This is a genomic window from Sphingomonas sp. (genome assembly GCF_024508665.1).
GTDB lineage: Bacteria > Pseudomonadota > Alphaproteobacteria > Sphingomonadales > Sphingomonadaceae > Sphingomonas.
Genome location: NZ_JANINP010000006.1, coordinates 727750 through 840622 on the forward strand (window position 1 = coordinate 727750; position 112873 = coordinate 840622).

General features: G+C 64.9%; 111 protein-coding genes, 2 tRNA genes and 1 pseudogene (3 of these 114 only partly in view). 51 read left to right on the top strand and 63 right to left on the bottom strand.

The annotated features are described in order from the left end of the window. Positions 1-2 carry a 2-nt sliver of a hypothetical protein gene (locus Q0L25_RS12260; RefSeq protein WP_296614620.1) on the bottom strand. 3190 nt of this gene lie to the left of the window's left edge, so only 2 of the gene's 3192 nt are visible here; only part of the start codon is in view: it crosses the left edge, with 2 bases visible at positions 1-2; the stop codon falls past the left edge of the window. Continuing rightward, on the bottom strand, positions 1-886 hold the 5' portion of the coding sequence (locus Q0L25_RS12265) for a DUF4007 family protein (protein WP_296614621.1). Its footprint begins 2 nt before the window's first position; only the first 886 of its 888 coding nucleotides appear in the window; its start codon is at positions 884-886; the stop codon is cut by the window's left edge — 1 of its three bases falls inside, at position 1. The genes Q0L25_RS12260 and Q0L25_RS12265 overlap by 4 nt, the downstream gene beginning before the upstream one ends. Next, a complete protein-coding gene (locus Q0L25_RS12270; RefSeq protein WP_296614623.1) occupies positions 883-2085 on the bottom strand; it encodes a cysteine desulfurase family protein in 1203 nt (400 codons plus the stop codon). Before Q0L25_RS12270 ends, Q0L25_RS12265 begins: the two co-directional genes overlap by 4 nt. 251 nt (positions 2086-2336) lie before the next feature. Continuing rightward, on the bottom strand, positions 2337-4301 hold the full coding sequence (rlxS, locus tag Q0L25_RS12275; RefSeq protein ID WP_296614624.1) for a relaxase/mobilization nuclease RlxS: 1965 nt from the start codon (positions 4299-4301) through the stop codon (positions 2337-2339). A 251-nt stretch (positions 4302-4552) separates the two neighbouring features. After that, a complete protein-coding gene (locus Q0L25_RS12280) occupies positions 4553-4912 on the bottom strand; it encodes a hypothetical protein (RefSeq protein WP_296614626.1) in 360 nt (119 codons plus the stop codon). 233 nt (positions 4913-5145) lie between these two features. After that, complete coding sequence (locus tag Q0L25_RS12285; RefSeq protein WP_296614627.1) at positions 5146-5757, bottom strand: lytic transglycosylase domain-containing protein; 612 nt, start codon at positions 5755-5757, stop codon at positions 5146-5148. Further along, positions 5745-6326, bottom strand: coding sequence for a S26 family signal peptidase (locus tag Q0L25_RS12290; protein WP_296614629.1), 582 nt, complete (start codon positions 6324-6326; stop codon positions 5745-5747). Before Q0L25_RS12290 ends, Q0L25_RS12285 begins: the two co-directional genes overlap by 13 nt. Further along, positions 6323-6553 (bottom strand): helix-turn-helix domain-containing protein, encoded by a 231-nt coding sequence (locus tag Q0L25_RS12295; RefSeq protein WP_296614630.1) that lies wholly within the window; start codon positions 6551-6553, stop codon positions 6323-6325. Before Q0L25_RS12295 ends, Q0L25_RS12290 begins: the two co-directional genes overlap by 4 nt. Positions 6554-6679: 126 nt before the next feature. After that, positions 6680-6979 (bottom strand): DUF736 domain-containing protein, encoded by a 300-nt coding sequence (locus tag Q0L25_RS12300; protein ID WP_296614631.1) that lies wholly within the window; start codon positions 6977-6979, stop codon positions 6680-6682. Between the two features lie 453 nt (positions 6980-7432). Between Q0L25_RS12300 and Q0L25_RS12305 the strand changes: the two genes are divergently transcribed. From Q0L25_RS12305 to Q0L25_RS12315, 3 genes are read left to right on the top strand one after another with little or no spacing between them, the layout of a single operon-like run. Next, a complete protein-coding gene (locus Q0L25_RS12305; protein WP_296614633.1) occupies positions 7433-7705 on the top strand; it encodes an HU family DNA-binding protein in 273 nt (90 codons plus the stop codon). 6 nt (positions 7706-7711) lie between these two features. Then, positions 7712-8935 carry a threonine ammonia-lyase gene (locus Q0L25_RS12310; RefSeq protein WP_296614634.1) on the top strand — a complete coding sequence of 408 codons (1224 nt, stop codon included), beginning with the start codon at positions 7712-7714 and terminating at the stop codon, positions 8933-8935. Further along, positions 8932-9585 carry a sigma-70 family RNA polymerase sigma factor gene (locus Q0L25_RS12315; protein WP_296614635.1) on the top strand — a complete coding sequence of 218 codons (654 nt, stop codon included), beginning with the start codon at positions 8932-8934 and terminating at the stop codon, positions 9583-9585. The genes Q0L25_RS12310 and Q0L25_RS12315 overlap by 4 nt, the downstream gene beginning before the upstream one ends. 61 nt (positions 9586-9646) lie before the next feature. On the opposite strand, the gene Q0L25_RS12320 is transcribed toward Q0L25_RS12315, so the two are convergent. Genes Q0L25_RS12320 through Q0L25_RS12330 form a run of 3 tightly spaced genes read right to left on the bottom strand, consistent with a single transcriptional unit; the run spans position 9647 to position 12878 of the window. After that, positions 9647-11386 (bottom strand): ParB/RepB/Spo0J family partition protein, encoded by a 1740-nt coding sequence (locus Q0L25_RS12320; RefSeq protein ID WP_296614636.1) that lies wholly within the window; start codon positions 11384-11386, stop codon positions 9647-9649. Between the two features lie 53 nt (positions 11387-11439). After that, positions 11440-11916 carry a DUF2958 domain-containing protein gene (locus Q0L25_RS12325; protein ID WP_296614638.1) on the bottom strand — a complete coding sequence of 159 codons (477 nt, stop codon included), beginning with the start codon at positions 11914-11916 and terminating at the stop codon, positions 11440-11442. Then, positions 11913-12878, bottom strand: a complete 966-nt coding sequence (locus Q0L25_RS12330; RefSeq protein WP_296614640.1) for a zincin-like metallopeptidase domain-containing protein — start codon at positions 12876-12878, stop codon at positions 11913-11915. Before Q0L25_RS12330 ends, Q0L25_RS12325 begins: the two co-directional genes overlap by 4 nt. An 818-nt stretch (positions 12879-13696) precedes the next feature. Between Q0L25_RS12330 and Q0L25_RS12335 the strand changes: the two genes are divergently transcribed. Further along, positions 13697-14017 carry a hypothetical protein gene (locus Q0L25_RS12335; RefSeq protein ID WP_296614642.1) on the top strand — a complete coding sequence of 107 codons (321 nt, stop codon included), beginning with the start codon at positions 13697-13699 and terminating at the stop codon, positions 14015-14017. 27 nt (positions 14018-14044) lie between these two features. On the opposite strand, the gene Q0L25_RS12340 is transcribed toward Q0L25_RS12335, so the two are convergent. Then, the gene (locus Q0L25_RS12340) at positions 14045-14329 is read right to left on the bottom strand and encodes a hypothetical protein (RefSeq protein WP_296614644.1); all 285 of its coding nucleotides are present in this window, start codon (positions 14327-14329) and stop codon (positions 14045-14047) included. Positions 14330-14488: 159 nt separating this feature from the next. Between Q0L25_RS12340 and Q0L25_RS12345 the strand changes: the two genes are divergently transcribed. Next, complete coding sequence (locus tag Q0L25_RS12345; RefSeq protein WP_296614646.1) at positions 14489-14728, top strand: helix-turn-helix transcriptional regulator; 240 nt, start codon at positions 14489-14491, stop codon at positions 14726-14728. Between the two features lie 8 nt (positions 14729-14736). Here Q0L25_RS12345 and Q0L25_RS12350 read toward each other — a convergent pair whose 3' ends face one another. The 5 genes from Q0L25_RS12350 to Q0L25_RS12370 form a co-directional block, all read right to left on the bottom strand. After that, positions 14737-15243 carry a DUF2285 domain-containing protein gene (locus Q0L25_RS12350; protein ID WP_296614649.1) on the bottom strand — a complete coding sequence of 169 codons (507 nt, stop codon included), beginning with the start codon at positions 15241-15243 and terminating at the stop codon, positions 14737-14739. 31 nt (positions 15244-15274) lie between these two features. Then, positions 15275-15457 (bottom strand): DUF6499 domain-containing protein, encoded by a 183-nt coding sequence (locus tag Q0L25_RS12355; protein ID WP_296614651.1) that lies wholly within the window; start codon positions 15455-15457, stop codon positions 15275-15277. Beyond that, positions 15457-16314, bottom strand: a complete 858-nt coding sequence (locus Q0L25_RS12360) for a phytanoyl-CoA dioxygenase family protein (protein WP_296614654.1) — start codon at positions 16312-16314, stop codon at positions 15457-15459. The genes Q0L25_RS12355 and Q0L25_RS12360 overlap by 1 nt, the downstream gene beginning before the upstream one ends. Further along, positions 16311-16913 (bottom strand): acyl-homoserine-lactone synthase, encoded by a 603-nt coding sequence (locus tag Q0L25_RS12365; protein ID WP_296614656.1) that lies wholly within the window; start codon positions 16911-16913, stop codon positions 16311-16313. The genes Q0L25_RS12360 and Q0L25_RS12365 overlap by 4 nt, the downstream gene beginning before the upstream one ends. 77 nt (positions 16914-16990) lie before the next feature. Beyond that, positions 16991-17761, bottom strand: coding sequence for a LuxR family transcriptional regulator (locus tag Q0L25_RS12370; protein WP_296614658.1), 771 nt, complete (start codon positions 17759-17761; stop codon positions 16991-16993). Between the two features lie 301 nt (positions 17762-18062). Between Q0L25_RS12370 and Q0L25_RS12375 the strand changes: the two genes are divergently transcribed. The 13 genes from Q0L25_RS12375 to trbE all read left to right on the top strand — a co-directional run bounded on the left by Q0L25_RS12375 (position 18063) and on the right by trbE (position 38829). Further along, on the top strand, positions 18063-18635 hold the full coding sequence (locus Q0L25_RS12375) for an RNA polymerase sigma factor (RefSeq protein WP_296614659.1): 573 nt from the start codon (positions 18063-18065) through the stop codon (positions 18633-18635). Beyond that, positions 18632-19618: a FecR domain-containing protein gene (locus Q0L25_RS12380; protein WP_296614661.1), complete on the top strand. Its 987-nt coding sequence runs from the start codon at positions 18632-18634 to the stop codon at positions 19616-19618. The genes Q0L25_RS12375 and Q0L25_RS12380 overlap by 4 nt, the downstream gene beginning before the upstream one ends. 77 nt (positions 19619-19695) lie before the next feature. Then, a complete protein-coding gene (locus Q0L25_RS12385) occupies positions 19696-22341 on the top strand; it encodes a TonB-dependent receptor (protein WP_296614663.1) in 2646 nt (881 codons plus the stop codon). Positions 22342-22370: 29 nt separating this feature from the next. Further along, positions 22371-24734, top strand: a complete 2364-nt coding sequence (locus tag Q0L25_RS12390) for a prolyl oligopeptidase family serine peptidase (protein WP_296614665.1) — start codon at positions 22371-22373, stop codon at positions 24732-24734. A gap of 324 nt (positions 24735-25058) precedes the next feature. Then, a complete protein-coding gene (locus Q0L25_RS12395; protein WP_296614667.1) occupies positions 25059-27647 on the top strand; it encodes a TonB-dependent receptor in 2589 nt (862 codons plus the stop codon). A gap of 545 nt (positions 27648-28192) precedes the next feature. Beyond that, a complete protein-coding gene (locus Q0L25_RS12400; RefSeq protein ID WP_296614669.1) occupies positions 28193-29776 on the top strand; it encodes a prolyl oligopeptidase family serine peptidase in 1584 nt (527 codons plus the stop codon). Positions 29777-29885: 109 nt separating this feature from the next. After that, the gene (locus Q0L25_RS12405) at positions 29886-32159 is read left to right on the top strand and encodes a prolyl oligopeptidase family serine peptidase (RefSeq protein ID WP_296614673.1); all 2274 of its coding nucleotides are present in this window, start codon (positions 29886-29888) and stop codon (positions 32157-32159) included. Between the two features lie 190 nt (positions 32160-32349). Then, positions 32350-34392 (top strand): conjugal transfer protein TraG, encoded by a 2043-nt coding sequence (locus Q0L25_RS12410; protein ID WP_296614674.1) that lies wholly within the window; start codon positions 32350-32352, stop codon positions 34390-34392. A gap of 3 nt (positions 34393-34395) precedes the next feature. Further along, positions 34396-34812, top strand: a complete 417-nt coding sequence (locus Q0L25_RS12415) for a ribbon-helix-helix protein, CopG family (protein WP_296614676.1) — start codon at positions 34396-34398, stop codon at positions 34810-34812. After that, positions 34809-35795 carry a P-type conjugative transfer ATPase TrbB gene (gene trbB, locus Q0L25_RS12420; RefSeq protein ID WP_296614678.1) on the top strand — a complete coding sequence of 329 codons (987 nt, stop codon included), beginning with the start codon at positions 34809-34811 and terminating at the stop codon, positions 35793-35795. Before Q0L25_RS12415 ends, trbB begins: the two co-directional genes overlap by 4 nt. A 3-nt stretch (positions 35796-35798) precedes the next feature. After that, on the top strand, positions 35799-36140 hold the full coding sequence (locus Q0L25_RS12425; protein WP_296614680.1) for a TrbC/VirB2 family protein: 342 nt from the start codon (positions 35799-35801) through the stop codon (positions 36138-36140). After that, complete coding sequence (locus Q0L25_RS12430) at positions 36137-36409, top strand: VirB3 family type IV secretion system protein (protein ID WP_296614682.1); 273 nt, start codon at positions 36137-36139, stop codon at positions 36407-36409. The genes Q0L25_RS12425 and Q0L25_RS12430 overlap by 4 nt, the downstream gene beginning before the upstream one ends. Continuing rightward, positions 36403-38829, top strand: a complete 2427-nt coding sequence (gene trbE / locus Q0L25_RS12435) for a conjugal transfer protein TrbE (protein WP_296614685.1) — start codon at positions 36403-36405, stop codon at positions 38827-38829. The genes Q0L25_RS12430 and trbE overlap by 7 nt, the downstream gene beginning before the upstream one ends. 46 nt (positions 38830-38875) lie before the next feature. On the opposite strand, the gene Q0L25_RS12440 is transcribed toward trbE, so the two are convergent. Both Q0L25_RS12440 and Q0L25_RS12445 read right to left on the bottom strand, forming a co-directional pair. Beyond that, a complete protein-coding gene (locus Q0L25_RS12440) occupies positions 38876-39796 on the bottom strand; it encodes a nucleotidyl transferase AbiEii/AbiGii toxin family protein (RefSeq protein ID WP_296614687.1) in 921 nt (306 codons plus the stop codon). Further along, positions 39796-40656 (bottom strand): type IV toxin-antitoxin system AbiEi family antitoxin domain-containing protein, encoded by an 861-nt coding sequence (locus Q0L25_RS12445; protein WP_296614689.1) that lies wholly within the window; start codon positions 40654-40656, stop codon positions 39796-39798. Before Q0L25_RS12445 ends, Q0L25_RS12440 begins: the two co-directional genes overlap by 1 nt. A gap of 312 nt (positions 40657-40968) precedes the next feature. On the opposite strand from Q0L25_RS12445, the gene trbJ reads away from it, so the two are divergent. The 7 genes from trbJ (at position 40969) to Q0L25_RS12480 (ending at position 46436) form a co-directional block, all read left to right on the top strand. Beyond that, complete coding sequence (gene trbJ, locus Q0L25_RS12450) at positions 40969-41712, top strand: P-type conjugative transfer protein TrbJ (RefSeq protein ID WP_296614690.1); 744 nt, start codon at positions 40969-40971, stop codon at positions 41710-41712. Between the two features lie 152 nt (positions 41713-41864). Next, a complete protein-coding gene (trbL, locus tag Q0L25_RS12455; RefSeq protein WP_296614692.1) occupies positions 41865-43160 on the top strand; it encodes a P-type conjugative transfer protein TrbL in 1296 nt (431 codons plus the stop codon). A 3-nt stretch (positions 43161-43163) separates the two neighbouring features. Next, on the top strand, positions 43164-43976 hold the full coding sequence (gene trbF / locus Q0L25_RS12460; RefSeq protein WP_296614694.1) for a conjugal transfer protein TrbF: 813 nt from the start codon (positions 43164-43166) through the stop codon (positions 43974-43976). Next, positions 43976-44815 (top strand): P-type conjugative transfer protein TrbG, encoded by an 840-nt coding sequence (trbG, locus tag Q0L25_RS12465; protein WP_296615696.1) that lies wholly within the window; start codon positions 43976-43978, stop codon positions 44813-44815. The genes trbF and trbG overlap by 1 nt, the downstream gene beginning before the upstream one ends. Beyond that, positions 44812-45999: a TrbI/VirB10 family protein gene (locus Q0L25_RS12470; protein ID WP_296614695.1), complete on the top strand. Its 1188-nt coding sequence runs from the start codon at positions 44812-44814 to the stop codon at positions 45997-45999. Before trbG ends, Q0L25_RS12470 begins: the two co-directional genes overlap by 4 nt. A 3-nt stretch (positions 46000-46002) precedes the next feature. Continuing rightward, the gene (locus Q0L25_RS12475) at positions 46003-46233 is read left to right on the top strand and encodes a DUF2274 domain-containing protein (protein WP_296614697.1); all 231 of its coding nucleotides are present in this window, start codon (positions 46003-46005) and stop codon (positions 46231-46233) included. Then, positions 46230-46436: a helix-turn-helix domain-containing protein gene (locus Q0L25_RS12480; protein ID WP_296614699.1), complete on the top strand. Its 207-nt coding sequence runs from the start codon at positions 46230-46232 to the stop codon at positions 46434-46436. The genes Q0L25_RS12475 and Q0L25_RS12480 overlap by 4 nt, the downstream gene beginning before the upstream one ends. Positions 46437-46561: 125 nt before the next feature. Here Q0L25_RS12480 and Q0L25_RS12485 read toward each other — a convergent pair whose 3' ends face one another. Both Q0L25_RS12485 and Q0L25_RS12490 read right to left on the bottom strand, forming a co-directional pair. Then, a complete protein-coding gene (locus Q0L25_RS12485) occupies positions 46562-47791 on the bottom strand; it encodes an integrase arm-type DNA-binding domain-containing protein (protein WP_296614701.1) in 1230 nt (409 codons plus the stop codon). A 176-nt stretch (positions 47792-47967) separates the two neighbouring features. After that, positions 47968-48054, bottom strand: a tRNA-Leu gene (locus Q0L25_RS12490). 118 nt (positions 48055-48172) lie between these two features. On the opposite strand from Q0L25_RS12490, the gene Q0L25_RS12495 reads away from it, so the two are divergent. The 8 genes from Q0L25_RS12495 to Q0L25_RS12530 all read left to right on the top strand — a co-directional run bounded on the left by Q0L25_RS12495 (position 48173) and on the right by Q0L25_RS12530 (position 58693). Beyond that, positions 48173-49129: a complex I NDUFA9 subunit family protein gene (locus tag Q0L25_RS12495; RefSeq protein ID WP_296614703.1), complete on the top strand. Its 957-nt coding sequence runs from the start codon at positions 48173-48175 to the stop codon at positions 49127-49129. Between the two features lie 53 nt (positions 49130-49182). Then, on the top strand, positions 49183-49989 hold the full coding sequence (locus tag Q0L25_RS12500; RefSeq protein ID WP_296614705.1) for an undecaprenyl-diphosphate phosphatase: 807 nt from the start codon (positions 49183-49185) through the stop codon (positions 49987-49989). Positions 49990-50144: 155 nt separating this feature from the next. Next, positions 50145-51584, top strand: coding sequence for an NAD(P)-dependent oxidoreductase (locus Q0L25_RS12505; protein WP_296614707.1), 1440 nt, complete (start codon positions 50145-50147; stop codon positions 51582-51584). Then, positions 51581-52258 carry a hypothetical protein gene (locus Q0L25_RS12510; RefSeq protein WP_296614709.1) on the top strand — a complete coding sequence of 226 codons (678 nt, stop codon included), beginning with the start codon at positions 51581-51583 and terminating at the stop codon, positions 52256-52258. Before Q0L25_RS12505 ends, Q0L25_RS12510 begins: the two co-directional genes overlap by 4 nt. Next, complete coding sequence (gene gltB, locus Q0L25_RS12515) at positions 52255-56766, top strand: glutamate synthase large subunit (RefSeq protein ID WP_296614712.1); 4512 nt, start codon at positions 52255-52257, stop codon at positions 56764-56766. The genes Q0L25_RS12510 and gltB overlap by 4 nt, the downstream gene beginning before the upstream one ends. Before the next feature lie 152 nt (positions 56767-56918). After that, complete coding sequence (locus tag Q0L25_RS12520; RefSeq protein ID WP_296614714.1) at positions 56919-57251, top strand: hypothetical protein; 333 nt, start codon at positions 56919-56921, stop codon at positions 57249-57251. Positions 57252-57350: 99 nt separating this feature from the next. Continuing rightward, complete coding sequence (locus Q0L25_RS12525; RefSeq protein ID WP_296614716.1) at positions 57351-57908, top strand: carboxymuconolactone decarboxylase family protein; 558 nt, start codon at positions 57351-57353, stop codon at positions 57906-57908. Then, positions 57905-58693 (top strand): SDR family NAD(P)-dependent oxidoreductase, encoded by a 789-nt coding sequence (locus Q0L25_RS12530; RefSeq protein ID WP_296614717.1) that lies wholly within the window; start codon positions 57905-57907, stop codon positions 58691-58693. The genes Q0L25_RS12525 and Q0L25_RS12530 overlap by 4 nt, the downstream gene beginning before the upstream one ends. On the opposite strand, the gene Q0L25_RS12535 is transcribed toward Q0L25_RS12530, so the two are convergent. Further along, positions 58690-59175 carry a hypothetical protein gene (locus Q0L25_RS12535; RefSeq protein WP_296614719.1) on the bottom strand — a complete coding sequence of 162 codons (486 nt, stop codon included), beginning with the start codon at positions 59173-59175 and terminating at the stop codon, positions 58690-58692. The genes Q0L25_RS12530 and Q0L25_RS12535 overlap by 4 nt on opposite strands. 37 nt (positions 59176-59212) lie before the next feature. On the opposite strand from Q0L25_RS12535, the gene Q0L25_RS12540 reads away from it, so the two are divergent. From Q0L25_RS12540 to Q0L25_RS12550, 3 genes are read left to right on the top strand one after another with little or no spacing between them, the layout of a single operon-like run. Then, positions 59213-59884, top strand: a complete 672-nt coding sequence (locus tag Q0L25_RS12540) for a glutathione S-transferase family protein (RefSeq protein ID WP_296614721.1) — start codon at positions 59213-59215, stop codon at positions 59882-59884. Further along, positions 59884-60255, top strand: coding sequence for a tRNA-binding protein (locus tag Q0L25_RS12545; protein WP_296614723.1), 372 nt, complete (start codon positions 59884-59886; stop codon positions 60253-60255). The genes Q0L25_RS12540 and Q0L25_RS12545 overlap by 1 nt, the downstream gene beginning before the upstream one ends. Positions 60256-60284: 29 nt before the next feature. Then, complete coding sequence (locus tag Q0L25_RS12550; protein WP_296615697.1) at positions 60285-60962, top strand: DUF72 domain-containing protein; 678 nt, start codon at positions 60285-60287, stop codon at positions 60960-60962. A 9-nt stretch (positions 60963-60971) separates the two neighbouring features. Here the strand turns inward: Q0L25_RS12550 and Q0L25_RS12555 are convergent, their stop codons facing one another. Beyond that, positions 60972-61412 (bottom strand): DUF202 domain-containing protein, encoded by a 441-nt coding sequence (locus Q0L25_RS12555; RefSeq protein WP_296614725.1) that lies wholly within the window; start codon positions 61410-61412, stop codon positions 60972-60974. Positions 61413-61446: 34 nt separating this feature from the next. Continuing rightward, positions 61447-64047, bottom strand: a complete 2601-nt coding sequence (gene pepN, locus Q0L25_RS12560; protein ID WP_296614727.1) for an aminopeptidase N — start codon at positions 64045-64047, stop codon at positions 61447-61449. 109 nt (positions 64048-64156) lie between these two features. Between pepN and Q0L25_RS12565 the strand changes: the two genes are divergently transcribed. Continuing rightward, entirely contained in the window at positions 64157-65848 is a 1692-nt protein-coding gene (locus Q0L25_RS12565) for a M28 family metallopeptidase (RefSeq protein ID WP_296614729.1), read from the top strand. Further along, the gene (locus tag Q0L25_RS12570) at positions 65835-66599 is read left to right on the top strand and encodes an SDR family NAD(P)-dependent oxidoreductase (RefSeq protein ID WP_296614731.1); all 765 of its coding nucleotides are present in this window, start codon (positions 65835-65837) and stop codon (positions 66597-66599) included. The genes Q0L25_RS12565 and Q0L25_RS12570 overlap by 14 nt, the downstream gene beginning before the upstream one ends. Here Q0L25_RS12570 and Q0L25_RS12575 read toward each other — a convergent pair. From Q0L25_RS12575 to Q0L25_RS12585, 3 genes are all read right to left on the bottom strand, one after another. Then, positions 66596-67516: an EamA family transporter gene (locus Q0L25_RS12575; protein WP_296615699.1), complete on the bottom strand. Its 921-nt coding sequence runs from the start codon at positions 67514-67516 to the stop codon at positions 66596-66598. The genes Q0L25_RS12570 and Q0L25_RS12575 overlap by 4 nt on opposite strands. An 83-nt stretch (positions 67517-67599) precedes the next feature. Further along, complete coding sequence (locus Q0L25_RS12580; protein WP_296614733.1) at positions 67600-68604, bottom strand: low specificity L-threonine aldolase; 1005 nt, start codon at positions 68602-68604, stop codon at positions 67600-67602. Positions 68605-68764: 160 nt separating this feature from the next. Further along, positions 68765-70879 carry a transglycosylase domain-containing protein gene (locus tag Q0L25_RS12585; RefSeq protein ID WP_296614734.1) on the bottom strand — a complete coding sequence of 705 codons (2115 nt, stop codon included), beginning with the start codon at positions 70877-70879 and terminating at the stop codon, positions 68765-68767. 262 nt (positions 70880-71141) lie between these two features. On the opposite strand from Q0L25_RS12585, the gene Q0L25_RS12590 reads away from it, so the two are divergent. Beyond that, positions 71142-71720 (top strand): NADPH-dependent FMN reductase, encoded by a 579-nt coding sequence (locus tag Q0L25_RS12590; protein ID WP_296614737.1) that lies wholly within the window; start codon positions 71142-71144, stop codon positions 71718-71720. Between the two features lie 117 nt (positions 71721-71837). Here the strand turns inward: Q0L25_RS12590 and Q0L25_RS12595 are convergent, their stop codons facing one another. The 5 genes from Q0L25_RS12595 to hutI all read right to left on the bottom strand — a co-directional run bounded on the left by Q0L25_RS12595 (position 71838) and on the right by hutI (position 77863). Then, the gene (locus Q0L25_RS12595) at positions 71838-72464 is read right to left on the bottom strand and encodes a DUF4142 domain-containing protein (protein ID WP_296614739.1); all 627 of its coding nucleotides are present in this window, start codon (positions 72462-72464) and stop codon (positions 71838-71840) included. A 60-nt stretch (positions 72465-72524) separates the two neighbouring features. Next, entirely contained in the window at positions 72525-74189 is a 1665-nt protein-coding gene (hutU, locus tag Q0L25_RS12600) for a urocanate hydratase (protein ID WP_296614740.1), read from the bottom strand. Then, the gene (gene hutG, locus Q0L25_RS12605) at positions 74186-74983 is read right to left on the bottom strand and encodes an N-formylglutamate deformylase (protein ID WP_296614743.1); all 798 of its coding nucleotides are present in this window, start codon (positions 74981-74983) and stop codon (positions 74186-74188) included. The genes hutU and hutG overlap by 4 nt, the downstream gene beginning before the upstream one ends. A gap of 178 nt (positions 74984-75161) precedes the next feature. After that, complete coding sequence (hutH, locus tag Q0L25_RS12610; protein WP_296614747.1) at positions 75162-76682, bottom strand: histidine ammonia-lyase; 1521 nt, start codon at positions 76680-76682, stop codon at positions 75162-75164. Beyond that, positions 76673-77863, bottom strand: a complete 1191-nt coding sequence (gene hutI / locus Q0L25_RS12615) for an imidazolonepropionase (protein ID WP_296614749.1) — start codon at positions 77861-77863, stop codon at positions 76673-76675. The genes hutH and hutI overlap by 10 nt, the downstream gene beginning before the upstream one ends. A gap of 57 nt (positions 77864-77920) precedes the next feature. Here hutI and Q0L25_RS12620 point away from each other — a divergent pair, with 57 nt between their 5' ends. Together Q0L25_RS12620 and Q0L25_RS12625 are read left to right on the top strand one after the other, a co-directional pair. After that, the gene (locus Q0L25_RS12620) at positions 77921-79267 is read left to right on the top strand and encodes a formimidoylglutamate deiminase (RefSeq protein ID WP_296614750.1); all 1347 of its coding nucleotides are present in this window, start codon (positions 77921-77923) and stop codon (positions 79265-79267) included. Continuing rightward, positions 79264-79935 (top strand): UTRA domain-containing protein, encoded by a 672-nt coding sequence (locus tag Q0L25_RS12625; protein WP_296614752.1) that lies wholly within the window; start codon positions 79264-79266, stop codon positions 79933-79935. Before Q0L25_RS12620 ends, Q0L25_RS12625 begins: the two co-directional genes overlap by 4 nt. Before the next feature lie 6 nt (positions 79936-79941). Here the strand turns inward: Q0L25_RS12625 and Q0L25_RS12630 are convergent, their stop codons facing one another. After that, complete coding sequence (locus Q0L25_RS12630; RefSeq protein ID WP_296614753.1) at positions 79942-80487, bottom strand: methyltransferase domain-containing protein; 546 nt, start codon at positions 80485-80487, stop codon at positions 79942-79944. Between the two features lie 92 nt (positions 80488-80579). Continuing rightward, positions 80580-80654 (bottom strand) — tRNA-Thr (locus Q0L25_RS12635). 97 nt (positions 80655-80751) lie between these two features. Here Q0L25_RS12635 and Q0L25_RS12640 point away from each other — a divergent pair. Continuing rightward, complete coding sequence (locus Q0L25_RS12640; RefSeq protein WP_296614755.1) at positions 80752-80898, top strand: hypothetical protein; 147 nt, start codon at positions 80752-80754, stop codon at positions 80896-80898. Between the two features lie 11 nt (positions 80899-80909). Continuing rightward, on the top strand, positions 80910-81923 hold the full coding sequence (locus Q0L25_RS12645; RefSeq protein ID WP_296614757.1) for a glycosyltransferase family 2 protein: 1014 nt from the start codon (positions 80910-80912) through the stop codon (positions 81921-81923). Between the two features lie 102 nt (positions 81924-82025). Here Q0L25_RS12645 and Q0L25_RS12650 read toward each other — a convergent pair whose 3' ends face one another. Both Q0L25_RS12650 and Q0L25_RS12655 read right to left on the bottom strand, forming a co-directional pair. Beyond that, positions 82026-82757 (bottom strand): class I SAM-dependent methyltransferase, encoded by a 732-nt coding sequence (locus Q0L25_RS12650; protein WP_296614759.1) that lies wholly within the window; start codon positions 82755-82757, stop codon positions 82026-82028. 34 nt (positions 82758-82791) lie between these two features. After that, positions 82792-83220, bottom strand: a complete 429-nt coding sequence (locus tag Q0L25_RS12655) for a GtrA family protein (protein WP_296614761.1) — start codon at positions 83218-83220, stop codon at positions 82792-82794. 58 nt (positions 83221-83278) lie between these two features. Here Q0L25_RS12655 and Q0L25_RS12660 point away from each other — a divergent pair, with 58 nt between their 5' ends. Next, entirely contained in the window at positions 83279-85075 is a 1797-nt protein-coding gene (locus Q0L25_RS12660) for an AcrB/AcrD/AcrF family protein (RefSeq protein ID WP_296614764.1), read from the top strand. Between the two features lie 119 nt (positions 85076-85194). Here Q0L25_RS12660 and Q0L25_RS12665 read toward each other — a convergent pair whose 3' ends face one another. The 9 genes from Q0L25_RS12665 to Q0L25_RS12705 form a co-directional block, all read right to left on the bottom strand. Beyond that, positions 85195-85821, bottom strand: a complete 627-nt coding sequence (locus tag Q0L25_RS12665; RefSeq protein ID WP_296614766.1) for a MarC family protein — start codon at positions 85819-85821, stop codon at positions 85195-85197. Beyond that, the gene (locus Q0L25_RS12670; RefSeq protein ID WP_296614768.1) at positions 85818-86432 is read right to left on the bottom strand and encodes a hypothetical protein; all 615 of its coding nucleotides are present in this window, start codon (positions 86430-86432) and stop codon (positions 85818-85820) included. Before Q0L25_RS12670 ends, Q0L25_RS12665 begins: the two co-directional genes overlap by 4 nt. Beyond that, positions 86429-87325 carry a bifunctional methylenetetrahydrofolate dehydrogenase/methenyltetrahydrofolate cyclohydrolase FolD gene (folD, locus tag Q0L25_RS12675; protein WP_296614770.1) on the bottom strand — a complete coding sequence of 299 codons (897 nt, stop codon included), beginning with the start codon at positions 87323-87325 and terminating at the stop codon, positions 86429-86431. The genes Q0L25_RS12670 and folD overlap by 4 nt, the downstream gene beginning before the upstream one ends. Next, the gene (locus tag Q0L25_RS12680) at positions 87322-87642 is read right to left on the bottom strand and encodes a DUF167 domain-containing protein (protein WP_296614772.1); all 321 of its coding nucleotides are present in this window, start codon (positions 87640-87642) and stop codon (positions 87322-87324) included. Before Q0L25_RS12680 ends, folD begins: the two co-directional genes overlap by 4 nt. Next, positions 87618-87920, bottom strand: a complete 303-nt coding sequence (locus tag Q0L25_RS12685; RefSeq protein ID WP_296614774.1) for a YggT family protein — start codon at positions 87918-87920, stop codon at positions 87618-87620. Before Q0L25_RS12685 ends, Q0L25_RS12680 begins: the two co-directional genes overlap by 25 nt. Before the next feature lie 63 nt (positions 87921-87983). Next, a complete protein-coding gene (argB, locus tag Q0L25_RS12690) occupies positions 87984-88883 on the bottom strand; it encodes an acetylglutamate kinase (RefSeq protein ID WP_296614776.1) in 900 nt (299 codons plus the stop codon). 149 nt (positions 88884-89032) lie between these two features. Next, positions 89033-89686 (bottom strand): queuosine precursor transporter, encoded by a 654-nt coding sequence (locus Q0L25_RS12695; RefSeq protein ID WP_296614778.1) that lies wholly within the window; start codon positions 89684-89686, stop codon positions 89033-89035. Between the two features lie 78 nt (positions 89687-89764). After that, the gene (locus tag Q0L25_RS12700) at positions 89765-90172 is read right to left on the bottom strand and encodes a hypothetical protein (RefSeq protein WP_296614779.1); all 408 of its coding nucleotides are present in this window, start codon (positions 90170-90172) and stop codon (positions 89765-89767) included. A gap of 280 nt (positions 90173-90452) precedes the next feature. Next, positions 90453-90902 (bottom strand): hypothetical protein, encoded by a 450-nt coding sequence (locus Q0L25_RS12705; RefSeq protein WP_296614781.1) that lies wholly within the window; start codon positions 90900-90902, stop codon positions 90453-90455. 257 nt (positions 90903-91159) lie between these two features. Between Q0L25_RS12705 and Q0L25_RS12710 the strand changes: the two genes are divergently transcribed. Further along, complete coding sequence (locus Q0L25_RS12710) at positions 91160-92437, top strand: nucleoside transporter C-terminal domain-containing protein (protein ID WP_296614784.1); 1278 nt, start codon at positions 91160-91162, stop codon at positions 92435-92437. A gap of 165 nt (positions 92438-92602) precedes the next feature. Here Q0L25_RS12710 and Q0L25_RS12715 read toward each other — a convergent pair whose 3' ends face one another. From Q0L25_RS12715 to gluQRS, 10 genes are all read right to left on the bottom strand, one after another. Further along, positions 92603-93472, bottom strand: a complete 870-nt coding sequence (locus Q0L25_RS12715; protein ID WP_296614786.1) for a 3-hydroxybutyryl-CoA dehydrogenase — start codon at positions 93470-93472, stop codon at positions 92603-92605. A gap of 79 nt (positions 93473-93551) precedes the next feature. After that, positions 93552-94328 carry a class I SAM-dependent methyltransferase gene (locus tag Q0L25_RS12720; RefSeq protein ID WP_296614789.1) on the bottom strand — a complete coding sequence of 259 codons (777 nt, stop codon included), beginning with the start codon at positions 94326-94328 and terminating at the stop codon, positions 93552-93554. Further along, positions 94325-95302 carry an L-histidine N(alpha)-methyltransferase gene (gene egtD / locus Q0L25_RS12725; RefSeq protein WP_296614791.1) on the bottom strand — a complete coding sequence of 326 codons (978 nt, stop codon included), beginning with the start codon at positions 95300-95302 and terminating at the stop codon, positions 94325-94327. Before egtD ends, Q0L25_RS12720 begins: the two co-directional genes overlap by 4 nt. Before the next feature lie 33 nt (positions 95303-95335). Beyond that, positions 95336-96595, bottom strand: a complete 1260-nt coding sequence (gene egtB, locus Q0L25_RS12730) for an ergothioneine biosynthesis protein EgtB (protein ID WP_296614794.1) — start codon at positions 96593-96595, stop codon at positions 95336-95338. Between the two features lie 72 nt (positions 96596-96667). Next, the gene (locus tag Q0L25_RS12735; protein ID WP_296614796.1) at positions 96668-97228 is read right to left on the bottom strand and encodes a cob(I)yrinic acid a,c-diamide adenosyltransferase; all 561 of its coding nucleotides are present in this window, start codon (positions 97226-97228) and stop codon (positions 96668-96670) included. An 11-nt stretch (positions 97229-97239) separates the two neighbouring features. Then, positions 97240-97473 (bottom strand): twin transmembrane helix small protein, encoded by a 234-nt coding sequence (locus Q0L25_RS12740; protein WP_296614797.1) that lies wholly within the window; start codon positions 97471-97473, stop codon positions 97240-97242. 129 nt (positions 97474-97602) lie between these two features. After that, on the bottom strand, positions 97603-98082 hold the full coding sequence (locus tag Q0L25_RS12745) for a hypothetical protein (RefSeq protein ID WP_296614800.1): 480 nt from the start codon (positions 98080-98082) through the stop codon (positions 97603-97605). Positions 98083-98184: 102 nt separating this feature from the next. Further along, positions 98185-98829: a hypothetical protein gene (locus tag Q0L25_RS12750; RefSeq protein ID WP_296614802.1), complete on the bottom strand. Its 645-nt coding sequence runs from the start codon at positions 98827-98829 to the stop codon at positions 98185-98187. Then, entirely contained in the window at positions 98826-99098 is a 273-nt protein-coding gene (locus Q0L25_RS12755; RefSeq protein WP_296614804.1) for a PadR family transcriptional regulator, read from the bottom strand. The genes Q0L25_RS12750 and Q0L25_RS12755 overlap by 4 nt, the downstream gene beginning before the upstream one ends. A gap of 116 nt (positions 99099-99214) precedes the next feature. Continuing rightward, positions 99215-100078 carry a tRNA glutamyl-Q(34) synthetase GluQRS gene (gene gluQRS, locus Q0L25_RS12760; protein WP_296614806.1) on the bottom strand — a complete coding sequence of 288 codons (864 nt, stop codon included), beginning with the start codon at positions 100076-100078 and terminating at the stop codon, positions 99215-99217. 92 nt (positions 100079-100170) lie between these two features. Between gluQRS and Q0L25_RS12765 the strand changes: the two genes are divergently transcribed. The 3 genes from Q0L25_RS12765 (at position 100171) to Q0L25_RS12775 (ending at position 104755) form a co-directional block, all read left to right on the top strand. After that, positions 100171-100737, top strand: coding sequence for an HNH endonuclease (locus Q0L25_RS12765; protein WP_066587088.1), 567 nt, complete (start codon positions 100171-100173; stop codon positions 100735-100737). A gap of 259 nt (positions 100738-100996) precedes the next feature. After that, entirely contained in the window at positions 100997-103666 is a 2670-nt protein-coding gene (ppc, locus tag Q0L25_RS12770) for a phosphoenolpyruvate carboxylase (RefSeq protein ID WP_296614808.1), read from the top strand. 72 nt (positions 103667-103738) lie between these two features. After that, the gene (locus Q0L25_RS12775) at positions 103739-104755 is read left to right on the top strand and encodes a cell wall hydrolase (RefSeq protein ID WP_296614810.1); all 1017 of its coding nucleotides are present in this window, start codon (positions 103739-103741) and stop codon (positions 104753-104755) included. 5 nt (positions 104756-104760) lie between these two features. On the opposite strand, the gene Q0L25_RS12780 is transcribed toward Q0L25_RS12775, so the two are convergent. From Q0L25_RS12780 to Q0L25_RS12790, 3 genes are all read right to left on the bottom strand, one after another. Then, positions 104761-105543, bottom strand: coding sequence for a hypothetical protein (locus Q0L25_RS12780; protein WP_296614811.1), 783 nt, complete (start codon positions 105541-105543; stop codon positions 104761-104763). A 101-nt stretch (positions 105544-105644) separates the two neighbouring features. Further along, positions 105645-106127 carry a methylated-DNA--[protein]-cysteine S-methyltransferase gene (locus Q0L25_RS12785; RefSeq protein ID WP_296614813.1) on the bottom strand — a complete coding sequence of 161 codons (483 nt, stop codon included), beginning with the start codon at positions 106125-106127 and terminating at the stop codon, positions 105645-105647. A gap of 91 nt (positions 106128-106218) precedes the next feature. After that, positions 106219-106794: a cytochrome b gene (locus Q0L25_RS12790; protein WP_296614814.1), complete on the bottom strand. Its 576-nt coding sequence runs from the start codon at positions 106792-106794 to the stop codon at positions 106219-106221. Between the two features lie 91 nt (positions 106795-106885). Between Q0L25_RS12790 and Q0L25_RS12795 the strand changes: the two genes are divergently transcribed. Further along, the gene (locus tag Q0L25_RS12795; protein ID WP_296614816.1) at positions 106886-108343 is read left to right on the top strand and encodes a glycosyltransferase; all 1458 of its coding nucleotides are present in this window, start codon (positions 106886-106888) and stop codon (positions 108341-108343) included. Between the two features lie 92 nt (positions 108344-108435). Here the strand turns inward: Q0L25_RS12795 and Q0L25_RS12800 are convergent. After that, positions 108436-108639: pseudogene (locus Q0L25_RS12800) on the bottom strand (helix-turn-helix domain-containing protein); the annotation flags it as partial. A gap of 3 nt (positions 108640-108642) precedes the next feature. Then, on the bottom strand, positions 108643-109077 hold the full coding sequence (locus tag Q0L25_RS12805) for a Crp/Fnr family transcriptional regulator (RefSeq protein ID WP_296614817.1): 435 nt from the start codon (positions 109075-109077) through the stop codon (positions 108643-108645). Between the two features lie 315 nt (positions 109078-109392). Here Q0L25_RS12805 and Q0L25_RS12810 point away from each other — a divergent pair, with 315 nt between their 5' ends. Continuing rightward, positions 109393-109665 carry a hypothetical protein gene (locus Q0L25_RS12810; protein WP_296614819.1) on the top strand — a complete coding sequence of 91 codons (273 nt, stop codon included), beginning with the start codon at positions 109393-109395 and terminating at the stop codon, positions 109663-109665. 60 nt (positions 109666-109725) lie between these two features. Here Q0L25_RS12810 and Q0L25_RS12815 read toward each other — a convergent pair whose 3' ends face one another. Both Q0L25_RS12815 and Q0L25_RS12820 read right to left on the bottom strand, forming a co-directional pair. Continuing rightward, entirely contained in the window at positions 109726-110118 is a 393-nt protein-coding gene (locus Q0L25_RS12815; protein WP_296614821.1) for a thioesterase family protein, read from the bottom strand. 184 nt (positions 110119-110302) lie between these two features. Then, positions 110303-112366: a S9 family peptidase gene (locus Q0L25_RS12820; protein ID WP_296614822.1), complete on the bottom strand. Its 2064-nt coding sequence runs from the start codon at positions 112364-112366 to the stop codon at positions 110303-110305. A 216-nt stretch (positions 112367-112582) separates the two neighbouring features. Between Q0L25_RS12820 and Q0L25_RS12825 the strand changes: the two genes are divergently transcribed. Continuing rightward, on the top strand, positions 112583-112873 hold the 5' portion of the coding sequence (locus tag Q0L25_RS12825) for an aminopeptidase P family protein (RefSeq protein WP_296614824.1). It continues 1509 nt past the right edge of the window; only the first 291 of its 1800 coding nucleotides appear in the window; the start codon lies at positions 112583-112585; its stop codon lies beyond the right edge, outside the window.

The window sequence follows — 112873 nt, forward strand, 5'->3', positions numbered from 1 at the left end:
ATGCCGCTGCCTCGATGCGGTCGTACAGGTCCGTCAGCCAGTCGGTCATCAACCGCGGTGCCACGACCAGCATGCGTTCGCCGGCGAGCGAGTCGAGATGCGCGTGCGGAGAGACGGCCACCGCGTTTGCGACCATCGTCTCCAGTGCGTCCAACCCTGCGCAGAATATCCTCCCCGGCCCGTCCTTCATCGTCGCGAGTTCTCGGAGTGAGAAGGCGCCGCGGCCACTATCCTCAACCAGCGATGACACGCAGGCAAGCAGCGCTTCGTGCGGCACGCCGGCTGGGGCTCGCGTGCGCTCGAAGCGCTGGACATGCGCATGCCGAAAGATGAGACCTAGCTCGCGCAAGGGGCAAGCACCCAAATCGTCCGGATCAACGTAATCAACGCCCGGACGGCTGGTATACGCGGCCAACAGGCAAGCGACGTCCTTCTGCGCAACCTGCGGCGTTGCCGGCCGAATGGCGCGAGAGCGCGTGTGCTCGAGAAACGCGTCGATACAACCGTTGCGGTCAAATATGCGCTCGGAATAATGATTGAAGAACCAGGACCAAACCGTGCCAGGTGCGCACACCAGCGAAAGGTGGAGAAACCACCAAGTTCCTGGGAGTTCGCAGAAGGCGTCGCGTTGCGCGATCAGTCGCGCCATCTCCGATGCGCCGCGGGCCTTTGTGTCGCCCTCTTCGGCGGTGAGCCCCATTGCGCGGAGCCAGAAGCTTAGCGACTCGACCATTTTTGAGCCTAGCCCGAGGGCATCGGCCATTTCGGTCGATGCTGAAAAGCTGCCTGAACTGACGAGCCGATCGATACCCTTAGGCAACCAGCCGTACCGCACGGGAAAGGTATAGTGACCGCCATAGGCGTAACGTTGCTGGGGGATGGTCACGGTCGCCCTCGCATCCGGTCGACCGTCCCCGAGATTACTGCGATCGCGTGATTGATCTCGCTGAGTTGGTTATTGACCGACAGCGAGATGCGGATGGTCGAAAAGGCGTCCGCTTCACTCAGCCCCATAGCCACTAGCACATGAGAGGGTTCTGGGCGCCCGGTTGAGCATGCGGATCCCTGCGACACCCTGATGCCTTGCGCGTCGAGATTGGCGACAAGAGCCATCGCATCACAGTTAGCGAAGGTTACGTTTGTTACGTTCGGCAAGCGTGAACTCGCAGAGCCATTGATTATTGCCCCCTCGATCCGACAGAGCCCTTGCTCGATATGACGATGCAACGCTTCAAGATGGCGACGTCGATCGATCCGGTGGAGCGCCCACTCGTCGACAGCGGCGCTAAGACCCGCAATTGCGGGCACCGCCTCGGTGCCCGCGCGTATGCCTCTTTCCTGTTCGCCGCCCTTTAGCAATGCGCGCAGCGGAATCGCACTGTCGTCAGCAACGATAATTGCTCCGATCCCCATAGGACCATGGATCTTGTGTCCGGACATAGTCACCACATCTGGGCCGACGCCTCGGCCCAGATTGATTTCGATCTTGCCCATCGCTTGGGCGGCGTCGGCATGAAAATAACAATGCTGACATTCTCCGACGATCGCAGCAATCGCAGCGGCATCCTGCAGCACGCCGGTTTCGGAATTCGCCAACTGCAGCGACACCAAGCATGGCCCATTGGCGCTGCGCACAGCTACGTTCAATGATTCGAGATCGATCCTTCCACCGCGATCCACCGGCAAAATAGTGACATCGCTACCGACCTGAGCAAGCGCCTTGGCAGTTGTCAGGACTGATGGATGCTCCACCGCAGAGGTGACTATCCGCGCTCGGCCGCCCGCAAAGCTCGACAGCACCAAGTTATTCGCCTCTGTGCAGCCCGAGGTGAAGACGACGCCATCATCGAACGCCCCATTCACCAAGGCCGATAGCGAATCGCGCGCGGCGGTGAGCACGTCACGTGATGCGTTACCTCGCCCATGTCCGCTCGAGGGATTGCCATGACGATGAGACATGGCCGCCACGACCGCAGCGATCACCGCGGGCGTAGGCGCGGTGTTCGCGCTCGCATCGAGATCGACAGCTGCCGCATCTATCATCGCGCCCTCGCGCAACGACGACGCGACCGCTTCAAAATTCATCATAGTCTCCTAGCCTCGACGCTATACGGGTGGCAGGCCACCAGCGCCACATCTAGTCGATATGAGTCTTGCTGATCTGCGCCGATACCGGCCTAACAGAGGTTCTGAGTTTGTTCCAGATCGCGCCGGTCGCCTAGCGCCATAAAAGTGGGTGGATCGATCCCGTTATCATCGTCGACATTCATCCAGTACTGCGGGGACGAGCGAGCTGGGCGGGCTTACCTGGCAGGTGAAAGCCCGCTAGCAGGTCATCATGCTATCGTCGGCCCGGATCGGCCGCGGCCGAACTGCCAGCTGATCCCGTCCGTACGCATGATGCCGGAAGCGGCCTTGCCGATGTTGCGTTCGAGCACCTCGCGCCACGGCACCAGCGTGAAATCCCGCGACCGTTCGACGAGCGCATAGCTGCCGCTTTCTAGATCGACGCGCCTAGCGATCACGCCCTCGACCCGCTCGCCGTTGCGCGCTGGCTCGAACGGCTTGCCCATGTGCTGGGACAGCTGGGCTCCAACATGGCGCACTTCGCGCCGGCCGAGCTCGTCGAGCGCGCCGCTCCGCAAACGGAACGCGCGGCCGTCACCTGCCGCCAATTGTTGCTCGATCAGCCATTGTCGCCGCGCCGCGAGCGCCGTCCTGACTTCGCGCCCGAAGCCGGCGTCGCGGAATGGTTCCGCGGCGCCCGGCGCCAGCTCGCGGTCGAGCCAGGTCGGCGCCTCGATCGCGACAAGGTCCCCGACGGGCCGAAGTGAGAGGATCGACAGCGCAACCGGGCGGTCGCGCTGCTGCCGCTGCGCGAAGGCTTCCGCCCGGTCGAGATGGTTCTGCGGGATGGACCAGCTACCGTCCGCCAGTCGCTCGGGTCCCGTGCCCGCGCGCCGCATGGCTTCGAGCCGCCGGACATGGCTCGCCGCATAGGCTTCGCTCGCCGTCGGATCGTGCCGCAGATGAAGGTCGACCGAGTAGCGCCCGCCATTGGCGCGGGCAACCGCATCGACAGTTCGATCCGCCTGGCTCGCCTCTGCCTTTGTCGGCTCGATCCGCACCGTCGCGTTCTCGGGTACAGATGGGGTGGCGTCGCCACGCCCGATGTCGACATAATGGACCCGGCCATCAATGCCGTCGATCATCATGTAGTGACGGTCGCGATACTCGTCAGAGAAGCCGCGCTGGATCAGCCGCCCGACGACGGGTTCGCGCAGCTCCGTCGCCACCACCTGCTCTACCCCTGCGCGGTCGAGCCGGCGGGCGGTCAGCTCGCGCTGCATCAGCCGGATGATGTCGCCGCGCTCGCCCATGCGGCGTAGCGTGTCCTCGAGCCCGTCGGCGAGCCGGTAGCGGCCGCCGCCGATGTCCTCGGCAAGGTCCATCGCCTTGAGCTTGCGCAGCCGCCCGGCCGCGATCGTCCGCTGGAAGGGATCGTTGTCGGCCGACAACACCATCCGGTCGGCATCCATCCGGCGCAGCAGACGGCGGTCGATCGCGGTCAGCCGCTCCTGGTCGACATCGTGGCGCAGGCGGGCCTCGATCTCGCGATCGGTACGTGGCCCCAGGTCGAGCGTGACCAGCTCGGACGCGCGCTCGCGTAGCCCGTGCGAAATATACTCGCGTGCGATGATGAGATTGTCGCCCCGATCATCGACGCCGCGCAGGACGACATGGGTGTGCGGGCGCTCGGTGTTGAAGTGGTCGACAGCGACCCAGTCGAGCTTCGTGCCGAGATCGTGCTCGACCTGTGTCATCAGCCGCCGGACATAGGGTTTGAGGTCGGGATATTCGGCGCCGTCCTCGGCCGAGACAATGAAGCGGAACTGGTGCCGGTCATGCGCCGTGCGCTTGAGGAAATCGTCGCCGTCCGCGCGGTCGGTGTCCGGGCCGTAGAGCTCGCCCGGCAAACCCTCGCGCGTAACCCCGTCGCGCTGGATGTAGCGCATATGCGCGCGGGCGATCTGGCCGGCCTTGCCGGCGAGCCGGATCAGGCTCGCCTTCACGACGGCGCGGCGCCCGCGAAATCCTGCCAGTCGGTCTCGGCTGGAGAGCAGCCGCCCCATGCTCGCGCCGCGACCGATGCGGCTGCCGTCGAAGCGGCATGCCTTGACCCCGGTCTTGGTACCGGCGAGGCGAGCGGCGGCGAGGATGCGACCGCCATATTTGACGACTTTCTTGCCGTCCTTGCCGCGCGTCCGGCCGAGCTTGGGGGTGAAGTAGTCGTCAGGCATCACACGGGCCTGAGTCTCGCGATTTCGCAGCGAAATTGGCGGAAAACCGCCATTTACCAAAATCGTATCTCGCAGGTGGTGCGAGACAGTCTCGCGAAAAAAGGATGTGCAGACAATCACTTAAGCAGTGGCGCGAGACACTGCCTTTATCTTGTTTCCCCTCTTTCCCTTCCTTCCCTCCATCCCGGCTCAAAAAAAGGGGAGAGACGACGCCGAACCGACGCCGCCTCTCCCCGGGAGAATTCTGCCGATCAGTGCGCATGGAGCATCGCATCCCGCGCCCGAACCAGCGACCTGAACTGCCGGCATCCCATCATCCCGTGGGCATTGCCATCGCCGTCCACGAGCATGGTGGCACAGAACCATTTGCCATCGAGGCGACCGCAAATCGCGATCCGATCGAGTTCAAAATCCTCGTCGTCGGGGCTTTCGTAGGCGCCGATCCAGCGCTCCTCGACCCTCGCATCCCAGCGAAAATCCGCTTCCTCGGCCTCCAGAAAGCGGTGCGCCAGGGCTTCCCCGGCACCGCGCCCAAACTCCAGTTCAAGCCCAGCAACCAATGCGTTTATCACGCGATCCGACGCCGTTCCGATGCTCTGATACATGCTCATGATGATCTCCAACGCTGATGTTCCCATCATCGAGAACGGCGTTTCAGAGATGGGTGGCGGAGCGGCTGTCAGGGCCGCGGAGCGAAGCGCAGCGCCGCGAAGCGGACGCGGGGGGAACCGATTTTCGAAGAAAATTGGGGGGCACCCGCGGGCCTTGATAGCCGTTCCGCCACCCGTCATGCTGGGTCTATCGAGACGAGCTTCCTCCCTCTCCGACATGCACCGCATCGCGATCAATCCCCCTTCGACAGCGCCACGAACAGCGACGACCCGGGGGTGGAAGCCGACGCCTCGGAGGGGGTCTTCACATCGCGCCGAACGGCAAAGATAGAGGGCGGCAGCACCGGCGTGGCGGCCACCGGGACGCTCGGCACTGGCGATCGCGGCGCGACGCTGGCGAGATAGCCGACCGTCTCGGCAGGCAGAGCGCGGCCTCCGGCCAGATACTCGGCATAGCGGCCCGGCCCTGCATTATAGGCAGCGAAGAGGCCCGGATAGCCGAAGCGATCGTACATCAGCCTGAGATACAGGGTGCCCGCCAGGATGTTGTCGCGCGGGTCGTCCGGGTCGGCGCCGAGCCCGAGCCTTGCACGCATGTCGGCCCAGGTCGCGGGCATCAGTTGCATTAGGCCCGTCGCGCCTGCCGACGAGCGGATCGGGCGACCGTCGAGAGTCGTCTGGCCCCGGCTCTCCGCCTGCATGACCCGCTCGATCCAGGCTGTCGGCACGCCGAACCGGGCGGACGCTTCGGCGATATAGGGCCGCCAGTCGGCGACCGATTCCGCCTGTGCCGGCGCGGCAACGGCGAGGCTGGCGACGCCCAGCATGATCCTTACCGCGCCCATAGCGGCCGCGCCCCGCCGACGATGTCGGCGCTTTCGGTCACTCCAAAATAGCGCCCGTCGAACGACGCCGGCGTATCCATCAGCAGGAACAGCTGGCGACCGCGCAGCCGCACGCAGCCCGACCACATCGGCATCGGCCGGCCCGCGCCATCGGCGGCCGACCGCTCGGCGATCCAGCGTCCGTTGACGAAGATTTCCTGGCCGAGCGCGCAGACCTCGTCGCCCGCAGAGGCCACGACCCGCTTCACCAGCGGCACGTTCATCGGCAGGTAGCGGCGGGTCGCGGCGAGCCGCCGATACGGTTCCGGCACCCGCGCGACGACCATGTCGCCTGGCTCTGCGGGGGCACCCGGAGACACCGCGTAGAGGCCGATCGGCGCGCTGGCCGAGGCATTCCAGACCAGCCGCGGGGCCGGAGGAAACACCGCGGTGGCGAGCAGCGCGACGCCGCCGATCGCGCCGATCGCTGCCCATCGGATCAGGCGTTTGCGCCGAGCCTTGGCCGCGCGCAGGGCGTCGCCCCAAGCGAGGAGCGGCGCGTCGCCGCTGGCATGCGAGCGCCGGTTCATGCGCGCGGCTCCCGCCCGCCGCTGTCGCGGCTCCACGCGTCGAGATCGTCGATATGGTATTGGACGAAGCGGCAATGGCGGCGGAACGCCGGTCCCTTGCCCGCCCGCCGGAGCCGCTTCAGCGACTTCGAAGAGATCTTGAGATAGGCGGCGGCCTGGTCGGTGGTGAGGAAGGGCGAGCCGCGCTTGGCGCGGCCTGCCCGGTCGATGTCGCTGTCGTCCTGCATGCTGGTCGGGGTCCGTTGCTCGCGGCGGCGGAAGTGCCGGCGCGTCCCCGAGCATCCGGACCGGGACCCGCTGCGGGGAGTGTCGAAACGATTTCGCGTTCCGACACCCCCGCGAGCGCGGCCTTGTCAGCGCGACCAGATCAGCTTCCAGTCGCTGCCGTCGCCTTGGACGAGCTGGGCGTAGATCGGCGAAGGCAGCGAGGGATCGTCGAGCTTTAGGCTCAGATATTCGGTACCGGTCTCGCGCGCGGCCTTGGTCCAGCCTGCCCCGATCTCGACCGCACCGGCGAAGACGCGGGTGTCGGGTGCCTTGTCGTTGTCCCGCTCGACGGGGCGGATCGTCGCCTTGACGTTGAGGGTCAGGGTCCGGATCGAACCGGTGAAAACGCCGCTTTCGTCGCGGCTGAAGGTGCCAATCTGTGCCATGATGTCATCTCCTTGATGCTCGCAAAGCCGCCCATCGCGGCCTCGACAGGCGGACACGGGCGGCAGCCAGGGCCGGCGATGCACCTGAAAGGCCGAAGCGAAGCGGAGGACGCGGGGACGCGGAGTTTCTTGGTCCGCGAGGAGGCGTGGCACACGCCGGGGAAGAAAGTTCGCGGCCCCGCGTTGTGGCGCCGGACGGCCTGCCGCAGGACGCCGTCGTCGAGAGGCCGAGGGTCGGATTTGCCTCCGCACAGGTGATTTACGCAGCGCGGAATGGCGGCTCCGACGCGACTCCATCACCGATTTCAGCGATCGACGGACCTACCGCGAGGTTCGAGAAATCCGCCGGAAGAGCCGACGCGCGTTACCCGAAATCGCGTCTCGGCTGTCTCGGGCAGGGTCGGCCCTGCCGTCCCTTGCGCGGGGCCGACGCCATCTTGGGGGATCAGCCGCATGACCAGGAACGATATCGCCGACGCACTCGCCACGGCGCGGAACCTCAGCAAGGCGGAAGCGCGGACGATGGTCGCCGACGTGCTCGACGCGATCGCGGCGGGGGCCGCGAAAGGGGAAGTAGCGCTCGCCGGGTTCGGCAAGTTCAGCGTCACCCATCGTCCGGCGCGTGCCGGACGCAACCCGCGAACCGGGGAAGCGATGTTCGTCGCGGCTTCGCGCACCGTCCGGTTCCGCCCGGCGAAAGCGTTCAAGGATCGCGTCGCCGGCTGACGGAAAATGGAATTCGATCCGCCGTCTATCGGCGACATTCGCGCTGCCGCCGCGCGCCTGGAAGGCGCGATCCTCGACACGCCCTGCGTGCCGAGCGAGACGCTGTCGGCGATCACCGGCGCCCGGCTATTCCTCAAGTTCGAGAACCTGCAGTTCACCGCGAGCTTCAAGGAACGCGGCGCGCTCAACAAGCTGCTGCTGACCGATCCGGCGATACGCGCGCGCGGCGTCTGCGCGATGTCGGCGGGCAATCACGCGCAGGGTGTCGCCTATCATGCCAAGCGGTTGGGCGTCCCCGCGACGATCGTGATGCCGCTCGGCACGCCGCTCACCAAGATCGCGCGGACACGCGACCATGGCGCGCGGGTGGTGATCCACGGCGCCAATCTGAGCGATGCATTGACCCACGCGCACGACCTGGCGGTGGCCGATGGCCTCACCTTCATCCATCCCTATGACGATCCGGCAGTGATCGCCGGACAGGGCACGATCGGCCTCGAAATCCTTTCCGCCGTGCCAAATCTCGACGCGATCCTCGTGCCGATCGGCGGCGGCGGGCTGATCTCGGGGATCGCGATCGCGGCCAAGACGATCAAGCCGAGCGTGCGCGTGATCGGGGTGCAGAGCGCCACCTATCCGTCGATGGCGCGCGCACTCGCGGGCGAGTTGGAGCCCTGCGCCGACGGCATGACCATCGCCGAAGGCATCGCGGTCAAGACCGCCGGCGGGCTGACGCGCGAGGTCGTGCGCGCCCTCGTCGACGACATCCTGCTGGTCGAGGAGAGCGCGATCGAGGCGGCGGTGGCGCTGCTGCTGTCGGTCGAGAAGACGGTGGCGGAAGGCGCGGGCGCGACGGGGCTCGCCGCGCTGCTCGCGCATCCCGGACGGTTCATGGGACAGCGCGTGGCGACGATTCTGACCGGCGGCAACATCGACCTGCGCGTGCTCGCCTCGGTCGCGATGCGCGAGCTGGTACGCTCGGCCAGATTGCTGCGCATCCAGGTGGCCGTGCCCGACGCGCCGGGCGGGCTGGCGCGGCTCGCGACCGCCATCGGCGAAGCCGGTGCGAACATCGTCGATGTCGCGCACGACCGGCTGTCGCTTGCGCTCAATGCGAAGGGCACGGTCGTCGAGATCGTCGCGGAAGTGGAGAGCCGCGACCATGGCGAGGCGGTGCTCGCGGCGCTTCGCGAGCGCGGCTTCGAAGCGTTGCCGGTGGCGCTGCGGTGACCCTCGCCGCGCGCCGGAAGGTCGCCGAATGGGAAGACAGCGGACCGGGCGAACTACGGGCCGGGCCGCTGCTGTCGCTGATCGACTGCGCCGCGAGGCGCGGCACGACCGCGCGTCTTCTGGCCGAAGCCTGCCTGCCGCTCGAGCCGCGCCTGCGCGCATGGATCGCGCGGCGCGGGGTCGCGCCCGCCGACGTCGATGATGTGGTCCAGGACGTCTATCTGCGCGTCCTCAAGGCCGATCCGGGCGACGATGTCCGCAACTGGTTCGGCTATCTTTCGCGCGCGGCGTGGAGCGAGATCGTCGAGCGGCAGCGCCACGCCGCCTGCGTCCGGATCGAGCCGGTCGAGGGTCAAGTCCTTGCGGCATTCGCCGACCCGTCGCCGGGGGCGGTGGAGGCGGCGGAGGCGCGCGAGCGGCTGGCGCGCGTGGCGGCGGCAATGGATACGTTGTCCGAGAAGCGGCGGCTTGTCGTGCTGCTGCGGCGGCTGGATGAGGTCTCGCTCAAGGAGACCGCGGCAGCGATGGAACTGAGCCAGAGCGCGATCGAGAAGCATCTGCGCGCGGCATTGGCGGTGCTGGCGGAGGCCGATCCCGATCCGCACCGGCCACGAAAATGGCGGCGCGCCAGCGCCGCCGAAAATTCCTGAACCGATACAGCGGGGCGACGTCGCGGGCGGTCCCGGCAGGGGCCGCCCGCGTGCCGGGCAGTCAGGCGGCGAGCTTCTCCGGCTCGTCTTCCGGGACGATCCGCGCGCCGCGCATCGCGGCGGCGACACTCGCGACCCCGCCCCGCGGGGTGTAGGCGGCGGGCGGGAAGCGCATCCAGCGCGGTACCCAACGCTCGACCTTGGCGCGTCCGTTCGTGCCGTCGAGGTGGTCGCGGGCAATCTGCTTCAGCGTCTTCGCCTTCTCGCCTTCGTTCGCCTTGGCGACGATATCGCCCGCGATCTCGGCGAGCAGCGCGGACGCCACCTCGCGGTCGCGGACCAGCTCGAACAGGCAGACATCGGCCTGCCACCAGTCGGCCATGTCGATACCGAGATGGCTCCCGACCGCATCGACGGCGGCGCTGCCGACCGCCAGCGTCTCACCCATCGCGACCGCAATAATGTCGAGCACGACACCATCGGGAAGCTCCAGCAGCCGGTGGAAGATCTGGCACAGGCCATGGTCGTCGCCGTTGCCGCCGGTGACGGTCGGTTCCTCCGGCGAAAGGCCGAGAACGGCGAGCACCGCGCGGCGATGCTCGTCGAACCGCACCTCGCCGGGCGAAGTCTCGACGCTCTCGCGAACATCGTCGTTGCGGGTCGATTGCGGGTCCGGGCGGACGCTCCATAGCGGCGATCCGGCGATCATGTGCGCGACCGCGAGCCGCAGCGCGACGCCGGGATGCCCGCACAGTGCCGCGCGCACTGCGGCATGGCGGTGAAGGTCGATATAGCTGTTGAGCGCGCTGGTGATCTCGGCGCGGACGGGCTTCTCGGTCGCCGCAATCGGCTCGCCGCGTGCCGCGCGGCGAGCCTCGGCGCGGGTCAGATAGCCTTCGTGGAACACGACTTCTCCGTTGGTCCTGACATCGACATAGACGCGTCCGCCCTTGCGCTTCGCGGCCTTCTCATATTCCCAGCTGTCGAACCGCTCGGAAGGAGGCACGATCACGACATCGCTCCAGCCAGCCTCCAGATAGGCGGTGCGGCGCTCCTCGATGACCGCATTCTGCGCGATCCAGAAAGCGTCGGCATCGGCGAAATAGCGGTCGTCGCCGAACAGGTCGGCGACCAGCGCGCCCTTGTAAGCCTCGACATCGAACAGCGCGTGGACGGCGCTGATCGACTGTCCGCCCAACAGCCACGCCTTCAACTGATGCCCGGTCGGGACATAGGCGTTTTTGTCGTCGAGCAGCGCCAGCCATGCGCGCTGCTGGGACTTGGACGCCATGGTCAGATGGCGGACAGTCGAACGGTCGATTTTCTCCTGCCGGTACAGGTCGCGGATGCGCGGCAGGAGGTTACCGAGCGCGAGCACGCGGCGGATGGTGAGGTCGGGAAGCCCGAAGGTTTCGGCGAGATCGGCGATCTCGCGGCCTTCCTTGACCAGCCGGGTGAAGGTTTCCCATTGGGTCACCTCGTCGGCGTCGAGCCTCGCCAAGTTCTCGATCATCGACGCCTCGATCGCGGCGGCGTCATCGCCCGCCGCGAGCACGCGGCACGGCAGCGGCTCGGCTTCGCCGGTCTCAGCGGCGACCAGCTGCGCGGCGTGAAAGCGCCGCGCGCCCGCGACGATCTCGTAATCGCCTTCGGTTTCGCAGGGGCGGACCAGCAGGGTCTGGATGACGCCGCGCTTGCGGATGGTGGGAAGGATGTCGCTGACATCGGGTGCCTTGCGGCTGTGCCGCATGTTGGTCTTGCTGACCGACAAGCGGTCCTGCGCTATGAACAAAAGGGTCATGGTCTTGCTCCTTCATGGATGCCGGACCCCCGCCGGGGTCCGGCGGTGGTGGGTCATCCGGCCCCGTCTGTTTCTTGGGGGGACGCGTCGGGCGGCGGCCCGATCTCGTCGCGGGAGTTGGTGCCGGGGGCGACCCGGCGCAGCAGGGTTTCGGCCCAGAGAATCGACCCGGCGCGGCGGCTCCACGCCGTCCAAATCGACAGGCGGTGGCGTCCCTCGTAGGCCAGGTCGCGTTCGATACCGAGGCCGAACGGCAGCCGGACCGATGCGATCTCCGACAGACTGAACGCGCCAAGCTCCGGACAGCCGAACCCGAGGTCGGCAAGGCCGAACAGGGTGTCATCGTCGTCGGCGAGTTCGGTCGCGAGCCATGTCGCCGCCCCGAGCGGATTGAACAGCTTGAGCACTGGGACCGGATCGAAGCGCTCGTCCTTCCGTTCGGCGGCGCGGCGGTTGCGATCCAGAGTCGCGCGCCTCTGGATCGCGTTCGCGCGCAGCGCGAAGCGAAGCTCGGGAGGCAGGAGGATCATGCCGCGATCCTCCGATCTGCCGTTGCCTCACCGGCTTCGCGATGCCGCGCCAGCAGCCAATCGGCGGCCTTGCTCGCCTGGCTCGCGGCGCGGAAAATGGCGCGATTGTCCTCGCGCAGCACCTCCAGCCAGCTTGCGATATAGTCTGCGTGGCGGACGGTCGGCACGATGCCGAGCGCGGCGCAGAGGAAGGCGGAACCGAGTTCGGCGCACAATTCCTCGCGGGCATAGCCCTTGGTCCCGAAGCCATTCGACAGGTCGCGCCCCAGCCGCTTCGAGTGACCGGTCGCGTGCGTCAGCTCGTGCAGGCAGGTCCGGTAATAGTTGACCTGCTCGAAGAAAGCGGGCTGCGGCGGCACCTGCACGAAGTCGGCGGACGGGACATAGAAAGCGCGCGATCCGCCGATCCGGAAATCGACGCCCGATGCCGCGATCACTTCCTCGGCGACCGGGACGATCTCGCGTTCGGGGAGCGGCGCGGGGTCCAGCGCGAGGCCGGACCGCAGCCCCTCGCACTGCGCGATGTTGAACACGGTGAAGCGCTTGAGGAACGGCACGGCCTTGGGGTCGTCGCCGCTCGCCGAAGCCTTCGCCTTTTCCGCCTCGGGGATGAAGCGGTCGGCATAGACCACGGTCTGGCCGCGCTCGCCCTTGATGACGCTGCCGCCAGCTTCCCGCGCCTGCCGGAAGGTCAGCCAGCTTTGCGACGGATAGCCGTTGGCGATCACCGCGCCCCACAGCAGCAGGACATTCACGCCGGAATAGGACCGGCCGGTCAGCACATTGCGCGGCAGCGAGGGACCGGCGCACGCCGCGCCGCTCCACGGCTGGACCCATGGGATGCGCCCCGCCTCCAGCTCGGAAATGATCCGCGCGGTTACCTCGTCATAGAGGTTCACGCGGGGTTCGCCGCTATCGGCAACAGCCTCGCCACGGGCACGGCGCTTCAATGATCGTGACACGATAGCCTCCAGACCCGCCCAAAAAGCCCCATGGCCTCCCCCGAGAGGCGGGGGTGGGCGGCGAGAAGCGACCAGAGGAGGCCCGGCTCCAGCGGCGCGCGCACCGTCAGGGCGCAATGCAATGAAGCACTCCGCGCACGCGGAGTTGCGCGGGCCGCGACGGGCCTCAGGCGGAAGCGCCGGCCACACCCGCCGACGAGGGAAGGCCCGCAAGGAACGCCGCCGCATCCGCGGGAGGCGGCGTCCACAGAATGCGCCATGCGATCGTTACCGGGAGGCCGAGACCCGCCCCGGCGGGGCTCGGGGCCGCATGAGCGGCCTAGAGCGCGGTCGCGGACGGCGAAGCGCGATGCACCGCGCCGAAGGCGCAAATAGAAGACGCACCCTTGCAGGCGGCCGGCCAGCGTGGCGGCGTGCGCGCGCAACCGTGCGCCAGCCGCCGCCGCGCCACGGCCGCGCAAGCGTGCGCACGCGGGCCGAAACCAAATTGCGACCCCTGGCGGCAGCGCCGCGCCGCCAGAGTGCGCTCAATCTATTCCGCGTTCCTCCAGGCATCGCCGCCGTCCGCGAGGCGCCACTATTCGTGTTACCGGTTTGCGCATCCCGATTGTCTGAGGCGCAGGAAGGGCAATCCCGCACCTGCACGAGCGTCATGACGACCGAAGCGTTCAACCGGCGAATTACCACCTCGGCGCGACTTAGCGCCGGCGGTCTCGTGCGCCCTTGCCGGCGAGCCGCCACCCACTAGCAGCCGCCGGGCTTACCAAGTCCGGCCATACGTCCGCCCGTTCGGACGCCCGCTCGCCAGGACTTGCCACATGACCAACGCCAACACCCCCGCGGTGCAGCCGCGCCGATTCAAGACCGCAACCCAACCCACCAAGACCCCCCGCAGCGAACTCGTGTCGCTGGAGATCGAAACCGACGACTGCCCCCAGGTGCTGCTGCGGATCCTCGGACTGATCGCCCGCGACGGATCGATTCCGGCGACGATCGGCGCCACGCGATCGGACGATCGCATCGCCATCGCGATCGAACTCGACAGAGTGACGGAGACGGCCGGCGAGCGTATTGCGCTCAAGGTTTGCGAGCTGCCGACCGTGCGCAAGGTCTGGCTCGCCGGCCGACGGATCGACTAGCCGAAGGCCGAGCCCAGCAGCAGGCAGCTATCGCACCGAGCCGCGCACGCGATTGCGGGGAAGCGTGCCGAACGCCTCGATTGCGGCACCGAGGCCATCGCCGACGATCCAGCGCGCGCGGGCGAGATGGCTGTCCCAGCACGCCCGCGCCCGCTCCGCATCGATGACGGGATCGATCCCAAGGATGTCGAGCGCCCCTGCCAGCCAGTCGACCCCGGCGTCTGCCGCGTCGAGCAGTTCGGCATAGGTCAGGAGATTGCGCCGGTCATAGTCGAGGACCGAATCACTCGCGGGTGCGAGGCGATCAAGCATGCATTGCTCGCGTCCGCCGCGGGACGGCGGACTTCACGGCAATCGGCGAGAACGACCGCGGCTGCTTGCTCCAATTGCTCCACATACGAAGTCTCATACATCAAGTTGGTGTAAGAACCAATGCCGGTCAGGTTCACATCAAGTTGATGTGGAGGACTGGTGGCACGAGGCATCCACGATAGTCGCTATCGCTGGGTGATCGAGCAGCTGATCGAAGCCCGGAAGCGTCAAGCGCTGACGCAGCAGGCCGTGGCCGACAAGCTCGGCAAGCCGCAGCAATATGTCTCCCGGTACGAGACCGGTGAGCGGCGGCTCGACATATTCGAATATCTCGATGCCGCCGCCGCGCTCGAGATCGACGCGCTCGGCCTGATAGCGACCGCCCCGAAGACGCGCTGAACGGCCTGCTAGATCGTCCGCGCGAGAACGGCCGATGGTCCGGCGCGCATCAACTCGGCCGCCAGCCGCACCCTGCGCCGCGCGCGGGATTTGAGATGCTCGCCGTCGCCGGGCCAGTCTTCGCCCAATATCCCGAGCGCGATGTCGCGCAGGCTCGCCCCGGCCGCGAGCGCGTCGGCGGCGCGCAGCGCCTCGACGTGGCGGACGAAGCGCTGGTCGCGTGACGGGGATGCGCATCCGCGCAACAGCGCGTCGAGCCGCCGGATCGCGGCCAGCTGCGACTCCAGATCACGCCCCAGATCCAACGCGGGTTCGATGCACCCGCCGCCTGTCACAAAGTCGCCGACAAGGTCCAGGCGCAGCGCGCCATCGTGCAGATCGAACCGGACGTGACAACAGTCCTCGCCTCGCCGGACGAAGTGCGGAAAGCGGTACAGGTCGATCGCCCCACCCGATGCCGACGGCGCAAGAATGCGGGCACGCAGCACATGCGGGTCGGCCGCCGCCGTCCACATATAGGGCGCGACGGCGCAGTCCTGCGCCGGATCAGCCGCGAAAGTGCAGCCCCCAGCGCGAAGCGGCTGCACGGGCCGAATCATCCCGGGCAACGAACGCCCGATAGGCCGGATCGCGCCGCAGCAGCTCCCAGGCCAGCGCGGGCCGACCGCCCAAGAGCACCGGCGCGTAGGCATCGGCATCGCGCCAGTCGGGCGGCGACCAGCGTGGCATCACCCGTCCTGTCCGGCGAGGAAGGCTGCCGCCATCGCCTCCTGGTCCGGCCGCAGCGCGTCGATCGCGCCGAGATGCTCGGGACGGTCGTCGCGCAGCAACACCGAGGGGCATTGGCCTTCGACATTGCCGAGATTGGGCCGATGCTGGGCATAGCCCACCAATGCCGCCAGCTCGAGCGAGAAGGTGCGCGCGATCGCCGGCGGATAGACCAGCCATTGAAGCTCGAACGGCTTGAGCCAACCCAGGCAATAGCTGACGATCACGCCGCGGCGCGGTGCCGTCGAGACATTGCCGCCACCGCCATGCAGCGTCGAGCCGAGGAAGAGCAGCGCGTCGCCTGGCCCGACCTCGGGCACGACCGCGTCATGCTCGGGCAGATCGACCGCATCCTGGTCGGCATGGCTGCCGGGCCAGAGCCGCGTCCCGCCATTGTCGGGCGTGAACGGGTCGAGCGGCCACATGATGTTGACCAGATATTCGATGCCACCCTTGGGACCGCCCCACATGTCCTGGTCGCGGTGCGGAAACTGCGCGGGCGCGCCCGGATGGATCTCGACCGCCTGGGTCAGATTGAGGGCGATGCGCTCGCACCAGGGCAAAAGCATCTGCTCGGCGATCGCCAGCACGACCGGATGGCGCACCAGCGCCTCGGCATGCGGCGACCTGCGAAGCAGCGCCCCAAACCGCCGCGTACGATTGCCGTAGAAGACGCCTTGGCACATCGGCGTAGCCTCGAAGCTCGGCGCAAGATCGGCCGTCAGCGCTTCGACCGCCGACGCCGAGACGGCGCCGCGCAGGACATGATAGCCATCGCGCGCCAGTTCGCCGGCGCCGATATCGACCAGGGCGCTCATGCCGCCAGCTCCAGCAAGCCGGTATAGGTGCCGGTCCAGGCGAGCCGCTCGCGCATGTCCGGCGTGACCTCGATGCGGAACGCTCCGATCGGTCCGCCTTCGATGCGCAGCGAGGGGCCGAGCGGCTCGGCCCGCCAGCCCATGGCGAGCACCTCTCGACGGAAGGCTTCGGGAATGACGCCGGTGATGTGCTCGATGCCGCGCGCCAGCGCGAAGTCGGCCATTGCCGAGATCAGCGCGTTGCGCAGTTCCTTGCGGCGCGCGGCGCCGTGACGGCTCGGCAGGCAGAGCCGTGTGCTTTCCCAGGTCGAAGGGCCGACCGGCACGCCGCCGATGCAGATGTGCGGGAAGATGTCGCCGAGCAGATGGGGCAGCCAGCTCGGCAACATGCGGAGCGACGCCTCGTGCCGGCCGCTTTCGTCGATCGCGACGAGATAGACGGCGTGCGGCGTGTCGAACTGGTCGATCTCGTAGCGGCCCTCGACGACCGGCACGTCCCATCGGAAGAAGTCGACGAACTGCGCCTTGCGGTCCGCGAACATGGTTTCGAGCGCGAATGCGTGTGCGCTCTCGGGGTAATCGTCGATCGTGAGGATCATGGCTGTGCTCCCGGTTGATGCGCCGGGAGAAAGAGCAGCAATCGCCGTTCAGGATCAGCGCCCGGAATTCCGGGTGGTCAGCTCCGGCGCAGCTCGTCCAGGCCGATCTCGCCGGCAAGCAGGGCGGCGGCGACCAGCTCGGTCCGGTCGCTGGCACCGAACAGCTTGCGGGCGTCGCGCAGATAGCTCTCAATCGTGTCCTCGCTCAGCCCAAGGCGATGTGCGATGGCCTTGTTGCGCAGGCCACGTCCGACCAGCACCACGCAGTCCCGATAACGCGGCGCGAGGCGCGGCTCGGGTCCGGGCAAAAGCGGGCCGGCGAGCCGGCGGGCGCGCTGGAAGGCGAAGACGCCGAACATCTGGGCCGGCGCCAATGCCAGCTCGGCCATGCGTGGCGAGCGAAAGCCCGCGAAGGTGCAGGAGCCGAGGCAATGACCGAGCTTGCCACACGGAACCGTGATGCCTTCGTTGAGCCCCTCGCGGCGTCCGAACTCCAGCGCGAGACGGTCCTGATGGTCGAGGGTGATGATGTCCCGCAGCTCGGACCAGAGAAACGCGCTGTCGGCGAAGAGGCAGCCACGCATGACGGGATCGCGGCGGTAACGGCAGCCGCCGATGATCCGCCGCTCCACGCCCTCGGCATAATCGCGGATATCGACGGCGCCCGGCTTCGGCGCGCGCAGATCCTCGTGCGTGATCAGTGCGAAGTGCCGGCTGCGGATCTCGTCGCTGAAGTCGCGTGTCAGCTGGCGGAGCGACCTCCAGTCGTCCGCCGCCCGTATCGTTCGCAGAATATCGTCCGCCAGGCCGAAGCCGAAAGCGGTCGACGAGCGGCTGCTTCCAGCCATGCACTGACCTCCTGCCGCGGCATGCCGCGCACTTAGGCCCCCGTCTCGGGTGTGGTTTTTCCCGCCCCGCTCGCGACTATGACAACCAAGGTCGCGCTACGGGTAACATTCCGATAGAACCATTTTGGCTCTTTCCAGTGCGTTACCCGAAATCCTCCCTCATCTGTCCAGCGTCATGCGCGGCCCGACAGGAGTGAGGAAAAATTCGCGCGATGGACAGATTTCGCGTTACCCTTTTCAAGGACCGGCTTGTCTTCCCTCGGCGGACAAGTGCGACGCGAGACAGCTCCGACGGTATTGGATGATCGACGACGACGTGATCGATGCCTGGTTCGTGCGAGAGGTGCTCCCTCTCGAACGGGCGTTGACGGCCTATCTGCGTCGTAACTGGAGGATGGCGGAAGACGTGTTCGATCTGCGGCAGGACATATACGAGCATGCCTGGAACGGCGCGCGGCGCGAGCTGCCGGCCAACACGCGTGCCTATATGTACACGATCGCCCGCAACCATCTCATCAACCAGGCCAAGCGTGCGCAGATCGTCTCGTTCGACATCATCGCCGATCTCGACGGCGTCGGGACCGACTTCGACATCTGGGAAGCCGAGCGGGCGATGACCGCCCGCGACGAGCTGCGTCATGCCAAGGCCGGGATCGACAAGCTGCCGCCGCGCTGCCGCGAAGTGGTTCGGCTGCGAAAGATCGAGGGCCTCACCACCCAGGAGGCGGCGGAGACGCTCGGCGTCTCGACCGAGACGGTCCGCCAGCAGCTCAAATATGGGATGCGGGCGCTGATCGACCACATGGTCGGCGGAACCGGCAAGATCGTGCGGCCGAAGTTCGGCAGGCGATCCGCCGGGGAGGCGCAGCCATGAGCAGCCCGATGAGCCGTCACCGTGCGATCGAGGACCAGGCGCTCGACTGGCTGATCCGCCGCGACGAGCCCGGCTGGTCGCAGCAGGATCAGGTCGAGCTGGCCGACTGGCTCGCGGAATCGACCGCGCACCGGACGGCTTGGCTGCGCGCCGAACATGGCTGGGCGGAAGCCGATCGGGTGCGGTCGCTCGGCGACTGGAACAGCGAGTCCGCGCACGAGTATCGCCCGCGCAGATGGCTGCCGGCAGCGATCGCGGCGAGTCTCGTGGCCGCGGTCGGAATTGGTAGCCTCACGCTGGTGCCGCAATTCGGCGAGCATGCGTCGGTCCAGCAGGTCGCCACCGAGCAGAAGCGGTTCGACACACCGGTCGGTGGCCGCAAGGTCGTGGCCCTCGCCGACGGCAGCCGGATCACGCTCAACACCCAGTCGGTCGTGCGCGCTGCGGTTAGCGACCGGGCCCGCGACGTATGGCTGGACTCAGGCGAGGCCTATTTCGAGGTCCAGCACCGCGACGGCGAGCCGTTCGTGGTGCATGCCGGCAAGCAGACCATAACTGTCCTCGGCACCAAATTCTCGGTGCGGCGCGACAGGGACCGGGTCACGGTGAACGTCGTCGAGGGCCGGGTGCGAGTCGACGACGGCCAGGGGCTCGAAACCAGCGCGGCGATCATCACCGCGGGCGACACGGCGATCGCGCGCGGCGGCTCGACGCTGATCACACCCAAGTCGGAGGAACGGGTCACCAACGCGCTCGCGTGGCGCGACGGGATGCTGAGCTTCAACCTCATCCCGCTGTCCGAGGTCGCGAGCGAGTTCAACCGCTACAATCGCACCCAGCTCGAGGTTGACCCGTCCGCAGCGGAGATCCCGATCGGCGGCACATTCCAGGCGTCGAACGTCGACGCGTTCGCGCGCCTGCTGCATGATGCATACGGCTTAAAGACGGAGCGCGATGGTGACCGTGTAAGAATCTCGAACTGACGATGTTACCCTTTTGCGTCGCTCGATTGTCGCGTTTCCCGAGGGGCGGAAAAGCCGCCCCATAAGGGGGGTTACTCATGATCCGGACGCTCGCTGCGGCACTCGCCACTTCAACCTGCCTCGTCGCGCTGGCCTCTCCGGCGGCCGCACAAACGCAAGAGTTCAATATTCCTGCCGACTCGCTCCGATCGGCGCTCGACACGTTCGCTCGCCAGTCTGGCCGTCAGGTAGTTTACCGCGGTGACGAGATCCGCGGTGCCAAGTCTCCCGGGGTGCGTGGTGCAAGGACCGCGGAAGAAGCGCTGGACGTGCTCTTGGCCGGGACGGGTTTCGCGGTCCGAAGGGACTCCTCAGGGGCGTTTGCTGTTGTCCGTGTGGGAAACGCAACCATCGGCGCCGATGACGATGCGGCCTCGCCCAAGACAGACAAGGAGTTAGCGGCTGAGATTGTAGTCACAGGTACGAGGATCGCTGGCGTTGAAACTGCAAGCCCGACGATCACCATTGGTCGAAAAGAAATCGACCGCACCGGTTACTCTTCGACAGCGCAATTAATCGAAAGTATTCCCCAGAATTTCGGCGGCGTAAGCTTTGATGCCAGATTCAGTGATAATGCTTCTCTGCTGCAGGGGTCAAATCTTGAGGGGGCGTCCTCGATAGATTTGCGAGGCCTAGGTGCGCAATCCACTCTAGTTCTGGTTAATGGTCAACGCCGTGCGCCGAGCCTTGGCGGTCGTGCCGTCGATATCAATAGTATTCCGCTAACTGCCGTCGAGCGAGTAGAAATCGCCTCCGGCGGTCGTTCGGCCATATACGGCGCCGACGCCGTCGCTGGAGTCGTCAATTTTGTCCTCAAGCGAAAATTCTCCGGTTTCCAGACTGATTTTCTCGCAGGCAAAGCCGAACACGGGGCCGCAGAATACCAGCTTAGTCAAACAGCAGGGATTGACCACAAGGGTGGCGGATTCCTTATAAACTATACACACAGCCAGCAAGATCCTCTCGATATTGCGGACACTCCTTTTAACGTTTCCCCGTCCGTCGTAAATAGCATCAACAGAACGCTATTTATTGTTCCTGAGTCCAATCAGGACAGCGTGTATTTTAGTGGCGAAAAATCCCTTTCTCCTGTGGCGAAGATATATGCAGATGTGCTGTATTCAAATAGAAAGGCCATCAATAAGTTTGATATCGAATACAATGATTACGACTATCGCGCGACTAGTTCATCGGTATACCGATCGACCGATTTGAGCGTGAACGCAGGCTTGGATATTTCTCTAAGCCCTGTGTGGAACATGACCGTTTCAGGCCTGTATGATCGCAGAACTACCAATTATAGCTCGTCGGACGTGCTGACGGGCGCCGGCGTTGGCGGTACTATCACCTCAGCTGGCGGTGATAAGAACTCGTCCACGTTGTGGGGCTTTACTGGAACAATCACAGGCTCACTGCCGACAATGTTCGGAATCGAGCCCAAGCTGGCGCTTGGCGCAGAGTACCGAACCGAATCCAACGTCATCGAGCTTGCGACGCTTAATCGTGAGCGTGATGTGGCATCGGCCTTTGCCGAGTTGTCGCTGCCGCTGATCGGCGGCGAAGGTCGGCCTTTCATGCGGCGTCTAGACCTGTCCCTCGCGGGTAGAATCGACAATTACAGTGATGCCGGCTCAACGGCGAACCCTCAAGTGGGTCTGATCTGGGAGCCAGGCGCGGGCCTCACTGCCAAGGCATCCTATTCGACCTCCTTTCGAGCTGCCGATCTGGTCACTGTAGCGGCCAGTCGGGTCAATCCTCCGACCCTATTCATCAGGTCTAGGCTTGACCCTACCAGCTCGACAGGGTCATCTTTGGTCTTGGAGAAGGCAGGCACAGATCCGAACATCGGCCCCGAAACCGCGAAGACATGGACCGCGAGCTTGGAGTTCAAGCCACGTTTCGCCCCGTGGATCAAGTTCTTCGGATCGTTCACATCGGTCGACTATCGGAATAGGATCATTATACCTCTGATTGGTTCGGACGCGGAGCTTGTACTCGTCCGCCAGAATCTTTTCGGGAACCTCATCAATCGAAATCCGGGAACTGCGGCAATCGACGCCTTGCAGGCGTCCACCGTGCCCGCGAGGATCCGGAATCTGAGCGGAATCCCATTCAATCCGGCCACGCAGCAAATCTCTCAAGTTTTCCCAGGAATCGTGCTGGTGTCCAACCAGCTTCAGAACGTGGCACTAGAGCAATTCGAAGCCCTCGATTTCGGCTTTGACGCCGCCTCCAACCTCGGACGACTGGCAGTGAATGCGGGCCTCAACGGGACATACATTCTACGTCACCGGGAACAAATCACGGGGCAGAGTCCGTCTTTCAGCCTCCTAAATGAGTTAGGAAAATCTCCGGATTTTAGGTTCCGTGCCAATGCCGGAATTGGCTTTTCCGGAGCGCGCGCCGATGTTTTCGTCAATCACGTGCGTGGGTATTCCAACCCCCTCTCGACACCCGTCAGTTGGCTGTCGAGTTGGACCACCGTTGATCTGTCTGTGTCCTACGAGGCCCCAAAAGCTGATTCTCGCTGGCTCACCGGATGGCGCTTCAGTCTAAATGCAACAAATCTGTTCAACACTGCTCCGCCCCAATTCCTGGACGGCGTTAGTGGGATTGCCTTTGATTCAGCGAACGCAAATGGTTTGGGCCGCCAGCTGACGCTTCGTATTTCCAAGCGTTGGTAATGCTAATGACAACACGCGGGCACGCCTTGGTGCTCATCGGCCTGTTGAGCTCGCTCATTTCGGCCACGGCCCTCGGACAGACGCGCTCTTACGGCGTGGAAGATCTTCTGTCCCTAGAAGATGTCGGCGAAGTTGCGCTGTCCCCGGATGGTGCACATACTGCCTTCGTTCGAGAGCGGCCGCTCAGGTCCTCGATGGTCGGGGACGATGAACTGTCCGCGGATGAGCCAGATCGGTCAGATGTTTGGATTGCGAGTGGCGACAAGATCGCTCTGAACATTACGAACGGTGGTATGGATCAAAGCAGCTGTGACTCGCCGGCTTGGTCCCCCGAGGGCGATCTGTTAGCCTTCGCGTGCCGCCGCGGGCCGAGAACGGGCTTATGGATATGGTCGAGCACCGGTTCGCTCAAGAGGATTTCGGAAAGCTCTGCTGAGGGCTTATCGTCACCGTCAGACAGACTTGTCTGGATCGACAATCAGCATGTTATGGTGGCTGTCGTATTGAGCGCCGTCCAGCGACGGCAATCTGTTCGCGTTCTGGATAGCAGCGTTCCGATCGATCTTGAAGATGCTGCCCAATCTGCTCTGTTGCTCATTGACGTCGCGAGCGGGCGCTCGAGCAAAGTCTCAACCTGGCCGAGAATACCTTCGGGAAGTGCACCGGAATGGCGGGCGTCAAGTCAGCCGTATGTGGCCCATGCTTACTTGGACAAGTTGATCGCCCCGTCGCAGGATGGCCCCCTTTCTGGGAGCGAAAACCCCGGCGAAAGCAGGTGGACGTTCGGTTATTTGTATAAGTTGAAGGTGCTGAAATTGGACGGATCGCCGATCCAGTTTAGCGGAGAGCAGCCTCAACGCATTCTTGGCTGGAGAGGGCGATCCTCGGAGGCCTTTGCGTGGCAACCTGGTGCCGCGAGATTGCTGGCAAGTGGCTTTGATGCTCAAGGTCGGAAGTCCTTGTTCCTGCTCGATGCAGCCAGCGGGTTAAGCGTTCGGGTTGGACGCGATCCCGGCATGTTGAACCTCGTTCCGGGGCGGGTGCGGTGGCCGAAAATCGGTGACCCAATCGTCGAGATGACCGACCCCCAATCGCATCGAAGGGCTTGGCATTCTGTTAAGCTGGATGAAAGTCGGGCCGCCATTTCTTCACAGAATGGTTCGGACGTCATCCTTGTCCATGATAGAGCCTACTGGCTAACGGACGGAAAATTGGTCTCCAGGGAGACCGGCACGTTGCTAGCGAGTGGAATCGCCGCCGTAGTGCGGACGAACCAGAATTCGACGATGCTGGCTTTCTACTCAAATGAGCCGGCGAGACACCTCAAATATCTCGATTTCACTTCCAAAAGGATCTCAACTCATCCTGTCGGACCAAGTTGGCGGCAATTGTCATATTTGTCAAAGCGCGCAGAGACACTCACTCTTGTCGAATCCAGCGAGTCCGAAAAAGTCGTCAAAATGTGCAGGAACGACAAGCCATGCACAATTCTCGCAACGACAAATGATTTTATAAAGAAAATCGACCTGCCGAGTGCGATTGACTTATACTATAGCGGCAACAATGGACAGATGCTGCGGGGCCAAGTTCTTTTTCCGCCTCATTACGATCGGGCACGGCGATACCCTGTCCTGACCTGGGTTTACAACGGCCTACGGCCCGCAAGTGTCGCAGACGATCCCGGTATTGTCCGGCGCTTTATTCCACTGGCATGGGACTATCAGGTCTTCCTTGGTGCCGGATATGTCGTCTTCATTCCTCAGATGCCGATAGCGCAGGTTCCGAGTCCGAACGCCGTAGGTGGAGAGGTGAGCGATCAGCTCGGTCACATGGCCGGATCGGTAGTTCCTGGTATCGACGAACTCATCGCGATGGGGGTCGCGGACCCAGATCGCCTATTTCTGTTGGGCATCAGTCATGGCGGCTTTTCTGTAAACGCCATGCTGTCCGAGACCGGGCGCTTCAAGGCAGCCGTCTCGGGCCATGGAATTTCCGATACTTTCAGCAGTTTTGGATCTTTCAACGGCCTGCCGGGGCGGACGACGCTCATAAACGAGGGATTGGACGGCGCCGGGCAGATCCTGGATCAAACCGGCATGGGCACTCCTCCGTGGGAGGATCCCGCGCGATATCTCCGGAACAATCCGATCGTCGCGTCGAAACGGATCTACACCCCGCTGCTCATTGTCAGTGGTGAGGACGATTACATCCAGTCGCAGCAACAGCAGGAGATGTTCTCGGCACTTATGCGGCAAGGCAAGCCAGCGCGCCTGCTCACTTTCCGAGGAGAAAGCCATACGCTCGAATCGCCGACTAATATCAGGAGGTTATGGGCGGAAATCTTTGCTTGGTTCGACCGGTTCGGAGGTCAGAACACAAACCCGCGGAACTAGGGCAGAAAGCTCGTTTTACATCGAGGCGTCTTCTCCCATGCGGCAGGGGATGCGCGGCGCCGCCCACTTCATCAGGCCTCATAGCCGAAGCAGCAGCTACTATCGCACGCAACGCCGGGATTGCACGCAGCCGCCGCCAAATAACGGAACGCAACCTGAGATCAATCCTTACTCAGACGCCATCTGCTGTGAGGCCTCCAGGCCTCAAGCTCAGCGCTGGGGATCGAGACGGAATACCGAACTGACAGTGTTACCCTTTAATGTCGTTCGATTGTCTCGCGGTACGAGGGGCTGATGAACCGCCCTGAATTTGGGGGGGGTAATATGATCCGGACACTCGCAGCAGCACTCGCAACCGGCAGCTGCCTCGTGGCGCTGGCCACGCCCGCGGCGGCGCAGACCCGCGATTTCAACGTTCCGGCCGGTTCGCTGAGGACAGCATTAGACACGTTCGCACGCCAATCTGGGCGCCAAGTGATCTATCGTGGCGATGAAGTTAGGTCGGCAAGGTCTCCTGGCGTCCGTGGAGCGCGCACGGCGGAGGAGGCGCTCGAAGCGCTGGTCGCCGGAACCGGCTTCACGATCAGGAAAGATTCCTCGGGAGCGTTTGCTGTGGTGCGCGTGGGAAACGCGCCCGCGGCCGATAGCATCACGTCATCTGAGGAGGCTGGGGGACGCCCGAGCGATCACTCCGAAATCATCGTAACAGGTACGAATATCCGGGGTATCGCTCCAGTTGGAGCGCCACTTACCACGTACAATCGCAAGGATATCGAAAAGACCGGTGCTTCCGATGTGCCGCAGTTCTTCCGAACAGTTCCGCAACTGTTTTCCAATATAGACGCGTCCACTACGACAACAAACCTCGACGCCGGCAGCGGCGCTGGGAATAGTTACGGTGGCGCCTCGGCCAACATCCATGGACTAGGATATGGCGCTACGCTCTCTCTCGTTAACGGTCACCGTTTGGCCCCCGCAGGAACAGGCGGATTGTTTGCCGATATCTCGGTGATTCCGCTTTCAGCCTTAGAACGAGTCGAGATTTTGCCTGATGGAGCCTCATCGGTGTACGGCGCGGATGCTGTTGCGGGGGTGGTAAATTTTGTAACGCGCAAAGATTATAGTGGCGTCGAACTTAATAGTCGAATCGCCGTTCCGACGCGAGGCGGTGGAAGAGAGCTATTCGGTTCGGTTGCCGCCGGGGCCAACTGGTCTAGCGGACACGTTTTCGCATCGGCGCAAATTCAGGATGCAAACGCAATAACCGTCTCACAAAGGTCCTTTATCTTGACGGACGCTCCGGCAGGAGTGCTCGATGGATACAACCTCGAGCCATCAACTCGCCAAATATCGACGTACGCGATTATTGAACAAAAAGTCTCAAACAACTTGCGGCTATCCGGAGACGTCTTGTTCTCACGCCGCAAGTTCCAATATTTCGTACCGACCGACACGTTCAATGACGAAAGTAACACTGGAAATGCCACACAGCTCGGCATCTCCGCGTCGCTAACATACGATGACGGCGGCCCTTGGAGCGCAATACTAGAGGGAAGTTACTCCCGCAACGACCAGAAGACCCTAAGGAGCATTCCTTCGTTTGACTTTACGGCCCCGTTCGACGCGAAGACATATTCAAAGTCTCTCGATGGTCGTATTCAAGGCGAGTTGTTTGACATCAACGGCAAGAGCGCAAAGTTTTCGGGTGGAGCTTCGCTACGCAAAGAAAGTCTCTCGGTTGATAATGGCTCGACAATTAAGTTAATCGACCGGAACGTCTGGAGCGGGTACGGCGAGTTGTACCTACCGCTTTTGTACGGCTCGGGTCTCGTAGAATTGTCTGCATCCGGCAGGTACGATCATTATACAGCTTTCGGCGGCGCATTTAGTCCTCGCTTAGCACTAAATTGGAGGCCTACTTCCGCGCTAGTGATTCGTGGGAGCTTCGGGCGATCTTTTCGTGCGCCGGATCTAGTACGGATTTCACCGGTCACTTACGTGGAAACGAGCGCTTTAGATCTACCGCTCGCATCATCACCAACCGGATATGGTACGCTGCTGACCGAGTCGCTCGGGTCAAATCCCGATTTGGGGCCGGAGCGCTCGCGCTCGATCAATTTTGGGGCTACTTGGAAGCCGTTCCGAAGAACCTCGCTGTCGATTACATACTTCAACGTGCTATTTCGTGATCGCATCGACTACCCGAGGCGTTCGAAGGGCACTATTGACACATTCACCGATCCAGCAATTAGCTTCTTTCTCGATAGAAATCCCTCAGCGGCTGAGGTGATGCGAATCCTGTCGGAGGCCCCGTTGGCGAATAACACCGGCTTGCTTACAGGAATAACTCACCCAGTGACGCCGGACAATGTTGCTGCAATTTACCGATCTTACCCACAGAATCACGCAATTACGCAAAACTCAGGGCTTGATTTCTCAGCTACGCAGAACTTCACTCTCGGCGCATGGGCTATCGATTCAGCGTTTACTGGAACATACCTCATCAAGAACCGCACCCAGCCAGGCCCCAACACGCCTTTCACCGACTTTCTGAATATCACCTTCAATCCGCCCCGCTTTCGCGCGCGAGCAAGTGTCGACGCAACCCACAATCGCGTGTCCGTGGGGACGGCCGCTAACTTCATCAATTCATACACGAATAATCTGACGGCGCCTGTATCGCGAGTGCATAGTTGGCTAACGGTTGATTTAAACGCGCGCTACGCATTCGGAAGGCGGGATAACGATAGCGAGCGTTGGGCGATTAGTCTCAACGTCGTAAATCTCTTTGACCGGAGGCCGCCCGTCGTAAGCGGTGAATACGGTCGATTTGGGGTGGCGTTTGACTATGACTCGGCGAATGCTTCGGCGCGAGGACGGGTCGTCTCGGCTCAACTGCAAGCAAAATTTTGAACATGTCTGCAAGTTATTCCAGACTGGCGCCGGCTGGGCTTCTACTGCTTGCTGCCTCGGCTGCTCTAAATGCGCAGCCGAGGCAGGGGCTGAATTCTTTCCAATCTGAATGTAAACAAGCGCTCGCTAACTGTGCAGATGCGTTTGCGCGCGGCATGCCTTGGCTGGCGGACCGGCGGGGGCAACGCGCGCTAGATTGGATCGATCGTGAAAACGACCGCACCATTTCGCTGTTGCCTTTACCGGTCCCGTCGGTGCAACGTTCAAACGCTGTGTCGGGCCCTCTCGACTTTTCACCCGGGACTGTCACGTTCAGCGGGGGATGGGCGTATCAACTGTTTCAAGATTCCACGCACCCAAGTGGTACCCTGCGTCGTCAACGGATAAGTTCATTTATTACTGGGGGAATCAATTGGGAAGACCTCCTGGACGTCGATGACCTCGGGCGGCAGTCTGGACGAACATTTAACATCCTTTCGCCGAGTGGCGAGATGTTCAGCCCTGGGCATAATCGGGTCTTGATCATATTGGCTCCCGGGGCTGACGTGGCCCGCGCCGAAGTGCGCGAATTCGATCTTGTGACAAAGGCATTTGTCCCGAACGGTCTTTCTGGCCCTGCCAACCTAGGAAAACCGTTTTGGCGAGATCAGAATTCTATCTTTTTGAACATTGGAAATGCAGATGGCACGGTCACGACAGTGATCAGGCAGCGAGGTCGGCCAGATCACATCCTAGCACGAGCTAAGGGGAGTGCAATTTATCCGGCGCGTGACAATCTAAAACGCATTCTCTTCCACATAGGCTCGGACGGCGAGCGAGTTCGTATCCTCAACGACAATGGAACTCTGTCACGCACTTCGTTCCCATCGGGGTGGCGATTTATGGGCATTGTCTATCAGGGCAGAGCCATCTTTCAGCTAGATAAGCCTTGGCGCGACAAGGTGCGCTCCTTTCCGAGCGGCTCCGTCGTTGCCGCTTCGCTAGATTTATTCCATTCGGGTAGGATCAGCGCTGAGCTCATTGTGAATCCGGACGCAACAAAGTCGATCGACAGGATCGTCGCGTCGCGCAACGGAATTACTATTGTCGGCCAGGAGGCCGGCCAAGGCACGGTTCGCACGCTGTCCAGAGTTGATGGCAAGTGGATTTTGAGGCGCGTCCCCTTTCCCTTGTTCGGGTCAATGGATACCCACCCCGGCCTCGTCGATATCGAGACCGGGCGAACATTTGTCGAGTTCCAGAGCTTCAATGTCCCCCCAACGTTGTTTGAGGTCGATATCCGCCATGCAGTCGCGCAGGTCGTTAGACGGCAAGCGGCGGATAAAGGATTGAGCGAAATAATCGTGGAACGGCGTTACGCTATATCGCCAGATGGCACACGAATACCGTATATGGTTGCTGGTCTCCGATCCACGCTCACAAAGCAAGCACCCTTAATTCTGGAAGCTTATGGGGCGTATGGTAACAGCATACCGGCCCTTTACGATGCTCAACTGCTGCGTTCATGGATTCTCAAAGGCGGCGCCTACGCTTTCGCCCAAATTCGGGGTGGGGCAGAATTCGGACCCTCATGGCACGTGACTGGTCTAAAGAGGCGCCACACCTACGAGGATTTTATCGCAGTCGCGCAGAATCTAGTCAGCCGCAGTTATACGGAGCCCTCAATGCTAGGTATCCGTGGTCATTCCGCGGGAGGGGCTTTGGTGCTGGTGGCTTTGAATATGAGGCCAGATCTTTTTAATGCCGTAGTGGCAGAGAACCCGGTGACAGACCTGTTTAGGATGGATTTAACGCAAACTGGTGACGCGGGGCAACGTGATGAATGGGGCGATCCAGCCAATGCCGCGGATCGAGCCTTCCTGGCGGAAACGTCCCCAATTCAAAATATGCGCCTCGATGGTGAAACAGCTCCTCCGTTTCTTCTAACTTCGACGACAGATTTTCGTGTCCATCCGGCGATGTCTCGTTGGTACGCCGCGAAGCTCGAACATGCGGGCAGGCCGTTCTTCTTTCATGAAGACCCAGAAGGTGGCCATGAAATCGGCTTCGCGAATTATAGGAAGAACCGCGAACTCGAATACGCGTATTTCTGGCAGCGACTAGACGTTTCGCGAAACTCCAAGAAGTAGTGCGTAACCTGATCGAGTTGCATGGCTTCCTTGTACCCCCCAGCGACGTCGAATGCGCTAGACAGATCAGTGGCGGACCTTGGCAATTCGTATTGGGAAGGAAGTTTTCTTGCGAAAGGTTTTCCTTTGGGGCGGAATCATCCTGGCGTGCTGTAGTGTGCCGGTTGCCGCTCAAGCGCCGTCGAGATTTAATGTTCGAGACTCAATCTCGCTTGAGCGCATCTACGATTTAAACGGTCATTCCGCTTCAGATCGATCAGAATTTGCGCTTTTTAGTCCCGACGGAACGATGTTCGTTATCGAAACACGCCGTGGGTCTATGGCTGACGGCGAACTGGAAACGAAGCTCTATCTCTTTCGACGGACCGTGAACGACGGCGGGCATTGGGCTGTTGCTGGCGTAGCGTTTCGATCAAAGGCCTCACGGGAGGAGCAAATCCCGAACGGGTTCGTATGGATATCAAATAGCGATATTGGATTTTTGAAGCCAGATGAGCGGGGACGCTTTCAGGCATTTGCAATCGACGTGCAATCCTCCCGTTTACGACAGCTAACGCACTCGCGAACGTCAGTGGCTTCGTTTGCAATGTCGGGCAAAACGTTGGTCTATTATGCATACGATGAGGCACCGGCGATCGCTGCTGCGCACGCAGTGACGAACCAGAATATTCGCGAGATTCTTGCTCCTCCGCCCACGAACTCGGACACCCTGTCCCTCTATTCATCGTCTTTATCTTCAAGCGGTTCTACGCGGAAGATCGGCCCGAGCGTCTACTTGGCGTGGCCTTACCGGCAAATCTGGCCAGCGCCCGATGGCCGTTTTGCGGTGACGCTCTGGCCCGCAATTGATGCTCCCAGCGAATGGGCGGATTATCGCGTTCGCGATTACGCACAGTTCAGCTTTAGTCCGGAGCGGCGTAGGTCGGATCCGACGTCCAAGGATCTATCCTTTCGACATCGCTATGTGCTGATCGATTTGAGGACTGGCGTCCTGCGACCGTTGATCGACGCTCCGACGGGATTTTTTTCGAACAATGGAACACCCAGAAAAGTTTTCTGGTCGACCGATTCGAAGAGCGTCATTGTGAGCAACACCTACCTCTCTTTGATCGGTGTCCGGCCGGAAGAAAGGGTGTTGCGGACAAGGTATCCAGCCACAGTGGAGGTGAATATCGAAACTCAAAGCCTCAACTTGGTTCTGCGCGAAAGCGGTCTATCGGATGAGGACGCATTGCAAAATAAGCGCATGGCTTTCCGGATCGATGATTTAAGCTTCGACGGCGCACGATTAACCGCACTGAGGACGTCCCGGAATCCTCAATCGGATGCGCTGGAACAGCACAGTGATCGCTACCAGAAGACGGGTGACACGTGGAGATTGCTCGATACCAGATTGGCTAAAAAGGGGCCTGCCGCACCGTTTCTCAAGAGCGGCCTCAATGAGAGGCCCAAAATCTTCGAGATAACGTCGATGGGCCCGGAGGTCATATTCGATCCTAACCCCCAAGCTGAGCGGTATAGTTTTGGCCGTGTCGAAGCGATCGAATGGACTGACCCGGCCTACCAGGTCCGGTGGAAGGGATCGGTCACTTATCCGCCTGGTCACAAGCTTGGACAAAAACATCCGCTGATCGTGCAGACTCACGGCTTCAATCCGACCGAATTCCTGACTGATGGGCCGGACGGATCCAGCAGTGCCATGGCGGCGCAACCCCTGGCCAATGCTGGGTTCGTCGTCCTGCAGGTCGAGGACAATAGCCAAGCGATGTCTGACCGTGCAAATGAGGTCGATCGTTTTGTTGAAGGCTACCGAGCGGGTATCGCGCACTTGGTGCAACGGGGACTCGTCGACGAGGCAAATATTGGCATTATCGGCTGGAGCCGGACCGGCCTCTACACGGCGATGCTGATTGCCAAGTACCCAAAACTCATGAAAGCAGCGACAATTGCGGATTCAGTGCAGCCCGGTTATCTGACAACCAATCTCCTGCTCTTGGGCCAAGGCCCCGACGTCTATGGCGACATCGCTGGCCTCTCCGTCACCAGGCCGGGATCGCCCCTTCAAGATTACGTGGCAGACCCGTTTTATAATCTAGCGAAAACAGAAACCGCCGTGAGACTTGAGGCTGACACGGGCGACAATGGACGCCCTGACGCACTACCTATGTGGGAAACCTTTGCCGTGCTGAAGCGGGCGGGCCGAAAGGTGGATTTCGTCGTGTTTCCCGATGGGAGCCATAGCCAGATGATGCCTCGCGAACGCTTGGAATCGCAGGGGGGAAATGTCGACTGGTTCAGTTATTGGCTGATGGGGAAAAGATCAAAATCAATTGCAACCACGACTGACTACGCCCGCTGGGATGCACTAGGAAGCCGTCAATAGGAGCGCCATCAATCCTCTGGCCGACGCGTCTTTCAATGACAGCGCGAAATCACGTGCTCAGGACTTGGACACCTCGTAGACCCCAAGAAGGCGTTCAGTGTCCCCACCCGGTCTCTGACGCTCGAACTCCAATTCAGCGATTTTTGAGCCAGCCCGCGAGTGAGTGACTCGGATGCGGGCGGAGGCTCGCATGACCCCGACCAAGCTGCTCATTGGCCAGATCCTCGTTGTGCTCGCGATTATCGTCGCGAGCATCTGGACGGCGACGCAATGGGCCGCCGCGAGCCTCGCCTATCAGCCCGAACTCGGCCCGGCCTGGTTCACGCTGTTCGACACGCCGGTCTACCATCCATGGTCGATCTTCCCGTGGTGGTTCTCGTTCGACGCCTATGCGCCGATCATCTTCGACGAGGCGGGCGCAATCGCGGCAACCGGCGGATTTGTCGGCTGCGGCGCTGCAATCGTCGGCTCGGTGTGGCGGGCACGGCAGTCGAGCAATGTCACGACCTACGGCTCGGCGCGCTGGGCGACGAACCGGGACATTGGCGCCGCTGGACTGCTCGGCGACAGCGGCGTCGCGCTCGGCCGGATCGGCAGCCGCGATCTCCGCCATGACGGTCCCGAACATGTCATGGCGTTCGCGCCGACGCGATCGGGCAAAGGCGTGGGCCTCGTTGTCCCGACCTTGCTCAGCTGGACGGGCTCGGCGGTCGTCCACGACATCAAGGGCGAGAACTGGCAGCTGACCGCCGGCTGGCGCGCGAAGTTCTCGCACTGCCTGCTGTTCAACCCGACCGACGCGCGCTCGGCCCGCTACAATCCGCTGCTGGAAGTCCGTCGTGGAACCGACGAGGTCCGCGACGTCCAGAATATCGCCGACATTTTGGTGGACCCCGAAGGCGCGCTCGAACGCCGCAACCACTGGGAGAAGACCAGCCACTCGCTGCTGGTCGGCGCGATCCTCCACGTCCTTTACGCCGAGCAGGACAAGACGCTCGCCCGTGTCGCGACCTTCCTGTCCGATCCCCAGCGTCCCTTCGCCGCGACGCTGCGGCGAATGATGACCACCAACCATCTCGGGAGCGAAGATGCGCCGCTCGTCCATCCCGTCGTCGCCTCGGCCGCGCGCGAGCTGCTCAACAAGAGCGAGAACGAACGCTCGGGCGTGCTGTCGACGGCGATGTCGTTCCTCGGCCTCTATCGCGATCCGACTGTGGCGGCGGTCACGTCACGCTCGGACTGGCGCATCGCCGATCTGGTCGAAGCGCCACATCCGGTCTCGCTTTACCTCGTCGTGCCGCCGTCCGACATCAGCCGGACCAAGCCGCTGATCCGCCTGGTGCTCAACCAGATCGGCCGCCGCCTGACCGAGAAACTCCACGCCGCCGGCCCGAATGCCGCATCGGGCGCGAGCCGGCACCGCCTGCTGATGATGCTCGACGAGTTCCCCGCGCTAGGCCGACTCGACTTCTTCGAGACGAGCCTCGCCTTCCTCGCCGGCTATGGCGTTCGCGCCTTCCTGATCGCGCAGAGCCTCAACCAGATCGAGAAAGCTTACGGCGAGCACAACGCGATCCTCGACAATTGCCACGTCCGCATTGCCTTCGCGACCAATGACGAGCGCACCGCCAAGCGCATCTCCGACGCGCTCGGCACGGCGACCGAGCAGCGCGCGATGCGCAACTATGCCGGTCACCGGCTGGCGCCGTGGCTCGCGCATGTCATGGTCAGCCGGCAGGAAACGGCCCGAGCGCTGCTGACGCCGGGCGAGGTGATGCAGCTCAGTCCCAGCGATGAGCTGGTGCTGGTCTCCGGCCACCCGCCGATCCGCGCGAAAAAGCTGCGCTATTTTGAGGATCACCGGTTCACCGCCCGCGTCCTCCCCGCTCCGCCGCTCGATACCGATGGCTATGCCGACCGTCCCGCCGCGCGGCCCGACGACTGGACCGGCCAAGTGCGGACCATCGACATGCGGCTCGCCGGCGATGCCGACGGTGACGATGGCAGCGACACCGGCGGCCTCGAACAGGCGCGGCACCCGGCGCACGAAATCGAACCCGCCATCGCCATCGAACCGGAGGTCGCCGATCCGCTCGGCCTCGGCGAGGATGATGGCGACCAGGCGGCCGAACGTCGGGCGATGGACCGCGTACAAGCGCTCGGTGCCGCGCGCACCGTCTACGGCATCGACGCGGCCTCGGGCCGCCCCGACGACCTGCAGCTGGGGTTCTGACCGATGCAGAAGGTCCGCCATCAGCTGTTCCTGGCCAAGCCGCTCTCCGACCGGCTCGAAGCGCTTGCCGCCAAGCCCGGCGCCAGCAAGTCGGCGATCCTCGAAGATGCGGTCACCGCCTGGCTCAACCGCCGCGGCGCCTCGGAGCTGGAAGAGCGGTTCGCGATCCGGCTCGATCGGCTGACCCAGACGATCGGCCGCGTCGACCGCGAGACTTATCTGATCCTCGAGACGCTGGCGCTGTTCATCCGCTTCGAACTCGCGATCCAGACCCCGCTGGCCGAGAACGACCAGGCCGGACGCGCGCTCGGTGCGAAGCGGTTCGAAGCCTTCGTGACGCAAGTCGGGCGGCAGGTTTCGACGGGGCGCCGTTCGCTCGGTGCGGACACGCTCTCCGCGCAGCCGGAGAGCGACGCATGAGCATCAGCCTCTCCGCCGAGCGCCGCCGCCGCATGCTGATCACCGCGCTCGGCGCCGATATCGCCACAGCCATGCGCGACGCGCAGGTCATCGAGATCATGGTCAATCCCGACGGCGCGCTGAGGCTCGACCGATTGGGCGAAGGCCGGGTCGATACCGAGGTCCGGATCGAGCCGGAACAGGTCGAGCGGGTCATCCGGCTGGTGGCGAGCCATGCCCGCGCCGAAGTGCATGGCGAGCATCCCATCATCTCTGCGGAACTGCCCGCGCACATAGAAGGCCGGGCGGGCGAACGGTTCGAAGGACTGCTGCCGCCGGTGGCAACCGCGCCCTGCTTCTCAATCCGCAAGCCGGCGCAGCGGCTCTACACGCTCGACGACTATGTTGCCGACGGACTGATGCCGGAGACGGTCGCGGACACATTGCGCGCGGCGGTCACGCAGCGGTTCAATATCCTGGTCGCCGGTGGGACCAGCTCGGGCAAGACGACGCTTGCCAACGCGCTGCTCGCGGAAATGGCCCTGGTCGATGCCCGCGTCATCCTGATCGAGGACACGCGCGAGCTGCAATGCCCGCTGCCCGACACGGTCGCGCTGCGGACGCGGCCGCCGCACGTATCCATGACCGATCTCGTCCGCTCGACGATGCGGCTACGCCCCGACCGCATCATCGTCGGCGAAGTCCGCGGCCCCGAAGCGCTCGACATGCTCAAGGCCTGGAACACCGGGCACCCGGGCGGGATCGCGACCGTCCATGCCAACAGCGCGGCCGCCGCGCTCACCCGCGTCGAGCAGCTCGTGCAGGAGGCGGTGGTCACTGTCCCGCGCCGGCTCATCGCCGAAGCGATCGACATCGTCGTGTTCATTTCCGGCCGCGGCATCGACCGCCGCGTCTCGACCGTCGCGCGCGTCGCCGGGCTCGACCCGGACACCGGCGCCTACGCGCTCGCCGATCTTCCCACTCTCAATCCCAAGGAGTCCTGACCCATGACACACGCCCATCGTTTCCGCCTGTCCGCCCCTCGTCCGCTGCTCGTCGGGGCTGCGATCGGCCTTGCGCTGATCGCCGCAACCAATGCCCAGGCCGCCGGCTCGGGCATGCCGTGGGAGCAGCCGCTCCAACAGGTGCTGGAATCCGTCCAGGGCCCGGTCGCCAAGATCGTGGCGGTGATCATCATTATCGTCACCGGCCTCACGCTCGCGTTCGGCGAGACCGCCGGCGGGTTCCGGCGGCTGATCCAGATCGTGTTCGGCCTGTCGATCGCCTTCGCCGCGTCGAGCTTCTTCCTGTCCTTCTTCAGCTTCGGCGGCGGGGCGCTGATCGCATGATCGGCAACGGCCAGCATATCGACGGCTTCGAGGTGCCGATCCATGGCTCGCTCGGGAGTCCGCTGCTGCTCGGTGGCGCCCCGCGCGGGCTGGCGATCGTCAACGGCACGCTGGCCGCGGCGGTCGGCCTGGGCCTCCAGCAATGGCTGGCCGGAGTGCTGCTCTGGGCGGTCGGGCACAGCATCGCGGTGATGGCGGCGCGCCGCGATCCCAGCTTCGCGCCCGCCCTTCTTCGCCACATCCGCCAGAAGGGCTATTTCGCATGCTGAGCCTGCGGGAATATCGCCCGTCCGCCGAGCGGCTCGCCGATCATCTGCCCTGGGCGGCGTTGGTCGCGCCGGGCATCGTCCTCAACAAGGACGGCAGCTTCCTGCGCGTGCTGGCGTTCCGCGGGCCCGACCTCGAATCCGCGACCGAGGCCGAGCTGGTCTCGGCCTGCGCGCGGGCGAACAACGCGCTCAAACGCTTCGGCAGCGGCTGGGCGCTGTTCTTCGATGCCGAGCGGCGCGAAAGCCTCGCCTATCCCGACGGCGACTTTCCCGATGCGGCGAGCTGGCTGGTCGACAACGAACGCCGCGCCGCATTCGAGGCCGAGGGCACGCATTTCGAGAGCCGCTACCATCTGACGCTGACCTGGCTGCCGCCGGCCGACGCGACCGACCGGGCGGCAAGCTCGCTGATCGAGCGGCCCGACGCCGATTTGGGCCGCGACTGGCGCGGCGCGCTCGCGAGCTTCATCGCCGAAACCGACCGGGTGCTCGACCTGCTTGGCGGCTTCATGGCCGACGTGCGGGCGCTCGACGACGACGACACGCTGACCTTCCTGCACGGCACGATCTCGGACCGCCGGCATCCGGTCATCGCGCCCGAGACGCCGATGTATCTCGACGGAGTGCTTGCCGACACGCCGCTGGTTGGCGGGCTCGAGCCGAAGCTTGGCGAGCTGCACATCCGCACGCTCACCATCCTCGGCTTCCCGAGCCTCAGCCGGCCGGGCATCCTTGACGCGCTCAACCATCAGGATTTCGGCTACCGCTGGGTGACGCGCTTCATCGCGCTCGACAAGACGCTCGCGACCAAGACGCTGACCAGCCTCCGACGCCAGTGGTTCAACAAGCGCAAGTCGATCACCGCGATGCTGCGCGAAGTGCTCTACAATCAGCCGGCGCAGCTGCTCGACAGCGACGCCGACAACAAGGTCGTCGACGCCGACCAGGCGCTGCAGGCGCTCGGCGGCGACCATGTCGCGTTCGGCTATCTGACCGCGACGATCACGGTGACCGACGCCGATCGTGCCGCGGTCGAGGACAAGGTCCGTAGCGTCGAACGGATCGTCAACGGGCTCGGCTTCACTTGCGTGCGCGAAGGTGTGAACGCCGTCGAGGCGTGGCTTTCGAGCCTGCCGGGTCACGTCTATGCCAATGTCCGGCAGCCGCTCGTCCATACACTTAATCTCGCCCACTTGATGCCGCTGTCGTCGGTGTGGGCGGGGCCCGCGCGCAACGCCCATCTGGGCGGTCCGCCTCTCCTCGTCGCAAAGACCGCGGGCTCGACGCCGTTCCGCCTCTCCACGCATGTCGGCGACGTCGGCCATATGATGGTGGTCGGCCCAACCGGGGCGGGCAAGTCGGTGCTGCTGAGCCTGATCGCCCTCCAGTTCCGCCGCTATCCGCAAGCTCAGGTCTATATCTTCGATAAGGGGAACTCCGCCCGCGCCGCCGTGCTGGCGATGGGCGGCGCGCACCACGCGCTCGGCTCGGCGGAGGCGGACGGCGAGGCGCTGGCGTTCCAGCCTCTCGCCGGGATCGATGACGCCGGCGAACGCAGCTGGGCGTCCGAATGGATCGCGGCCCTGCTCGCGCATGAGAATGTGCCGGTCACGCCGGAAGTGAAGGATCAGGTCTGGACCGCGCTCGGCAGTCTCGCCTCGGCGCCGCGCGAGGAACGCACGATGACGGGCCTGGCGCTCTTGCTCCAGTCGAACGCGCTGCGGATCGCGCTCCAGCCGTATACGCTCGAAGGCCCGCATGGCCGGCTGCTCGATGCGGCCGAACAGCAACTCGCGCTCGCCGACGTCCAGTGTTTCGAGACCGAGGCGCTGATGGGGCAGACCGGCGCGGTCGCCCCGGTGCTGACCTATCTTTTCCACCGGCTGGAAGAGCGGTTTGACGGGCGGCCGACGCTGCTCATCCTCGACGAGGCCTGGATCTTCCTCGACCATCCGCTGTTCGCCGCGCGCATCCGCGAATGGCTCAAGGTGCTGCGCAAGAAGAACGTCGCGGTGCTGTTCGCGACGCAGAGCCTCGCCGACATCGCCGGCGCGGCGATTGCGCCCGCGATCATCGAAAGCTGCCCGCAGCGCATCCTGCTGCCGAACGATCGCGCAATCGAGCCGCAGGGGCACGACATCTATGCGCGGTTCGGTCTCAACGACCGCCAGATCGAGCTGATCGCCCGCGCCACGCCCAAGCGGCATTATTACCTGCAATCGGCACGCGGCAACCGGCTGTTCGAGCTGGGGCTCGGGCCCATCGCGCTGGCGCTGTGCGCCACGTCCGATCCCGCGACGCAGGCGCGCATCGACGCGATCCTGGCCGAACATGGTCGCGACGGCTTCACCGAGGCGTTTCTGCGCGATGCCGGGCTGGACTGGGCGGCGGAACTGGTCGCAGCCTTCTTGCCGCGGTGAAGTCGCATCCGGCCGCGGTGTTGCCCGCGGCCGGTCGCGACTGTCGCTATCGGTCGGCGAGCAAGGCGTCGAGTGCGGCTAGCTGAGCGTCGAACTTGGCGCGCTGCTCCGTTCGGAAGCGATTGAGGTTGCGTAACTTCCATTGCACCGCGGGAAGCTCGGACGCATCGATCGGCAGGTCGAGGAGCGGCCAGTCGGGGTTGCCCGCGAAGAAGGATCGAAGGAACGCGGCAGGCGCATCGTTACGCACCCGCTGCTGGAGGTCAGCCACCAGTTTCGTCCGGATATCGAGCAGCGCCGCGAGCGGTACCGGTTCGACGGTCATGCCGGCGAATTCGCCCGAATAGAGCGCATCGATGTCGAGGGGATGCGGATCGAGCAGTTCGTGGGGCGGACGGTTGTGGCTGACGAGATAGACGAGGAACGCCTTGAAGAGATCGTCGGTGATACCTTCATTCTCGTACAGGTAATGAATGTCGAAAAGGTCGCGCGGATGCTGGCGATCGAGCGCGGCAGCGATCTTGCCGGCATAGAGATCGGGGAGCGCCACCACCTGCATTTCCGCATAGCCGAACCGGTCCTCGACCGTCGGGCGGACCGCGCGAAGCTCTGGCGCGTACACCGTGCCGCGCAGGACCGGGCTCACTTCGATCTTGATCTGGGCGGCTCCGGCCCGAACGACGAGCTTGGCGCCCTCTCGCGAAGTTTGCTCGGTGACCTTGGCGTCGAGACGCTTGCGCAGCGCACCGGCTATCCGCGCGAACCCGTCGTGAATGGCCGCCAGCGATTCGGCGCGCGCGGCGACCGGCAGGTAAACGAGGTCGATATCCACCGAGAGCCGGGGCAGGTCCCGCACGAACAGGTTGATCGCGGTGCCGCCCTTGAGCGCGAACATCTCCTCACGGGCGATCTCGGGAATGGCGCGTACGAGCAGGCTGACCTGCGCCGAATAAATCTCCGCCGACATCAAGTAGCCTTCCGTCGGCCTTTGGATGTCCGGGATCTCGGCACGGTGATCAGGAACTCCGGATCATACTCGCCGTCAGGTACGATCTGGCGCTTGCCCGAGCCGATATCGATGTCGGCGGCGCGCAGTCGCCGCGACCAGGCGTGGCGGTGCTGCCCCATGAAGTAGAGGAAGAGCCGCTTCGCCTTGACGCTGCGGCATGCCTTCAGCAGCGCCTCGGTGAGCTTGGGCCTGAGCGTGGTCAAACCCTCGAACAGCTCGGCGCCGTGCTGGAAGCTCACTGTCCCCGGCACCTCTTCCAGCGTCTCCAGGATGGCGCGCTCCAGGCCGGAAACGCGCAGATACTGGCGATGCGCGGGGGATGCGGCGCTCGACGCTTCGGGTGCCGCCAGCGTCATGGTGACGAGGTCAAGCGCCCGTGTCTCCAGGCCGAGATCCGGATCGGCATCGCCGAACAGCTTGCGCGAGCGGATGTCGATGTCGGCGTTCAAATCAAGCCGGCGGAGGTAAGAGCGCACCGCAGGGGCTTCGGTGTAAAGCCAGATGCGTCGTCTTCCGAGCGGGGCATATTGCCAATAGCCGCTGAGCTCGAGCGCGGTCATGCCGCCGACATGCACCGGGGCTATCAGCAGCGTCTGCAGGGAAAGGACAGCGATCGCCCAGTCGACCGTGCCGTTGCTGCCGGATTCGGGACGGCGATAAAGGCGCGAGCCGACCCGCTCCAGCCAGCCGCGCGCGACATAGTCGCGAAGCGACGAGGCGCCGAGTCCGAGATCGGAAAGCCATGCCGCGTCCACCACGTATCGCTCGGGCAGCGCGTGCATCAATCGGTTCAGAAGTTCGGCTCTTCTTGCGCGCATGACGCAGTTCTTAGCCTATCGATAAACCAATTGGTAGCGCGAGTTTACGTAGGCGTCGTTTTCAGGGTTATGGCCGCATAAAAGGTACAAACGGCAAACCCACCGATGCGATCGCGTGCGTTCGGGCCATCCCGAGCCGTCCGAGACCTTCCCGGCACGGCCAGCCCGGCGCCGCGGCACGATTGTCCCCGTAAAGCCACCTGCGGACCCCAGCGGGTATCTGACGCATGCCGCGCCAAACGGCGACACTCCATGCCGATCCCGCCCGCATCCGATGCGAGGAGCGGGAGCCCTCGAGACCATGGAGACATCATGCCTTCCCTCACTCGCAAGCGCGCCATCGCGGCACTGCTCATGGCCGCGACCAGCGGCAGCCTCGTCATGGCCGTCGTGTCGTCGACACCCGCGCGCGCGCAGCTCACCGTGTTCGATCCCAACAATTACAGCCAGAACATCCTGACCGCGGCGCGAACGCTCACCCAGATCAATAACCAGATCCAGTCGCTGCAGAACGAAGCGACGATGCTGATCAACCAGGCCAAGAACCTCAGTCGCATCAGCTTCCCCGAGCTCGATCGCCTCCGCCAGAAGCTCCAGCAGATCGACCAGCTGATGGGCCAGGCGCAAGGCGTCGACTTCCGGGTCGATCAGCTCGACGCGCGCATCCGCCAGCTCTTCCCCCGCGACCTCGACCAGGCGCTGCGCATGGACCAGCGCTTGCGCGACGCCCGTGCGCGGCTCGACGCGAGCATGGACGGCTTCCGCCAGACCATGACCGTGCAGGCGCAGGTCGTCGAGAATGTCCGCGACGATGCTGAGGCGCTGAACGCGATCGTCGCCAAGAGCCAGGGCGCCGAAGGATCGCTCCAGGTCAGCCAAGCGACCAACCAGCTGCTCGCGCTGACCGCTAAGCAGCAGTTTCAGCTGCAGCAGATCATGGCGGCGCAGTTCCGCACCGAAGCCATGGAGCAGTCGCGCCGCGCGCAGGCCGAAATCGACGGGCGGGCAGCGACCAGGAAGTTCCTCGGCACCGGCCAGGCCTACACGCGGCAGTAGCCCGCGTGACGAGCTGAGGCGGCGCGTTCGCGCTCCCCCGAACGCGCCCGTCTCGTCGCGGGGCCCGATGGGCCTTCGCCCCAAGCCCCCTGGGGAAATGCGGCCACCGGGCCCCGCGACACCAAGCCCAACCAAGGAAAGCACCGAGTCACGTGAACGATCTGAGCGTCATCGACCGCTTCATGCAGGCCTTCATCCGCTATATCGACAGCGGGTTCGGGCTGCTGGGTGGCGACGTCCACTTCCTGACGGTCACGCTGATCGGGATCGACATCACGCTCGCCGGCCTGTTCTGGGCGATGGGCGGCGACGACAATGTCATCGGCCGCTTCATCAAGAAGATCCTCTATATCGGCGCGTTCGCGTTCATCCTGAACAGCTTCGCGACGCTGGCAGACATCATCTTCCGTTCGTTCGCGCAGGCCGGCCTTACCGCCGGTGGCGGGTCGCTCACCGCCGACGATCTGCTCCGGCCCGGCCAGGTCGCCTCGACCGGCTTCACCGCTGCGTGGCCGTTGCTCGACCAAGCGTCGAGCATGATGGGCTTCGTCAGCTTCTTCGAGAATTTCCTGACGATCGCGGTGCTGCTGTTCTCTTGGGCGATCGTCATCCTCGCCTTCTTCATCCTCGCGGTGCAGATGTTCGTGACGATCATCGAGTTCAAGTTGACCAGCCTGGCCGGCTTCATCCTCGTGCCGTTCGCGTTGTGGAACCGCACCAGCTTCCTCGCCGAACGCGTGCTCGGCAATGTCGTCAGCTCCGGCATCAAGGTCATGGTGCTCGCCGTCATCGTCGGCATCGGCTCCAATTTCTTCGCCGAGTTCACCAGCTCGATGCAGGGCCAGGAGCCCGATCTCGGCGCCGCCTTGAGCCTCGCGCTCGGCGCGCTGTCGCTGTTCGGGCTCGGTATCTTCGGTCCCGGCATCGCTTCCGGGCTGGTGTCCGGGGCGCCGCAACTCGGCGCCGGTGCGGCGCTCGGCACTGCGGTCGGCGCGGCGGCCATACCGATGCTTGCCGGCGGCGCAGGCATTGGCGCGGCGCGCGCGATCGGCGGCACTGCGCTTGGTGCGGTCCGCGCCGGGACCAGCATGGGCTCGGCGGCAGCGACCGCCGCGCAGCTCGGCCGCGAGACCGGCGGATCGAGCATTGGCGGCATGGCCGCCGCCGCCAAGGGCGCCGCCGCGCAGAAGATGGAAAGCACCTTCGGGCTGGGCGCCGCGGCCGAGCGTGGCCGCAACGCGGCGTGGAATGCCCTCAATCGCACGCCGGATTCGTCGAACACCGGCGGCGGCAGCGGCGGAGCCTCAGAGGGCACACCGGCCTGGGCCCGCGCGATGCAGGGTCAGCAGACCGCCCGCCACCACCGCCAGCTCGCGGTTCACACGCTCCAGCAAGGCGACCGAGGCGGCGCGTCCGCTCATCCCGACATCAAGGAAAGGAACGACTGAGCCATGTTCTTCAAGCGAAGCGTGCAGCGCTACGGACGCACGCCACCACCTGAGACGCCCTACCAGCGCGCGGGCCAGCTCTGGGACGAGCGGATCGGCTCCGCGCGCGTCCAGGCCCGCAATTGGCGGCTGATGGCGTTCGGATGCCTTTTCCTGACCGCGGGCACGTCGGCGGGCCTCGCCTGGCAGTCGCTGCAGAGCCGGGTCACGCCCTATGTCGTCGAGGTCGATCGGCTCGGTGAGGCACGGGCCGTGCAGCCCGCCGACGTCGCCTATCGACCGACCGACCCGCAGGTCGCGTGGCACCTCGCCCGGTTCATCCGCAACCTCCGCTCGGTTTCGCTCGATCCGGTGCTGATGCGGCGCGACTGGCTCGAGGCTTATGACTTCGCAACCAAGCGCGGCGCACAGTTCCTCGGCGACTATGCACGGTCGGCATCGCCCTTCGCCAATGTCGGCGAGCGCACCGTGTCGGTGCAGGTGACCAGCGTCGTCCGCGCTTCCGACAAGTCGTTCCAGGTCAAGTGGACGGAGACTGCGTTCGAGCGCGGCGCACAGGCCGGGAGCAGCCGCTGGACCGCCATCCTCACCACGGTGACGCGCCCGCCAGCCTCGGCGGATGTGCTTCGCAAGAATCCGCTCGGGATCTACGTCGATGCGATCGACTGGAGCCGCGAACTCGACGCCGGGCCTGGCGTCCCTGCGCAGCCACCCGCTCCAGCGCCAACCAACCTTCCGCTCGGCTCGCCGTTCGATCCGAACCTCGGCGCGCCGGCGGCGAATTCGGCACCGACCAACCTCCAGGAGACGCAATGATGAAACTGGCCATCCTGCCGGCACTGGCCGGCATTCTCGCCGCGACGCCGGCTCTATCCCAGAACCGCGGCCCTGACGCTCCGCTGCGACAGGTCGCCGCCGCGACCTGGGCTGCGACCATACAGCCGGTGTCAGCCGGCTTCGTCAGCGGCGCGCAGGTCTATCCCTATAGCGAAGGGACGATCTTCCAGGCTTACGCGGCGCCGGGGCTCGTCACCGACATCACCCTTCAACCGGGCGAAGCGCTGATTGCGGTGGCGAGCGGAGACACCGCTCGCTGGGTCATCGGCGACACGACCAGCGGTTCGGGCGAGACGAAGCAGACGCATGTTTTGGTGAAGCCCTATGCCGGCGGGCTGGTCACGAATCTCGTCATCACCACTGATCGCCGCGTCTATCACGTGCGGCTGGTGAGCACTTCGGGCACGGCGCTGTCCTCGATGCGCTGGACCTATCCGCAGGACGAGCTGCTGGCGCTGAGACGGAAAGCGGAAGCCGAACGGGCCGCGGTGCCGGTTGCGGCCGGCCTGTCGGTCGAGCAACTCCACTTCAACTATGAGATCAGCGGTGATCGCCCTGGTTGGCGCCCGCTGCGCGCATTCGACGATGGGCAGAAAACCTATGTCGAGTTTCCGGCATCGCTCGGCGCTAGCGAAGCGCCGCCACTATTCCTGATCGGCGTCGACAAGAAGGCCGAGCTGGTAAACTATCGGCTAAACGGCCGCTTCTATGTGGTCGATCGCATCTTCGATGCCGCCGAACTGCGGCTCGGTCTCAAGAAGCAGCAGGTCGTCCGTATCCAGCGCGTGGCGTCGCCTAAGCAGCGGAGGGGCGCGTGACCACTCCGACTCCCGATGCGGCTGCTCAAAGCGCTCCAGCAAAACTCGACCCGGAAACGCTGAGCCTCCGCGCGCGGCCGGTCCGAGCCATCCGGTTCAAGCGCGGCGCGATCATCGGCGCGGCGGCGCTCGGGTCGGTCAGCTTGGTGGGCATCGCCTGGATGGCATTGAAGCCGCAGGTGTTCCGGCAGGTCGCCCAGGAGAGCGAGCTATCCCAGCCCATGGCGAAGCCAGCCTCCGACGCGCTGTCGGGGTTACCGTCGAGCTATGGCGACGCGCCCAGGCTTGGTCCGCCGCTGCCCGGGGATCTCGGCCGGCCGATCCTGCGCGCACAGGAACGCGCCCAAAGCCAAACAGTCCCGTCGCGTGTCGACACGGCGGAGGCCGCGCGGCAGCAGCGCCTGGCCGATCTCAAGGCGGCCCGGGAGTCGGGGCTGATGGCGCAGGTTTCCAGCCGCGGGAACTCGGGCACGCCTGCCGCACTCGCGGCAACCGATGTGTCGCCAACGACGGCGAGCACGCCAGTGGACCGGCAGACGCGCAAGGAACAGTTCGCCTCAACGCGCGACACTGGCGGCGATCTGAACTCGGGGACGCTGACGCCGCCGGTTTCGCCCTACAGCCTGCTTGCGGGTAGCGTCATCCCGGCGAGCCTCATCACCGGCCTCGATTCCGATTTGCCTGGCGGTGTTACCGCTCAGGTTACGCAGAATGTCTTCGACACTGTGACCGGCAATATCTTACTCGTGCCGCAAGGCGCACGGCTGATCGGCAAGTACGACAGCGTCGTCGCCTTCGGGCAGCGTCGCGCGCTGGTGATCTGGCAGCGGTTGATCCTGCCCGACGGCAGCTCGGTCGGCCTCGACAATATGCCGGCGACCGACCCCTCGGGCTATGCCGGCCTTGCCGATAAAGTGGATTTCCATACCTGGACCCTGCTCAAGGGCGTAGCGATCGCGACGCTGCTCGGCGTTGGATCGGAACTGACAATCTCGGGCGAAAGCGATCTCGTCCAAGCGATCCGTGAATCCGCGCAGTCGAACACGGCACGTGCCGGCAATCAGATTACCCAGCGCAATCTCGACATCCAGCCGACGATCACGATCCGGCCCGGTGCGCCCGTCCGCGTGCTGGTGACACGCGACCTTGTATTGGCACCGCGGCGCACGACGACAGGGAATTGACCCATGGCAGATCTCAAGCTCGGCAAGCTTCCCGACCGCACTCCAGTCAAGCTCGCCATCACCATCACGCCCGACCTGCAAGCCGCCCTCAACGACTATGCCGCGCTTTATGCGCAGGCCTATGGCCGCGAGGAGCCTGTCACCGAACTGATACCGGCGATGCTGGCCACATTTCTCGAGAGTGATCGCAATTTTGCCAAGGCGCGCGAGGAAATGCGCAAGGGGCGGACATGATCGAGCGCGCCTGGGAGCAGAAGATCGAGCCCCTGACGGTGCGCATCTCGACGGCGGTCCGAATCACCGGCCTCAGTCGCTCTCGCATCTATGAGCTGATCCAATCCGGCGACCTCGATACCGTGAAGGTCGGAAGAGCGACGCTAGTGCAATATGCGAGCCTCAAGGCTCTGACGGCAAGTCGCGCACTACCGGACCCCTAGGCCGACCGGCCCGTCGCGGGACCGATGCCGGTGCTTATTCCGAGTACGCCCGCAACATCGCTTAAAAGGCGCCGCCCCGATCGAGGCGGCGCCTTCTTCCGTCAATGAAACACGGCAGCCAAGCGTTAACGGATTGAACGCTTAGGCCCGAACTCCGGGCGAAGGATCTTCCCGCCGTCTCTCAGTTGATCGAGGTAGTCCGACCAGCGCTGCATCATTTCGACGCGCTCATCCCAATACTCGCCGCGGGCGTAGGCGCGCCGGACTTGGTTGGTATCAACATGCGCCAGCTGGCGCTCAATCGCGTCGGGGTTCCATTCGCCCATCTCGTTAAGCAGCGTCGCGGCCATCGCCCGGAAGCCGTGCGCCGTCATCTGGTCGGTCGTATAGCCGAGCTTGCGAAGGCCCTGGTTGACGGCGTTCTCCGACATCGCCTTGCGAGGCTTGCCGAGGCACGGGAACAGGAATTTCCACCAGTGCGTATGCTCGTGAAGCTCCTTGAGCATCGCGATTACTTGGCGTGACAGTGGCACTCGGTGCGGCCGGCGCATCTTCATCCGCTCGGCCGGGATGAACCAGGTAGCCTCTTCGAAGTCGATGTCCGTCCACTCGGCCTGTCGAAGTTCGCCGGGACGAAGCAGCACATGCGGCGACAGGCGCATCGCCATGACCGTCACCTTGTGCCCGGTGTAGCCGTCGATCGCCCGGAGCAGCGCGCCGACTTCGGATGGCCGAGTGATGGCAGCGAAATGCTTGACCTTCGGCACGGCGATCGCGCCGCGAAGGTCGGCAGCGACATCCTTGTCGCACCGAACGGTCGCCACGCCATAGCGGAACACGCGACTCAGGACGCTGCGCATGCGCCGCGCACTCTCGTAGGCTCCGGTCGCCTCGACCTTGCGAAGCACAGCAAGTGCCTCGTGCGGGGTGATCTGCGCGATCGGTATGGTGCCGATCACGGGGTAAGCCTTGGCGAGCAGCCAGCGGATCTTGTCGACGGTCACTGGCGCGAGGCCATCGCGCTCGCATTTGACCAGCCACTCCGCGGCAACCGCCTCGAAGGTATTGGCAGCGGCGTACTTCGCCGCGATCCGCGCGCGCTTTTTTTCCAACGCGGGATCAATGCCATCTGCGAGCTTTTTCTTGGCCTCGTCGCGGCGGACACGTGCGTCGGCAAGGCTGATCGTTGGCCACCCGCCCAGATGAAGATTTTTCTGCTTGTCGAGGAAGCGGTATTTGAAGCGCCAGAGCTTCGAGCCGTTGGGTTGAATGACGAGCGAGAGGCCTTGAGAGTCGGATAGGCTCCAAGCCTTCTCCCTAGGCTTGGCGGCGTTAATCTGAATGTAGGTCAGCATGGTCGTTTTCCCAGCAATGCCGGGTCGATCCGAGGGCACCGAAAAGAGCACCTTTTGGTGCCGCTGCTGGTGCTCTTAGCCGGATTTCGCCGGACGGTGTCTGGCGATTCTCGGTCTAAAAATGCTGTGAAACCAGCCGCTTACTGGACGCTGCTGGACGTATCCAGAGCCAGTATTGGTGCCCAGAAGAGGACTCGAACCTCCACGCCCTTGCGAGCGCCAGCACCTGAAGCTGGTGCGTCTACCAATTCCGCCATCTGGGCACGGGGTAGGCGGGGCGCTCTATTGGGGCGTCTGGCGGTTGTCAACCGCAACCGCGACCGCTTGCGGCGAGGGCCGTCGCGCGGCATGGGAGGCCCCACGGATTTTTCGAGGATCGTCATGAAGGACAAGCTGGTTACGCTGATCGGCGGGGGCGGGTTCATCGGCCGCTACGTCGCGCAGGAATTGCTCGCCGCGGGCGCGCGCATCCGCGTGGTCGAGCGCGATCCGCGCCACGCCTGGTTCCTGAAGCCGCTCGGCGGGCTTGGCCAGATCCAATTCGTCGCTGCCGACGTGACCAAGCCGGACACGATCGCGCGCGCGGTCGCGGGATCGGACGCGGTGGTCTATCTGCCGGGGACCTGGGGTCCCGATTTCCAGGGCGTCCACGTGGCCGGCGTGCGCGCGGCGGCGAAGGCGGCTCGTGACACCGGCGCGACGGCTTTCCTCCAGCTCTCGGCACTCGGCGCCGATGCCGAATCGCCGTCGCGTTATTATGCGAGCAAGGCAGCCGGCGAAGCCGCCGCTCGAGAGGTTTTTCCGGACGCCATCGTGCTCCGTCCTTCGGTCGTGTTCGGGCCCGAAGACCAATTCCTCAATCGCTTCGCCCGGATGATCAGTTCTGCCCCCGGCGTGTTCGGCCGCGCGGCGGTGCCGGTGTTGCGCCCTGGCGCGAAATTCCAGCCGGTCCATGTCGTCGATGTCGCGCGCGCGGCCGTGCGGGCGTTGGTGGAGAGCGACTCGCGCGCTGGCCAGACGATCGAGGTTGCCGGGCCCGAAGTCGTTACGATGCGCGACCTGATGCGCTGGCTGTCCGTCACCATCGGGCGCGAGGCCGACTTTATCGAACTGCCCGATTTTGCCGGTCAGGTGATCGCCTATGCCGGTTTCCTGCCGGGCGCGCCGATCAAGCTCGACCAATGGAAGATGCTGAAGACCGACAACGTCGCGAGCGGCGCGCTTCCTGGGCTCGACTCGTTGGGCATCACCCCCACGCCGATGGAGGCGGTCGCACCGTCCTGGCTGGTGCAATACCGCAAGGCGGGCCGATTCGGCCTGCGCGCCAAGGCAGCCTGAACTTCCGACAGACATCCGTTCGCGGCGGCGTCCGCGTATAGGGAGTATCCCCCGTGAACGACGTGATTACCGCCATCATCCTCGGCATCGTCGAGGGCGTGACCGAGTTCCTGCCTGTGTCCTCGACCGGCCATTTGATCCTGGCCAGCGCGCTTCTCGGCTACAATGCCGATTATTGGGCGCTGTTCAACATCGTCATCCAATTGGGCGCGATCCTGGCGATCGTGGTGCTGTACTGGCGGACTTTCTGGGCAGTGCTGCAGGGCCTGTTGAAGATCGACCCGATTTCGGTCCGCTTTGTCCGCAATATCCTGGTGGCCTTCGTGCCCGCCGCGGTGATCGGGCTCGCGCTGCACAAGCAGATCGAAAAACTGCTCGGCTCGCCGCTGACCGTCGCGGTCGCGCTGATCGTCGGCGGACTCGCGATTATCGGCATCGAGCGCACGGTTAAGGAAGGCCATGTGAAGGGCGTCGCCGACATCCCCCTGCCCAAGGTGATCGGCATCGGCTTCATCCAATGTCTGGCGATGATTCCGGGCGTCAGTCGATCCGGCGCGACGATCCTGGGCGCGCTCAGCCTGGGGGTCGAGCGGCGTACGGCGGCCGAGTTCAGCTTCTTCCTCGCCATCCCGACCATGCTCGGCGCGACCGTGCTCGAACTCGTCACCAAGCGGCACGAATTGATGGCGGCGAACAGTGTAGGGTTCGGATTGATCGGGGTCGGGTTCGTCGTCGCCTTCATCGTCGCATTGCTGGTCGTGCGATGGTTCGTCGGGCTGGTCGGGCGCTCGGGGTTCAGCCCGTTCGGCTGGTACCGAATCGCTATCGGCGCGATCGCAATGGCACTTTTGCTAAAATAGTACCGAATCGGACATAAACTTCGGGTGAGCTGCGGCGTGATGCGGTGAGGTGGATCGAAATTGCGGCTAATTAGGTCCGATTTAGGACTAATTGGTCGAATTTAGATGACGCAAGGAGGAAAAGCGGTTAGCGGCCGTTCCGAAGGGAGCGGGCGATGGCCGGTGATATGCTGAAATTCGTGGGTGTAACGCAGGCCTATCCGGCCAAGCGTGATCCTCAGCAGCGCGCGGAGGACTTCCGCGAGATCGCCGAACGCTATGGCGTGCCCGCGGCCGAGGAACAGTCGGCGCGCTGCTCGCAATGCGGCGTCCCCTATTGCTCGGTGCACTGCCCGCTGCACAACCACATCCCCGATTGGCTGCGGCTGACCGCGGAAGGGCGGTTGCGCGAGGCCTATGAGCTCAGCAACGCGACCTCAACCATGCCGGAGATATGCGGCCGGATCTGTCCCCAGGACCGGCTGTGCGAAGGCAATTGCGTGATCGAATTCTCCGGCCACGGCGCGGTAACGATCGGATCGGTCGAGAAATTCATCACCGATACCGCCTGGGAAAATGGCTGGGTCGAACCGATCGTGCCGGGCCCGGCCCGCGGCCAGTCGGTCGGCATCATCGGCGCCGGGCCGGCCGGCCTGACCGCGGCCGAATTGCTGCGGGTCGCCGGGTACGAGGTCCATATCTATGACCGCCACGACCGCGCCGGCGGTCTGCTGACCTATGGCATTCCGGGCTTCAAGCTCGAAAAGCCGGTGGTGATGCGCCGGGTCGACCGGCTGAAGGACGGCGGCATCATCTTCCACGAAGGGTTCGAGGTCGGGCGCGAGGCTGGGCTTGAGGAACTGCGGACGCGGCACGACGCCGTCCTGATCGCGACCGGCGTCTACAAGGCGCGCGCATTGGCCGCGCCGGGCGTCGGCGCGAGCGGTGTGGTCGAGGCGCTCGACTATCTGACCGCGTCCAACCGCAAGAGCTTCGGCGACGACGTGCCCGATTTCGACAGCGGCGCGCTCGATGCGTCGGGCAAGAACGTGATCGTGGTCGGCGGCGGCGATACCGCGATGGATTGCGTGCGGACCGCGGTGCGCCAGGGCGCGGCTTCGGTCGCCTGCCTCTATCGCCGCGACCGCGCCAACATGCCGGGGTCGCAGCGCGAGGTTGCCAATGCCGAGGAGGAAGGCGTCGAGTTCGTCTGGCTGTCGGCGCCCGAGGCGTTCGGTGGCGGCGAAGCGGTCGACAGCGTGTCGATCGCGCGGATGCGCCTTGGCGCGCCAGACGCCAGCGGCCGCCGGGCGCCCGAACCCGATGGCGGCGAGAGCGAAATGCGGCGCGCCGATCTGGTGATCAAGGCGCTGGGCTTCGACGCCGAGGATTTGCCGCGATTGTTCAACGCGCCCGAACTCGGTGTGACGCGCTGGGGGACCTTGCTGGTCGACAATGCGACCTTGATGACAAGCCTCGACGGCGTGTTCGCCGCCGGCGACATCGTCCGCGGCGCGAGCCTGGTGGTGTGGGCAGTGCGCGACGGTCGCGATGTCGCCGAGCATATGGATAAATATTTGCGGGCGAAAACGGCGGCTGAGAGGAAGGCCGCATGAGGCTTTCCCGGCAAGCATGCGCTGTTCTGATCGCGCTTGCACCTATCAGTTGGGTAGCAGCGCCGTCGGCGATCGCTCGCGTGACGCCGGCGAGCGATGCTCGGCCCGACGATATCGCGACGGATTTCGCCCGCGCCTATCTCGATCCCGCGGTCTACGTCGTTCGTTTTCGAGCGGCGCTTCGCGCTGAGGTCGCCACTTGCGTCACCAGCAAGAAAATGACGGCGAATCAGGCATTGGAAAAAAATGCCTTTTACGACAAGTATATGGACGCCTGGGAGTCCGAGTTTCCGGATATGCAGGGCAAGATCGCTGCGGCGATGCGTGGCTCGTTCGACGACGTCCAACTGACCGAGCTCGATACCTTTTATCGTTCACCGACGGGCCGCAAGTTGACCGCCGTCATGGTTGATCAGCTTGTTGACATGCTGGCGAAGAGCAGCCCAGCCTGCGGTTCTGCGCTGCCGACCATCGACAAGGGGCAGCTGGCGTCAACCGCGGCAAGCCGGCTGTCGTCGACCGAGCTCGAAGAGCTTGCTGCGTTCGGCGCAAGCGACACCGGCCATAAATTTCACGATTTTCAACCCAGCTTGATGGCTGTTTTCGGGCCGCTGATCCGTGCCTCCAAGGTCAAGGCCTTGGAGGCAGCCGGCCTCAAGAAAGAAGCGTCATGACCGACCAACGCGCCCGCCTCGCCGCCCAGGGGATGTACCGTCCCGAATTCGAATCCGATGCCTGCGGCGTCGGCCTCGTCGCCGCGACCGACGGCCAGCCGTCGCGGCGCGTCGTGCAGTCGGCGATCGACGCGCTGAAGGCGGTGTGGCACCGCGGCGCGGTTGATGCCGATGGCAAGACCGGCGACGGCGCCGGCCTCCATGTCGACCTGCCGCACAAATTCTTCGACGAAGCGATCCAGGCCTCGGGGCACAAGGTCGCCGACAACCAGCTCGCGGTCGGCATGATCTTTCTGCCGCGCACCGATCTCGGCGCGCAGGAATCCTGCCGGACGATCGTCGAAAGCGTGATCATCGAGGCGGGCTATTCGATCTACGGCTGGCGCCAGGTGCCGGTCGACGTGTCGGTGATCGGCCGCAAGGCGCAGGAGACGCGGCCCGAGATCGAGCAGATCATGATCGCCGGTCCGCTGCCGGGCACGCAATCGGCCGAGGAATTCGAGAAGGACCTCTATCTGGTCCGCCGCCGGATCGAGAAGCGCGTCATCGCCGCGCAGATCAACGGCTTCTACATCTGCTCGCTGAGCTGTCGCTCGATCGTCTACAAGGGGCTGTTCCTCGCCGAGAGCCTGTCGGTCTTTTACCCCGACCTCAAGGATCCGCGGTTCGAGAGTCGCGTCGCGATCTTCCACCAGCGCTATTCGACCAACACCTTCCCGCAATGGTGGCTGGCGCAGCCGTTCCGCTGCCTCGCGCACAATGGCGAGATCAACACCATCCGTGGCAACAAGAACTGGATGCTCAGCCACGAGATCAAGATGGCCGCCACTGCGTTCGGCGAAGCGTCGGAAGACATCAAGCCGGTAATCCCGGCAGGGGCGTCGGACACCGCCGCTCTGGACGCGGTGTTCGAGGCGATCTGTCGGTCGGGCCGCGATGCGCCGACCGCCAAGCTGATGCTGGTACCCGAAGCCTGGGGCGTGAAGGGTGAGATGCCGAAGAAGCATCTCGACATGTTCAAATATCTCGGTTCGGTGATGGAGCCATGGGACGGCCCCGCCGCTCTTGCGATGACCGACGGCCGTTGGGCGGTCGCCGGTATGGACCGTAATGCGCTCCGGCCGCTGCGCTACACCCAGACCTCCGACGGATTGCTGATCGTCGGCTCCGAAACGGGCATGGTCGTCGTGCCCGAGACGATGATCGTCGAAAAAGGCCGGCTCGGCCCGGGTCAGATGATCGCGGTCGATCTCGAGGAGGGGCGCCTGCTCCACGACCGCGAGGTCAAGGATCGCATCGCCGACGAGCATGATTATGCCAAGATGGTCGGCGACTTCGTGACGATCGAAGACCTCAAGCTTCCCAAGGGCGAATCCGTCACCCGCTTCGACCGCGCCGAACTGCTGCGCCGCCAGGTCGCCGCCGGCCAGACGCTGGAAGACATGGAATTGATCCTGTCACCGATGGTCGAGGGCGCCAAGGAAGCGGTCGGCTCGATGGGCGACGATACGCCGCTGGCAGTCATCTCCGACAAGCCGCGGCTGATCAGCCAGTTCTTCCGCCAGAATTTCTCGCAGGTCACCAACCCGCCGATCGACAGCTTGCGCGAACGCCATGTCATGTCGCTCAAGACGCGCTTCGGCAATCTGGCCAACATCCTCGACACGGCGGTGCGGCAGGATCGCGTGCTGGTGCTCGAAAGCCCGGTGCTGACGGGTGCCGATTGGGCCAAGCTCAAGGTGCATTTCGGCAGCCAGGTCGCAGAAATCGACTGCACCTTCCCCGCAGGCGGTGGGACCGACGCGCTCCGCGCCGCGATCCAGCGCATCCGCAACCAGGCCGAGCAGGCAGTGCGCGAGGGCAAGAGCGAAATCTTCCTGTCCGACCGCGCGATCGGTCCGGACAAGGTCGCGATCGCCGGCGTGCTGGCGGCGGCGGCGGTGCACACGCATCTCGTCCGCCGGGGCCTGCGGTCCTATTGCTCGGTCAATATCGAGACCGCCGAATGCCTCGACACGCATTATTATGCGGTGCTGATCGGGGTCGGTGCGACCACGGTCTACGCCTATCTGGCCGAAGCGGCGATCGCCGATCGCCATGCGCGCGGGCTGTTCGGCGACCTCAGCCTCGACCAATGCCTCGGCAATCATCGCAAGGCGGTCGACGAAGGCCTGCTCAAGATCATGTCGAAGATGGGGATCGCGGTGATCTCCAGCTATCGCGGCGGCTATAATTTCGAAGCGGTCGGTCTGTCGCGCAGCCTGGTCGCCGATTTGTTCCCCGGCATGCCTGCCAAAATCTCGGGCGAGGGCTATGCCTCGCTCCACCTCAATGCCGAACTACGCCACCAGCAGGCGTTCGATACTGGTGTGGCGACCTTGCCGATCGGAGGTTTCTATCGCCAGCGTTATGGCGGCGAGACGCATGCTTATTCGGCGCAGCTGATGCACTTGCTGCAGACGGCGGTCGCTACCGACAGCTATTCGACCTATCAGAAATTCTCGCGCGGGGTCGCCGACTTGCCGCCGGTCTATCTGCGCGATCTGCTCCAGTTCAATTTCCCCGACGAAGGGATTGCGGTCGATCAGGTCGAGCCGATCACCGAGATCCGCAAGCGGTTCGTTACGCCCGGCATGAGCCTGGGCGCGCTGTCGCCCGAGGCGCATGAGACGCTGGCGATCGCGATGAACCGGATCGGCGCCAAGGCCGTGTCGGGCGAAGGCGGCGAGGACAAGCTTCGCTACCAGCCGTACGAAAACGGCGACAACGCCAATTCGGGAGTCAAGCAGATCGCCTCGGGCCGGTTCGGCGTGACGGCCGAATATCTCAATGCTTGCGACGAGATCGAGATCAAGGTCGCCCAAGGCGCCAAGCCGGGCGAGGGCGGGCAATTGCCCGGCTTCAAGGTGACCGAATTCATCGCCAAGCTGCGCCACGCCACCCCCGGCGTGACCTTGATCAGCCCGCCGCCGCACCACGATATCTATTCGATCGAGGATCTGGCGCAGCTGATCTACGACCTGAAGCAGATCAATCCGCGCGCCCGGGTGTGTGTGAAATTGGTCAGCTCGGCCGGAATCGGCACGGTCGCGGCCGGCGTCGCCAAGGCGCATGCCGACGTCATCCTGGTCGCCGGGCACAATGGCGGTACCGGCGCCAGCCCGCAGACCAGCATCAAATATGCCGGCACGCCCTGGGAAATGGGACTGTCGGAAGTCAACCAGACGCTGACGCTCAACAATCTGCGCGGCCGGGTGAAGCTGCGTACCGACGGCGGGCTCAAGACCGGACGCGACATCGTCATCGCCGCGATCCTCGGCGCCGAGGAATTCGGCATCGGTACGCTCAGCCTTGTGGCGATGGGCTGCATCATGGTGCGGCAATGCCATTCGAACACCTGCCCGGTCGGCGTGTGCACGCAGGATCCGAAGCTGCGCGCCAAATTCACCGGCTCGCCGGAAAAGGTCATCAACCTGATGACCTTCATCGCCGAGGAAGTCCGCGACATCCTCGCGCGTCTCGGGGTGCGCAGCCTCGACGAGGTCATCGGCCGCACCGAATTGCTGCGTCAGGTCAGCCGCGGCGCCGAACATCTCGACGATCTCGACCTCAACCCGATCCTGGCAAAGGTCGATGCCGATGAGGACCAGCGCCGGTTCAGCTTGCAGACGTGGCGCAACGAAGTGCCCGACAGCCTCGACGCGCAGATGATCAAGGACGCGGCGCACGTCTTCCAGCGTGGCGAGAAGATGCAGCTGACCTATTCGGTCCGCAACACCCACCGCGCGGTTGGCACGCGCCTGTCGAGCGAGATCACGCGCACGTTCGGCATGGACAAGCTTGCCGACGGCCACGTCACCGTGCGGTTGCGCGGCTCGGCCGGGCAGAGCCTGGGCGCGTTCCTGTGCAAGGGCATCACGCTCGAAGTGTTCGGCGACGCCAACGACTATGTCGGCAAGGGGCTCTCGGGCGGCACGATCATCGTCCGTCCGGTCGTCTCCTCGCCCTTGGCGAGCCAGGAGAATACGATCATCGGCAACACCGTGCTCTACGGCGCGACCAGCGGGCGCTTGTTCGCCGCGGGTCAGGCCGGCGAGCGCTTCGCGGTCAGGAACTCGGGCGCGACCGTGGTGGTCGAGGGCTGCGGCGCCAATGGCTGCGAGTATATGACCGGCGGCATCGCCGTTGTGCTGGGTGCGGTCGGCGCCAATTTCGGTGCGGGCATGACCGGCGGGATGGCGTTCGTCTATGACGCGGGCGGCAGCTTCGAACGGCGCGCGAATGGCGAATCGATCGTCTGGCAACGGCTCGCCTCCGCGCATTGGGAGGCCGTGCTCAAGGACCTGATTGCCGCGCATGCTTCGGCGACCGACAGCAATTGGTCGCAGGGTATCCTGGACGATTGGGACCGCGCGCGGGGCAAGTTCTGGCAAGTCGTTCCCAAGGAAATGCTCGATCGGCTGCCGTACGCGCTCGACGATAGCGAGGAACTGCAAGCCGCGGAGTAGCGTTGCAGGGCTGATCGGTGCTATAGACGACTCACCGATTGTCAGTCGGATGATGTGCCATGCGTAATTTTGTCCTTCTTCCTGTCCTTGCCTTGGTAGCCACTCCTGCCTTCGCGCAGGATCGCGACGGGCCGCCGTCGCCGATGCCCCAAATGAATGCACGCGACGCAGCCAGGGCTCTCAACAACCCGATGGTGCAGAATGGCGTCGTCGGGCTGATCGACGCGTTGACCGACGCGGTGATGGAAACGCGGGTGGGGCCGATGGCCACGCTTGCCCCGGATTCGAGCATTCGTCCCAACGACACGCTCGATAGCCTGGCGGCGCGGCGCAACCCCGATTACCGCGACGAGGTCCATCGGAACGCCAGGCAGACCGTCGTTGCCGCCGGCCGTACAGCCAGCGCCGCCGTGGCCATGTCGGATGAGCTCAAGGCGACTACCGAGCGTGTCCGCCGCGTGCTGGGGATGACCAACCCCAACTGACTGTCCGGAACATCGGGTATGCGGGGCTGGCAGTCTTGCTGCTGCCCTTGTCGAATGGCGGGTATCGTCTAGGCTCTCCAAAAACGATGGAGAGGTGGGATGAGGCTCAGTCAGCCGCGCGTGGCGCCGCTTGCCGATAGCGAACTGGACGACGAACAGCGTGAAGTGCTTGCGCCCTTCGGCGGGCGCGTGCTCAACATCTTCCGCACGATGGTACGCGCGCCCAAGGCGCTCAAGCGCTTCAACCTGTGGGGCGGATACATCCTGTCGGACCGCAACTCGTTGGCGCCGCGTCAACGCGAACTCCTGATCCTGCGCACGGGCTGGCTGTGCCGTTCGGGCTATGAATGGGTGCAGCACACGCGAATCGGGCTGCAATCGGGGCTCAGCCAGGAAGAAATCGACCGGATCAAGGCGGGGCCGGAAGCGCCCGGCTGGAGCGCTGGCGATGCGGCGTTGCTACGCGTCGCCGACGATCTGGTGCGCGACTTCTTCGTCAGCGATGCGACTTGGGCCCGGCTGAGCGATTTGAGCGAGCGCCAGCGGATGGATGCCGTGTTCACCGTCGGCCAATATACCCAGGTATCGATGTTCCTGAACAGCTTTGGCGTCCAGCTCGACGAGGGACAAGTGCTCGACGCGGACTTCCCGCGATGACCGGGCGAGTCGCCGGACGCGTGGCATTGGTGATGGGGGCAGGGCAGACGCCGGGGGCGACGATCGGCAATGGTCGTGCGATTGCCACCTTGCTGGCGCGCGAAGGGGCGAGCGTGCTGTGCGTCGACCGCGACCTGGCGCGTGCCGAGGAGACCGCGGCGGCGATCCGCGACGAGGGCGGCGATGCCCGCGCGCTTGCCTGCGACGTGACGAGCCGCGCCGATTGCGAAGCAGCCATAGCGGCCGCCGGGCCGCTCGACATCCTGGTCAACAATGTCGGCATCGGCGGCAATGACGGACCGGCGCATATGATCGCCGAGGAGGCGTTCGACCGTATCCTGTCGGTCAATCTGAAGGGCGTGCTCAACGGCATCGCCGCTGCCATCCCGGGAATGCGCGAGCGCCGACGCGGCGCGATCGTCAACATCTCCTCGCTCGCCGGCATCGCAGGGTGGCAGATGGTCGCTTATGAAACGTCGAAAGCGGCGGTGAACCGGCTGACTCAATCGACCGCGCTCGCCAACGCCAAATACGGCATTCGCGTCAACGCGGTGGCGCCGGGCCTGATGGACACGCCGATGGCGATCGACGGCATTGCCCGCGCCCGCGGCCTTGATCGTGACGTGGTACGGGCGGAACGCGCTCAGCGGGTGCCGTTGCTCGCGCAAATGGGCGAAGCCTGGGATACTGCCTACGCAACCCTGTTCCTCGCGTCCGACGAGGCGAAGTTCATTACCGGGGTGGTCCTGCCGGTCGACGGCGGTATGGGCGCGCGGATCGGCTAGGGTGCGGTCAATTGCCGGGTTCGACTGCCGAGGAAGAATGTCGAGGATGTGCGCGGCAGTGCGCCATTGAAAACCAGTAACAGTGGCGACATCACCATGACCGACACCAAAGCATTCTGGTCGAACGGATCGGCGAGGGCGAGCACTACTGGCGTCAACAATGCTGCCGCAAAGGCCAGCACAACGGTGAGCCGGTACAGGTTCGGTGAAGCAAAAGCGTAGGGTCGGACTACCGCGGGTTGCTCGGCGACCTCGGCGAGCAGGTCGAGTGCCTCGTCGGTGGCCGCCGCGACGACGCGAATCTGGATGCCCTGGAGCGCGGTCACCATCGGTCCATAAGCGGATACGTGACGCCCTCCCACCGCGAAGGCCGGGATGCCATAGAATTCGAACATCGACAGCATCACCGCCGCCTCGGGCTGGCTCCAGGTTATCGCCACCGTCTCGAACCGGTCGTCGATCGAATAGTCTGTCAAAGCCATCTTCCCCCGCCCGCCGCCAGCTTATAACAGCGATGGAATGTGGCAACTCCTACAATTCCCGCTCTGTCCCTTCTCCCGCAAGGTCCGGCTGCTGCTGGGGGAGAAGGGGGTGGGCTACACGCTTGTCCGTGAGAATCCATGGGAGCGGCGCGACGAGTTCATCGACATGAACCCGGCTGGCCAGACGCCGGTGATCACCGATGCGCAACGTGACATCCGTCTGATCGATTCGCTCGTGATCTGCGAATATTTCGAGGAGACGGTCGACAAGGCGCAGATGATCAACGGCACCGCGATCCAGCGCGCCGAGATCCGCCGGCTGGCGACCTGGTTCGACACCTTCTTCTTTCGCGATGTGACCGAGCGGCTGCTGGGCGAGCGCATGCTGAAGCGGATCGTGACCAAAGCGAGCCCCGATGCGCGCGTGCTGCGCGAGGCGATGAAATCGGCGGTCGAGTATCTCGACTATACCGATTATTTGCTCGACCGGCATAATTGGATGGCGGGCGCCACGCTGAGCCTCGCCGATCTCGCCGCGGCGGCGCAGATCTCGGTCGCCGATTATCTCGGCGGGATCGACTGGAAGAATCACGAACAGACCGCGCGCTGGTATGGCGGGATGAAGAGCCGCCCGAGCTTCCGCCCGTTGCTCAGCGAGCGGATGGAGGGCATTCCGGCGTCACCGCATTATCACGACGTGAATTTCTGATGCACGTGACGCACGACGCGCAGGCGCCGGCCGCCGAGACGATCGCGTTCGACGATTTCCTCAAGGTCGACATCCGCATCGGCACGGTCGTCGCCGCCGATCCCTTTCCCGAAGCGCGCAAGCCTGCGTTCAAGCTGACGATCGATTTCGGCGAGCCGATCGGGGTCAAGCGCTCGTCGGCGCAAATCACCGAACATTATGCGCTGGAGGACCTGGTCGGCCGTCAGGTCGCCGCGGTGGTGAACTTTCCTCCACGCCAGATCGGACCGATACGCTCCGAAGTGCTCACGCTCGGCTTCCCCGATGCCGACGGCAAGGTCGTGCTGATCGGACCGAGCGAACCGGTGCCCAATGGCGGCAGGCTGTTCTGACGATCCGGATCGGCACTGCCGGCTGGTCGATCCCGCGCCTCGCGGCTGACGCGTTTCCCGACGCCGGCAGCCAACTCGAACGTTATGCCGCCGTGCTGAACGCGGTGGAGATCAATTCGAGCTTCCACCGCCCGCATCGCCGCGCAACTTATGAGCGCTGGGCGGCGACTGTGCCCGACGATTTCGCCTTCGCGGTGAAGATGCCCAAGACGATCACGCACGAGGCGCGCCTGCTCGCCGCCGACGCGCTGCTGGATCGTTTCCTCGAAGAGAGCGGCGGCTTGGGTACGAAACGCGGCCCGATCCTGATCCAGCTCCCGCCGAGCCTTGCCTTCGATCGCGCGGTCGCTTCCGATTTCTTCACACTGCTGCGCGCCCGAACGGCGAGCGAGCTGGTCTTCGAGCCGCGCCACCGGAGCTGGTTCACGCCCGACGCGGACGCCTTCCTGGTCAGCTATCGGGTCGCCCGCGTCGCGGCCGATCCGCCGCCGGCGACGGGGGCCGGAGAGCCGGGCGGTTGGCCGGGATTGCGGTACACGCGGCTGCACGGATCACCGCAAATGTATCGGTCGAGTTACGACGCGGCGGCGATCGTGCGTCGTGCCGCTGGCGCGCGTAAGGCCGGCGTCGACAGCTGGATCATGTTCGACAACACGATGACAGGCGCGGCAACGCTCAACGCCCTGGCGATGCGGGCAATTCTGTAGGGCTCGATCTCAGGGGCTGGCGATCACGCCGACAAACGCCGCCGCCGCCACGATGACGAGGAAGCCGTTGATGCCGATCAACAGCGGCGCGGGTAGCCGCCGGGCGCGAGGCTTGGGCGGCTGGACGCTCGGCGCGACCTCGCGCCACACCGCCGCGACGAAGCAGAAGCCCGCGAACAGGATCAGCATCGCGCCGGTCGAACGGGTCAGCCAGTCCGCGACGACCTTGTCGAGCAGTGCCCGCGCGCCGATCCCCGAGGCCAGCGCCGCTAACCCCGTTCGCACCCAGGCCGCATAAGTCCGCTCGGCGGCAAGAATGGTCCGATCGGCCGCAAGTTCGGTGCGGCGGTCGGCGCTGTCTGTCTGCTCGAGCGCGCTTACCTCGAGCGTGGCAGCAGACTGCTTGATCTTCTCGTGAGTCTTGCGCGCCTGGGCTTGCGAATTCGCCATGCCCGGGAAACGCCTCAGCCGCCGGGAGGTGTCCCTATCCTTCCAAACTCTTGGATGCCTGCTCGAACAGGTCCTTCGACAGACCCGGCGTCGCCAGGATGCGCTCGAGTTCGGCCTTCATCAGCGCCGCCCGCGTCTCGTCGAACCGGCGCCAGCGGCCGAGCGGCGGCAGCAGTTTGGCGGCCGTCTGCGGGTTGAGGCGGTCGAGCGCGATCAGATTGTCGGCCAGGAAGCGATAACCCGCGCCACCCGCGGCGTGGAACGCGCGCTGGTTGACGCTGAATGCTCCGACCAGCGATCGCGCGCGATTGGGATTGGCCAGCGTGAAATCGGGATGCCGCGCCAGTTCCTCGACGATCGCCGGCGTATCGTCGCGCGACGACAGCGCCTGAGTCTGGAACCATTTGTCGAGCACCAGCGCGTCTGTCGAATAGCGGTTGTAGAAGATGTCGAGCGCGGCGATGCGCTTGTCCGACATGCCGTTGGCCAGCGTGGTCAGCGCGCCTTGGCGATCGGTCATGTTGTCCGCCTTCTCGAACTGGGCGAACGCCAGATCGGCGGCATCTTCGGCGCCGGAGGCGGCGATATAGCCGAGCGCGACGGTGCGCATCCGCCGGTCGGCCTTGGCCGTCGGCGAATAGACGAACGGCGCTTCGTTCGACGTGTCGGCATAGGCCTGGCGCCACAAGGGCGCGAGGCTCTTGCCGAGGTCTCGCCGCAGGGCTTCGCGCGCGCGGAACACTGCCTCGGGATCGACCCGGTCGAGCTGGTCGCCAATGAAGCTGTCCGAAGGCAGCAGCACCGCCTCGGCTACGAACGCATGATCGAGCACAGGGTTCTCCAGCGTGCGGCGTACCGCTTCGATCACCGGACCATGATCGGCGCGACCGAGTTGGGTCGCGGTAACCAGCGTGTCGAGCATCAATTGCTGCATCGCTTCGTAACGGGCGAACGGATCGTCATCATGCGCCGACAGGAAGGCGAGATCGGCGGGCGATCGGTCGCTTTCGACGATCACCGGGGCCGAGAAGCCGCGATTGATCGACAGGACCGGTGTTTCCGCAACGCCTTCGAAGACGATCTCGCTGGACGGTTGGTCGAGCAGATAGAGTTGTTCCTCCCCCAGAGCCGTGCCGGACGTACCGCCGAACAGCTTGAGCTTGAGCGGCAGGACCATCGGCTCCTTAGCGGTTTGCCCCGGCGTCGGCGGGGTGCTCTGGGCGAGGCGCAGTATGGCGCGGCTCGACGCCGCGTCGTGGTCGAGCGCGGCGGAGACGCGCGGCGTCCCTGCCTGCGAATACCATAAGCGGAACTGGGTCAGGTCGATCTCACCGCCTTCTTCCATGCAGCGGACGAAATCCTCGCAGGTCGCCGCCGTCCCGTCGAAACGCTCGAAATACAGGTCGGTAGCGCGGCGGAAGCGATCCTTGCCCAGGATCGTCGCCATCATCCGGATCAGCTCCGCGCCCTTGTTGTAGATCGTCGCGGTGTAGAAATTGGAGATCTCGATATAGCTTTCCGGGCGGACCGGATGCGCCAGCGGCCCGTTATCCTCGGGGAACTGGCTGGCGCGCAGTGAGCGCACGTCCTCGATCCGCTTGACCGCCGACGACCCTTGGTCGGCCGAGAAGCTCTGGTCGCGAAAGACGGTGAAGCCTTCCTTCAGGCTCAGCTGGAACCAGTCGCGGCAGGTGACGCGGTTGCCCGACCAATTGTGGAAATATTCGTGCGCGACGACCGCGGCGATTGCATCGTAATCGTAATCGGTCGCGGTGTCGGGATCGGCGAGGATGTAGCGGCTGTTGAAGATGTTCAGCCCCTTATTCTCCATCGCCCCGAAGTTGAAATCGTCGACTGCGACGATGTTGAACACGTCGAGATCGTATTCGCGGCCATAGACTTTCTCGTCCCAGGCCATCGCCAGTTGCAGCGCCTGGAGCGCATGCTCGGTCTTGGCCAGGTCGCGTTCGCGGACCCAGATGGCCAGGTCGACCTCACGGCCCGACATGGTGGTGAAAGTCGCGCGATTGGCCGCGAGATTGCCCGCCACCATCGCGAACAGGTAGCTCGGCTTGGGAAAAGGGTCGCGCCATTCGGCCCAGTGACGGCCGTCATACAGGTCGCCGGAGGCGATCGGATCGCCATTGGCGAGCAGGATCGGAAAGCGCTTTTTGTCTGCCGCCATCTTGACCGAATAGCGCGCCAGTACGTCGGGCCGGTCGGGGAAGAAGGTGATGCGGCGAAAGCCCTCTGCCTCGCATTGGGTGCACAGGTTTCCGCCCGATGCATAAAGCCCCATCAACTGGGTGTTGCGATCGGGATGGATCTCGACCTCGGTCTCGACGCGGTGCTTGCCGCCGGGAAGGTCGATGACCAGGTCTGTCCCGTCCATGCGCCAGTCGTTATGCGGATTGCCGTCGACCCGCACCGACAGCGGCGTCTGTCCGTCGCCATCAAGGCGCAGCGGCCGCTCGTGATCGCCGTTGCGCGTCACGTCGAGCGCCGCCTTGACCCGCGTCGTCGCCGGATCGAGATCGAAATCCAGCGCGATGTCCGGGACCAGCCAGTCGGGCGCCTGATAATCCTCCCGGCGCGTGACGGGCGGATTGGCGAGGGCGGACTGGGCGTCGATCATAGGGTTTCCGTGCGGTTCTTCGTTATGGCTGTATCACTCGCACAATACGCGATTGCCAACCTTTACAAGCGTGCTACGCGCCACGGCAGATACAGCCAAGAGGAAAGCCATGTTGAGACTGATCGGCGCAGTCGCGTTGATGCTCGCCGCCGGGACAGCGATCGCCCAGACCGAAAAGGCTCCTCCGGCCGCCGCTGCTCCGGCGAAGGAAAGCGTCGCGTCGATCAACCAACGGGTCAATGCGCCGCTCCCCGCCGATCAGGCGGCGATGAAGGCCCATGTCATGTTCCTGGCTTCGGACGCGATGCGCGGGCGCGAGGCGGGCAGCCACGAATTCGACATCGCCGCGCAATATGTCGCCGCTCAATTCTACGCCGCCGGACTTCGTCCGGGCGGGGACGATGGCGGCTATCTGCAGAAGGTACCACTGATCGGCTACAAGCTCGCCGACAAAGGTAATTTCGTCTGGACGCCGACCGGCGGGCAGCCGCAGACGCTGGTCTTCGGCGAGGATTTCGTACCCTCGCCCAATCCCGCCAAGCCGGAAACCAGCCTCAGCGCGCCGATCGTCTTCGTCGGCTACGGCATCGTCGCGCCGGATTACAAGCGGGACGATTATCGCGGCGTCGACGTCCGCGGGAAGATCGTCGCCTATATCGGCAGCGCGCCGGCCGATTATGACGGCGAGGAGCGCGCGTTCTTCTCCAGCGCTCCGACCAAGGCGCGCATTGCCGCGGAGCACGGCGCGATCGGCGTCATCCAGATCGAAAGCCCGAGAAGCGGGCGCGGTGCGGCGCCGTTCGCCGCGACAGTGAGCCAATGGCAGCGCGAGCGCGTCACCTGGGCGCGGGTGGGTGACCGCGCGAGCTCCGACAGTGCCCCGATCCTCGGGACGCTGTCGATGGCGACCGCGGCGAAAATGTTCGCCGGTGCCGGCATCTCATGGGACCAGGTGCGCAGAGCGGCGGACAGCGACAAGGCCGTCTTTGCGCCGGTCCCGCTGAAGGGCGTCTTGTCGGTCGCAATCAACACCGAAACGCGGCCGATGCCGTCGTCGAACGTGATCGGCATGATCCCCGGCGGCGACCCCAAATTGAAGGACGAGGTCGTCATCCTGTCGGCGCATCTCGACCATATCGGCGTCGGCAAGCCCGACAAGACCGGCGACACAATCAATAACGGCGCAGAGGACAATGCGATTGGCGTCGCCAGCCTGATCGAGGAAGCCAAGCGCTTCGCCGCCTCGGGCAAGCCGCCGCGCCGCACCGTCATGTTCCTGGCGGTGACCGCCGAGGAGAAGGGATTGGTCGGCTCCGACTATTTCGCCAACAATCCGACCGTGCCGCTCAAATCGATCGTCGCCGACGTCAATCTCGACATGCCGCTGATCACCTATCCGTTCGAGGACATGGTGGTGTTCGGCGCGCAGCGCTCGACGCTCGGGCCGATCGTCGAACGGGCCGTGGCATCCGTCGGCGTGTCGATGTCTCCCGACCCGATGCCGGAGGAAGGCATTTTCGTCCGCTCCGACCATTTCCGCTTCGTGCAAAAAGGCATTCCGTCGGTCTTCCTGTGGCCAGGCGAGAAGGGGGCCGGCAAGGCGGCCTGGGCCGACTTCATGGCGAACCATTATCACCAGCCGTCGGACGAAATCTCGCAGCCGCTCGACTGGGCGCAGGGTGTCCGCTTCGTCGCGGTCAATTACGCCATCGCACGCGAGATCGCCGATAACGACGAGCGGCCGCGCTGGAACAAGGGCGATTATTTTGGGACGTATTTCGGGGGCTATGGCGCGAACTAACCTTCTGATCTTCGGCCTGGGCTATTCGGCGAGCGTCGTCGCGGACCGGCTCGACGGATGGGAGATGGCCGCCACCGGCAGCGCGGGCAATCTCGATTTCGACGATCGGGAGGGCGTGATCGCGGCGATCGACCGCGCGACGCACATCCTGTCCTCGGTGCCGCCGGACGAGGTCGATCCCGTCCTCGCACGCTACGGCGCGGCGCTGGCGGATGGAGGCAAGTGGCTCGGCTACCTCTCCTCGACGGGCGTCTATGGCGACGCCGGTGGGGCATGGGTGGATGAAAGCGCGCCGATTCTCGGGCGGCGACAGGCCCGCAATCGCGCGGATGCCGACTGGCTGTCGCTCGGCGCGCGAGTCTTCCGTCTGCCGGGCATTTACGGCCCCGGACGCTCGCCGCTCGATCGTGTGCGCAGCGGACGGGCGCATCGCACCGGAATTGCGGGGCAAGTGTTCAGCCGCGTGCATGTCGATGATCTCGCGGCCGGCGTGATCGCCGGGCTGGATGCGCCGTCCGGTGCCTACAACCTCGCCGACGACATGCCGGCGAGTCAGGACGCGGTGATCGAGTTCGCCGCAGAGTTGCTCGGCGTCGATCCGCCGCCGATCGTCCCGCTCGACGCGCTCACCCCAGAGGCGCGCGCCTTTCATGCCGAGAACCGGCGCGTGTCCAACCAGAAAGCGAAACGCGTGCTGGGCTGGCGGCCGGTCTATGCCGATTATCGGTTGGGCCTGCGCGCTCTGGTTTAACGATTGGGCCTTCTGGCCCGGAGGGCAACGACTAGCCCGAATGCGGCCAAAGCCGCGCCGCCGATCGCGAGTCCCGACCAGCGATAGCCTTCGAACAGGGTCGACAGCATCATTGCGATGACGGGCACGATGACGCTGGAATAGGCCGCCTTGGCCGGCCCGATCGTGCGGATCACTCCGAAATAGAGCGGGAAAGCGAGCGCCGAGGCGAAGACGCCGAGATAGAGGATGCCGAGCAGATAGACCGCGCGATGCTCGATCACCGGGGCACCGGTCGTAGCGTACGCGAAGATGGCGTCGATCGCCGCGCCGACGAGCATCGCCACCGCCACCGTCGTGCCCATCGGATAGCGCGCCGCGGTTGGTGTCGCCTGCATCACGTTGGCGGTCGACGCGCAGAGAATCGCGCACAGAGTGAAGCCGATACCCGCCAGCACCTGGCCTGGTCCGTGCGGATCGACTCGCGCCTCGCGCACGAACAGCAGGACGACGCCAGCCATCGCGATGGCCGATCCGATCATCAGCTGTCGGCCGAGCTTCTGACCGAGGAAGACGCGCCCGAACAGTGCGTTGGGGATCAGCAGCATCGCGAACACCACCGACACCAAACCCGAGGTGACGTGCTGCTCGGCGCGATAGACGAAATTGAAATTGCCGGAGAATTGCAGCAGCCCGAGCAGCGCCGCGAAGCCATAGCCGCGCGCGCCGAGCCGCCAGCTCTCGCGCTTCCACAGCGCCCAGCCGGCCATGCAGATACCCGCGACCAGAAAGCGATAGGTCACCGACCAGCTCGGCGGCACCACGCCCAATTGATCGCGGATCACCAACCAGGTCGATCCCCAGATCAGGGTGACGATGCCGAACGGCACCAACACGCCGAGCGTGGTCGAACGGGGTTTGGTTTCGGGCGGCTGCAGCACGATTCGCCTCTACTCCCGTGCGCGCGTGCAACAACCCGGCTTTTGCTTGTGCGGTGACAAGGTGAGTCTATGACCCGCCGTTACGGCAACGCCGCGATCGCGTCCGCCAGCGGGCGGATCGCGTCCTCGGCCTGGTTCCAGCAGGTGACCAGCCGCACTTCGCCCGGCGCCCAGTCGTAAAAGTCGAAACCCAGGGCGCGCAGGCCTGTTGCTTCTTCGCGGGTCACGCGCAGGAACACCTCATTCGCTTCGACCGGATAAACCAGCCGATCGCCCGCCGCGCGCGCCAGCAGCGCCGCCCCGGCATTGGCCGCGCGCGCATTGTCGAGCCACACGTCATTGTCGAGCATGGCCAGGATCTGTGCTGCCAGATACCGCCCCTTCGACACGAGCAGCCCGGCGCGCTTGCGGCGATACTGGCTCGCCGCGGCAAGCTCGGGCTTGAAGAAGACCAAAGCCTCGGCGGTCATCCCGCCATTCTTGATGAAGCCGAAGCTGAGCGCATCGACCCCGGCGCGCCAGGTCAGATCGGCCAGGTCGGCGCCCGAATGGACTACCGCATTGGCGAAGCGCGCGCCGTCCATGTGGAAGCCGAGCCCGCGCGCCTTGGCGATGTCGCCCAGCGCGGCGACCTCGTCCGGCGTGTAGGTCAGACCATATTCGGTCGCGTTGGTGATCGACAGAGCGTGCGCCTGAACCTGGTGCACGTCGTTGCGGATCCCGGCGAGCACGTCTTTCACCGCTTCCGGCGTCATCTTCGCGCCCGGTCCTTCGGCGAGCAGCAATTTTGCCCCATGGAGGTAAAAGCCCGGCGCACCGGCTTCGTCATTGTTGATATGCGCCTCGCGGTGGCAGATCACCGCGCCGTGCGGCTGGCAGAGTGCGGCGAGCGCCAGGCAATTGGCGGACGTGCCCGATGGCGTCCACAGCACTTCGACTTGCGTTCCGAACAGGTCGGAGAAGCGACCGTTGAGCTGTTGCGACCAGCGGTCGCCGTCATAGGCGGTATCTAGGACATTGGCGGCGGCGATCGCATCGATCACCGCGGGGCAGGCCGGGGCGGCATTGTCGGAGAAGAAGCGCATGGCACGCTCCATCCGCGATGCGGCAGCGGGAGGGAAGAGGGAATATCTCTGCTATTCGTCATGCCGGGCTTGTCCCGGCATCCAACGTGCAACAACGGCTGGTTTCCGTTGTGGAGGGTTGGACCCCGGCACAAGGCCGGGGTGACGGCTACGCTGAAGCCTAGCGTCCATCATCCGGGTTCGGCGGGCGCGGTGGGCGATCGCCCGGGTCCGGCGCGGGCGACAGGCGCAAGGTGCCGTCGCGCTTGACCTGCAGGTTGACGCCCAGCCCCGAAATATTGCCTTCGACCGGCAGCGGTCCGGTGCCCGGGTCGATCGTCGTGCCGTCTTCGTCGCCATCGGTCGCATTGTCGTCGACCGCCTCCGGGACGGCCGGTGGCGGCGGCGGGGCGATGCCCAGCGCGTTCTGCATGAAGTCTTTCCAGACGCGGGCCGGGATGCCGCCGCCCGACAGGCCGGCATTGGGCGTGTTGTCGTCATTCCCGACCCACACGCCGACGACCAGATCCTTGGCGAAGCCGACGAACAAGGCGTCGCGATTGTCCTGCGTCGTCCCGGTCTTGCCATAGGTCGGCACCGACAGGGCCGCCTGGCGCCCCGTGCCGCCGTCAGTCGAGGACGACAACAGGTCGAGCATCTCGTCGCGGACATTACCGCCGAGCGAGCGCGGGCCGCCGACGATGTTCGAATACCAGGGCTTGCCTTCGGTCGCCTCGATGCCGCGCGCGCTGACCGGATAGCCGTCGCCGGCAATTGCAGCGAACGCGCTGGTCAGTTCGAGCAGCGATACGGTCGAGGTGCCGAGCGCGATCGAGGCTTCGTGCGGGATCGGGGTAGAGATGCCGAGATCGCGCGCCGCCTTGATGACATTGTCGACGCCGACCTTCTGGATCAGCCGCGCGGCGGCGACGTTGCTCGATTTCTGAAAGGCACGGCGGAGTGTGATCTGCCCTTCGTATCGGCCATCGCTGTTCTTGGGGCTCCATCCTGCGATCGTGATGGGTTCGTCCTCGACCATATCGTCGGGCGTCATTCCCGCGCGCATCGCCGCGAGATAGACGAACAGCTTGAAGGTCGATCCCGGTTGGCGGCGAGCTTGCGTCGCGCGGTTGAACGGGCTGGTCTTGTAGTCCTTGCCGCCGACCATCGCCACGACGCGGCCGTCGGGGCGCATCGCGACGATCGCGACCTGCGCCTGGCGCAGGCCGGCGCGCCGGACAGCCCGTTCGGCGGCCTTCTGCAGCCGCGGTTCGAGCGTGGTGACGACCTTGGTTTCCTGACTGAGGTCGCCCTGCGTATCGCGCGCCTCGGGCAATACCCAGTCGGCGAAATAGGTGCCGTCGGGCAGTTCGGCGACCGGCCGTACGCGCAGCGACGCCAGCCGTACATCGGCCTGATCCTTGGTCAGGAATCCGGCCGCGATCATCGCGCCGAGCACGACCTTTTCGCGATCCTGCGCGCCCCGCAGGTTGCCGGTCGGCGCGAGTTTGGACGGCGCCTTGACCAGCCCCGCCAGCATCGCCGCCTGGCTGACGCTCAGATGCTCGGGCTCGACATTGAAGTAATGGAGCGAGGCGGCGCGCAGGCCATAGACGTTGTCGCCGAAATAGACGTTCGAGAGATAGCGCGACAAAATGTCGTTCTTCGACAGCCATGCCTCGAGCCAGAAGGCGATCAGCGCCTCGCGCAATTTGCGCCCGGCGGTGCGGTCGGAATCGAGAAAAGCGTTCTTGGCCAACTGCTGGGTGATCGTGCTGCCGCCCTCCCGCACGCCGCCCGCCATCACATTGTGCGCCATTGCACGCATGATGCCCCAGGGATCCACGCCCCAATGCGAATAGAAGCGGCGATCCTCGATCGCGATAAAGGCCTGGGGGACGTATTTGGGCAATTTCGACGCGTCGACCGGCTTGTCGACCGTGGCGCCACGCCGCGCGATCGGCGTACCGTCGGCAGCGAGCAAGGTCACGGAGGGCGGGGTCGGCGGCTGCAGCGACTTGGAGAGCGGCGCGGTTATCGCCAGCCAGCCGACCAGGATCACGAACAGCACCACGCATGCGGCCATCGCCCGCACGATGATCCGGCCCCAGCGGCGCTTCTTGCGGACGACAGGTAGGTTGCTGGTGTAACCGGGCTCCGGCTGGCCCGTACCGCCCGGCGAATCGGGTGGAGGAACCGCGGTCGCCGCCTGGCTCAGATAATCGTCGGGATAGGCCGAATGCGCGCCCCAGCGGGGGTCGGGTCGTCGGTTGCCGTCAAAGGGGTCGTCGCGCATCCACTGCTTCCACACGGCCCACCGGGCCAACAGGCGTATTACTCAAATAACACAGACCGTGCAATGCCGCTGTAGCAGATCGCGCGCAGGGAGGCTATCGCGGGGCAGTAGAGTCGTTATCAGCTTCGCTGAATCGGTGCCGGCCCACTCCCCCACCCGGCCGCCCATAGAATACCTTGTTGGGCGGCCGGGTGGGGGAGTGGGCCGGCACCGCAACCGTTTCAGCTCGGCTGAAACAGAGTCTAGTGGCAAAGGAGCTGGGATGCCGGACAAACCGTTGATCGTCGGAATCGGGGGAACGATCGGCGCGGTTTCGTCGACCGAACGCGCGCTCCGGATCGCGCTCGATGCCGTCGAGCGCGAGGGATTTGCCACAAGATTGTTCGGTGGCGAGGATATGGCGCGGCTACCGCTCTACGACCCGCGCGCGACCTCGCGGACCTCGCAGGAGCGCGAATTCGTCGACGCCGTGCGCAAGGCCTCGGGCGTGATCATCGCCAGCCCCGGCTATCACGGCAGCCTGTCGGGCGTGGTCAAGAATGCCCTCGATCTGCTCGAGGAAACGGCCAAGGACGAGCGGCCCTATCTTGCCGACATGCCCGTGGGGCTGATCGCCACGGCCTATGGCTGGCAAGCGACCGGGTCGACGATCGCCGCCTTGCGGTCGATCGTCCACGCGCTGCGTGGTTGGCCCACGCCGTTCGCCGCTGCGATCAATACGCAGGTTACGCAATTCGACGACCAGGGCGGCGCGACCGATCCGGCGGTGGTCGAGCAATTGTGCCTGATCGGCCGGCAAGTCGCGCGGTTTGCGCCTTTGGTCGAGCGGACGAGCAGTTAGGCAACACGAGCCCCTCCCCTTCAGGGGAGGGGTAGGGGTGGGGGATGCCTCGCAGAGCGCATCGCTTGGAACTGCCCCACCCCAACCCCTCCCCCAAGGGGGAGGGGCTTTAAAGGGCTACTTCTTCAACTTCTTCGCCATGTCGAGATGCTCCTGCACCTTCGGCGCGATCTCGCCCGCGGCGGTCTTCAGGCTGGGCGTGTCGCCCTTGTCGGCATAACTTTTCATCAGCGACAGTGCGTCCTCGTGCGCCGAGACCTGGCCGTCGATATAGGCCTTGTCGAAATCGGCGCCCTTGAGCTTGCCGAGATCGTCGAGTTTGGACTGCAGGTCGCTGGTCAACGTCGGGTCGGGCTTGATCGCCGGCGTGGCCTTGGCGGCGGCCGCTTTGATCTTGGCGGTCGACCCGGTGTGCGCCTCGATCATCGTCGCGGCGAATTTCTTGACGTCGGCCGATTCGGCGTTGGTCTTGGCGAGCTTGGCTGCCGCAATTTCGAACGCGTCGCTCTTGGCGGCCTTGTCAGCGAATTCCTGGCCGGTGGGCGTCGGGTTGAGGGCGTTGCCGGCCGCGTCGAGCGCGTTGCTGGTGGCACTCGTCGCGGTATCGACCGCGTTGCTGGTGGTGTTGCTGATGTCGGACCCGATATCGGTCACCGCGTTGGTCGTCGTGTCCTGCGACTTTTGCGAGCAGGCTCCCAGGGCCGCGATGAGGGCGATCGCACCGAAGCTAAGTTTGGCGTTCATGCTTTCTCTCCTTCGAGCGGCACGAACGTTTCGGCGGCGGCGGACGTTCCGACGTCCGGCTTAGCCCAGGCTCGGCAGGTCGAGTCCCTTCTCGCGGGCGCAGTCGATCGCGATGTCGTAGCCGGCATCGGCATGGCGCATCACGCCAGTCGCCGGATCGTTCCACAGCACGCGTTCGAGCCGCTTGGCGGCCTCGGGCGTGCCGTCGGCCACGATCACCATCCCGGCATGCTGCGAATAGCCCATGCCGACCCCGCCGCCGTGATGGAGCGACACCCAGGTCGCGCCGCTGGCGGTGTTGAGCAGGGCGTTGAGCAGCGGCCAGTCGCTGACCGCGTCCGACCCGTCCCGCATCGCCTCGGTCTCGCGATTGGGGCTGGCGACCGATCCCGAATCGAGATGGTCGCGGCCGATCACCACCGGCGCCTTCAATTCGCCTTTCGCCACCATCTCGTTGAACGCGAGACCGAGCCGATGGCGATCGCCGAGCCCGACCCAGCATATCCGCGCCGGCAGGCCCTGAAAGTGGATTCGCTCGCGCGCCATGTCGAGCCAGCGGTGGAGATGCGCGTCGTCGGGCAGCAGCTCCTTCACCTTGGCGTCGGTCTTGTAGATATCCTCGGGATGGCCCGACAAAGCCGCCCAGCGGAACGGACCGATGCCGCGGCAGAAGAGCGGGCGGATATAGGCGGGCACGAAGCCGGGGAAATCGAACGCGTTGGCGACGCCTTCGTCCTTGGCGACCTGGCGGATATTGTTGCCGTAATCGACCGTCGGCACGCCTGCGGCCTGGAAGTCGAGCATCGCGCGGACATGGACCGCCATCGACGCCTTGGCCGCCTTGGCGACACCTTGGGGGTCTCGCTCACGCCCGTCGAACCATTGATCGAGCGCCCAGCCGATCGGGAGGTAGCCATTGACCGGATCGTGCGCGGAAGTCTGGTCGGTCAGCAGGTCGGGGCGGATGCCGCGGCGGAAGATCTCGGGCAGCACTTCGGCGGCATTGCCGAGCAAGCCGACCGACACCGTCTTGCTCTCGGCTTTGGCGCGCTCGAGGATCGCCATCGCCTCTTCGATCGTGTCGGCCTTGAAATCGAGATAACCGGTCGCCAGGCGCATCTCGATCCGGCTCGGCTGGCACTCGATCGCCAGGCACGACGCGCCCGCCATCACCGCGGCGAGAGGTTGTGCGCCGCCCATGCCGCCGAGGCCTGCGGTCAGCAGCCACCGGCCGCTCAAGTCGCCGCCATAATGCTGGCGGCCCATCTCGACGAACGTCTCGTACGTACCCTGAACGATGCCCTGGGTGCCGATATAGATCCACGACCCTGCGGTCATCTGGCCGTACATCATCAGCCCGGCGCGATCGAGCTCGGCGAAATGCTCCCACGTCGCCCAGTGGGGCACGAGGTTCGAATTGGCGAGCAGCACGCGCGGTGCGTTTTCGTGCGTGCGGAACACGCCGACCGGCTTGCCCGACTGGATCAATAGTGTTTCGTCGCTCTCCAGTCGACGCAACGTCTCGACGATGCGGTCATAGCTTTCCCAGTCCCGCGCCGCGCGGCCGATGCCGCCATAGACGACCAGTTCCTGCGGATTCTCCGCCACCCGCGCGTCGAGATTGTTCATCAGCATGCGCAGCGGCGCTTCGGTCAGCCAGGACTTGGCCGAGAGATCGGTGCCGGTCGCGGCCTGGATGTGGCGCTGATTATCGATGCGGGTCATGCTTGGTCCTTGGCGAAGGAAAGGGCGGCGGCGAGCACGCGCGCAAGGTCGGCGCGAAGCGGGGCGGCGAGATCGGGATCCCAGGCGGGCGGCCAGTTGCTCTCATCGGGCTCGCCGGCAGGCTCGTTCAGATAGGCGCGCATCGCGATCTCCATCTGGATCGCGTGCACGCCGTGCCCGGGCTGGCCATAGTGACGCGTGGTCCAGCCGCCGCGGAAGCGGCCGTTGAGGACGTGGCTGCGACCGGCGCATTGGGCGACCACCGCATCGCTGAACTCCGAATCGCAGGTTGTGCCGTTGTCGGTGCCGATGTTGAGCTCGGGAAGCGCGCCGTCGAACAGGCGTGGGACACGGCTGCGGATCGAATGGCAATCGTAGAGCACGACGCGCGAGTGCAGCGCTCGGAGGCGCGTGATCTCGGCCTCGATCGTTGCGTGATAGGGGGCGAACCAGGTTTCACGCCGCGCTGACACATCGGCTGCGGCGCCGTCGCGATAGAGCGGCTCGCCATCGAACGTCTCCGTCGGGCACAGACCGGTGGTTGCTTGCCCCGGATAGAGCGACGCACCCGACGGATCGCGGTTGCAGTCGATCACGCTGCGCGACACGTCGGTCCAGATCATCGTCGCGTCGGCGAGGCCGTCGTACAGCGCACGGATATGCCAGTCGGCATCGCGGATCGCCCACCAACGTGAGCGGAAGTCGGGGAGGAGGGAGCCGGGAATCTCGGTTCCGCCGTGGGGAAAAGCGAGGATCAGTGGGGAATCGCTGCGTTCGACGTGGAGCCAGGTCATACGGTCGCTCCTGCGCTCGCCTCAGAGTCCAAAGCCGTCCGTACTTCCATCGTCACCCCTGCCTTGTGCCGGGATCCACCGTGCCGCAGGCTCTGGACAAGAGGCTCAAGCTTCGTGCTCGGTTGCCCGGTGGACCCCGGCACAAGGCCGGGGTGACGGGTAAGGGACAGCGCCGCAGTCACCCCAACACTCCCGGCAATTCGCCGACCGCGACCAACAACCGCTTCGACCGCACCAATTCCGTCGCGATCGCCATGTCCGGCGCCATATGTCGGTCGTCGGTCAGTGTCGGCACGCGCTCGCGCAGCAACCGGCGCGCATGCTCGACCGGCTCGCTTGACAGCATCGGCGCGTGGAAGTCGCATCCCTGGGCGCCGGCCAGCAACTCGATCCCCAGCACCGCATCGACGTTCGCCGCCATCTCGATCAGCCGCCGGGCGCCATGCGCCGCCATCGACACATGATCCTCCTGATTGGCAGAGGTCGGGATCGAATCGACGCTTGCCGGCGTCGCGCGCTGCTTGTTCTCGGAGACCAAAGCCGCGGCGGTCACCTGCGGAATCATGAATCCGGAATTGAGGCCGGGTTTGGGGGTCAGGAACGCGGGCAGCCCGGACAAGGCGGGATCGACCAGCATCGCGACACGACGTTCGGCCAGACTCCCGATCTCGCAAATGGCGAGCGCGATCATGTCGGCGGCGAAGGCGACGGGCTCGGCGTGGAAATTGCCGCCCGACAAGGCTTCGTCGGTCTCCGGGAAGATCAAGGGATTGTCCGACACGCCGTTCGCTTCGGTCACCAATGTGTCGCCCGCCTGGCGCAGCAGCGTGAGCGCAGCACCCATCACCTGCGGCTGACAGCGCAGACAATAGGGGTCCTGGACTCGCGCGTCGCCTTCGCGATGCGAGGCGCGGATCGCCGATCCCTCCATCATCCGGCGCAATGCGTCGGCGGTTTCGATCTGGCCGCGATGGCCGCGCAAGGCATGGATTCGATGGTCGAACGGTGCGTCCGACCCCTTGGCCGCCTCGGTCGACAGGATGCCGGTGACGAGCGCCGCGCGGTACAGGCGTTCGGCCTCGAACAGTCCGGCCAGCGCATAGGCGGCCGAGAATTGCGTGCCATTGAGCAGCGCGAGGCCTTCCTTGGGCCCGAGGTCGAGCGGCGCGAGCCCCGCCTCGGCCAGCGCCTGTGTCGCGGGCAGACGCTGATCCCCCACGAACATCTCGCCCACTCCGATCATCGTCGCGGTCATGTGCGCAAGCGGTGCGAGGTCGCCCGACGCGCCGACAGACCCCTGCGCGGGCACCACCGGGACCAGCCCCTTGGCCAGCATCGCCGCGAGCAATTCGACCGTCGCCGGCCCCACGCCCGACGCCCCGCGTGCGAGGCTGGCGAGCTTCAGCGCCATCATCAGTCGTGCGATCGGTACCGGCATCGGATCGCCGACGCCGGCGGCATGGCTCAGCACGATATTGCGCTGGAGCGTCGCCAGATCCTCGTCGCCGATCCGGACGCTGGCGAGCTTCCCGAACCCGGTATTGATGCCATAGACCGGCTCATGCCGGGCAAGGATGCGCGCCACTGACGCTGCGCTCTCCGCGATCGCCGGACGGCAGGCCGGATCGAGCACCGGCACCGCGCCCTCATAGATCGCCTGCCACGCCGAATAGGAGACGGCACCGGGGGTCAGCAGCATTCGCCGTCCTTCACGCGTAGATGGAGAGGGTTGAAGCCGATCCGGTAGACCAGCTCCGCCGGCTCGGAGATGTCCCAGACGGCCAGGTCGCAGGCCTTCCCGAGCTCGATCGTGCCGATTTCCTCGGCAAGGCCCAGTGCTCGCGCGCCGTGGACGGTCACGCCGCGCAATGCCTCCGTCACGGTCAAGCGGAACAGGGTCGCTGCCATGTTGAGCATCAGCAGAAGCGAAGTGGTCGGCGAGGTGCCAGGGTTGCAATCGGTTGCGATCGCGATCGGCACGCGATGCGCGCGGAACAGGTTGACCGGCGGCAGCTTGGTCTCACGCATGAAATAGAAAGCACCGGGCAGCAGAACGGCGACCGTTCCCGCCGCCGCCATCGCCACTGCATCGGCCTCGTCGGCATATTCGAGATGATCGGCCGACAGCGCGCCGAAGCTCGCCGCCAGGCTTGCGCCGTGCAACGCCGACAATTGCTCGGCATGGAGCTTGACCGGCAGCCCCGCGCGCCGGGCCGCGTCGAGCACGCGTCCGGTCTGTTCGGGCGTGAACCCGATCCCTTCGCAAAAGGCGTCGACCGCGTCGGCGAGACCTCGCGCGGCGGGGATCATCTCATCGGTGACCAGCGCGACATAATCGTCGGCGCGGCCGGCATATTCGGGCGGCAAAGCGTGCGCGCCCAAGAGGGTTGGCTTGACGCGCACGCGACGTTGGCCTTCCAACGACCGCGCGGCGCGCAGCATCTTGAGTTCGTCGGCGACGGTCAGGCCGTATCCCGACTTGATCTCGATCGTCGTCACGCCCTCGGCCAGCAGGGCGTCGAGCCGGGGCAAAGCGGCCGCGACCAGATCGGCTTCGCTCGCCGCTCGCGTCGCGCGCATCGTCGAGACGATGCCGCCGCCGGCCCGCGCGATCTCTTCATAGGATGCGCCGTCGAGCCGCATCGCCCACTCGCCCGACCGGTCGCCCGCGTGGACCAGATGGGTGTGGCAGTCGATCAGTCCCGGCGTGATCCAGCGCCCACCGCAATCCACGCTATCACCCGACGTTTCGGGAGCCTCCGTGCGCGGCCCGGCATAAGCGATCCGCCCGTCGCGGCTCACCACCACGCCGTCTTCGATCACGCCCAGCCCATCGCCGGCCATGGTTGCGAGTCGGGCATTGGTCCAGGTCCGCTCCATGCCTCCATCCTTGCCCGCGTCGATTATTATGTCTAGACATAATCGACAGGAGGACCGATGCCGACACTCTGGTTCGAACGCGCATTGCTGCCCGATGGCTGGGTCCGCCGAGTGCGCATCTCGGTTGCCGGCGCGTTCATTTCCGCCGTCGAGACAGATGTCGCGCCCCAGCCGGACGACCAGCGTCACGGCGCGGCATTGCCCGGCCTGTGCAACGTCCACAGCCACGGCTTTCAGCGCGGCATGGCTGGCCTGTCCGAGCGGCGCGGCCGGCCCGACGACGATTTCTGGAGCTGGCGCGCGGTGATGTACCGCTTCCTCGATCGCCTGACGCCTGACGACATCGCCGCGATCACCGCGCAGGCTTATGTTGAGATGTTGGAGAGTGGGTTCACCCGCGTCGGCGAATTCCACTATCTCCACAATGACGTGAGTGGCGCGCGCTACGCCGACCCGGCCGAAACCGCGGGCGCGATCGTGGCGGCGGCCGAGGCGAGCGGGATCGGGCTCACCCTGCTGCCGGTATTCTATGCGCATGCCGATTTTGGTGGCGCCCCGCCCGCGCCGGGCCAGCGGCGGTTCATTTCCAATGTCGATGGTTTCGCGCGGCTGGTCGAGGCAAGCCGCGCCAAGCTGCCCGCCGATGCGGTACTCGGCATCGCGCCGCATTCGCTGCGCGCGGTGACCCTCGATGAACTCGAGGCGATCATTCCGCTGGCCGAATCCGGTCCGATCCACATCCATGCCTCCGAGCAGATTCGCGAGGTTGAAGCCTGCTTGCGGTGGAGCAGCGCGCGGCCGGTCGAACTGCTGCTCGACCATGGCGAGATTGATGCACGCTGGTGTCTGATCCACTCGACCCATGTCGATGAACGCGAACGCGCGCAACTTGCGGCGAGCGGGGCGGTGGCGGGACTGTGTCCGGTGACCGAAGCCAATCTCGGCGACGGCGTGTTCCCTGCGGTCGAGTATCTCGCGGCGGGTGGAAGAATCGGCGTGGGGACAGACTCGAACATCCTGATCGACGCCGCGAGCGAGCTCCGCGCCATCGAATATTCGCAGCGCCTGACGCGACGGAAGCGCGCGTTGCTGGTCGACGATGCCGAGCCGTCGGTCGGTGCCAAACTGTTCGCTTCCGCCCACGCGGGTGGCGCCCAGGCGCTCGGCATCAAGAGCGGGATCGCGGTCGACAACGCCGCCGACCTCGTCGCGCTCGACCTCGACCATCCTGCGATGATCGGTGCCGGCGCCGATCTGCTCGACCGCTGGATCTTCGCGGCGCGGCCGGGTGCGATCGATGGCGTCTGGCGCGCGGGCCGCAAGCTGGTCGACCACGGCCGTCATATCGCCGCCGATGCGATCGCTGCCCGTTATCGTCACACCGTCGCCGCCCTGCTGGCATGACGGTCGAGGCGCTCATCCGCGGCGACATCGAGGCGCGCATCCATTCGGGGGAGTGGAAGCCCGGGCATCGCATCCCCTTCGAGCACGAACTGGTCACGGCTTACGGTTGTTCGCGCGCGACGGTCAGCAAGGCGCTGGGCGGCCTGGCCAAGGACGGCCTGATCGAACGTCGCCGCAAGGCTGGCTCGTTCGTCGCGCATCCGCAAGTTCATTCCGCCGTGCTCGAAGTCCCAGACCTCGCGCAGGTCATCGCCGCGCGTGGGGAAGATTATCGCTGGCAATTGACCGGCCGCCGCGGGGCGGAGAGCGCTGGCGAACTCGCGCTGCCGGCGCTGCTGGTCGAAGGGCTGCATTATGGCGGCGGCGAACCGTTCGCGCTCGAACGCCGGCTGATCGCGCTGACCGAAGTGCCCGAGGCCGAGCAGGAGAGCTTCGTCGATCAAGCGCCCGGCACATGGCTGCTCCACCACGTCCCCTGGACCGCAGCCCGCCATCGCATCCGGGCAGTGGAGGCGAATGTAGGGGAGGCGAAGGCGTTGGGGCTGCGACCGCGCGGTGCCTGTCTCGAACTCGACCGAACGACGTGGCGCGCCGGACAGATCGTGACGCATGTCCGCCAGCTGTTCCGCGGCGACCGCTATGATCTCGTCGCCGAGTTCAAACCCTAAGCGTGGTCAGTCGACAACCCAGAGGAACACTTCGCGCTGATCGATGACCTCATGCTTATGTGGCGCCCAGTCGCGTATCGCAAAGGCATGGCCGAGCACGCGGCTGCCCGGTGCGAGCTCGGTGCGAAGCCGCGCGCCAAGCAGGCCATGGACCATTGGAAGCAAATAGAGCGTGACGACGCTGGCCTCCTCGAGTCGTGTCGCGAACAGATCTTCGCGGCGGAACCGGACAAGCTGTTCGACGCCGGCGGCGCGCGCTGCCGTCTCGGCCTCGGCGATACGCTCCGCGTCGATATCGACGCCGAGAGCGCTGGCGCCGCGGCGTGCGGCGGCAATAACGATGCGGCCGTCGCCACAGCCAAGGTCGATGAGATGATCTCCCGGCCCTACTCCGGCGAGATCGAGCATGCGCTCGACCAGCGGCTCGGGCGTCGGCCAGAAGGGCGCGTCGAGATGGTGCGGCGTGCCGGCCCAAGGGCCGCGGATTGCCTTGAACGCGCGATCTTCGGCCTCTTCGGTACCGGTCACGCTCGGTCCCTTCTCGGAATCCATGCCTGTGTCAGCCGATCATCCTCCGGCTCAATTCCGTGGGGACGCTACCCTGCCGCCCGATGAAACGCCATCCGGGTCGATCAGGGAGAAAATGGTGCTGCCGGTGAGGATTGAACTCACGACCTCAGCCTTACCAAGGATGCGCTCTACCACTGAGCTACGGCAGCACTCTCGCGGGGCCATAGGCCACGACGGAGGCGCGCCTATGTCCGCCGACCCGGATATTGTCAAGGCGCGGTCGGCGGGTTTAGGTGATTCCGTCCAATGACCGCCAAGAACGACAAAGCCGACCGCGCCGCCCGCCTTGCCGAGCAATTGCGCGCCAATCTGCGCCGCCGCAAGGCGCAGGCGCGCGAGGGCGCGGCCGTGGAAACCACGAAAGGCGATGACGCGGACCGCGCGGGCGACTAAGCAGCACCGCCATGAATCGCCCAAAGCTCTCGATCGTCGTCCCGTGCTATAATGAGGCATTGAGCCTCGAGACGCTGCACGGCCGTGTCACCGCCGCCGCCAAGGCGGAGGTTGGCGAGGATTACGAGCTCGTCCTGATCAACGACGGGTCTAAGGACGATAGCTGGCCTATCATGCAGCGGCTGTCGCAAGGCGATCCACGGCTTGTCGCGATCAACCTTTCGCGCAATCATGGACACCAGCTCGCGCTGACCGCCGGGCTCGATCTGTGCTCGGGCGAGCAGATTCTGATCATCGACGCCGATCTTCAGGATCCACCCGAACTGCTGGGCGATATGCGCCAGATGATGGCGGCGGAAGACGCGGACGTGGTCTATGCGGTTCGCCGCAAGCGCGAAGGCGAGACCTTGTTCAAAAAGGCGACCGCCGCGGCATTCTATCGCCTGCTCGATCGCGTTACCGACACGCCGATCCCGCTCGACACCGGCGATTTCCGGCTGATGTCCAGGCGGGCGCTCGATGCGTTCCTGGCCTTGCCCGAGCAAGCCCGCTTCATTCGCGGCATGGTCGCCTGGATCGGGTTCCGCCAGGTGCCGTTTCCCTATGACCGCGCCGAGCGTTTCGCCGGCGAGACCAATTATCCCCTGTCGAAAATGCTGCGCCTCGCGTTCGACGCGATGACCGGCTTTTCGACCAAGCCGCTGACCTTTGCCAGCCATGTCGGCCTGGCCCTGACCGGCGCGTCGTTCCTGCTGCTGATCTATATCGCTGTAGGGTTCTTCTCGGGCAGCGCGGTGCCTGGCTGGACGTCTCTTGCATTCATCGTCGTGCTGCTCGGCGCGGTGCAGATGTTCGTGCTCGGGATGATCGGCGAGTATCTTGGGCGGCTATATGTCGAGTCGAAGCGGCGACCGCTGTATCTGGTATCGGATGTTGCGGGGCCGGTGCAGGGCAAGGCAACCTTGGGGTACCGGGCAGAGGATCGTCTCCTCCCTGCTCGCGGGGAGGGGGACCAAGCCGCGTAGCGGATTGGTGGAGGGGCGTTGCCCCTCCTGGTGCCCGTGCCGCAATGCCCTCCACCACCGACCTGCGGTCGGCGGTCCCCTCCCCGTGAACGGGGAAGGAACTTAGGCCTTCGGCACCGCCAAGGTCAGAATCGACAGACCCGGCGTCATCGGCACGCGGCCGACCATGTGGCGCTCGAGGCGGAAAATCACTTCGAACAGCTTGTTGACCGGCCCCGGCGGCGGCGAATCGTCGCTGTCGTCACGGCCGGTCATCCGACCCGCCACGCGCGCGGCAGCGGCGAGAGGAAACAGCAGCGAGTTGAAATAGCCGAACTTGCGCGTTTCCAGCCCGGCCGCATCGATGGCCTTTTTCAGGCTGGCTTTCGAATAGCGGCGGTGATGATGGTTCACGACATCGTGCGCGGACCACATCCATTGGTGCGCGGGCACAGCGATCAGGATCTTGCCGCCGGGTTTCAGGCAGTCCTTCATCGCGCGCAAGGCGGCGACGTCGTCGTCGATATGCTCGACCACGTCGAGCACCGCGATCATGTCATAGGCCCCGCGTTCGATCCCCGGCAGCATCGGCAGCGGGGCGTTGCTGACCGGCTTGTTCAGCCGCTTGCTGGCGATCGCGGCGGCGGCGGGGTCGATCTCGATCGCATCGACGTCGCCGAAAAGCTGCAGCATCGCCAGATTGTGGCCGGTGCCGCACCCGATCTCCAGGATGCGCGCCTGTTTGGGCACATTGGCGTAGCGCGCGACATAATCGTGCAGGATGTCCCGGCGCGCGACATACCACCAATGCGATGAGTCGTGCTCCGCCATGCGGTCGTAAACGATACGGTCCATTATTTGGGGCAATCCATGAGCGGGAAGAGGGCCATCAGGCGAACACGAGCCAGCGATTGAGAATGAACGTGAAGATCGTCGCCAAAGCGATCGCCGGCAACAGCGGCACCCAGGCCTGATAGCCGAGCAACGCGGTCCCGACCCAGGTGATCACGGCGTTGAGTCCCATGCCGGATGCCTGCACCATGACGAACTTGATCTGCTGCGTACCGCCCGGCTGGCGCGTACCGTGTCCCTTGAAGCTCCAGCGGCTGTGCAGGAAGAAGCCGGCAGTCACCGCGACGGCGAAGGCGAAGGGCACGGCATAGACTGCGTGCGCGGCAGGAAACACCCAGGTGGTGAGCGGCAGGTAGACCGCGGAATAGATCAGCGTCGATACCCCGCCGGCAATGCCGAAGCGCACCAGCTGGCCCATCAGCCCGCTTTCCCGCCACGTATCGATTTGTTTGAGAATTGCCGTCACGCGCTTGCCCTGGGAGTGCGCGCCGCCCTAAAGCCCCTGAACGCGCGAGGGAAGCATTTTGAGCAAGATCGAAAGCTGGTGGTCCGACCTGGTCGCTGAACTCGACCGGCACTGGATCAAATACGCGCTGCTCGCCTGGCTCATCGTCGGCTTGTGGTATGTCATCAGCGCCTGGCCGCAGATCCGGTCGCTGGGGCTCGGCGATACCGACGACAATATGCGACTGATGCAGGTTCGCGCGCTGCTCAACGGGCAGGATTGGTACGACCTGCGCGATTATTACCTCAATCCGCCGGGCGGCTTCGACATCCATTGGAGCCGTATCGTCGACTTGCCGATCGCCGGGCTGATCCTGATCCTGCGGCCGTTCATCGGCACGCCTTGGGCGGAACGGGTGGCGTGCGGCATCGCGCCGCTGCTGCCGCTGTCGATCGCGTTCATCGGCCTTGGCGCGACCGTCCGGCGGCTGGTCAGCCCGCACGCCTGGCCTTTGGCGATGGCGCTATTGGTCTGCGCCTGCACGCCGACGATGCTGATGTTCGCGCCCGACCGCATCGATCACCATGGCTGGCAACTGGCGATGCTCAGCCTGACCGTCGCCGGTTTGTGCGACCCAAAGGGTGCGCGCGGCGGGGTGATCGTCGGGCTGGCGAGCGCGGTCAGCATCTCGATCGGCCTAGAAATGCTGCCTTATGCCGCGATGGCGGGGGCGATCATCGCGCTGCAATGGATCTGGGATCGCGGCGAGGCGCGGCGCGTCGCCGCTTATGGCGTCAGCCTGGCAAGCGGCACTGCGCTCGGCTACGGCGCGTTCGCCTCCTATGCCAATTCGGTAATGCGCTGCGACGCGCTGACGCCGGTTTACCTGACGGTGATGCTGGTCGCGGGCGGGTTGCTATTCGTCCTGGCCTGGCTGAGCCCGGCGTCGCGCTGGGCGCGGCTCGGCCTCGCGGTTGCCGCCGGCGCGGTAATTGTCGCCGGATTCGCCTGGCTGTTCCCGCAATGCCTGGGGCGGCCCGAGCAGGCGTCGCCCGAACTGGTGCGCAACTGGCTCGACAATGTGCGCGAGGCCAAGCCGATTTATCAGCATCCGTTCCGCCAGGCGTTTCCGATCGTCACCTTGCCGATCATCGGCCTGTTGGGCGCGGCGATCGCGACCAGGCGTGCCATCGCCGATCGCGCGCCCAATATGGTCGGCTGGTCGGCGGTGACCTTGTTCACCCTGTTCGCCTGTTTGATGCTGTTGTGGCAGACGCGCGCCGGGCCGGCGGCGCAATTGCTCGCGGTGCCGGGCGCGGCGGCGCTGATCTGGATCGCGGTGCCGTTGCTGCTCGACAGCCCCAATTTGCTGGTCCGCGTGCTCGGCCCGGTCGCGGTGGTGCTGGTCGCCTCGGGCATGTTTGGTGGATTGTCGCTCCGGTTCTTGCCGATCGACAAGCCGGACGCCCGCATCACGACGATAAACCGCGCGAGCGCACGATGCCCTGCCATCAGCAGCCTCGCGCCGCTCAATCGATATCCGAGCGCGACGATCTTCAGCTTCGTCGATCTCGGGCCGCGGATCATCGTCGTTACGCATCACAAGGCGGTGGCGGGGCCCTATCACCGCAATGGCGACGCGATCCTGGACGTCCAACACGCCTTTGGCGGATCGCCCGACCAATTCCGTGCGATCGCGAGGAAGCATGGCGCGACGATGCTGCTGGTTTGCCCGAACATGGCCGAATCGACGATCTATCGCGCGCGCAATCCGGGCGGATTCTATGACCGGCTGGCCAAGGGCGAGATGTTCGCGTTCCTCGAGCCGCTGGAATTGCCGAGAAACTCGCCGTTGCGGTTGTTCCGGATCAAGTAGGCGCGTCCGTTCCCCAGCACTCCCCATCCGTCACCCCAGCGAAAGCTGGGGTCTAAGGCGGTGGGGCGATATGGCTTGAGACCCCAGCTTGCGCTGGGGTGACGGTTAATGGACGCTGGTCAGCTCAGGCCCAGGCTGATCCGGATGCCGTCGATCACGAACTGCACCGCCAGCGCGCCGAGCAAGACGCCGAGGATACGCGTGATGACCGCTTCTATCCGCGCGCCCAACAACCGCATCAGCGGCCCAGCGGCGAGCAGCGCGACCAGGGTCAGCGCCAGGATCGTCGCCAGCGCGGCGAGCACGGCGGCCACTTTCTCGAGCCCGTGATTGCGGCTCATCATCAGCATGACCGATGCGATCGAGCCCGGTCCCGCGATCATCGGCATGGCCATCGGGAAGATCGACACGTCCTCGACTTCGGGAGTCTGCGCGATCTTGGCGGCGCGGTCCTCGCGCCGCTCGGTGCGTTTTTCGAACACCATTTCGAGCGCGATCAGGAACAGCATGATGCCGCCGGCGATGCGGAATGCCGACAGGCTGACACCCAACGCCTTGAGCATCGCTTCGCCCACTCCGGCGAACACGAACAGGATGATCGCCGCGACCAGCACGGCGCGGATCGCCATCGAACGACGCTGCGTCGGCGTCGCTCCGTTGGTCAGCCCGGCATAGATCGGCGCGCAGCCGGGCGGATCGATGACGACGAAGAAGGTGACCAGCGCGGAAAGATAGAGTTCGATCATTTCGCGGCGGTCCGGTCGGCGATGACCTGCTTCATCCGGCGGCCGTCCCACAGCCACACGTCCAAGCTTTGCGCGCCGTCCGGAGCGACGTGCCAACGCCATGCGAGCGTACGATCGTTCGACTGACCCTCACCAGTTTCGCCGTCACGGTAACGCACCGCCGCGACGGTGGTCGGGCGACCATCGCACGACGCGCGGGTCACGCGCGGCCGTTCGCCGGCGGCGCGTGGGCTGGTCAAGGAGTCGCCTCTATCGACCAGCCATCTCCACTCGCCGTCGGACCGCCGCGCCCAGATCGTCGAGAAATAGCCTTGGGCCTTAGCCCAGCCACGAATCCACGGGCCGGTATTGGCCGCGTGGGCGCCGTCGCAGGATACGAAACTATCGGCGGCCCACCACATCACCGAATTGGGCGGATCCTTGCGATCCATCAGCCAGGCTTGCGCCTTGGTCGGTTGGGGCAAGAACATGACCGCATCGTCATCCGCCCAGTGCCGAAAGGCGGTCCATTGCCCCTCGATCTGCGCATCGCGAGCGAAGGATCGCTCGGCGTCAGCTGCGCTGCGCGGAACTGCGCTCGATGCCGCCAGCATCAGCGGCAGCAGGATCACCAGGCATCCTTGTCGTAGGACACGTCCTCGCGGCGATGCGCGGATATCATCGTGTTCCTGAGCAACACCGCGATCGTCATCGGGCCGACTCCGCCCGGCACCGGAGTGATCGCCCCCGCCACGCTCAGCGCGCCGGCAAAGTCGACATCTCCGACCAGCCGCCCGTTGCTGCCGCCGGATTCCGGCGGCTCGCGATTGATGCCGACGTCGATCACGCAAGCGCCCGGCTTGATCCACTCGCCCTTGACCATTTCGGGCCGACCGACCGCCGCCACGACGATGTCGGCGCGCTTGACCACGGTCGACAGGTCGCGGGTCTTCGAATGCGCCACAGTGACAGTGCAACTTTCCTTGACGAGGAGCTGCGCCATCGGCTTTCCGACGATGTTCGACCGCCCGATCACCACAGCGTCGAGGCCGGCGAGGTCGCCCAATTGGTCCTTGAGCAGCATCAGGCAACCGAGCGGCGTGCACGGCACGAATCCTTCGAGCCCGGTCGCCAGCCGCCCGGCATTGACCGGGTGGAAGCCGTCGACATCCTTGTCGGGATCGATCCGCGTGATCACCGCGCGCTCGTCGATATGTCCGGGCAGCGGCAGCTGAACCAGGATGCCGTCCACCGCGGGATCTGCGTTGAGCTGGTCGACCAGCGCCAGCAGGTCGGCTTGGGAGGTATGCGCGGACAGCTTGTGCTCGAAGCTCGCCATGCCCGCGGCGACGGTCGCCTTATGCTTGTTGCGGACATAGACGGCCGAAGCCGGATCCTCGCCGACTAAAACCACCGCTAGGCCGGGCACGCGCCCTGTCGTCTCGCGAAATGTCGCGACCTGGGTTGCGATCCGCTCGCGCAATGCCAGCGCGAATGCTTTGCCATCGATGATGTTCGCCGTCATGGCTCGGCCTGATAGAGCGCGGCGGCGATCTTCGCCAGCGCTTCGGCGTCTCCCGAGATCGCCAGCCGCTTCAGTCTGGCGCGATCGCCGGCGATCAGCCGCACGTCGCGCCGCGGCACACCAAAATGCTTTGCCGCAAGCTCGATCAGCGCGGCATTGGCGGCGCCGTCGACCGGCGGGGAGTTCAGACGCGCCGCGGCATGCCCGGGACCCGGCGCGAGCTCATTGCGGGAGGATCGCGGCGTCACGCGCACCGCGATCTCGATCCCGTCGGAAGTCGTGCGCCAGCCGCTCAGAGCGCGCCCGCGCCGACCCACCACAAGGCCAGCCGACCGATTGCGATCTGGAGGCACCAGATGATCAGCAAGACGACCAGCGGCGACAGATCGAGCGCGCCGAAATCGGGCATGATGCGCCGGATCGGTCGATAGAAGGGCTCGGTGATCCGGTCGAGCGCCGTCCAGATCGCGCGCACGGTGTCGTTGTGGGTGTTGATGACGTTGAACGAAATCAGCCAGGACAGGATCGCCTGGATGATGATGATCCACTGCGCGACGGTCAGCAGGACCTGCAGAATACTGAGGATGGTAATCAAGTTTGTCTCCGAGGTGCGGCCCTATCCGTATCGATATAGGAACGAACCGGCTGCGAACAGCCCTCAGGCGCGAACCAGCGTGCCGGCGCCGCGCCGGGTGAAGATTTCGAGCAGCATGCCGTGCGGCACCCGGCCGTCCAGGATAACCGCCGCTCCGACCCCGGCCTCGACCGCCGCGACGCAGGTATCGACCTTGGGGATCATCCCGCCGGAGATGGTGCCGTCGGCCTTCATCGCCTCGATCGTCGCGCGGTCGAGGTCGGTCTGGAGATCGCCCGCCTTGTCCAGCACGCCGGCGACATCGGTCAGCAGGAAGAAACGCGTCGCGCCCAGCGCGCCAGCGATCGAGCCCGCCATCGTATCGGCATTGATATTATAAGTCTCGCCATCCACGCCAAGCGCGACCGGTGCCACAACCGGAATGAAACCGTCGCGCGCCAGATTCTTGAGAATCGAGGGATCGACCGTCACCGGCTCGCCGACAAAGCCCAGGTCGACATGGCGTTCGATCCCCGAATTGCGGTCGGGTTCGGTGCGGGTGACTTTTTCGGCGATGACCAGATTGGCGTCCTTGCCCGAAATGCCGACCGCGCGGCCGCCGAGCGCGGCGATCCAGCCGACGATTTCCTTGTTGATCTTCCCGGCCAGGACCATCTCGGCGACTTCGGCGGTGGCGGCGTCGGTGACGCGCAGGCCGCCGATGAATTCCGATTCGACTCCCAGTCGCTTGAGCATCGCGCCGATCTGCGGGCCGCCGCCATGGACGACCACCGGGTTGATGCCGACTGCCTTCAAAAGCACCACATCCTCGGCGAAATCGCGCTGCGCCTCGGGGTCGCCCATGGCGTGGCCGCCATATTTGATGACGAAGGTCTGGCCCGCGTAACGCTGCATGTACGGCAACGCCTCGACGAGCGTTTCGGCCTTGGCGAGCAATTGGGGCGAAGGGGAATGATCGGTCATGGGCGCGCCATACCCGTTCCGTTATCCCAGCGAAAGAACATCGCTCCGGATCGTCCGTGAGCCTGCGGGGCATGCTCAACCCGGTGTTGGCCTTCGGCGGAATATACCGAGAAAGATGCCAGCTTTCGCTGGTACGACGAGCGGGCCGCTCAGGCGCGATCGAGCTTCCTTCCCAGCGCGACGAAGGCGGTGATCAGGAACGGCACCAGCACGATCGACAGGACGATCTTGGTCAGCATCTGCCCTTCCATCAATTGGAGGATCGGGCGCTCGCCGTAAAAGGAGATGGTGATGAACAATAGGGTATCGACAATCTGGCTGATCACGCTCGCCACCATGCCGCGGAACCAGACCAGACGGCCCTTGCCTTCCTGTCCCTTGAGCTTCGAGAAGATGAAGACGTTGAGTGTCTGCGAGGTGCCGTAAGAGATGAAGCCCGCCAACATCATCCGCACGCTCTGACCGACGACGATGGGGAAGGCATCGATTGCCGGCGGATACATGCCGGGGTCATGCGGCAGCGCAAGGACGATCTGGATCAAAGCGGCCGAGGTGAACAGGGGCACGAAGCCGAGCCGGACGAGCATCGTCGCGGTCTTCTGCCCATGGATTTCAGCGACGGCGCTCGACAGGACGACCAGCAGGAGGAACCCGAAAATACCCGCTTCGACCGCGAGCGGTCCCAGCGCGACCTGTTTGACGCCAAGCACGCCCGCCATGCAGACCATGCCGCCATAGAGGATCGAAAAGACGAAGAGCGAACGAGGCAGCCTTACCTCTTGGGCGGGAGCGGGTGTTTCCATGCGGCACGACGCTAGCGCCAATTCCGTGCGCGTCAAACGGCCCGGTCGAAAGGGGATCGACCGGGTCGCTCCCCTAGGTCACTTAAGCCGCTTGTTGCACGCGCTCCAATATTGCGGCCAAGTCTGGCCGGGCGCGATCTTGCCGGCGGCCTTGTCGGCTTTCCACTGGTTGCCGCATTCGTGCTGACGAGACGCGGTCGCGGTCTGCGCCGCGCTGCGCGGACGCTTGGCGCCAGTCGGTGCGGCTGGTTTGTCGCCGCTGACGGCGGCGGGTTTGTTGGCGGCGGACTTGGGCAGCGAGGCTCGGCATTGCGCGAGGAACTGCATCCAACTCTGTCCGGCGGGCAGTGTACCGGCCGTCTTCGCTTCGCGATATTTCGCGCCGCAAATCTTCATCGGATTATCGGCGGCGGTCGCCGGAGTCGCCAGCATCCCAACGCCTGCAATCGTGATCGCGACCATCGCGGTCTTCAACATCATCGTCATCCCACATCCTTCCTCTGCGGCTCGCCGCCGGCGGTGGCCGACCGGAGGATACCGGCGGCCGTGGGATGGGAGATATCGCAATCGGGGCATCCGAGTCCGCGATTGCCTCCAAAACCGATCAATTTGTTCGGCATACGTTCTCGGCTCGAGCTGCGAACGGAGATGCGCGCCGTTAAGGGCATTCGGGCGGAAAGTAGCGAACATAACGCTCTGCGTGGCGGCAGGCCAGGCGTGCAGTAAACGGCCCGGCCGGTTGCCGCCGGCCGGGCGCCTGGAGCGGCTATTTCATACGCTTGTTGCACGCGCTCCAATATTGCGGCCAGGTCTGGCCGGCGGGAACCTTGCCGGCGGCTTTCGCGGCGCGATATTGCGCGCCGCATTGACGCTCGCGCGCGTACATAGCTGCCTGGGCCGGACTCGGCTGACCCGGCGTCTTCGGCGGCTTGGCGACAGCGACGCGCGTCGGAGCCGGTTTCGTCACGACGGCCGGCTTGGCGGCGACCACCGGCTTCGCCGGCACCGTGACCGCGGCGGGCTTGGGCAAGGATGCGCGGCACTGCGCCAGAAACTGGCTCCAGGTCTGGCCCGCGGGCAGCGTCTTGGCGGTCTTGGCGGCCTGATATTTGGCGCCGCACACCTTCATCGCATTGTCAGCGGCGAACGCAGGAGCGGCCGTGCCGATCCCCGCCAGCATCGACGCCGCCAGCGCCATCTTCATGATATGGGTCATCTTTCATGCTCCCTCGCAGGCGCCCATAACCACGCGGCCCGGGCTACCGGCCTTATAGGGCGTGATCCCGCAAACATGAACGCCAGATGACTGAATTGACCCGTCCCGGAGCCCTCCGGGCAATGCGCGGGCCAAGGGGCTGTCCTAGTCCGATTTTTACCGCCATAGTTGCCGGCAATTTGACCTATCGCATGGGCGGGGCCCCGGGTTTGCCGGCGCCTCGCGCATCGGATGAGTGAGTGGGGGCTTACCAACACATGCCACGTTTCCTGATCGGCATTGCCGGCATCCTTGTCATTCTGGCGATTGCCTATCTGCTCTCCGCCAATCGCAAGGCAATCCGCCTGCGCGTCGTCGGCGCGGCCTTCGCGCTCCAGGTCGTCATCGCCTGGCTGGTCCTCTATGTCCCGGCCGGCAAATTGGTGATCGAGAAGATGGCGGGCGGAGTCACCGCGTTGCTCAATTATGCGCACGAAGGCACCAATCTGATCCTGGGGCCGCTGGCGACCGATCCCAAGTTCGGCAATGCCTTCGCGATTTCCGCGCTCCCCGTGATCATCTTCTTCGCCGCTTTGGTCTCGGTGCTCTATCACCTCGGCATCATGCAGTTGATCGTGCGCTGGATCGGCGGCGCGATCGAGAAAGTAGTCGGCGTCAGCAAGGTCGAATCCTTGTGCGCCGCGGCCAATATCTTCGTCGGCCAGTCGGAGGCACCTTTGGTTATCCGGCCGTATCTCGCCACGCTGACCCCATCCCAATTGTTCGCGGTGATGTCGGTCGGCATGGCGGGCGTCGCGGGTACGATCCTTGCCGCCTATGCCTCGCTGCTCGGGCCGACGGCGCTGCCCTATCTGCTCGCGGCTTCGTTCATGTCCGCGCCCGGCGGGCTGCTGATGGCCAAGCTGATCATGCCCGACGAGCCGGTGCCGGCAGGCGAATTGCCGCTGGAGGGCAGCGCGGCCGTTCTGGCGCACGAGGATGACGCGATCCGTGCCGCCGAGTCGCATATCGAGGAGGAACGTGCATCGAACGTCATCATGGCGGCGGCGATGGGTGCACAGACCGGCGTCAAGATCGCGGTCGCGGTCGCGGCGATGGTGCTCGCCTTCGTCTCGCTGGTCGCGCTGGCCAACGGCCTGCTCGGTTGGGTCGGCGGCTGGTTCGGCTATCCGACGCTCAGCTTCCAGGGGATGCTGGGCGATATCTTCGCGCCGGTCATGTATTTGCTCAACATCCCGTGGAACGAGACCGGCGCGGCCGGGCAATTGTTCGGGCAGAAGATCGTGCTCAACGAATTCGTCGCGTTCATCGATCTCGGCCAGATGAAAAATTTGTCGCCGCGCACCACGGCGATCGTCACCTTTGCCTTGTGCGGCTTCGCCAATTTCTCGTCGATCGCGATCCAGATGGCCTCGACCGGCAGCCTGGCGCCCAACCAGCGGCCGATGATCGCCAAGCTTGGCCTGCGCGCGCTGGCAGCAGGCAGTCTGGCGAACCTGATGTCGGCGGCCCTGGCGGGGATGCTGATTCCGTAAAGAGCTCAGCGCGAAAATAGCCGTTTCCCCGGCAAAGGCCGAGGCCCAGTTACCATAATCTCTCGATGGCGGGATGCCATCTCTGGATCATCGACGCTGGGCCCCGGCCTTCGATGGGGAGGCGTTAAAATATCGGGATCAGCTTAAAAAAAGGACGCGTCGCCATCACCGCGTCGGTACAGGCTCCGCGCCCGAATAATCGTAGAAACCGCGCCCGGTCTTGCGGCCGTACCAGCCGGCTTCGACATATTTGACCAGCAAGGGGGCGGGACGGAACTTGGGATCGCCGGTGCCCTCGAACAGCACGCGCGTGATCTCCAGGCAGGTGTCGAGCCCGATGAAATCAGCGAGCGTCAACGGCCCCATCGGGTGATTGAGCCCGAGCTGGCAAGCGAGGTCGATGTCGCGGATCGTCGCCACGCCTTCGCCGAGCGCGAAACACGCCTCGTTGAGCATCGGCATCAGGATGCGGTTGACGATGAAGCCGGGCGCGTCGTTGGCGCGCACGACTTGCTTGCCGAGCGCGGCGGCATAGGTCTCGATCAGCGTCACGGTCTCGTCGCTGGTTGCGAGGCCGCGGATGATCTCGATCAGACCCATGACCGGCACGGGATTGAAGAAGTGGACGCCGATGAAGCGCTTGGGGTCGGGCGTCGCCTGGGCGAGGCGGGTGATCGGGATCGACGAGGTATTCGAGGCCAGCACCGCGGTCGTACCGAGCACCTTGCCCACCTCTGCGAAGATCGCGCGCTTGATCTCCTCGCGCTCGGTCGCCGCCTCGATGATCAACCCGCATTTGCCCATCGCCGACGGGCCCTCGATCGTCTCGATCCGCGCGAGGGTCTGATCGGCAACCTCGGCGGTGATCTTTTCCTTCGACACCGCGCGGGCGAGTTGCGCGGCGATGCCCGCCTTTCCCGCGTCGGCGCGCTCCTTGGAGACATCGGCGAGCAGCACGTGGTAGCCGGCCTGTGCCGACACCTGCGCGATGCCCGCGCCCATCTGTCCCGCCCCGATCACGCCCACGCTTTGCATGTCACTTCCTCGCAAATGATTCTGCGGCCGAGGCCGATGCGATTCGCCCTAGCCATAGCGGCGGTCACGCGGCAACCGGTCAGTCGATCCGGCCGCAATCGTAGGCGCGAGTCACATAGGGAAAGTGGACTTTGTGCTTGCCGGCCAGCTCAGGCGTCGCGGCGATCATCGCGCGGATTTCCTCGATCAGGGCGGTGCGGCGATTGCTGGGCAAAGCGGCGATGAAACTGGTCGACAATGTGCGGCCGATTATGACTTCCTCGGCCGTTCCCACATGAACGTAGCGCATCGTCGTTTCGTGGAGAGGTGAGAAGCCAGGCGCAGGGAAAACGCTACGCCATGCCTGGGACTTCTGGCGAGGAGCATCGTCCTGATAGCGATCGGTGATCTCCGACAATCGCCGCACCCAGGGAACCTCGATGTCGCGCACGTTCCAGATCAGCCCGAGCGTCCCGCCCGGTCGCAACACTCTCCGGAATTCGGCGAGCGTTTGCGGGGTTGCGAACCAATGGAAGGCCGTGGCGCAGATCACGGCATCGACCGATTCCGCGGCGACCGGCAATGCTTCTGCAGTAGCGATGGCGGTCGCGACGCCCGGGGCAGAAGACGCCAGATGGGCAAGCATTTCCGCCACGGGGTCCGTGGCGAGGACCATCGCGCCTGTTTCCACGAGCAGGCGGGTGAACAAGCCGGTTCCGGCGCCGACTTCGACCACGCGGCTGTCCGGTCCGATGCCCATCCGGTCGCGCAGCCAGTCGAGCGCCTCACCCGGATAGGCCGGGCGACTGGCGGCGTAAGTGTCCGCGCTGCTCGCGAAACCGGTCGCGGCGGCGCGATGCACGCCGGCAGCCGTCACGGTGCGGGACGCGGCGGCTGGGCCTCGGCAAGGTAGAGTGCGAACTGGTCGTCGGGATCGGTCCATTCGGCGATCGGCGTCCAGCCGCCCGACCGCAGCAGCAGACGCGCGTCGCGCGGGCCGTATTTGTGGCTGTTCTCGGTATGGATCGTCTCGCCCGCCGCCATCTCGAATGGCCGCCCTTCGACCGTGAACACGACGTCGCGCACGGACTCGAGATGCATTTCGATCCGTGCGCGATCGTCGTTCCAGATCGCACGGTGGCGGAACGCGTCGATCGGGATCGTCCCGTCGAGCTCGCGATTGATCCGCTCGAGCAGATTGAGATTGAACTGCGCGGTGACGCCGGCGCCGTCGTCATAGGCGCGTTCGAGCACGTCCACATCCTTGATCCGGTCCATTCCGATCAGCAGCATCGCTCCTTCCCCAAGCGACGCGCGCATCGCTCGTAGCAGGTCGGTCGACGACAAGGGGATCATGTTGCCGATCGTCGATCCGGGGAAGAAGCCCAGCTTGGGCGCCGTGCCAACCTGATGCGGCAAGGCGATCGGTTTCAGGAAGTCGGCCTCGACCGGAAAAACCGGCAGGCCGGGGAATCGCTCGGACAGCGCGCGCGAGGATTCGCGCAGGAAATCGCCCGAAATGTCGATCGGGACATAAGCGCAAGGGTCAAGCGCCTGGAGCACGATCGGTGTCTTGGTCGACGATCCCGATCCGAATTCGACTATGGCCCGGCCGGGCCCGACGCGCTCGGCGATCTCTCCGGCGACCGTGCGCAGCAGCGCGGTCTCGGTCCGCGTCGGGTAATATTCGGGCAATTCGGTAATCGCCTCGAACAATTCCGAGCCGCGATGGTCGTAGAACCAGCGCGCCGGAATCGCGCGCGGCCGCCGTGTCAGCCCGTCGATCACGTCGGCGCGAAAGGCGGGATCCGCGAAACTTCGGGTGCCGTCCTCGATTTCCTGTTTGAGCATCAGATATCCTTTGCGGGCCGGCGCCGTGACAAATCAAACGTCCTTGGCAAGGCGCACGCCGGTGAATTGCCAGCGCTGATGGGGGTAGAAGAAGTTGCGGTAACTGGCGCGGGCGTGGCCACGTGGGGTGGCGCAGGAGCCGCCGCGCAGCACGAACTGCCCGCTCATGAACTTGCCGTTATACTCGCCGACCGCGCCTCCCGCAGCACGGAAACCGGGATAGGGGCGATAGGCGCTGCCGGTCCATTCCCAGACGTCACCGAAAAAAGCGGGGCCGCCGGCCGAGGGGCGCGGTTCGACAGGTCCCGCGACGTCGAGCTGGTTGCCGCCGTCGGGATCGTATCCGGCCGCGGCCGCTTCCCATTCCATCTCGGTCGGCAACCGCGCGCCAGCCCAGCTGGCATAGGCATCGGCCTCGAAAAAGCTGACATGCGTGACCGGCGCGGCCGGATCGATCGGGCGACGGCCGTCCAGCCCGAACCGCGTCCATGCGCCGTCGCGTTGTTCCCAGTAAAGCGGCGCGCTTATTCCCTCGCGCTGCACCCAGGCCCAGCCATCAGACAGCCAATGGCGCGGCTCGGTATAGCCGCCATCGGCGATGAACGTGGCCCATTCGCCATTGGTCACGGTACGGTCGGCGATAGCGTGCGGGTGGAGCAGAGTGCTGTGCCTGGGACCTTCGCAATCGAACGCGAAATGCGGGCTGTCATGCCCGATCTCGACCACGCCGCCGGCATTTTCGATCCAGCCCATCGCATCGGGCATCGCCACCGGCACCTTGCGCGCGCCCGGCCAGATCGCCGGCTCAATCGGATTTTCCGAGAACAGGTGGAGAATGTCGGTCAGCAGCAATTCCTGATGCTGCTCCTCGTGATGACAGCCGAGCCGGACCAGTTCCCGCGCCTCTTTCGGCAATGTCGGTAACGCCGCCGCCAGCGCGGCGTCGACCGCGGCGCGATAGGCCAGCACCTCGTCCAGGCTCGGCCGCGTTACCATGCCGCGCCGCGCACGGCTGTGGCGGCGGCCCTCGGCCTCGTAATAACTGTTGAACAGGAACGGGAAGCGTTGGTCGTGAAGCGTGTAGCCGGAGACGAAATCGCGCAACACGAACGTCTCGAAGAACCAGGTGGTGTGCGCCAGATGCCATTTGGCGGGCGACGCATCCTCCATCGACTGCACCGTTGCATCCGCGTCCGACAGCGGCGCGACCAATGCCACGCTCAGGCCGCGCACCGCAGCGTAACGCGAGGCGAGAGCTTCCGGGGTCGGACGGAGGCCAAGTCGTGTTCTCATTATGTTCCTTTTCGGTCGTTTCGCCGACGGAGTCAATCGCTCACATAGGAATTACGGGCCAATGCCCAAGGGTTATCGACGCGATGCGCCGGGAACCCAGAGAACGTCGCTGGCGCCCAGATTGTTCAATCGCCGCGCCGCGACGAACAGCCAGTCGGACAGGCGGTTGATATAGGTCAACGCCTCGGGAGTGAGCGGATTGTCGGCGGAAGCGGCGACTGCGCTGCGCTCGGCACGGCGGACGATCGCGCGCGCCAGGTGGAGCTGCGCCGCGCCGGCCGCGCCGCCGGGCAGGACGAAGCTGGTCAACGGCGACAGCGAAGCGTTCATCGCGTCGATCTCGTGCTCGAGCCGCTCGATCTGCTCTGCCGTCACGCGCAGCCCGCCTTCCATATCGAGCGGGGTCGCGAAATCAGCGCCGAGGTCGAACAATTCGTTCTGGATACGCCGCAAGCCGCCGGCGGTGCCGTCATCGTCGATCGACACCAACGCCACGCCGATCGCACTGTTCGCCTCATCGACGTCGCCGATCGCCGCCATCAGCGGATCGGCTTTGGAAATCCGTCCGCCGCCGACCAGCCCGGTCGTGCCGTCGTCACCCGTGCGCGTATAGATCTTGTTGAGCTTGACCAATGGTCAGCCGCTCAATGCTGGCGGCCGACGAGCAACAGCAACAGCACCGCGATGAGGATCGCCACCGCCTGAAAGATGATGCGGTACATCATCATCTGGTTCGACCGAAGCGACGTGGCGCTGGGGCCATCGCCGCTTTTCACATCCTCGGTAGCGCCCTTGAGGAACAGGACGACGCCACGAACCAGGGCAACGACGGTCGCGATCATCGCGGCGATGAGCAGCAAGGCGAGGAAGACGGTCATGGGACCTATCTAGGCTCCGCCGGGCGCGAAGCCAATGGGCGCAATGAACGAGAGGCAGCTTGCGAGCGCCGTGCGGAGCCACGGTGATTTTGCCCCGTGCGCGCATTTCCCCGCAAGCCGCCTCAGATCTTATCGAATCCAGCGGAAGCGCCGCACGGTCGGCTTTCCGTCCGCGCCGACGACCGTCGCACTCTCGGTCATTTCCTTGCCGTCCGGCGACACCGTATAGACCCTGACCGAACCGAGATTGCCGCTCTTGCTCAGTCCCATGACCAGCACGTTCGGCTGGGGGGTAGTCATCGCGACACTGTCGGCCTCCGTCTGGTCGCCTGCGATCGGGACGGCTTGGCCGTCGAGGTGTTCTTGCGACGTCATGCGGCGGGCGCTGCCGTCCTTCGCGGTGATTACATAGGTGGTATTCCACATGCCGCCTCCGGCGTCGGCGAATTCGGCGGTCACGCTGGCGGGACGGGCCTCGACCGGGATCGTCATCGACCCGGTGTCGAGAGTCCATCGACCAAGGATCGGCGAGGCCGAGGGTTGCGGCGCCGGCGCCGATGCGGCGGGCATCGCCATGGCGAGGGCGATCATCGCTAGAGGCATGTTCATCTCTTCTCTCCTTCCACGCAGTATTGAACGAAAGGCGCACGTGTTCCGGCGGACCGTAAGCGGCCCGTGCAGTTCACATGGTGCAGGCAGAAATTCTGGAAGTTACGCGGCCGGCGTCCCGGGCGGCGCGCCGGCGAACAGGTGCGCCTGCCACCGGTGCAGTTGCCAGATCGCCACGAGTTCGATCGTGAGCACGGCGGCCGGCAGCAGCAGGAACGCCATGTCGAGGAACAGGACGCCGGTGAACAGGAAGAGGGTGACCGTGGCAGCGCTGTTGACGCGCGCGAGGGTAGCGACGCGATCCCAATTCCGCTCCAGGACGAACCACGGCATCAGCACATGCCCGGCGACGATACCCCAGACGAGCACCGCCAGGGCCGGGGCAAAACCGCGGTTCCAAGGCGTGAGCAATGGCTGATGTTCGCCTGCGCCGGCGAACCAGCCGGCTATCCCGGCATGGCCGGTCGGCAGGAAGGGAAACCCGGATGCTGTGCCCACCATCAACAGCGCGGCCAGCGGGAGCAGGCCTAGCGCGACGGCGTGGCTGGTCAGCGCGAACCGACCCTCTTCATGTTTCGGCATCTCGCGCAGCGCGCCGATCAGGCAACCCGCCGCAAAGGTCAGCGGCTTGCCATCGTCGATGGCGGCGTCCAGCTCGCTACGCATCGCCAACGCCCAGTCACGGCGATCATCGCCGAGGCAGGCTTCAGCCAGCGCCATAACGGCACGCGCCAGGATCGCCGTCATACGGATATCTCCTTGAAACCGGATGAGGCGCGCTCATTGGCCGTTGCCCGCGCCAGCGCGAGACCCTGCGTCGTCAGCCGATAGGCATGACGCGCGGGCCGGCCGGGTTGCGCCGGCTCGCGCCATTCCGCCTCGACCAGGCCCTGGTCGGTCATCCGCATCAGCAGCGGGTAGAGCGTGCCCGACAAAAGCCCGGTTTCCTTGATGATGTCATAGCCATGGCGCCACTCGTTCGGCGTCACGGACAGCGCGTCGAGGAGCCGAAGCATTTGTTTGGAGGGGCGACGAGTGGCGGCCATGAACTAAATACAACATATGTAGATTTAAGAGTCAAGCGGGGTCTTGATCTGCCATCTCGACCTACATTTCGCCCCGAACGGCGAGGCTAGCAGTCGAAGGCGAAGTCGGAGGGCAGGACGCCGGCGCGCAACTGGCCGGCGAGGGCCACGCCGTCGATGCCCTGCACGCGCCAATCGGCCAGCGTCGGCGCGCCATGACGCTTGGCCAAGCGGTTGCCGTTGGCGTCGAGCACCAGAGCATGATGGTGATAGACCGGCTCGGGCAGGCCGAGCACGGCCTGGAGCAAACGGTGGGCATGGGTCGAGGGCATGATATCGCGACCGCGCACGACATGGGTGACGCCTTGCGCGGCGTCGTCGACCACTACGGCGAGATGATAACTGGCCGGGCGGTCCTTGCCCTTGAGCACGAGGTCGCCGAGCATCAGCGGCTCGACCGGCATCGTGCCGGCGAGTTCGTCGGTCCAGGTGAGCGGTCCCGCGCGCCGCGCGGCCTCGCCGGCGTCGAGCCGCCACGCAAAGGGCTCGCCCGCCATCCGCGCCTCGCGTGTAGCGGGATCGATCGAGCGGCAGGTGCCGGGATAGAGCGGCCCGTCGGGACCATGGGGTGCATGCAGGCTGGCGGCAACTTCGCGCGCGATCTCGGCGCGGGTGCAGAAACAGGGATAGGCCAGGCCGTCGTCGCGCAAGCGGTCGAGCGCGGCGTCATACAGCGCCAGCCGTTCGGACTGGACCGTCATCTCGTCCCAGCCGAGCCCGAGCCATTCCAGATCCTGCAGGATCCCGGCGACGTGTTCGCGCCGAGACCGCGTCACGTCGGTGTCCTCGATCCGCAGCAGGAAGCGCCCGCCATGGTCGCGGGCGCGGTCATGCGCCTGGATCGCCGACCAGGCGTGACCCAAATGCAACCCTCCGGTGGGACTCGGCGCGAAACGGCTGACGATCACCAAACCGGCCCTTGACCGCGAGTCGCGCGCTGTGCTGTCATCATGGCGTCATCCTGATCGGCTTTACGCCTGCCAGGAAAGCGAAGGGGGAAAGCGTGTTTCATCCCGACCTGATGCGACATCCGGACAGTTGTCCCGCGTTGGTGCTGAACGCCGATTATACGCCGCTCAGCTATTACCCGCTCTCCGTCTGGCCATGGCAGACCGCCGTCAAGGCGGTCTTTTTGGATCGGGTCGACATCGTCGCGCATTACGAGCGCGAAGTGCGCAGCCCCAATTTCGCGCTGAAGCTGCCCAGCGTCATCGCGCTCAAACAATATGTCCGGCCGAGCCAGTTCCCGGCCTTCACGCGGTTCAACCTGTTCCTGCGCGACCGTTTCCAGTGCCAATATTGCGGCACCCACAAGGACCTGACCTTCGACCACGTCATTCCGCGCGCTTATGGCGGCCGCACGACGTGGGAGAATGTGGCCACGGCCTGCGCGCCGTGCAATCTGCGCAAGGGCGGCCGCACGCCGGCCGAAGCCAAGATGCCGCTCCACGTCGAGCCGATCCGGCCGACCAGCTGGCAATTGCAGGAACATGGGCGGAGTTTTCCGCCGAACCATCTCCACGATACGTGGCACGACTGGCTGTATTGGGACGTCGAGCTGGAGGCTTAGGGTTCCGCTTTTTTCGCGCCATCACCGCGAAAGCAGGACCCATCCAGCGTGCGCGCCGTTGCTACAACCGCTGTGAAGCGCCGCTTGCTGAGGAGCTGGGTCCCCGCGTGCGCGGGGATGACGCATGAGGATAGTTCGTGTGCCGCCGTTTCATGCAAACGTATGCGTCCTCCTAGCCGCGCCGTTGGAATAAAATGCCATGAATGGGCCCGATAACGAAACGATTGACCCGCATCGCGCTGCAGTGCAGCAAGCGGAAATGGCTGACCTCCCCACCATCACCAACAACCCCGACGTGCGCTTTCTGGGCAAATTGCTCGGCGACGTGATCCGCGCTTATGGCGGCGACGCGCTGTTCAAACGTACCGAATATATCCGCTCGGCTTCGGTCGATCGCCATCGCGGCGTCGGCGGGGATGTCGATCTCGGGCTGGATCGCCTGTCGCTCGACGAGACGCTCGATTTCGTGCGCGGTTTCATGCTGTTCTCGATGCTCGCCAACCTGGCCGAGGATCGTCAGGGCGTCGCGGCCGAGCCGGGCGCGGACGTCGCGGCGGCGCTGCAACGATTGGCCGACCAGGGGATCGGCAAGGACAAGGTGATGCGCCTGCTCGACCATGCCCTGGTCGCGCCCGTCCTGACCGCGCATCCGACCGAAGTGCGGCGCAAGTCGATGATCGACCATCGCAACCGCATCGCCCAGCTGATGGCGTTGCGCGACCGCAAGATCGCGACGACGCAGGAAGGCGACGATGTCGAACAGGCGATCGCGCGGCAGATCGCCTTGTTGTGGCAGACCCGCGTGCTGCGGCGCGAGCGGCTCTATGTCGCCGACGAGGTGGAAACGGCGCTCTCCTATCTGCGCGACGTGTTCCTGCCGGTATTGCCCGGCCTGTACCAGCGCTGGGACCGCGCGCTGGGCGAACGCACGCCGAGCTTCCTCAAGCCGGGCAGCTGGATCGGCGGCGACCGCGACGGCAATCCCAATGTCGTGGCGGAATCGCTGACCTCGGCACTGGCGCGGTCGTGCGAGGCGGTGCTCGGTTATTACCTCGACGCGGTGCACGCGCTCGGCGCCGAATTGTCGATCTCGACCGATCATGCGCGGGTCAGCGACGAACTGCTCCAACTCGCGGCGGCGAGCGGTGACGACGCGCCGAGCCGCAACGACGAGCCGTATCGCCGGGCGCTTTCGGGCGTCTATGCCCGGCTCGCCGCCACCTATCGTGCGCTCACCGGCAAGCCGCCGGCCCGCCCCGCCGCGCTCAAGGGCGAGCCTTACGCCGATCCGCAAGCGCTGCGCCGCGATCTGGTGACCATCGCCCACGCGCTGGCCGAGGAAGGCGCGGGGCCGTTGGCTTCGGGTGGCGCGCTCGGCCGGCTGATCCGCGCGGTGGATACGTTCGGCTTCCACCTGGCGACACTCGACCTGCGCCAGAACAGCGCGGTCCACGAACGCACGGTTGCCGAATTGCTCAAGGTCGCGGGGGTCGAGCCCGACTATCTCGCACTCGACGAAGCCGCGCGCGTGGCCCTGCTGCGCCGCGAACTCGCCAATGTGCGCCCATTGGTCAGCCCCTATGCGGCCTACAGCGCCGACACCGCGTCCGAACTTGCGATCCTGCGCGCCGCGGCCGAGGCGCATGGCAAATACGGGCCGGCCTGCATCCGCCAATATATCGTCTCGATGGCGATGTCGGTCAGCGACCTGCTCGAAGTCCATCTCATGCTCAAGGAAGTCGGGCTGTACGTGCCCGGCGACCCGCCCAGCGCCGCGATCATGGCGGTGCCGCTGTTCGAGACGGTCGGCGATCTCGAGGCGGCGCCGGGTATCATGGCCGAATGGTTTGCCTTGCCCGAAATCGCCGCCCTCGCGGTCGGGCGGGGCGTCCAGGAAGTGATGATCGGCTATTCGGACTCGAACAAGGATGGCGGCTATCTGACCTCCACCTGGCAATTGAGCCGCGCGTCAGAAGCGCTCGAACCGGTGTTCGAACAGGCGCATGTCGGCATGCAATTGTTCCATGGCCGCGGCGGCGCGGTCGGACGGGGCGGCGGATCGTCCTTCGCCGCGATCCAGGCGCAGCCGCGGGGATCGGTGCAGGGGCGTATTCGTATCACCGAACAGGGCGAAGTGATCGCCGCCAAATACGGCACGGCTGAAAGCGCGACGACCAATCTCGAGGCGATGGCCGCCGCGACCCTGCTCGCCAGCCTGGCACCGCCCGCTTTATCCGACGCCGATCACAAAAGGTTCGGCGCGGCGATGGACGAGCTGTCGGCCACCGCGTTCAAGGCGTATCGCGGACTGGTCTACAAGACCGAGGGCTTCCGCACCTTCTTCCGCGAGATGACCCCGATCGCGGAGATCGCCAACCTCAAGATCGGCAGCCGCCCAGCGAGCCGCAAGAAATCCGATGCGATCGAGGATCTGCGCGCGATCCCCTGGGTGTTCAGCTGGGCGCAGGCACGCGTGATGCTGCCGGGCTGGTACGGGGTCGGCCAGGCATTGGCCGCGTTCGAGGACAAGGCCTTGTTGCGCGAAATGGCGCAAGCCTGGCCGTTCTTCGCCGCGACGCTCGACAATATGGAGCAAGTGATCAGCAAATCGGACATGGCGATCGCCGAACGCTATTGTTCGCTGGTCAAGGACCGGGCACTAGCCGATGCGATCTTCCCGCGCATCCGCGACGGCTGGGAACAGGCGCGCGACGGCCTGCTCGACGCGACCGGTCAGTCACGGCTGCTCGAAAAGAATCCCGGCCTCGACGCCTCGATCCGCTTGCGGCTGCCCTATATCGAGCCGCTCAACCTGCTCCAGATCGAGCTGATGAAGCGCCATCGCGCGGGCGAGGACGATCCGCGGATCGGCGAGGGTATCCTGTTGTCGATCAACGCGATCGCGACGGCGCTGAGGAATTCGGGCTAGCCAAGACGCGGAAATCGCCGGCGAGTTCCCCTCTTAACTCGGTGCTAACCCTGATTGCCTAACCCGTCGCTCGTGAAGCGGCGGTGGGTTCTCCTCAGATTGCGCGCGCCCGCGGGCCTTGGCCTGCTGGCGATGGTCGCGTCGTGCCTGCCCCAAGCCGAGGTGCCGCAGCGGCTGAAGGCGCGGCCGATCGCGACCGTCACCATGATCAACAAGCTGGCGCTCGACCTTCCCGCGGATATCGCCGCCAAGCTTCCGGCGCTCGTCGACGCGGGTGGCCCGGTCACCGCGATCGCCGCCGCGCAGCCGTTGCTCGCTCTGTCGGCGACGCGCAGCCCCGATGATGCCGCGCGCGCGATCGAATGCCTGACCGCCGCGGTCTATTATGAAGCGCGGTCGCAAAACGACGATGGTCAGCGCGCGGTCGCCCAGGTCGTGCTCAACCGCGTGCGCGATCGCGCCTTTCCCGACAGCGTCTGCGGCGTGGTCTATCAGGGATCGACTCGACGCACGGGGTGCCAGTTCAGCTTTACCTGCGACGGATCGATGGCGTTCCGCCGCGACCCCGCATCCTGGGCGCATGCGCGCGATATCGCGGTCGCTGCCTTGTCGGGTCAAGTCTATGCCCCGATCGGCTCCGCCACTTTCTATCACGCCAATTACGTTTTGCCCTGGTGGGCATCGAGCATGGATCGCGTCGCGACGGTCGGCGCGCATATCTTCTATCGCTGGCGCGGCGGGCTCGAGGGCGCGCTCGCCAATAGCCAGAATTATTCGGGGCTCGAGCCCAGCCTGACGGGCCGTACCAGTCCCTGGCCCGGTAGCGCGAGCGGCGTGGCCGTTGCCGGTGCTGGAGGCTATGATTCGGGCGAGGTCGTCTCGGGCGTCGTCGTTCATCGCGGCGGCTCAACGCCGCCCGCGCCGGTCGCCGCGGCGCTATCCGCACCGGTGCCGGTGGCGCCGCTGCCGATGGGCAAGCATATCCGCGTCGGGGGCGGCCTTCGCTCCGAAAGCGGCGTTCGCGTCCATCGCGGCGTGGGACTGGCGGACGGCAGCGACCTGCCGGCCGCTCTTCCCGCCGCCGATTGAAACGGTCAGGCGGCGCGCAACGCCGCGCGCGGTTTCGGCCAGGCCGACCAGAGCGTGGCGGCACCGGCCAGGATGCCGATCGTTGCCAGCACCGCTGTCGGGATTTGGGTCAGGGCGGCAAAGGCTGCGGCCCAGGCCGCGCTGCGTCCTAGCGCTTCGACTAGAGCAGCCTGTGCGACGGTGACGGCGGCGACGGTCAGGAACGGCCGTCGGCTGCGGGGATAGGCCAAGGCCAGCAGGACGGCGATCAGGCCGGCGCTCAATTCGGCGGTCAGGTAGGCGGCGTCGAACGGACTCAGCCCGGGAATTGCCATCGGCGGCAACAGCCGCGTCACGATCGGCGGCAATACCAGCAACAGGGTCGAGATCATGTAGCCCGCATGCAGCCAGACCTGGTGGCGATGGAGCAAGGCAGCGCGGACGATGAACAGAAAGGCGATACTCGCGATCGCATCGTCGAGCCCCAGCATCGCGCCGAACGGAGCATAGAAAGGATGCCCGGCCAGCGCCTTCGCCGCCATGCTCTGCATTGCCAGCAATGCGCCCGCCATGAACAGCGGTACGATCGCGAATACCCCCAGGCCGGCGGTGCGATGGAGGCCGTTGCGGCGCTGATGGATCGACCAATGCTGGAAGAAGACAAGTGCGATCCACAAGGCGGCGGTGATGCCATGGGCGTGGAGCGCGAACGCGGCATGCGGCAGGTCGTGGAGATATTGCGGCCAGAACGCGACCGCGATCATCGGCACCAGCAACAGCAGCGCCCAGCCGGCGTGACGAAACGGCATGATTTTCCCCCAAAACCGTCACCCCAACGCAAGCTGGGGTCTCAATCCGTATCGCAATTCGGCCAGAGATCCCAGCTTTGGCTGGGATGACGGGAGGGGAGTCAGGCGGCGCCCTCCAGTTCGAGCAGGAAGGCTTTGCCCTCCAATCCACCGGCAAAGCCCGTGAGCGCGCCGTTGGTGCCGATCACGCGGTGGCATGGCGCGACGATCGAGATCGGGTTCTTACCGTTCGCCGCGCCCACCGCGCGGAACGCGGTCGGGCGACCGAGCTGGCGTGCGATCTCGGCATAGGACCGCGTCTCGCCGAACGGGATGGTCAGCAATGCCGCCCACACGCTCTTCTGGAAATCGGTGCCGTGGAAATCGAGCGGCAGGTCGAAATGCGTGCGTGTGCCGGCGAAATACTCGCCCAGTTGGCGCACCGTCTCGATCAGCACCGGATGCTCCGGCTGTTCGGTCATCGTACCCAGCCTGACACGATCGGGGTCGTCATTCTCCCACAGGATCGCGGCCAGCCCGCGCTCGCTCGCGACGAGCTTGAGCATGCCAACCGGGGAAGCGAAGCAGGTATAGGCAAAGGTCATGGCTTGGTCTTTCGTAGCTTGGACCAAGAATCTAGGCGCGCCGCCGACCGCCGGCTTCCCGGGCTTTGCGCTCAATGTGCTTTCACCAATCTCAGCGCCCGATTCCCATACGTTGCAGTTCCTTATGCCCTTCCATTTGATGCTTGATCGCTCCGGCCAGGTGCAGGACGATCAAAAGATAGACCAGCTTGGCGATCAGCTCATGTGCCTCGCCGAAGGTGGAATGGATCCACTCCTTGGTGTCGGGCGCCATCGCCATGATGAAGCCCAGCCGCGGCCATTCGAACGTGCCGAAGAAGTGCATCGGATTGGCGGCGGCGTCCTTCCATGCCGAATCCATCACCCATCCGGTGATCGGCATCGCCAGGATGACGAAATACAATCCCCAATGGACGATATGCGCTGCCGTCCGCTCCCATGGCTTGTAGCTGGCCGGGTAGGGCGGCGGCTTGTGCCCGATCCGCCACAACAGCCGCAATATGGCGAGCCCCAGGATGGTGATGCCGATCGACTTGTGACTGTCGATCATCGGCCGGACATATTGGCCGATCGCGTCATTATGGTCGCCGAGCGGCCACATCCAGGCGAGGACGATGTTGGTCATCACGCCGATCGCGATCAACCAATGCAACCAGATCGCGGTTTTCGTGAACCGTTCGCCTTCCACGATGTACTCCCTAACGCATTGGCAATCAGGCTAGTGCGGGGCCGAAACGAACGCTAGGAATATCGGCCCCCCAAACGAAGTCCTCTACTCCATGCTCCAGCGTACGCCGGCGGACGCGCTCGCCCAGTCCTTTGCCATCCTGTCTCCGCGCCTCAACCCACGCCGCGTCGGCTGGCCGAGCAATGGGGTGACCGCATTGGTTTATGTGGCATTCGTGGCGCTGGTGGTTCAGGCGTTCCTGCGCCAGGGCATCCTGGTCTGGTCCGTCGGTGTCGCGTACATTCTCTATGATACCGCGCTACTGATCTTCACCGCGGTGCAGATCTGGCCGCTGCGCCACGGGACGCGGTCCGCGCCACGCTCCGACGCCCGATCGACCCTGGCCGTCATCGTCGCGGCGCGCAACGAAGCGGCGGTGCTCGACGTGACGATTGATCGCCTCGCGGCGCAGAAGGACGCGCCTGATCTTATCCTGATTGCCGATGACGGATCGGACGATGCCACGCCGGAAACGCTCGCGCGCTATGGCCTGGCGCAGCCGGATGTGGGCGCGATCAGCCCGCCTGCGCCCAAATTGCCGTCACTGCGCTGGCTGCGGTTGCCGCATGGCGGCAAGGCGCGAGCGCTCAACGCGGCGATCCTGCATGTCGACGAAGAGATCGTCGTCACCGTCGATGCCGATACCTTGCTCGAGCGCGGCGCGATTGCGGCAATGCGCAACGCCTTCGCCGCCGAACCCGAACTGGTCGCCGCGACCGGGGTGATCCGTCCGATGTGCGGGCCGAGCTTGTCGGGGCGGCTGTTCGAATGGTTCCAGACCTACGAATATATCCGCAACTTTCTGTCGCGTTATGCGTGGGACCGGTTGAATGGATTGCTGCTGGTGTCCGGCGCCTTTGCCGCGTTCCGCACAAAGGCGGTGGTCGAGGTCGGCGGATTCGATCCAGATTGCCTGGTCGAGGATTATGAACTGATCCACCGCCTCCACCGCGTCGCGCATGATACCGGCCGCGACTGGCAGGTCCGCGTGGTCGGCGATGCGCTCGCCTCGACCGATGCGCCGGCGACCTTGCCGGCATTCCTGCGCCAGCGCCGTCGCTGGTTCGGCGGTTTCCTGCAGACGCAATATTGGAACCGCGACATGGTCGCCAACCGCCACTTCGGGAAGCTCGGCACCGCGATGCTGCCGGTCAAGGCGGCTGATACGGTGCAGCCGGTATTCGGCCTGACCGCATTCGTCATCCTGCTGGTGGTATTGTTCAGCGGCCGCTTCCACATCGTGCTGCCGATCCTGATCATCATGGCGGTCAAGATCCTCGTCGACCTGACCTTCCACTTGACCTCGCTCCATCTCTATTCGCGCTGGACCGGACAGACCAAGGGACTGCGCTTCGGCCCCGCGCTGGCCGCGGCGGTGCTCGAGCCGTTCAGCTTCCAGCTATTCCGCCATTGGGGCGCGATATTGGGGTGGAAGGCGTTTCTGACCGGCCGCGAAACCTGGGCCAGGCAGAGCCGAACGGCGATCGCGGAGGTGAAACGGGAAGGGTAAGGCCAAGGCGGTCGACTGATCCAGGCCCAGGCTGCTTGACGCGATTGGTGGAGGTAGGCGCGGCTGAAATCCCCGGCCGTCTGAAGCCCTGCCCAATCCGCGATCGTCACGCGCTGCTTGCTGGTGGTGACGAGCCCTTCGGAGCGCATACTCTGAAGCGTGCGGTTGACATGGACCGAAGTAAGGCCGGTTGCGTCGCCCACCTGCTCTTGCGTCATCGGCCACTCGTAATTTGGACCGTGGCATAAACCCGCGGCCTCCTGCCGGAGCGCGAGTTCACAGAACAGATGCGCAATCCGCTACCGTGCGTCGCGTCGGCCAACATTGACGATCCACTCTCGAAATATCGAAGCGTCGACAAGCGTGTCTCGCCAAAGCGCTTGCGCAATCGCCGGGCGTTCGGCGCAGAGTTCGAGCAGCGCCGATTGAGGTATGACGGCGAGCTCGGCATGGGTGAGCGCCTGCACGCTGTGATCGGCATAGCCCAACAGGCTGTTCTGGACGTCGACGATGTCGCCCTTCATGTGGATGGACAGTATCTGCCGCGCTCCATCGCCGGTCACCTTGTGACGATAGACAAATCCACCGACGAGAACGCCACAGCTATCGGCCCTGTCACCGTCGCGCACGATATAAGCGCCAGCGTCAAAGCGAGCGTGCCTGTGCGGTAATGAAAGAAGCGCATCCGAATCTGAGTCCGAGAGCAAGTTGCGCTGCGCCAGCCTGTCCAGCATCGGCTGGAGTAAAGTTCGTTGTGAAGCTGATATGTCATTCCTCCGTCTTGTGGCGGGGGAAGCTAACCCTCAGCCGCGGGCGCCAAGGAAGTCAGCCAGCGATGAGCTATTAACGTAGATTACCCGTTAAGGTTGCAAACTATATTAGACCCAGGGCCCCTGTCTCCAGATGTGGCGCCCTAATTCCCGTCATATGTGAAGGGAAAAGAGAGGCGAGTTCTCAGCCCACCCTAAACCTCACCTGTACGGCCGGTTCAGGGCTGACCAATGTTGCGGCTGATACATCCGTCGGGTCAGCACCGACAGGAGGTTGTAATGACGCGTACCATGATGTTTCTTTCGACGGCGGTGGCGGGCGGTCTTCTCGCCCTCATGCCCACCAGCGCATCGGCGCAGAGCTGGGGGTCGTATAATGACGGCCACCGGCACTATGGCTATAATGACGGCTATCGCGACGGCGGGCGCAACCATTGGCGCGAACGCCGTGAGCGCTGGGAAGCGCGCCGGCGCTGGGAACGCGAGCGCGAATGGCGCCGCGAGCATCGCCGCCATTGGCGCGATCGCTACTATAACGACTATCGCTATTGATCGACATGGCGGGGCACGGACTTCGATGTCCGTGCCCCGATTTTTTGAAGATGCAAACGGTTAGGCAAGGAACGGCGCCGCCAGTTCCGGCCTTACCCGCATCAGCCTTCCCGTCGCGCGGTCGATCAGCGCCCAGGTCGTGACCGCCTCGACCTTCACCTTGCCGTCAGCGCCGGTGAATCGGACATGACGGTCGAACCGTGCGCCTTGCGGCGGCTCCGAAACCCAGGTCTCGGCGATCACGGTCTCGCCGGCCGAGACATTACCTCGATAGTCGATCTCATGCCGGGTCACGACCCAGATCATGCTTTCGCGCTGCTCGGGCGTGGCGATCGTGTTCCAATGCGCGACGGCGATGTCCTGGATCCACTTCACCCACACCGCATTGTTGACATGGCCGAGCTCGTCGATGTCGGCCTCGGTCGCGGTGATGGGGTAGGATAGGCCAGCCATCAGCGCCCTCTCCCCTCCGGGGAGCGTCCGGCCGTGTATGCCCCCGGCATGCACTGGACATCGCGGGGCGATGTCCACCGGACGCTGGCAGACGAGCGTAGCGAAGTCGGGAGAGGCGCAGTCTGTTCGGTTAGTGAGTCACACTGCCCCTCTCCCCGGCCCTCTCCCCGGAAGGGAGAGGGGGTCATTCCTCGACACCCAATTGCCAAAGCACGAAACAATGCTCCTCGGCGCTCTCGTACAGACTGTCGAACCGGCCCGATTTGCCGCCATGGCCCGCGCCCATATTGGTCTTGAGCAGCAGCAGATTGTCGTCGGTCTTGGTCGCGCGCAGTTTGGCTGTCCATTTGGCCGGCTCCCAATAGGTCACGCGCGGATCGTTGAGACCGCCCGAGATGAACATCGGCGGATAGGCCTGCGCTTTCACATTGTCATAGGGTGAGTAGGAGCGGATCAGCTCGAACGCCGCCTTGTCCTCGATCGGATTACCCCATTCGGGCCACTCGCCGGGCGTCAGCGGCAGGCTGTCGTCGAGCATCGTGTTGAGCACGTCGACGAACGGCACGTCGGCGATCACCGCGCCCCACAGATCGGGGTCCGAATTGACCACCGCGCCCATCAGTTCGCCACCGGCCGAGCGCCCAGCGATCGCGATCTTGCCGGCGCTGGTCCAGCCATCGGCGACCAGCGCCTTGGCCACGTCGACGAAGTCGTTGAACGTGTTGGTTCGCTTCTCAAGCTTGCCGTCATGATACCATTGCTGGCCGAGATCGTCGCCGCCGCGGATATGCGCGATTGCATAAGCGAAGCCGCGGTCGAGCAGCGACAGACGCCCGGTAGAGAAGCCGGGCGGGATGGCGTAGCCATAAGCGCCATAGGCGTAGAGGAAAAGCGGCCGCGACCTGTCTTTCGGGAAGTCCTTGGGATAGACGATCGAGACCGGTACCTCGGTCCCGTCGCGCGCCTTTATCTTGAGCCGCTCGGTCGCGTATTTGCCCGCGTCGTATCCCGAAGGGATCTCCTGGACCTTGAGCGTTGTCATCTCGCCCGTCGCGACGTCGTAATCGTAGACCGTCCCCGGCGTGACCATCGATTCATAGCCGAGCCGGAGTACCGGCATGTCATATTCGGGATTGTCGCCCAGGCCCGCTGTATAGCTGGCTTCGGGAAAGGCGATCTGCCGCGGCGCGATCGCCGGATCGTAGCGGTGGATCCAGATCTGATCGAGGCCGTCCTCGCGCCCCTCGACGACGAAATAGTCGCGATAGCATTCGATCCCGGTCATGTAGAAATGCTTCGAGGGCGCTATCAGCTCGCTCCAGTTCCCCGGATCGGCGATCGGCGCGGTGCACAGGCGCCACATCGGATCGGTGTCGTTGGTGTGGATGTAGAGCGTGTCGCCATGCGTCTCGACATCGTATTCGCGCCCCGGTTTACGCGGCGCGACGCAGATCGGCTTGGCCGTCGGGTCGGTCGCGGGAAGCAGATAGACCTCGCTGGTGACGTGATCGCCGGTCGCGATGACGATCCATTTGCGGTCGCTGGTTTCGCTCACCCCGACGCGGAAGCCTTCATCGTCCTCGTGATAGAGCTCGATATCGGTCGCGGGATCGGTGCCGAGCTTGTGCAGGCGGGCATTGTCGGTGCGCCATTGCTCGTTGGCGAGGCCGTAGAGGAAGGCGCTGTCGTCGGCGGTCCATACGATCTCCGACAACATGCCGGGAATGGTGTCGGGAAGGTGCTCGCCGGTCGTCAGGTCCTTGACCCGGATGGTGAAGCGCTCCGACCCGTTGTCGTCGATCGCGTAGGCGAGCAGCTTGCCGTCGTTCGACACGGAGAAGGCGCCGAGCCGGAAATATTCCTTACCTTCGGCAAGCGCGGGTTCGTCGAGCAGGAGTTCGTCGGCGCCGCCCGTCACCGGCTTGCGCCACCATTTGCGGTACTGGCCGCCTGTCTCGAACGCGGTCCAGTAGAGCCAGTCGCCGTCCTTTTGCGGGACCGACGAATCGTCTTCCTTGATCCGCCCCTTCATCTCTTCGTAGAGTCGATCGGTCAGCGGTTTGTGCGGGGCCATCATCGCCTCGAAATAGGCATTCTCCGCCTCGAGATAGGCGAGCACGTCCTTGTCCTTGACGTCCGGATAGCTCGGGTCCTTGAGCCAAGCCCAGGGGTCGTCGATGGTGATGCCATGGGTGGTGAAGGAATGCGGGCGGGTCGCGGCGATGGGCGGCTTGGGGCTATCGGTCATGGCACCGACATAGCGGCGCCGTGGCACTTGTCGAAGGGGCTGCGTGACGGCAATGGGCGTTGCGCGCCTGTCCCGTTCTGTCACAACGCCTCCGCCGTCGGATAGCAAACGCGCTCATCGCGCTTGACCTGAGCGTCAGGCCGGCAAATGTGGTGCATTGCGCTTCTCGCGCGTTAACCACCCAGTCGCACGCCGCGACGCCGATGGAATTGCCTGATGTCCACTTACGCCGACCGCCTTTCCGCCCTTCGCGAGCAATTGAAGCGCGATCGCCTCGACGGCTTCATCGTGCCGCTGACCGATGAGCATATGTCCGAATATGTCGGCGCCTATGCGCAACGCCTGGGGTGGCTCACCGGGTTTCAGGGATCGGCCGGGACCGCGGTGGTGCTGCCGGCGGAAGCGGCGATCTTCACCGACGGGCGCTATACGCTCCAGGTGCGCGAGCAGGTCGACGGCGATCATTGGCAATTCGTCGGCGTGCCGGAGACCAGCGTATCGGACTGG

Bases quoted from the DNA above. Each gene is read 5' to 3' on its own strand.
- Q0L25_RS12270 (WP_296614623.1), bottom strand. From the start codon at position 2,085: ATGAATTTTGAAGCGGTCGCGTCGTCGTTGCGCGAGGGCGCGATGATA.
- rlxS (WP_296614624.1), bottom strand. From the start codon at position 4,301: ATGCCTGACGACTACTTCACCCCCAAGCTCGGCCGGACGCGCGGCAAG.
- Q0L25_RS12280 (WP_296614626.1), bottom strand. From the start codon at position 4,912: ATGAGCATGTATCAGAGCATCGGAACGGCGTCGGATCGCGTGATAAAC.
- Q0L25_RS12285 (WP_296614627.1), bottom strand. From the start codon at position 5,757: ATGGGCGCGGTAAGGATCATGCTGGGCGTCGCCAGCCTCGCCGTTGCC.
- Q0L25_RS12290 (WP_296614629.1), bottom strand. From the start codon at position 6,326: ATGAACCGGCGCTCGCATGCCAGCGGCGACGCGCCGCTCCTCGCTTGG.
- Q0L25_RS12295 (WP_296614630.1), bottom strand. From the start codon at position 6,553: ATGCAGGACGACAGCGACATCGACCGGGCAGGCCGCGCCAAGCGCGGC.
- Q0L25_RS12300 (WP_296614631.1), bottom strand. From the start codon at position 6,979: ATGGCACAGATTGGCACCTTCAGCCGCGACGAAAGCGGCGTTTTCACC.
- Q0L25_RS12305 (WP_296614633.1), top strand. From the start codon at position 7,433: ATGACCAGGAACGATATCGCCGACGCACTCGCCACGGCGCGGAACCTC.
- Q0L25_RS12310 (WP_296614634.1), top strand. From the start codon at position 7,712: ATGGAATTCGATCCGCCGTCTATCGGCGACATTCGCGCTGCCGCCGCG.
- Q0L25_RS12320 (WP_296614636.1), bottom strand. From the start codon at position 11,386: ATGACCCTTTTGTTCATAGCGCAGGACCGCTTGTCGGTCAGCAAGACC.
- Q0L25_RS12325 (WP_296614638.1), bottom strand. From the start codon at position 11,916: ATGATCCTCCTGCCTCCCGAGCTTCGCTTCGCGCTGCGCGCGAACGCG.
- Q0L25_RS12335 (WP_296614642.1), top strand. From the start codon at position 13,697: ATGACCAACGCCAACACCCCCGCGGTGCAGCCGCGCCGATTCAAGACC.
- Q0L25_RS12340 (WP_296614644.1), bottom strand. From the start codon at position 14,329: ATGCTTGATCGCCTCGCACCCGCGAGTGATTCGGTCCTCGACTATGAC.
- Q0L25_RS12350 (WP_296614649.1), bottom strand. From the start codon at position 15,243: ATGTGGACGGCGGCGGCCGACCCGCATGTGCTGCGTGCCCGCATTCTT.
- Q0L25_RS12355 (WP_296614651.1), bottom strand. From the start codon at position 15,457: ATGCCACGCTGGTCGCCGCCCGACTGGCGCGATGCCGATGCCTACGCG.
- Q0L25_RS12360 (WP_296614654.1), bottom strand. From the start codon at position 16,314: ATGAGCGCCCTGGTCGATATCGGCGCCGGCGAACTGGCGCGCGATGGC.
- Q0L25_RS12365 (WP_296614656.1), bottom strand. From the start codon at position 16,913: ATGATCCTCACGATCGACGATTACCCCGAGAGCGCACACGCATTCGCG.
- Q0L25_RS12370 (WP_296614658.1), bottom strand. From the start codon at position 17,761: ATGGCTGGAAGCAGCCGCTCGTCGACCGCTTTCGGCTTCGGCCTGGCG.
- Q0L25_RS12375 (WP_296614659.1), top strand. From the start codon at position 18,063: ATGATCGACGACGACGTGATCGATGCCTGGTTCGTGCGAGAGGTGCTC.
- Q0L25_RS12380 (WP_296614661.1), top strand. From the start codon at position 18,632: ATGAGCAGCCCGATGAGCCGTCACCGTGCGATCGAGGACCAGGCGCTC.
- Q0L25_RS12385 (WP_296614663.1), top strand. From the start codon at position 19,696: ATGATCCGGACGCTCGCTGCGGCACTCGCCACTTCAACCTGCCTCGTC.
- Q0L25_RS12395 (WP_296614667.1), top strand. From the start codon at position 25,059: ATGATCCGGACACTCGCAGCAGCACTCGCAACCGGCAGCTGCCTCGTG.
- Q0L25_RS12410 (WP_296614674.1), top strand. From the start codon at position 32,350: ATGACCCCGACCAAGCTGCTCATTGGCCAGATCCTCGTTGTGCTCGCG.
- Q0L25_RS12415 (WP_296614676.1), top strand. From the start codon at position 34,396: ATGCAGAAGGTCCGCCATCAGCTGTTCCTGGCCAAGCCGCTCTCCGAC.
- trbB (WP_296614678.1), top strand. From the start codon at position 34,809: ATGAGCATCAGCCTCTCCGCCGAGCGCCGCCGCCGCATGCTGATCACC.
- Q0L25_RS12425 (WP_296614680.1), top strand. From the start codon at position 35,799: ATGACACACGCCCATCGTTTCCGCCTGTCCGCCCCTCGTCCGCTGCTC.
- Q0L25_RS12430 (WP_296614682.1), top strand. From the start codon at position 36,137: ATGATCGGCAACGGCCAGCATATCGACGGCTTCGAGGTGCCGATCCAT.
- trbE (WP_296614685.1), top strand. From the start codon at position 36,403: ATGCTGAGCCTGCGGGAATATCGCCCGTCCGCCGAGCGGCTCGCCGAT.
- Q0L25_RS12440 (WP_296614687.1), bottom strand. From the start codon at position 39,796: ATGTCGGCGGAGATTTATTCGGCGCAGGTCAGCCTGCTCGTACGCGCC.
- Q0L25_RS12445 (WP_296614689.1), bottom strand. From the start codon at position 40,656: ATGCGCGCAAGAAGAGCCGAACTTCTGAACCGATTGATGCACGCGCTG.
- trbJ (WP_296614690.1), top strand. From the start codon at position 40,969: ATGCCTTCCCTCACTCGCAAGCGCGCCATCGCGGCACTGCTCATGGCC.
- trbF (WP_296614694.1), top strand. From the start codon at position 43,164: ATGTTCTTCAAGCGAAGCGTGCAGCGCTACGGACGCACGCCACCACCT.
- trbG (WP_296615696.1), top strand. From the start codon at position 43,976: ATGAAACTGGCCATCCTGCCGGCACTGGCCGGCATTCTCGCCGCGACG.
- Q0L25_RS12475 (WP_296614697.1), top strand. From the start codon at position 46,003: ATGGCAGATCTCAAGCTCGGCAAGCTTCCCGACCGCACTCCAGTCAAG.
- Q0L25_RS12480 (WP_296614699.1), top strand. From the start codon at position 46,230: ATGATCGAGCGCGCCTGGGAGCAGAAGATCGAGCCCCTGACGGTGCGC.
- Q0L25_RS12485 (WP_296614701.1), bottom strand. From the start codon at position 47,791: ATGCTGACCTACATTCAGATTAACGCCGCCAAGCCTAGGGAGAAGGCT.
- Q0L25_RS12495 (WP_296614703.1), top strand. From the start codon at position 48,173: ATGAAGGACAAGCTGGTTACGCTGATCGGCGGGGGCGGGTTCATCGGC.
- Q0L25_RS12505 (WP_296614707.1), top strand. From the start codon at position 50,145: ATGGCCGGTGATATGCTGAAATTCGTGGGTGTAACGCAGGCCTATCCG.
- Q0L25_RS12510 (WP_296614709.1), top strand. From the start codon at position 51,581: ATGAGGCTTTCCCGGCAAGCATGCGCTGTTCTGATCGCGCTTGCACCT.
- gltB (WP_296614712.1), top strand. From the start codon at position 52,255: ATGACCGACCAACGCGCCCGCCTCGCCGCCCAGGGGATGTACCGTCCC.
- Q0L25_RS12520 (WP_296614714.1), top strand. From the start codon at position 56,919: ATGAATGCACGCGACGCAGCCAGGGCTCTCAACAACCCGATGGTGCAG.
- Q0L25_RS12525 (WP_296614716.1), top strand. From the start codon at position 57,351: ATGAGGCTCAGTCAGCCGCGCGTGGCGCCGCTTGCCGATAGCGAACTG.
- Q0L25_RS12530 (WP_296614717.1), top strand. From the start codon at position 57,905: ATGACCGGGCGAGTCGCCGGACGCGTGGCATTGGTGATGGGGGCAGGG.
- Q0L25_RS12535 (WP_296614719.1), bottom strand. From the start codon at position 59,175: ATGGCTTTGACAGACTATTCGATCGACGACCGGTTCGAGACGGTGGCG.
- Q0L25_RS12540 (WP_296614721.1), top strand. From the start codon at position 59,213: ATGTGGCAACTCCTACAATTCCCGCTCTGTCCCTTCTCCCGCAAGGTC.
- Q0L25_RS12545 (WP_296614723.1), top strand. From the start codon at position 59,884: ATGCACGTGACGCACGACGCGCAGGCGCCGGCCGCCGAGACGATCGCG.
- Q0L25_RS12555 (WP_296614725.1), bottom strand. From the start codon at position 61,412: ATGGCGAATTCGCAAGCCCAGGCGCGCAAGACTCACGAGAAGATCAAG.
- pepN (WP_296614727.1), bottom strand. From the start codon at position 64,047: ATGATCGACGCCCAGTCCGCCCTCGCCAATCCGCCCGTCACGCGCCGG.
- Q0L25_RS12565 (WP_296614729.1), top strand. From the start codon at position 64,157: ATGTTGAGACTGATCGGCGCAGTCGCGTTGATGCTCGCCGCCGGGACA.
- Q0L25_RS12570 (WP_296614731.1), top strand. From the start codon at position 65,835: ATGGCGCGAACTAACCTTCTGATCTTCGGCCTGGGCTATTCGGCGAGC.
- Q0L25_RS12580 (WP_296614733.1), bottom strand. From the start codon at position 68,604: ATGCGCTTCTTCTCCGACAATGCCGCCCCGGCCTGCCCCGCGGTGATC.
- Q0L25_RS12585 (WP_296614734.1), bottom strand. From the start codon at position 70,879: ATGCGCGACGACCCCTTTGACGGCAACCGACGACCCGACCCCCGCTGG.
- Q0L25_RS12590 (WP_296614737.1), top strand. From the start codon at position 71,142: ATGCCGGACAAACCGTTGATCGTCGGAATCGGGGGAACGATCGGCGCG.
- Q0L25_RS12595 (WP_296614739.1), bottom strand. From the start codon at position 72,464: ATGAACGCCAAACTTAGCTTCGGTGCGATCGCCCTCATCGCGGCCCTG.
- hutU (WP_296614740.1), bottom strand. From the start codon at position 74,189: ATGACCCGCATCGATAATCAGCGCCACATCCAGGCCGCGACCGGCACC.
- hutG (WP_296614743.1), bottom strand. From the start codon at position 74,983: ATGACCTGGCTCCACGTCGAACGCAGCGATTCCCCACTGATCCTCGCT.
- hutH (WP_296614747.1), bottom strand. From the start codon at position 76,682: ATGCTGCTGACCCCCGGTGCCGTCTCCTATTCGGCGTGGCAGGCGATC.
- hutI (WP_296614749.1), bottom strand. From the start codon at position 77,863: ATGGAGCGGACCTGGACCAATGCCCGACTCGCAACCATGGCCGGCGAT.
- Q0L25_RS12620 (WP_296614750.1), top strand. From the start codon at position 77,921: ATGCCGACACTCTGGTTCGAACGCGCATTGCTGCCCGATGGCTGGGTC.
- Q0L25_RS12625 (WP_296614752.1), top strand. From the start codon at position 79,264: ATGACGGTCGAGGCGCTCATCCGCGGCGACATCGAGGCGCGCATCCAT.
- Q0L25_RS12630 (WP_296614753.1), bottom strand. From the start codon at position 80,487: ATGGATTCCGAGAAGGGACCGAGCGTGACCGGTACCGAAGAGGCCGAA.
- Q0L25_RS12640 (WP_296614755.1), top strand. From the start codon at position 80,752: ATGACCGCCAAGAACGACAAAGCCGACCGCGCCGCCCGCCTTGCCGAG.
- Q0L25_RS12645 (WP_296614757.1), top strand. From the start codon at position 80,910: ATGAATCGCCCAAAGCTCTCGATCGTCGTCCCGTGCTATAATGAGGCA.
- Q0L25_RS12650 (WP_296614759.1), bottom strand. From the start codon at position 82,757: ATGGACCGTATCGTTTACGACCGCATGGCGGAGCACGACTCATCGCAT.
- Q0L25_RS12665 (WP_296614766.1), bottom strand. From the start codon at position 85,821: ATGATCGAACTCTATCTTTCCGCGCTGGTCACCTTCTTCGTCGTCATC.
- folD (WP_296614770.1), bottom strand. From the start codon at position 87,325: ATGACGGCGAACATCATCGATGGCAAAGCATTCGCGCTGGCATTGCGC.
- argB (WP_296614776.1), bottom strand. From the start codon at position 88,883: ATGACCGATCATTCCCCTTCGCCCCAATTGCTCGCCAAGGCCGAAACG.
- Q0L25_RS12695 (WP_296614778.1), bottom strand. From the start codon at position 89,686: ATGGAAACACCCGCTCCCGCCCAAGAGGTAAGGCTGCCTCGTTCGCTC.
- Q0L25_RS12700 (WP_296614779.1), bottom strand. From the start codon at position 90,172: ATGACGATGATGTTGAAGACCGCGATGGTCGCGATCACGATTGCAGGC.
- Q0L25_RS12705 (WP_296614781.1), bottom strand. From the start codon at position 90,902: ATGACCCATATCATGAAGATGGCGCTGGCGGCGTCGATGCTGGCGGGG.
- Q0L25_RS12710 (WP_296614784.1), top strand. From the start codon at position 91,160: ATGCCACGTTTCCTGATCGGCATTGCCGGCATCCTTGTCATTCTGGCG.
- Q0L25_RS12715 (WP_296614786.1), bottom strand. From the start codon at position 93,472: ATGCAAAGCGTGGGCGTGATCGGGGCGGGACAGATGGGCGCGGGCATC.
- egtD (WP_296614791.1), bottom strand. From the start codon at position 95,302: ATGCTCAAACAGGAAATCGAGGACGGCACCCGAAGTTTCGCGGATCCC.
- egtB (WP_296614794.1), bottom strand. From the start codon at position 96,595: ATGAGAACACGACTTGGCCTCCGTCCGACCCCGGAAGCTCTCGCCTCG.
- Q0L25_RS12740 (WP_296614797.1), bottom strand. From the start codon at position 97,473: ATGACCGTCTTCCTCGCCTTGCTGCTCATCGCCGCGATGATCGCGACC.
- Q0L25_RS12745 (WP_296614800.1), bottom strand. From the start codon at position 98,082: ATGAACATGCCTCTAGCGATGATCGCCCTCGCCATGGCGATGCCCGCC.
- Q0L25_RS12750 (WP_296614802.1), bottom strand. From the start codon at position 98,829: ATGACGGCGATCCTGGCGCGTGCCGTTATGGCGCTGGCTGAAGCCTGC.
- Q0L25_RS12755 (WP_296614804.1), bottom strand. From the start codon at position 99,098: ATGCTTCGGCTCCTCGACGCGCTGTCCGTGACGCCGAACGAGTGGCGC.
- ppc (WP_296614808.1), top strand. From the start codon at position 100,997: ATGGCTGACCTCCCCACCATCACCAACAACCCCGACGTGCGCTTTCTG.
- Q0L25_RS12780 (WP_296614811.1), bottom strand. From the start codon at position 105,543: ATGCCGTTTCGTCACGCCGGCTGGGCGCTGCTGTTGCTGGTGCCGATG.
- Q0L25_RS12785 (WP_296614813.1), bottom strand. From the start codon at position 106,127: ATGACCTTTGCCTATACCTGCTTCGCTTCCCCGGTTGGCATGCTCAAG.
- Q0L25_RS12795 (WP_296614816.1), top strand. From the start codon at position 106,886: ATGCTCCAGCGTACGCCGGCGGACGCGCTCGCCCAGTCCTTTGCCATC.
- Q0L25_RS12805 (WP_296614817.1), bottom strand. From the start codon at position 109,077: ATGCTGGACAGGCTGGCGCAGCGCAACTTGCTCTCGGACTCAGATTCG.
- Q0L25_RS12810 (WP_296614819.1), top strand. From the start codon at position 109,393: ATGACGCGTACCATGATGTTTCTTTCGACGGCGGTGGCGGGCGGTCTT.
- Q0L25_RS12815 (WP_296614821.1), bottom strand. From the start codon at position 110,118: ATGGCTGGCCTATCCTACCCCATCACCGCGACCGAGGCCGACATCGAC.
- Q0L25_RS12820 (WP_296614822.1), bottom strand. From the start codon at position 112,366: ATGACCGATAGCCCCAAGCCGCCCATCGCCGCGACCCGCCCGCATTCC.